We start from the raw sequence: 113,825 nt of genomic DNA on the forward strand, positions 1-113,825 counted from the left end.
TCGGGCATGGGTCAGCCCTCGCTGGGGATCTACGCCTCCGAGCTTTTCTCCGTCTTCGATGTCAAGCGCATCATCCGCGTGGGCACGGCCGGTGGCCTGTCGAAGAATGTGAAGGTCGGTGACGTGGTGATCGCCAACGGCGCCCACTACGAGGGTGTCATGAACACCTTCCTCATTCCCCAGACTCACTTCTCTGCCATCGCCTCCTTCAACCTGGTCAAGGCCGCGGCGGACGCCGCAGGCGATGACCCGGGCGTGATCGTGGCACCGGTCATTTCTCGCGACCGCTTCTACAACGTACCCGCCGAGGTTGACCAGGCGGCGTCCAAGGTGGGCACGGCCGGAGCCGAGATGGAGGCGGGCGCGCTTTACGGCCTGGCCGCGCTCTACGGCAAGGAGGCCCTGGCCGTGCTGACCATTTCGGATCATATGATCGTTCCGGGCCAGGACATGACGCCGGAGGAACGCGAGACGAAGTTCGTCAAGGCGCTCAACCTCGCGGTGGCGGCGGCGCTGTCCTGATGAACGCACTCTCCCCCTCGACCGAGGACTACCTCAAGACTATCTGGTCCATCTCCGAATGGTCCGGAGACGAGGTAGTCCCGATCGAGCTCGCGCGCCGTATGGGGCTCAGCCCTTCCACCGTCACCGAGACGGTGAAGAAGCTCAGCTCCCAAGGGCTGGTCACTCACCGGCGCTATGGCCCGATCTACCTCACCGAGGAGGGTAGGCGCGAGGCGCTACGGGTGGTGCGTAAGCACCGCCTCATCGAGACCTACCTGCACAGCCACCTCGGCTACGCTTGGCAGGATTTGCACGAGGAGGCCGAGGCGCTCGAACACGCCGTCTCCGACCGCTTCATCGACGCGATTGACGACCTCCTCGGCCACCCGCTCCGTGACCCGCACGGGGATCCGATCCCTCGCCCCGACGGTTCGATGCCGTCCATGGACGTCTTCCACCTGCACGAGGTGGAGGACGGGACCCCGGTCATCATCGAGCAGGTGGACGACGACGACGCGGACGTTCTCGTCTACCTCGGCGACCTCGGCGTGCGACCGGGCACGTGTGCCACGGTGACCTCACAGAGCGCGGTGTTGGGGCTCACCACGATCGACCTCGATGGTCAGTCCATAGCGTTGCCCCATCCGGCCTCCCGGCGCGTGCGCGTGACGATCCCAGAACTCTAGCCCCGCCCACGGCGGGTAGGTTTGAGGGTCACGCCACGTGAGGGCTGCCCACGCCGGGTAGACGTCGACGTCGAGGGGTGGAGCCTGGCCTCGGGTGAGGATCCACCCGAGGCGTGGCCAGCCGGTGTATCGGTAGATTTCTTCCATGTCACCAGCCTCCCACGCCCCTCCGACATTTCTGATCGCCCGCCGATGCCCTATGCTTGGAGGGCAACACGCGAAGGGATGAGCAGTGGCAAAACTGTATTTTCGTTACGGCACGATGAACTCGGGCAAGACCGCCGGCCTTCTCATGGCCGCGCACAACTTCGAAGAGTCCCACCAGCAAATCCTTATCCTTAAGCCGGCCCTCGATTCCAAGGCCGGCGCTGCGCTCTACACGCGCATGGGGATCGAGCGACTCGTGGACCACCTGGTGACCGAGGACGACGATCTCTTCACGCTCGCGAAGGATTGGCTCGCCTCGATCGAGGGAAAGACTGTGGGTGGCATCCTCGTGGACGAGGCGCAGTTCCTCACCACCGCCCAGGTCGATCAGCTTCTCAACGCCGCCCTCACCCTCGACATCCCGGTGCTCTGCTACGGCCTGCGCACCGATTTTCTCACCAAGGTCTTTCCCGGATCCGCCCGGCTCCTCGAGACAGCCCACACCCTCGAGGAGCTCAAGACGATGTGCGCGGCAGGCTGCCGGCGCAAGGCGAATTTCAACGCCCGCAAAGTCAATGGCAAGTTCGTGCTGCACGGCGACCAGATCGAGATCGACAACCGTGCCGAGGTGGAGTACATGGCCCTGTGCGGGCAGTGCTTCCTCAAGCTGGTCGGCCCGATCGACGGTCACCGCGAGTAGCGTCGGACGCCATCCGGCTCCGACACCCCGGGGTTAGCGGCGCCCCGGATTGCGAATCGGCACCCGCCGATGTCCTAACCTCACCACACCTGCGCAATACGCCACACGCCAACCGCTTTCATATTGATATCGATTCCCGTTACGCTTGAACTTGATAAGCGTTCTCATATGAAAGTAGGTGATCCTTCTTGTCACGTCTGAGCTGGGCGAAGCGACTTGCCGCCCTCACAACATCCGCGCTAGCCGTATCCTTCATGCTTCCGGCCGCGGCCACGCCGTCAGAGGACAAGGCAATCTTCGATCAGGGCCATACCGACTCCCCGAAGGTGTTTTGGGAAAACAATGCCCTGACGATCAAGGCCTCCGGCCAGCAGGTCACGCCGCTGGAGAAGGGACTGCACTGGCTACACCAGGGCTACGACGCGAAGGGCCAGCAGTACTTCTATTACACGGCCGGCGAGGATCCCAAGTACCGCTTCCTCGGTGAGGCGGGCGACCTGTTCTACTGGGGCTCCCCCATCAACGCCACCGGCGGCGCCACGAACCTGTGGATCGGCTACGGCTCGGACGCGGGCATCCCCGTGGAGAAGTTCCGCGACCGCATGTTCCAGCTCGAGCTCGTGGACTTCTCCGGCCCCGGGAAGATGGAGATGTTCCGCTACGCCCAGGAGGATGACCCGCAGGAGCGTTACCTCTCCAGCCACCAGAATGACTACCGCTTCCTTCAGCTCGGCGCAGGAGCCCACACGCACCTGAACACCACGTTCTCCAAGCCGGGCACCTACCACCTCACCTACCGCACCACCTACCGCGACGCCGAGACCGGCAAGTTCGTCGCCTCCACCCCGCAGGACATGCAGTGGCAGGTGGGCGGCTCGGATCCACGCAAGGCCACGTTGGGCGACGTCGTCGGCGCTTACAACGCCTCACAGGAGTCGGGCACCTCCCAGTCGTTTGCGCCCAAGCTGACGCTCGCGCCGGCTGGTGGTGACGAGCCGATGACCACCCTCACCTTCGATACTGGCGACCCAGCCGCCACCGGCCACGTTGCCTTCTACATCGACGGGTATTACCTGGCTGAGCAGCCGCTCACCGGTGGCTCGGCGGCGTGGACCGAGATGATCGGTTCGCAGCAGGCCAACTTCCAGGCCGTCTACGTTCCCGACGCCGGTTCTCCCGCCCCGCGCTGGATCACCGCCCCGGTTACCTACCAGCTGGGTGCGCAGGCCGCGGCGACGTCGGAGGCCGGCCAGTTCCCCACCCCAACGCAGGCGAACGTCCCGGCGAAGAACCTCACCCCGACGCCGATTACCTCCACCAAGGTGACGATGTCGAGCGTGCTCGATGGTGAGAACTACGTGATCACCGCAACTCCGGAGGATCCGAACCTCGAGTTCGGCGTGGTCGGCGGGTTCGGTGCGGATGTCAACACCGCCGCCGAGGAATGCCCGATCAACTTCACCTCCACCCGTTCCTCGCGGTCGATGAGCGTCTCCAAGAACTTCGTGGACGAGTGGTGCGACACCACCCAGGCCCACTGGGAGCTGACCCCGGCCACCCAGTACGAGGCGGCCAGGACCACGCTCGACGTGGAAGGTAGCCCCGAGTTCACCAACTCCGCGACCTTCGCGCCGGCGTCAGGCTCCACCCCCGCTCCAAAGCCGGACACCCCCGAGAAGCCGAACCCCGACACGACGCCGGCTCCCGACAAGCCCGACACCACCCCCGGCACCGATCCCTCGGATCAGCCGACCGGTGAGGCCGAGGAGAGCAAGGCCGAGGCCATCAACACCGACGAGGTGACGATCAAGGATGGCCACATCGATTACGGTCCGATCCTCATGCCGGACGGCTCGCTGCGCATCATCGTCGGCGACGATTCGCGCACCATCGAACAGCACGGCGTCGTGCGCGATCCCGACTCCGTGACGCTGGAGGCCACGGTCGCCAAGCGCGAGCGCTCCCAGCGCATCTTCGGCGATGAGACCTACGACTTCCTCGGCAAATCCGGCACGCCGCTCTACATCCTGCCGCAGTCGCAGGTCAAGGGCCTGGTCTGGCCGGGCTTCTCCACCGAGCGCCTGCCCACGGATACCTTCCCGGCTGGCACCACCATGACCCTCACGCCGATATCGGCGCCCGAGGGCGCTCATGCCTGGGCCTTCACATCCGGCCTGAGCGGATTGCAGGACTTGCTGCTCGACTCCTCCAAGACGACGACGATCGTCAACACGCTCCCGGCGCACGTGCACGCCAACTGGGTCTTCACCAAGCCGGGCACGTACGAGTTCGGTCTTCAGGTGGCCGCTACCGACAAGGACGGCACGGCCATCACCTCCGATTCGGGCAAGATCCGCATCGTGGTCAAGGATAAGAACGCGGGCGCCGACCAGGGCGCGCCGGCGCCGGACACCAACCAGGGCGAACCGAAGGACGACAAGACGCCGGACGCGACGCCGTCGCCCGAGGGCAAGGCTCCCTCCGAGGCGAAGAAGCCCGCCGGAACCCCGACGGTTCCGAGCACGCCGGGCGCGACCGGGACCGGCCCGGCCGTCCCGCAGCTGATCACGGGCGGCGGCGAGGCGCAGGTCGAGCAGTGCATCCCCACCCCGATCGAGACCGAGGTCTCGGGCCCGGAGGCGAAGGCCGCGGGTGGCTCCTACACCGTGGCGGCGAACACGCACGTCCATCCGAATTGGGTATTCACCAAGCCCGGCACCTACAAGGTGACGATCACCCAGACCGCACAGCTCAAGAGCGGCAAGCGCGCGCAGGCCACGGGCACCCTCACGTTCAACGTGGGCGGTTCTGGAAACGCGAACTCGGGCCATTTTGACGTCGGTTCGGTTCTCGAGGGCGACAAGCTCATGCTCAAGGTGAAGGATGACCGCACCCAGCCGGCGAAGTGGGTCGATCCGGGCTCGCTCGTCTTCGGCCTGGGCGACGCCTCGAAGGCCACCGCCCCCGCGGGACTGGAATTCATCGCTCCGCAGGGCTCGCAGATCTGGATGATCTCCTCGGCCTCCGTCCCCGGCGTGCCGTGGGTGGGCGCCAACACGCAGCACCCCTCCATCGTTTCCGGAACCACCGGCGCGGTGACGTGGTCGCTGTCAAACGTCACCGGTCCAGGTGAGCTCGCGGTCTTCTCCTCGGGCAACCTCGGCCAGGTGGTCGGTGAGCGCTGGTTCGGCGGCGCGAGCGGCGATAGCGGCCTTCCCGCAGGAGTGGAGAAGAAGGGCGATAAGTACATCAAGACCGAGTGGGTGGGCAAGACGCCGTCCGGCGCCGACTGCCAGCTCTCGGCCGAGCAGATCGCCCAGCTCCAGGCGGAAGGCAAGAACGTGGCGGCCGGCCAGACCACCGCGCTCAGCCACGCGGGCGCCACAGTGTCCACCTTGGCGGCCTTTGCCGTCGTTCTCATCGGCATCGGCGGTGCACTGGTTGTTCGCAGGCGCCACGCGTAACCGGGGCGGGCTCGCCCGCTCCCTGGCTCTCCTGGTCAGCCTCGCGCTGGCCGGCTGCGCCACACCCGTAGAGGAAACGGCCGGGGTGGTCGCCACCACCCCGGTCGTGGCCGACTTGGTGCGCAACGTGGCCGGCGACGCCATCGACGTCGTCTCCCTCGTTCCGCCCTCCTCCGATCCCCACACCTACGAGCCGCCGCTGTCGATGCTGCGTCACGTAACTCGGGCGAAGGCCGCGTTTTCTAACGGGCTGCTGCTGGAGAACGCCTCAATTCGCTCAATGGTCGAGGCGAACCTGCCTGACGGGGCACCAAACGTGGCGCTTGGGGAGGAGTCGGTGGCCTTCGGTGGCTACCACATCCCGCTCGTTGAGGATCAGGCGCTCGACACCGTCTGGCTCGGGCTGCGGGTCGCGGGCCGCTACTCCGACCCTGGAACCGTCACCTTCCGCGCCACCGCATTTGAGGGCCCGGGTAACATATCGGCCTTCACCACCGGCGTCTTCGGCCAACCCTCCATCTGGCTCGACAGCTCCAATGGCCTGGATGGCGACGAGCTCGCCCTTCCCGCCGGCTCGCACACCCACATGTCCTGGGGCTTCACCGCGCCCGGCCGCTACCGCCTCACGATCGAGGCCGTTCCCGACGCCGACATGGAGGCTCCCGCAGGCCCGACCGAGGCGACGATCGAGTTCGCCGTCGGCGTCGATCCGGGGCCGAGTGCTCTTACTTCCGGCCACGTGGACCTCTATGCCAGCGGCGACCTGACGTTGCACGGGGAGGACAAGGGCCGCAGTTTCGAACGCCAACCGGCCGACGTCGTCGTCGCGGTTCCACACGCGACCCGCACGCAGGTGCCGGCCGACCCGCAGTGGCGCTTCCTCGGCAAGGCCGGTCAGGACGCGTGGGTGCTCGCGCAGGCCGTGATCGGCAAGCACGTCCACGGCGAGATCGACCCGCACATGTGGCTCGACGTTTCCAACGCGATTGCCTATGTGGAGGTCATCCGCGACCGGCTCAGCGCCGTCGACCCCGCACACGCCGACGTCTTCGCAGCCAACGCCTCGGCATATATCGCCAAGCTCGAGCGACTCGACTCGTGGGCCTCTCAGGTGCTGGCGACGATTCCGGGCGCAAACCGGCGCCTCGTCACCGCCCACGACGCCTACGGGTATCTGGCTAACGCCTACGGCCTGACCATCACGGGTTTCGCCTCCGCGAACCCGTCGCTCGAGCCTTCGGCCGGGGCGCTGGCCCTGCTCACCGCCACGCTACGCGACCTGCACGTGCCGGCCGTCTTCACCGAGGCCTCCACGCGCTCGGGCGCGGGCGAGCTGACGTCGATCGCGGACGGGCTGGGTATCTCCGTGTGCTCCCTGTCCTCCGATTCGCTCACGCCGGAGGCCCCCACCTACATCGACCTCGTCGTAGACAACACCACCACCATGAAGTCGTGCCTGGATCCGACCTCGTATCCGGCATGGAAGTTTGAAGGATGAACATGAAACGACTGACCGCACTCACCGCGCTGATCGCCCTCGCCGCTTCGGCCGTGGCCACGCCCGCGCTTGCCACCACCGACGACGCCACCGGCTCCACCGCCGTCGACCCCGCTCTTACCCAGCGCGTCGACGCCGACGAAGCCGTCGCACCCGCCGGACAGCGCACCGTTATCGATGCCGGGCACGTGGACATGGGCCCGCGCATCATCGACGGCCAGTGGCAGGTCCTCGCCCGCGACGACACCGCCGCCTCCCCCACGTGGCGCCGCACCGACGACGTCGTCTACCGCGTCGCCGACGCCGCCCGCCTCGACGTACCCGAAGGATACGAGTTCGTGGGCGGGTCCCAGGCCTGGGTGATTCCGCAACAGGAGATCGCGGGCGTGCCCTGGCTGGGCTGGAACACGCAGGATCCTGCGGTGATCGACCAGGTCAACGGCACGGTCAGCATCGTATTCGAGGGGCACGAGGGCCCGGGAACCTTCACCGCGTTCGTCCAGGCTGGCAACTTCCAGGGCCCCGAGGTGCTGTGGGATTCGACGAAGGCGCTCTCGCAGCCCATCTCCGTGGAACTCAACACGCACACGCACGTGAACTGGGCTTTCACCGAGCCGGGCGTGCACCGCGTGCGGCTTTCCTATACCGCAACTCTCAACGACGGCAAGACGGTCGGCGCCACGGCATACGTCAACGTCGCCGTCGGCTCAGACACGAGCGTCGACGACGCGTGGGCGGCCATCGCCGCCGCCCAGCCCGCGCAGGATTCAACTCCGACGGGCGAAGCTGGTGCCACCGCGACCACGCAGACCCCCACCTCGGACTCCGCGGCAACCGAGCAGGGCGCACACGGGACGTCCACCGGCGTCGTCGCCATCGCTATCGCGGCCCTCGCTCTCGTAGCCGTCGTCTTCTTCGTGGTCCTTCGCCGGCGGACAAGCGCCGCGCAGTCTCGCGCGCTGGAGGACAAGTGAGCGTCCTAACCCTGCGCGACGTCGACGTGTGCCTGTCGGGCCGGACGATCCTGACGGACGTATCGCTCGCCGTTGAACCCGGCGAGATCATGGGGCTGCTCGGCCCGAACGGCGCGGGCAAGACCACGCTCATGCGCGCCATCATGGGGCTCATCCCCACCGCCCGCGGCACGATCGAGCGTAGCGGCGCTCCCGGCTATGTGCCCCAGCGCCACGACATCGCCTGGAACTACCCGATCTCCGTCCAGGAAACGGTCATGACCTCCATCCTCGCGCGCATGCGCCCGTGGCAGTGGGCGAAGGCCGAGCATTGGCGGGCCGTCTATGACGCGCTGGAGATGGTGGGGATGATCGACCTTCGCGAGCGCACGCTAGATGAGCTCTCCGGCGGGCAGAAGCAACGCGTGCTCATTGCCCGTGCGCTCGCACCCGGGCCGAGGGTGCTCCTACTAGATGAGCCGTTCACCGGCCTCGACCACCCCACCCAGGACTCCCTGACCGACCTGTTCACCTCGCTATCGAGGGCCGGGGTGGCAATCCTCATGTCCACCCACGACCTCACCCAGGCCGTCGGGATGGCCGACCGGATCGCGTTGCTGGCGGGCACGATCCGCGCCGTCGACACCCCGGACAACCTACGTGATCCGCAGATCTGGATGGAGACCTTTGCGGTGCGCCGGAACTCCGCCCTGCTTCGAACCATTGGACTGACATGAGCCTTATCGACTTCCTCGCCGACCTCGCCAACCCACAGCTCGCCTTCCTCCAACGGGCGATGCTGGTGGCCATCTTGTCGGCCATCATCTGCGGCGCCGTCGGCGTTCACACCGTCCTGCGCGGGATGAGTTTTATCGGCGACGCGCTCTCCCACGCCGTCTTCCCTGGAATTGCGCTGGCCTTCGCCGTCGGCGGCTCGGTGCTGCTCGGCGGGGCGGTAGCAGGCGTCGTCGTCACTCTCCTCATCGCTGCCTTCGCTCAGAACAGGAAGGTGGGTGAGGATTCGGTGATCGGGATCTTCTTCGCCGCCGCCTTCGCGCTCGGCCTGGTCATCATGGCCCACATCCCCACCTACACGGGGTCACTGGAGTCGATCCTCTTCGGTTCGCTCACCGGCGTCCAGCCTGGGGATCTCACCGCCATCGCGTTCGGCGCGGCCGCAATCCTCGCCGCCCTGGCGCTCTCCCACAAGAAACTCGTCATCGTCTCTCTCGACCGCGCCTACGCTTCCTCGCTCGGGATCCGCACCGGCGCCGTCGACGTGGTCCTCTATCTGACGATCGCCGCCGCGGTGGTCATGAGCGTGCAGATCGTGGGCAACATTCTGGTGCTCGCCCTGCTGATCACGCCAGCCGCGACCGCCCGCCTCATCACGGACCGGCTCCTGCCCATGATGCTGATCGCGCCCGCCATCGGGGCGACGGGAGCGTTCTTCGGCATCTGGGCGTCGTGGGTGTGGGACCTGCCCACGGGCGCGGCGATCGTCCTCATCCTGACGGGCGTCTTCGCGCTGGTGTGGGCGCTGCGGGCGTGGCCAGCCCGTCGGCTCAGGCGTTGAGCTCGGTGCGCGTGGGGGCGTAGGCCCCGGCATGGGCCACGGTGATCCCGGCGTTCTTAGAGGCGCGCTCCAGGATCGCGCGCACGACGTCGACCTCTGCCTCGACAAGCCGGGCCCGGTCGCGACCGAGCAGGCCGGCGTCGAGCAGGCCCGAGATAAGGCCGGCCATGAAGGAATCGCCGGCGCCGACGGTGTCCACGCACTCCGTGCCCCAGGTGGGGACGCTTACCTTACCGCCGGCCCACTTGCCCATCGCGCCCTCCTTGCCACGGGTGACGACCACGAGCTGCGGGCCGAGTTCCATCCAGCGGGTGAGGACCCCGTCGAGGCCCTCCTCGGTTTCGGCTCCCTCGCCATACATCCAGGCCACATCCTCATCCGAAGCCTTGACCACGGTGGAGCGGGCGATAATGTCCTCGATGAGCGGGACGGTCACCGCCGGCTCGGCCATGATCGCCGGGCGGACGTTCGGGTCGTAGGAGACGCTCGCCTGCGGGTTGGCTTCCAGCACCGCGCGCACGTCGCTCGCCCCCGGCTCCTCGGTGGCTCCGAAGCTACCCACGTGGATGTGGTCGGCGCGCTGATCGGTCGCCCCGGCGGGCAGGCGCCATTCGATGTCGAAGGTGTAGGTGGCGTTGGAGTGCTCGTCCAGGGTGGCGTGTGCCGTGGTGGTGCGGCTCGCGCCGTCGCTAGCTGGCATGATCGCGACGCCTGCGTTGGCCAAGCCCTCCTCGATGAGTGCGCCGTGGGCGTCCCTAGCCCACCAGCTACCCAGCATCGTCTCGTGCTCGAGGCGGGCCAAGCCGCAAGCCACGTTGAAGGGGCTGCCTCCTGCCCGCTCCAGCACGTTGCCCGGATCGCTGACGCGTTCGATCAAATCAACGAGGGCTTCCCCCAGGCACAGCGCAACCATGACTACCTCTTTCACTCAACGGTGTGCACCTTCAAGTCTAGCGATGTGCCGCCCGCCACGGCGGACAAAACCACGTCTCGTGGGCCGGTGGGGAAACTCAGCGAGGACAGGATATACGGGTTGTCGCCGTTGAACGCCTCCACGTGGCTCAGCTACGAGTGGGTATTGCGGGCGCAGGTGCAGGCCGAGCCGGGTGAGAGTCTCCCCCGTCTGCCAAGGAACAGATGATGGGATCCGGCACCGCACCCGGCCGGTTCACGCCCCGAGCGTCTTCAGCCAACCGATATGTCCGTTGCACCAGTTGACCACCAGCCCGACGGCGAACATCGACACCACCGTGCCAACCCCGATCCCCGACAGATAGCCGAAGAAGACGAGCGATGAGATCCCGGCCAGCACCACCAGTGTGGTATCAAAGACGATCTTCACCGTCCCGAAGCGGATCTTGGTCCGCCACCCAACCGCCTTCACAATGCCCTCCCCCGGCACTGTCAGGATGCCCGGAGCTACCTGGATCGAAATGCCCAAGCCCAGGATCGCACACCCGATTGCGAGCAAAACGCAGCGCCAGGCCAGGTGCTCGGGTTCGAGCCGGGTCAGGGCCACCATCCACAGGTCGATGAACGCCGAGAACAGGAAGTTGATCAGGATCTGGAGCCACTGGAAGGCCCTCCACTCCTTCCGATAGATCGCCGCCTGCACCAGGATGAAGGCCATGTTCATGACGAAGGTGAACACGCCAAACGTGGGGGCGAATCGGTAGGAGAAGACGAGCGGCAGGGCGGAGATCGGCGTCGTTCCCAGGGCAGATTTCGTCACGACGGCGATGCCGAGCGCCCCCATCGCCACCCCGATGAGGAACCACATCCAGCGCTGCCACAGGGGCCGTTCGGTAATCACTGACTCATCCTAGCGACCGGTTCCGCGCCCACGAGCCACGCGTCCAAGGGCGCCAGAAAAAGACGCTATCTGTTCTCAGGCGTCGCTTCGGCCTGGGCCAATGACTCCGCGAGGAGATCGCGCGGCTCGGGTAGCTCCCGCGAACGCGAGAGTAGCCAGTAACCCCCGGACAGGGCGAGGATGTAGGGCACGCCGGCGTACCAGGCGATTGGCATAAGCCAGTAGAGCGAGACGAAGATCGCCACGCTCGCGGCGAGGACCACGACGTTCGTCACCGGGCTCCCCCACAGCCGGTTGACGGGCAGGGGCAGACCGGCCCGTGCGCGCTTGCGGCGGAAGACGAGGTGGGTGCTCATCACCATCACCCAGGTCACGAGGATGCCGATGGTGGCCATGCCGTACAGCCACATGAAGACATTGCCAGGACTGAGGATCGCGAGCGCGGCGGCGAGCGCCATCCCGCACATGGCAAGGGCGACGGCGCCGCGCGGGGCGCCCTTGGCGTTGGTCCGGCTGGCGAAGCGGGGAGCCTCATGGTCGACGGCAAGCGCGTGGAACATGCGGCTCGAGGAGTACAGGCAGCCATTGGCCGCGGAAAGCGCGGCGACGATGAGCACGGCGTTCATGACGTGCGATGCGCCGGCCACGCCCGTGATCTCCAGGACCTTGACGAAGGGTGACTGTTCCACGGTTCCGGCAACGGCGGCCGTCTCAGTCCACGGCTGGAGCATGAGGACCACGAGGATCGCTCCCACGTAGAAGATGAGTAGGCGCCAGATCATGGTGTGGGCGGCGCGAGGGATGTCGCGGGCCGGGTTGGCGGACTCGGCCGCCCCTACCGAGACGTTCTCGATGCCGCCGAAGGCGAAGACAGCCATGCAGGCGGCTGCCAGCATTCCGGTCACACCCTTGGGCAGGAAGCCGCCCTCGGTAAGGTAGCGGGCGCCGACGGCGTCGTGACCGCCAAGGCCGGCTACCACGGCAAGGCCAAGCAGAATGAAGACGACGATCGCCACCACTTTGATCATGGAAAACCAATACTCGGACGATCCGTAGAGGTGAACGGAGAACATGTTGAGGGCGCCGATGAACACCGAGCACAGGATTGTGCCCAGCCACAGGGGCAGGCTTGGGAACCAGTAGGTGAGGTACGTCGCCGAAGCCACCACCTCAGCGCCCACCGCCACCATCATCGTGATCGCGAAGTTCCAGCGCGTCACAAACCCGCCGAAGCGGCCGAGGTAGGCTGCTGCCACCGTGCCGTGCCCGCCTGGGACGGGGTGGACGGTGACCATCTCTGCCAGCGCCCACACGATCGCCAGGGCGAGGCTGCCCGCGAGAGCGTAAGAGATGACGGTGGCGGGGCCGGCATACGAGATGACCGAGCCCGATCCGAGGAAGAGGCCGGTGCCGAGCGCCCCAGACAGGGCGATCATGGCAACCTGGCCGGAAGTAAGGCCGCGTTGGAGTTGGGATTCTTCGTTCACGTCTTCCATGGTAACCTCCGGCAACAAAATGCCGTCAATTTCGTGATTGTGCCGTTGCGTTAGGCCATTAAGCCCGCGCAACCAGCGCCGCTGCTCATATCCTTTAATGCGAGGGGTTAACACCTAGTAGAGAGAAATAGTAATGGACGATATCAAGTACAGGGACATGCTCCCGGTGGGGCCGGACAAGACCGAGTATCGGCTGGTGACCACCGAGGGTGTGGAGACGGTGGAAGGCCCAGACGGGATGACGTTTCTCAAGGTGGACGAGTCGGCACTGGAGCTGCTGGCCGAAACCGCCTTCCACGACATCAACTTCTACCTGCGTACCGCGCACCTAAAGCAGGTGGAGAAGATCCTTGAGGATCCGGAAGCTTCCCCCAATGACCGCTTCGTGGCCAAGACCCTCCTGCGCAACGCGCTCATCGCCGCCGAGGGCGTACTGCCGATGTGCCAGGATACGGGCACGGCGATCATCAAGGGTGAGCGTGGCCAGCGCGTGCTGACCCCCGGCGTCGACGAACGAGCACTCAGCCGCGGCGTGCAAAACACCTACGGCAAGTACAACCTTCGCTACTCCCAAAACGCGCCCCTGACCATGTACGAAGAGAAGAACACCGGCACGAATCTGCCCGCGCAGATCGAGCTGTATGCGGACACGGCGCCCGGGCACGAGAACGAATACCATTTCCTGTTCATGTCAAAGGGCGGGGGCTCGGCCAACAAGTCCTACCTCTACCAGGAGACGAAGGCGCTGCTGAACCCGGACTCGATGATGCCCTTCCTCGAGGGCAAGATCCGTTCGCTCGGCACCGCGGCCTGCCCGCCCTACCACCTCGCGATCGTGATCGGGGGAACGTCGGCGGAGTACGCGCTGAAGACGGCGAAGTACGCCTCCGCCAAGTATCTCGACGAGCTGCCCACCCACGGCGGCGAGGAGGGCTACGGCTTCCGCGACCTTGAGCTGGAGGAGCAGGTGCTCGAGCTGACCCGCAAGATCGGGATCGGCGCCCAGTTCGGTGGCAAGTACTTCTGCCACGACGTGCGGGTGGTCCGCCTCCCCCGCCACGGCGCCTCGCTGCCTGTGGCGATCGCGGTGTCCTGCTCCGCGGACCGGCAGGCCAAGGGCAAGATCACGCCCGAGGGCGTGTTCGTCGAGCAGCTCGAGTTCAACCCGGGCCAGTTCTACCCGGCCGAGACGGACGTGGAGATCGGCCACGGCGAGGGCGACGACGTGGTCAAGATCGACCTCAACCAGCCGATGAAGGACGTGCTCGCGGAGTTGACGAAGTACCCTGTCAAGACTCGCCTGTCGCTGACGGGCACGATCATCGTCGCCCGCGACATCGCCCACGCCAAGATCCAGGAGCGGCTCAACCGTGGCGAGGGCATGCCCCAGTACCTCAAGGATCACCCGGTCTACTACGCGGGGCCGGCCAAGACGCCGGAGGGCAAGCCGTCCGGTTCCTTCGGTCCGACGACGGCGGGACGCATGGACCCCTATGTTGCCCCCTTCCAGGCCGAGGGCGGGTCGATGATCATGCTGGCGAAGGGGAACCGCTCGCAGCAGGTGACGGACGCCTGCAAGAAGTACGGCGGCTTCTACCTCGGCTCGATCGGTGGCCCGGCGGCTCAGCTTGCCGAGGACTGCATCAAGCACGTTGAGCTGCTCGAATACCCCGAGCTGGGCATGGAGGCCGTGTGGAAGATCGAGGTCGAGGATTTCCCCGCCTTCATCGTGGTCGACGACAAAGGCAATGACTTCTTCGCTGGCTCCCAGAAGGTGTCGGTGACAATCGGTAAGCGCCCCGGACTGTAGTTCGGCCGCGCAAGCGAGGCAGTGCCCGGGACCCACCGTCCCGGGCACTGCCTCGTACTGTCCCGATAAACTCTACCTAGCCCGTGACCTTGCCTACACTTGCGCTGAATCATGAGATGCTTTTGCGGCTTCCCACATCGGAGTGTTTACTGGTCACTGTACTAACCCGGCCGTTTACCGCTACGCTAACGCCGGGGCAGCGAAGGAGAATCATGATCGAGCTTAAAGGGGTCACCAAGGTGTACCCCCGTAAGGGAGCGGAGTCCGTCGTGGCACTCGAGGACCTTTCGCTCACGATCATGGACGGCGAGATCCACGGCATCGTCGGCGAATCCGGTGCGGGCAAGTCCACGCTCATCCGTTGCCTGACCGCCCTCGAGAAGCCGACCTCCGGATCCATCCTCGTCGATGGCAAGGACCTCACCACCCTCTCCGGCCGCCCTCTTCGCGCCGAACGACGCCGGATTGGCATGGTCTTCCAGGGTGCGAACCTGTTCGAGGCCCGCACGGCCGCTGAAAACGTCGCCTACCCCCTGAAGGTCTCGGGCACTCCGAGGGCCGAGCGCGAGGCGCGAGTGGCCGAACTCCTCGAGCTCGTCGGCCTCTCGGATCGCGGCGCCTCCTACCCCGCCCAGATGTCGGGCGGCCAGCGCCAGCGCGTCGGGATCGCGCGGGCGCTCGCAATCCGCCCCTCCGTGGTGCTGGCGGACGAGCCGACCTCAGCGCTCGACATGGAGACCACCGACCAGATCCTGGACCTTCTCAAGAACGTGCGCGAGCAGCTCGGGGTCACGATCCTCGTCATCACGCACGAGATGGGCGTCGTGCGTAAGATCTGCACCTCTGCCACCCTGCTGGACGCGGGTCGCATCGTCGAGTCAAGCTCGATAGAACGCGCGCTTTCGGATCCCGAATCGCGCCTGGCCAAGAAGCTCATCCCACTGCCCGAGGTGGATCCCGAGTGCGTCGGGACCGACACGCTCATCGACATCTACTTCACCTCCCACCCCGGTATCCCCACAGGGTCCACAGTCATGTCCCGTGTGGCAGAGCTCGGGGCCGACATCTCGGCCGGCCTGTTCGAGTCGGTGGGCCAGATGCAGGTAGGCCGGCTGGCGCTAGCCCTCCCTGAACACAGGGTCGCCCGCGCCCTTGACGCCTTCGCAGCCGACGGCATTCACGCGGAGGTGCGCGCATGAACATCTTCCTCGCAACCAGCGGATCGTGGTTCGCCAACCCGGCAATTGAGCGCGGCCTGTGGCCCGCCGTCCTTGAGACGGTCTACATGGTGGGGCTCTCCTCGCTCCTGACCGTCATCGTCGGCCTGCCCATCGGCCTGATCCTTGCCGAGACCCGCAAGGGCGGAATGATCGCCGCACCCACCACGAACAAGATCATCGGCGCCATCGTCAACCTGGGCCGTGCGATCCCGTTCATCATCTTGGCCATCATCGTCCTGTTCCTCATCCGAGGCATTAATCTTCCCTTCCTCAAGGCCACCGGCTGGCCGGCCTTCACCATCGCGCTCGCGGTATCCGCGATCCCCTACTTCGCCCGCATGGTCGAGTCCAACGTGCTCGCTGTCGAGCCGGGCAAAGTCGAGGCCGCGCAGATGACGGGCGCGCCGGCCGTGCGCATCATGTGGGACGTGCTGGTGCGCGAGGCCCTGCCCTCGATCATCAACTCGGTGACCATCCTCGTCATCACAATCGTGGGATATTCGGCGATGGCCGGCGCCGTCGGAGGCGGAGGCCTCGGCGCGCTCGCGATTAACCAGGGCTACCAGCGCTACCAGTTCGACGTGATTGTCATCGTCGTCGCCCTCATTTTGCTCATGGTGCAGATGATCCAGTGGCTTGGCGACATGCTGAGCCGGATGGTTGACCACCGCTAAGGCGCAGCCATCCGGGACCACCTTCAAGTCTTAGCCTTCATTTTTCGTACACTGTGAACAAGGATTTATCATGCGCAAGATTTTCGCACTTCTCGCCTCAGCGGCCCTCGCACTAACCGCCTGCTCCTCCGACAACGGCTCATCCGAGACCACCAAGTCGGCCTCGCCCACTTCCTCCGATAGCCTGACCACCCTGGTGGTCGGCGCCTCCCCGGTCCCACACGCCCCGATTCTGCAGTTCGTGGCCGACAATCTCGCACAGGACGCGGGCCTGAAGCTGGAGATCAAGGAGTACACGGACTACGTTCAGCCGAACGTCGACCTCGACGCCGGCGCGCTGGATGCCAACTTCTTCCAGCACCTGCCCTACCTCGAAGCCCAGATCGCGGACCGCGGCTACGCCTTCGAGCACGGCGCGGGCATCCACATCGAGCCTTTCGGCATCTACTCGAATAAGGTCACCTCGTTGCAGGACGTGGCCGACGGCGGCGTCGTGCTCGTCACGAACGACCCCTCCAACCAGGCCCGCGGCCTCAAGCTGCTCGAGGCGGAGGGCCTGATCGCCCTGAAGGACGTGGAGAACCCCACGATCTACGACATCAAGGACAACCCGAAGAACCTTGAGATCCGCGAGTCGGAGGCCCCGGCCATCCCGGTCCAGCTCCCCGACGTCGACCTGGCCATTATCAACGGAAACTTCGCCCTCGAGGCGGGTCTGGTTCCGTCGAAGGACGCGCTCGCGCTCGAGTCCGGCGAGAACAACCCCTACGCCAACGTGTTGGCGTGGAAGACCGGCTCCGACAAGGCGGACGCGATCAAGAAGCTCGACGAGCTGCTCCACTCCGACGAGGTGGCCCAGTTCATCAAGGATACCTACCCCAACGGTGAGGTGACCCCGGCCTTCTAAGGCTTAAGTCCCTCAAGGTGGCGGCTCGCTGTGGCCGCCACCTTTCTTTGCCCCTTCTACGCACAAACGTGACCTTTCTGGCACGCCAAGTTGCGGCGTCGTCCGCGATTTTCGGCATAGACTTGCGCGGAATCGAAAGGAGACGCATGCCAGCCGAGGATCACCAAGAACAAGAGACGCTCCACCGCGGGCTGTCGAATCGCAACATCCAGCTCATCGCGCTTGGGGGCGCGATCGGTACGGGGCTGTTCATGGGGTCCGGCTCGACGATCCACTCGGCCGGCCCGTCGATCATCCTCGTCTACGTGATCCTGGGCCTCGTGCTCTTCCTCATCATGCGCGCGATGGGAGAGATCCTCCTCCACAACCTCGAATACAAGTCCTTCCAGGACTTCGCCCACCACCTCATCGGGCCGTGGGCCGGGTTCGTGACGGGTTGGACGTACTGGTTCTTGTGGGTGGTGATCGCGATCGGCGATATGATCGTCATCACCGGCTACTTCGACTTCTGGATTAAGAACATCACCGTCTCCGCATTCGTCACGCTGGCGTTGCTGGCGTTGCTGGTGGTCATCAACCTGCTGACGGTCAAGCTTTTCGGCGAGGTCGAATTCTGGTTCGCGATCATCAAGATCGCCGCGATCCTGGCGCTCATCGCGGTGGGTGTGGTCATGGTGGCGAGCGGGTTTACCGGGCCGACAGGCGAGCCAGCGTCGTTTGCGCACCTGTGGGACCACGGCGGGTTCTTCCCCACCGGCGCCTCCGGATTCCTCGGCGCGTTCTCGATCGCGATCTACTCCTTCATCGGCACCGAACTCATCGGTACCACCGCAGCAGAGACGAAGGATCCCACCCGCACGATCCCCCGCGCGATCAACCAGGTCCCCTTCCGCATCGCCGTGTTCTACGTGGGGGCGCTGGCCGTGATCATGGCAATCACCCCGTGGGACGCCATCAACCCCGCAACCTCGCCCTTCGTCTCCGTCTTCGCGATGGTCGGCCTGGGCGCTGCGGCGTCGGTGATGAACTTCGTGGTGCTGACCTCGGCGGCGTCGTCGTCAAACTCGGGCATCTTCTCCTCCTCGCGCATGATGTACGGGCTGGCCAAATCGCATCAGGCGCCACGGCTCTTCGGCCAGTTGTCAGTCCACCGGGTGCCACGCCGGGCGCTTTTGTTCATCGGCCTGCTCATCTTGATCTACCTGCCGATCCTGTTCGTGGGCGGCAGCGTGCTGAAAGGATTTGAGCTCATCGCCGCGGTGGCCACCACGCTGATCCTTTTCATCTGGGCGCTCATCCTCGTCTCCTACATCCGCTACCGCAAGAATCACCGCGCCGAACACGACGCCTCCGAGTTTAAGCTCCACTTCGCGGCGGTGACCCCGTGGCTGGCGCTGGCCTTCATCGTCTTCATCGGCTGCGTGCTGGTCTACTTCCCGACCACCCGCGTCCCAACTCTGCTGACCCCGGTGTGGTTGGCGATTCTGGGCGTCGTCTGGGTGGTGCGCAAGCGGATTCTGCTCCGCCGCGGGGTCTCGCTGGACATCATCAACGGGTAGCACAGCGGCGTGAGCGTGTCGGGCTATCCAGAATTCGTTCGAGAGCGGATAACGGCCAGCATGCACGCTAGATCGTGCGAATTACATCGTGGACTCATCGAGCGCCGCAGCGACTTAGCCTGCTACATTGTTCCCATGAACAACGGTCAGTGGTGGTGGCTCTAGACGAGCCTTCCATTGCTGACCCCGAGGCTCGTGCGAAAGCTACGAGCCTTTTTTGTAGCCTTCGCCAGCAGAAAGGGCAGACATGAAGATCTTCCGCAGGCAGGTACCCTACGTCGACGACGTGGCGGCGCTCATCCCCTACCTCGATGCGCGCGACTCCGGCTACGACCCATCCACGCTCATGCTCCTCGAGTCCGCGGACATCGAGACGCGCCAGGGGCTGACCTCCATCGCGATCCTACGCGCCTCGGTGCGTGTCACGTGCGAGGGTCAGTCGGTTACGCTCGAGCCGCTCACTAGCTCCGGGCGCGCCATCGCCACGAAGGTGCTGGAGGAACTCGCCGGCCAGGCCCACGTGGAAGGCAACGTCGCTACTTTCGAGGCCTCCACCGACGTCGACGAACGGGCCCGGCTACTGGCCACTTCCACGGTTGAGCCGCTGCGCCGGTTGCTCGCCCTCGACTTTGGCGATGCCGAGCCGTGGGTGGGCGGCACCTTCGCATACGACTACGTGGCCACCTTTGAGGACCTGCCGGGCGTGGCCGATTCAACGAACACGTGCCCCGATTACCAGTTCGTCCTCGGCGAGGTCGTGCTTCTCGTCGACCACACCGCCCGCAGCGCCGAGCTCATCCAGGTTGACGCCGCCGGCTCCGGCTCGAACGTGGACGAGATGGCCGCCGCCCTCGAACACTCCCAGGCGGCGTGCGAAGCCGCACGGGCTGCGCGGGCCGGCCGGGGTGAAGCCGGCGCCAACGCACCCGAAGCCGCCGGCGCAACCAGTCCGGACGGCGTCGTGGCGGCACAGGCCGACATCAGCGACGCGGGCTACCGGCAGATCGTAGCCGAAATGAAGGACGCGATCTACCGCGGGGACATCTACCAGGCGGTGCCGGCGCGGACATTCACGTTACCGTGCCCGGACGCGCCTGCGGCCTACGCCAAGCTCAAGGAATCAAACGCGAGCCCGTACATGTTCTTCCAGCGGGGTCTGGGCCGGGACGGGAAACCCTTCGAACTGTTCGGCGCCTCACCCGAATCCAACCTCAAATTCGACGCGACCACCCGCGAGGTCGAACTCTACCCGATCGCCGGCACGCGCCCGCGCGGACGCGACGCGGACGGCTACATCAGCCACGAGCTCGACATCCGCGCCGAGCTCGACATGCGCACGGACGCCAAAGAACTGGCCGAGCACACAATGCTCGTGGACCTCGCGCGCAACGACCTAGCACGGGTAGCCACGCCGGGCACCCGCAAGGTCGCAGCACTGTTGCAGGTGGACCGATACTCGCACGTCATGCACCTGGTGTCGCGTGTGACTGCCAGGCTCGCCGACGGAATGGACGCCCTGGATGCCTACCGCGCCTGCATGAACATGGGCACGCTGACCGGAGCGCCGAAGATCAAGGCCGCCCAGCTGCTGCGCGCGCAGGAAAAGCGGCGGCGGGGCTCATACGGAGGCGCAATCGGCTACCTGCGCGGAGACGGGTCCATGGACACGTGCATCGTGATCCGCTCGGCGTTCGTGGCAGGCGGCGTGGCGGCTGTCCAGGCGGGTGCGGGGGTGGTGCGCGATTCGAACCCACAGTCGGAAGCGGACGAGACCCTGCACAAAGCTCGCGCCGTCCTAGAGGCTATCGCCCGAGCTCAGGGCAAGAAACTGGAGGTGGAACGATGATCGTCCTACTCGATAACCAAGATTCCTTCGTCTACAATCTCGTGGACGCGTTTGCTGGAACGGGCCGGCAGTGCGTGGTGGTGCGCAACACGACGCCGGTCGGCGCCATCACCGCCCTCGCCCCGGACATGATTTGCCTCTCCCCCGGTCCGGGTCACCCGCGCGAGGCGGGCGTGATGATGGAGCTCATCGACACTGTGGTCGGCGACATCCCGATCCTCGGGGTGTGCCTGGGCTTCCAGGCGCTACTCGAGCACTGGGGCGGGCAGGTGCGCCCATGTGGACCGGAGCACGGGCGGGCGATCCCCATGACGCTCACCGACGCCGGCCTGGCCAGCCCGATCTTCGCCGGACTCGCCACCGATACCCTGCCCGATCAGCCCGGGCGCTCGGTGCCCGTTGCGCGCTACCATTCGTTGGGCTGCACGCACGTGCCGGAACAGATGGAGGCACTGGCCACCACACCGAGCCAGATCGGCGACGTGGTGATGGCCGCACGCAGCGTCGATGGAAAGGCGCTCGGCTTCCAGTTCCACCCCGAGTCGGTGCTGACGATGTCCGGGCCGACGATGCTCGAGCGCGCAATCGAGGCGCTTACGGCCGGCCGAGCTTAGGGTCGGTGCGGGTCCGCCCTGCCGGTGCGGGTCTGCCCGGCCGGTGCGGCCCGGCGGACCCTGCGCCCGCACGGCCCGCCTAGCTGACCAGTGCCAGGACGAGCGCGAAGACGCCCGTCCCGGCAAGCAGCGAAACCAGCACCTTGCGAAAGGCCAAGTGAACGCCGAGCGTCGTGATGACACCAGCGGCCGGCGGCATCCACGATTCTGCGCTGGCAAAGGTCACATCCTGGAGAGTGAAGATCACAAGGATGAGCATGACCCCCGCGGGCATGGACGCGCCCAGGTAGGCCAGGGTCCTCGAATCACGAACCTTCGCCAGAAAAACGAAGGGAGCAGCGCGCAACGAAAAGGTAATTGCGAACACGATGGCAATGACCGCGATGATATAGCCGGTCATGGCATGCCGTCCCGTCGTTTCGGCCTCGCCGCCGGCGTCGTCGGATTGAGGCGCGAGGCTATGAGGAGTGCCCCCGTCAAAGTGGTCAGGGCGACAGGCAAGTACATGGAATCGGGCAGGGCCAGCATGCCCACGCCGATAATCGCCGCCAGCGCAAAATCGAGGCGCGTCCGGTTAGCTAGGTACGCCTCCGTCATGAGCACAATGAAGAGCGAGGTGAGGACAAAGCTCAGGATACGGTTGTCAATCGGAACGCTCAGGCCTATCAGCGCGCCGAGCGTACAACCTGTAATCCACGTGGCGTGAGCAAAGATCTGCGTCCATAACACCCGCTCGCCGGTGAGTACGTCGGGCGGTTTGGATGCCACGACGGCGTAGACTTCGTCGGTCAGGGCATGAATCGAGTAGAGCTTGGCGAGCTTGCTATTGACCAGATGGAGCGGAAAGCTGATCCCGTAGAACACGTGACGGAACTGGATAAGGACGGTGGCAAGCGCGATAGCGGCCAAGGGCTCGCGGGCAACTATCATCGGCACAATGAGGTACTGCATCGAGCCGGCATACATGAGCAACGCAAAAATCGGCGCCCACCACCAATCCAGCCCGGCGCCGGTCAGCGTCATCCCCATGCCCATCCCCAGCGGAATGTAGCCAAGGCCTACAGGCAACGCATCGCGGACACCGAGGGCAATCGTAGAACGGACGGTTGTGGACATATACCGAATCTAGGAGCGGCGCTGGCGGCAGGCAAGTCTGTCCGTTTCCTGATCCGCCGTAGATGTGCAGGCATGCGACGTCATTGCCTTAGTTGTAAAGAATCTTGTATTGCTTACTAAGTTGGTGCACGTGAGACGCGATTTACACTACCATCCTTAACATCACATTGGAGCGCCTCAGGTTTTTAGGTCCACATGACTTGAGTGTTGTCTAAAGGTAGCCTGCCTGTGGGTGGGGAGATTGGATGGCGGGGAAGCTCAGTAAGCACACTCCCGAGCAGATTGTTCGTCAGCTTGATAAGGCTCGGGAGGTAAAGAAATCAGGTTCGAGCACGGCTCAGATCCTCACACAGCTGGAGACTAGCGAGGCAACGCTGAATCGGTGGCAGGCAACGTATGGGGCGATGACCAAAAGCGAGGCAAATAACCCCAGCGACTGCGCGAGGAAAACACACGCCTGAAGCGCCTGTTAGGCCAAGCAGAATTAGAGAACGCGGCGTGAAAAGAACTGTCGGAGAGAAACATCTAAGCCCATCACCGCCATGATACCGTGTGGCATCTGGTTGGGTTGGGCGCATATTCGGTAAGTTGGGTTCTTGATGTGCAAGATGACTAACACATTCGCTTCAGTTTCGCTTGCGAATTCAATCGAAGTCGTCCGTGTCTTCATTCCACTGCAAAGTGTAGATGAAGATTGTAGATGGTCATCGTGGAAGACGGTAATAGGAGATTCACTTAACCTATTTGCCGACTCCGACTTGCGCGAGATTCTTGAGGGACACCAAATCACTGAATGGACAGTAGCTGAAGGAACAGCCCCTGAGCGCTTTGTTCGGGCAATTTACCAGCTGAGCTTGATACACGGAGATGGGCCTTGGAACGTATTGCCCTACCGGGGAATCACGCTTACGCAGTGGGCGACAATCAAACAAGACGAAATTCTGTCACTTTTCTTCTCAGAATGGGTACAGCTCAGTTATCCGGGAATCCTTATCTCCCCTACCTTTCAGGTGTGGATATACGCCCTAGCTAACCGGCATGGTGGAGCCCTGCCCGAACTCTCACCATCGCGCCCTCGGGAACCGCAACCGGGCACGGCATCGAGAACTCACGCGCTGGGAAATTGATCTCCTGCACCGGATGACCGGCGGCGTCCTGGAGCCCCTCCGCAGGCACCCTCATCGCTACCGGCGCCGAACCTGGAAAAAGAATCTCCATCTCCTTGCCCGGTGCCAGCTTGTTCTTCGCGTGCAGACGCAGGCGGCCGGTTACGGCGTCGTAGTCTGTGACAATTCCAGCAAGCAGCCACTCGTTGATATAGCCGCCCTTATGGATTTCCTCGCCCGCTGGGCGCTCGGGATAGTAGAAGCCGGTGCAGTAGGCACGGTGCGTGACCTTGAACGGCTCATCGGCAAGCCACGGCGAAAAAGTAACCGGGACGGGCGGCCGGGCGTCGCCAGGAAGGTGGACCTGGTCATGGAAGGGGACGAGCGCGTTGCCGGCGGAGTCCTCGAATCCGCGCTGGACCATATACTCCCCCACGGCGGTCTTGTAGGCGTTGGTCATGGCGGCCACGTAATACGCGCTCTTCGCTCGACCCTCGATCTTGAGGGAGGTCACACCGGCATCGAGGATGTCGTCGATGTGGGTGAGCGTGTTCATGTCGTTTGAGTTGAACAGGAACGTCCCCTGGTCCGTAATCTCCACGGGAATAAACTGGCCCGGCTTACGCTCCTCGACCACGTGGTACCTGTAGCGGCAGGATTGAGCACAGTCTCCGTGGTTGGCGTCGCGACCGGTGGTGTGCTGGGAGATGAGGCAGCGCCCGGAGAAGGCCATGCACATGGAGCCGTGGACGAACGCCTCAATCTCGAGCTCTGGAGGGGTGTGGGCGCGCAGCTCCCGGATATCAGAAAGACTGAGCTCTCGGGCGAGGACCACGCGGGTAGCACCAAGCTGGGCCAACGCGTTCGCGGCCTGGTAGTTCGTCACGCCCGCCTGCGTGGAGACGTGGATGTCCGTGTTCGGCGCGACTTTACGTGCGGCCATGAGCACCCCGATGTCGGTGACGATGAGGGCGTCTACCCCAATCTCCCCCAACCGTCCCATGTAGTCGTTCATGGAGGCCACCTCGGCGGAGGTGGGCAGGATGTTACAGGTGACGAACACGCGCCCGCCACGCTCGTGGGCGTAGGAGACAGCCTGATCCACATCCTCGAGCGTGAAGTTCTTCGGAGCCGAGCGCATGCCAAACTCCTGGCCGCCGAAGTAGACGGCGTCAGCGCCGAAGTCGAAGGCTGTCTTCAGGGTGGCGAGATTGCCGGCCGGTGCCAAGACCTCGGGGCGAATGCGGCGGCGGACGCCAAATGGTTCAATCACGCCCGCAAGCATAACCGCCAGGGCGGCACCCGGCCAGCTGCCGCCCCGTCAGCCCGCCCTGTCAGCCCGGCAGAGCCGGTTTCTGTCCCGCGCCCGAAGCCGGTTGCGCTACCGCGTAGGCAACTGGTGAGATTTTGCCCGCAAAGCCACGTTTTGCCGACGAAACTCACCAGATTCACCACTTAGCAACGGGGCTCCCCGACGAACCCCGAACCGGTTTCTGTCCCGTGGAGGCAACTGGTGAGATTTTGCGCGCAAAGCCACGTTTTGCCGACGAAACTCACCAGATTCACCACTTAGCCACAGGCGAGCCAAACTGCACGCGCCTAGCAGCCGCCAGCCCAGCAACCAGCCGGCAGCTACCAACCACGCTCGGCAAGCCGATGCGGAGCCGGTAGGTCGGCCACGTTGATCCCGACCATGGCCTCGCCCAGGCCGCGAGAAACATCAGCGATGAGCTGCGGGTTGTCATAGGACGCTGTGGCCTTGACGATGGCGGCGGCCCGCGCCTTGGGATCGCCGGATTTGAAGATGCCCGAACCGACAAACACGCCGTCAGCGCCGAGCTGCATCATCATGGCGGCGTCGGCCGGGGTTGCCACGCCGCCGGCAACGAAGAGTGGTACGGGCAGCTTGCCGTCGCGGGCTACCTGGGTTACGAGGTCGTAGGGGGCTGCGAGCTCCTTGGCCGCCACATAGAGTTCGTCGTTGGTCAAGCCCTTGAGCGCGGCGATCTCCTTGAGGATCTGCCGGATGTGCTTGGTGGCCTCCGAAACATCACCGGTGCCGGCCTCGCCTTTGGAGCGGATCATGGCGGCGCCTTCGTTAATGCGGCGCAAGGCCTCGCCGAGGTTGGTGGCCCCACAGACGAAGGGCACGGCGTAATCGCGCTTGTTGATGTGGTTGGCGTAGTCGGCGGGTGAGAGCACCTCGGACTCGTCTACCCAGTCGATGCCGAGAGCCTCGAGCACCTGGGCCTCGACGAAGTGGCCGATGCGGGCCTTGGCCATCACGGGGATGGAGACGGCTTTCATGATCCCCTCGATGAGGTCGGGGTCCGACATGCGGGCCACTCCGCCTTCGGCGCGGATGTCGGCGGGAACGCGCTCGAGCGCCATGACGGCGACGGCGCCTGCACCCTCCGCGATCTTTGCTTGTTCGGCGGTGACCACGTCCATGATGACACCGCCCTTGAGCCCTTGTGCTAGTTGGAGCTTGTTGGCTTCGATACTGTAACTCATGGTCTCCATTCTTCTCCTCGCGTGGTCTAGAATTAAGACCAGTTTAGAACTACTTTTTTGGACCATCTGGAGAGATGTCGGGAGGATGATGTGCCCTCGATCCCCGCCACCATTGTGGCCGACATCCGCGCCCGCCTTCAGGGTGGATCCCTTGCTCCGGGGGATCGTCTCCCCTCCACGCGTGCCCTCGCCGACGAACTCGGCGTCTCCCGAGGGTCCGTGGTCAGTGCCTACGAGCAGCTCGAAGGTGAGGGCATCCTCCTTGCCTCCCGCTCCGGTAGCCGCATTCATCCTGATCTCGCCCTCACTCACGCCCACCAGCCGGCTCTCCACTTTCACCCTTCGAGGTTCCCGACGACGACGCCCCCGTCCCTGCTTCGCCCCGGAGCTCCCCTGGAGGCGCTGACCGGCTCGGCCTGGCGCGCAGCCTGGCGGGCAGCCGTGGCCGAGCCGCACGCCTACCCCAGCCCCGGTTCGCCCTGCCTGCGCCACCTTCTTGCCGAGCATTTCCGCCTCACCCGCGCCGTGTCGGTCAATCCTGAGCAGATCCTCATCACCGCCGGCACCCGTGATGGTCTGCGTGCAATTCTTACGGCCATCGCCGTGGGCACACCTTCCCCAGTCGGCGCCGAGCACTCGGCCGTCGTCCCCCGCCGGCTTGCCGTCGAGGATCCGGGATTCGGTTCGCTGCGGGCCGTGCCGGCTGCGATCGGCTGGGAGACTGTCCTCGTCGAGACAGACGGAGCTGGCCTCTCCCCTGCCGCCCTTACCGACCTCGCCCCGGACGCCGCGCTAGTCACCCCGAATCACCAGTTCCCCTACGGCTTGCAGATGCCGGCCTCCCGCCGGCGGGAGCTAGTCGAATGGCGGCGCTCCACGCCGGGCGCGCTCCTTATTGAGGATGACTACGACTCGGAGCTGCGCGCCATCCACCCCGCGCTCGTGGCACTCGACCCTGCGGGGACTATTCTTCTCGGATCCTTCGCCAAGACCCTCACGCCGGCCCTCGGTCTGGGATACGTCATCGTGCCGCTGGCTTATCGCGAAGCCGTGGAGGCCCGTCTCATCCCCGTCTCCGGCATCGCCCAAGATGCGCTGAGTAATTTCCTTGCCACGGACTCCCTCCGCCGCCACACGGCCCGCGTGCGCCGGGAATATAAGTATCGCCGTGGCGTCTTTGAGCGAATCTTCCCCGAGGGGCGGACCATGGACGGGGGACTGGGCGCCATCATCGAGCTGCCCGCCGACGCCGAGGCGCGCGTTCTCGAGCGAGCCGCGCGGGCGGGCCTTGCCATCGAGTCGCTGGGTAAGTACTGGTCTGGACGAAGCGGGCGACCCGGCGTCGTCGTCGGGCTGGGTGCTGGAAGCCGGGAGCGGCTGGCGGCGGCCTTGGAGCAGTTGCGGCAGATGGTGCCGCGCCCCGACCAGGCCTCCTAACGCTTAGACCTCGCGGACGAGGAGGTCGCCGCGGGTGGTGAAGCCTTGCTTGGCAAAGTACATGGGGTCGGCGGCGTCGCGCACGGGTAGCGTCACGGAGGTGAGGGTGAGGCGGGCGAAGAGCTCGGCGTTGTTGTAGAGAAAGGCGCCGGGGGTGAGGTCACGGAACCGTTCGGTGACGTAGTCGATGAGGATGTGGCCGGTGTCGCCGTCGGCGGACAGGGCGAACAGGCCGATGACCTCGTCTTCGTGAAGGGTGAGGAAGACGTGGGCACCGGACAGGGCCTCACGGTCAAAGTGTGGAAAGGCTTTGGTAATGGCGGGCAGGTGGCGGTCGAGGAAGCGCGCGGGGAGCGCCGCGGCCGTATCGACCTCGAGGACGCAGTAGCCGCGCTCCTCGTCGCGGTCGCGGGTGAGGCGCCAGAGCCAGTAGGCGTCGATGAGCACGATCACGCCGTTCATTGCGGCATAGGGCCAAATACCGAAGTAGATGTTGTAGATGGTGGCGATGAGAGAGCCCGCCAGGTTGAGCACCCGGAAGCGGCGAATGCTTGGCACCATCAGCGATACGATGACGAGCACGGATCCCGCCCACCCAACAAACTCCCACAGCGGCATGTTTGATTCCATTCCTAATCGGCATCGTGTCACGGTTGTGACACGGTGGCACAAGTATATGACGGCGCTAGCACGCTGCGAGGGCAGTCTGCGTAATAGTGCGGAAGGTCGCACAACCGAATAGACTTGGGCTGCTGGTGGATGAAAGGACTTCCATGCTTCTTGCGTTTTCGATCGCCCCGCAGACCACCGATCAGCCCGACGGCTCCGTCTCCGAGGCGGTGGCCGCGGCGGTGAGGATCGTCAACGAATCGGGGCTACCACACGAGACCACCTCCATGTTCACCACCTTGGAGGGCGAGTGGGACGAGGTGATGACCGTCGTCAAGGCGTGTGTGGAGGAGTTGCAAAAGCGCACCCCGCGTATCTCGTTGGTGATGAAGGCCGACATTCGCCCCGGCTACACGGGTCAGATCACGGCGAAGGTGGAGCGGGTCAATAGATTGCTCGAACAGTAGTCACTAGGGCATCGGGTTGTCGTGAGTATCGCGGGCTCAGCCCTGCCCATCCAGCTGTTTAAGCGTCCTCCCATCTGGCAACCTCCACGTGACGTTGCCGCTCAGGGATGCACCACCCACAAATCCCGCCGCCGCTGACGGCGAGGTGAAGAGCAGGTCTTTGGTCAGCACTCCGTCTGCTGTGAGAGCCGGCGCGTATTTTTCGCGATTCTTGATGACATTGTCGGGAACGCTCTTGGTCGTCGTCGGGCAAATGTGGCTACCGGCCATGACGACGAAACCTTCAGCCGTGCGGGTTCCCCGCGCCTCAACCTTGCCGTAGTGGAAGGTAAAGATCGGGCCGTCGTCCGGGGCTTCGACAACCTCGACCACGCGCCTATTGCCGAGCAGCGAGTCGAAGACCTTGTAGCCTAGCGTGCCGATGATGAGCCGCGCGTTGGAGATGAACTCGTCCATCTCGCATTCTTTTTCCTCGGTGATGTTGCCTTGCGCTGGCTCGTTACCGTTCATCACCCGGTAGCGCCCGGCGTCGAGTGCCATGTTACGGAAACGGTTTTCGAGATAGGCGATCTCGGTCTGTCCGAAGGAATTGTCGCGCGTGGTCAGTGCAACGGCCTCGTTCCACCAGTCCTTGTCGGTGTCGCGCTTGTGTTCCTCCCAGCGGTTGAGGATGCCCATGCCGTTCTTACGCACCGCCGCCTGACCGATGTAGACCACGGGCTCGTCCGTCGCCGGATCGGCGCCAAAAAGTAGGTACACGCCTGTCTGCTTGAGCGCCTCGATGTTGCGCGCCTTGTCCAGCATCGTACGGGGAATCTTGTAGGCGACGCCGGTCCAATTGGCCAGCGAACACTTGATCCGGCCATTCGGATCGCCGTCCATGAGAAACAGATTGATTGACTTTCCGGCCATCCTTGCACCTTCACTAGCGAGATTCTACCTGGCTCCTGCGGCCGCCTTCACCTCGCCGTGCGCCCGCCCAGCCCCGTATTGATTCGCCACCGAGGACTTGCCGCCATCGCATACCTCTGATTGCGTACACCCATTGTATGAAAAAGGCGCGCCAGTTTCTCCAGCTACAACTAGAGGTCGCTTGGTCGGTAAGCCCTATCCCGACTCCCCTACTCGGGCCTGGGCGAAGCACCGCAGCCTTGGCCCAACGCCGCCTCCAAGCGCTCGACAGCCCAAGACCAATTGATACGCTCCTGCTCGAGGCGCAGGCCGCCGCCCGCGTGGACGCACTCCCAGGCGAGGCGTTCCTCGGCGGTCAGAGATGAGGGCGGATCGCTTGGCTGATGAGGGTCAGGCACGGCGAGCTCGCGGAAGGTGGTAAAGGTCTGAGCGTCCATCATCACCGAGCGCACGTGCCCATGGTGATGACGCAGGCGATGCAGAATGAGGAGGCCGTCCTCGTCGAGGTCACCCCAATACACGACGGGAAGGTTGCTCGCCCAGGGGAGTTTCCCGATCCAGTCCACCGCGTAACCGCCCCCGTGAAGGGCGACCACGCCCTCGAAATCCGGCACGGCCAGTAGCGACTGTTTATTCTCGACGACTAGCACCAGTCGTGGCCGAGCCGTCGCCTTTGACTCAGGCGGTGTGGCGGCATCCCACAGCTCGGCCAGCTCGACCTCGTCGGCCAGAAAATACCGTAGCCCCGCGGGTCGCAATGCGGGATCCGCAATGACCACGGCCCTGGGGTGAGGCATCGGGGCGCAGCCGAAGCTGCCCTCACCCGGCAGGCCGGCCAGCTCGCGCGCGCCGGTCAGCAACGCCACGATGAGGCGGCGATGATGATCCACCCATTTCGTGTCCACGCCCGCGATCGGCAACTGCCGCACGTATAGGCCCGACTCCGGATTGAGGACCAGCCATCGGGTGACCTCGAGCGCACGGGAGAAATCGGCGACGTCGGCCTGGCGTAGGTCGCGAGCGCATGACTTCATCGCACGAGCCATGGCAGCGGTCGCCTCCGCCACACCGGCCTCCGCCACACCGGCCTCCGCCACACCGGCCTCCAATCCGCCGAGGTTACGCACGACGTCCGCGGCTGTCAGCGCACAGCGGATCGCAGCGAGCCGCTCGGTAAGCATCGCCCAGTCCTTCGCCCGGCCGCCCAGCTCGGCCGCAGCGGACGCGGTCTTCACCTTTAACGCGGTGGGAACGCGCTGCGCCCCCAGCGCTCGCCAACGTCGTTCCTCCCACATCAGCTCGCAGCCGGCAGGAAGCGCGGCTCCCGCCCACGCCCGGATCCACTCGCCGACAGTGGCGCCCTCCCCCAGGGCCGTCGAGGCGGCGGGCGGGTGGAGCGGGAGGCTGAGATCGATATCAGCGTCCGCGCGCGAGCTACAAAGCGCAAGCCAGGTAAAGACCCGACGGTCGTAGGTGAGGCGAGCCCAGGACCGCGCGTCGGCGGGCGTGCGCATCGTGCGGTTCACGGCTGGAACCCGCCCGCCTCGCTGCCTGCCCGGTTACCCGAACCGCCAGCGCCTACCGAGTCCTCATCCACGTCCTCGACCTTCGTAAACGTGATTGAGGACAGCCGCGAGGACTCTCCCGTCGGGTTGGAGACAGTCACTGCGCCGCCGACGTGCCGGGCAATCGTCTGGAGCATCTTGAGCGGGGTGGCGAGAATGAGCTGAAATTGGAACTGGTCGAAGACGGACAGGCCGGCCTCGGTGAACTCGGCGTCGGTCTTGTCGAAAGCCTCGTCGAGCGCAACGGTGCCGTAACGGGGAATTGACTTGCCGACGTCGGCGAGCTGGTAACGCAGTGCAGCGACCAGGCAGAAGATGACGAGTTTTTGCGACTGGCCGCCCGAGCGTCCACCGCTGCCCTCGTAGACGTCGGTCTGGTTGCCCTCCGCGTCGGTCTCGATCGCACGGAAGCTGACGTGCATCCGAGTGTCGAGGACGCGTCGGCGCCAGCTACGGTCCGCGGTCTCGGCCGAGCCGAGCCGCTCGAGGAGGCTCTTCATCCGTAGGAAGCGCTCCTCAGCCTGGGCAGCCGTCTCGGAGGCTGAGTTGAAGGCGCCTGCGGTGACGGCGGTGAGGTCCTGCGTAAATTGGCGCACTTCGCTCGTCTGGCGTTGGGAGGGTTCGATCCGCAGGTAGCGGTCTCGCCGCCGGTCGAACGGGGTCTGCGCCAGAGACTCGTTGGCCGGTGCAATCGCCTTTCTCACCCGGGACAGGCTTGTGGAGATTTCCTCGCGAATCCTGCCAAGGTTGTTTTGCGATTGCTCAGCCAGCAACGTGCGAAAGCGGTTCTCGAATTCGGGAAGGCGATCGGCCTGGAGCTGGTCGAGCACGCTGAGGAAGTCAGGCGCGGACTCGGGCGCGTCGGGTACAAGGTTCGTCGCCCTGCCCGGCCAGCGGCTCGCATACAGCTGCTGGGCGCGCGCGATTCGCTGTTCCGCCGCGGCGAACTCCGCCCGGGCGCGGTTATTCTCCCGCTCGAGGTCGTTGCTGATCGCGTCGGTGACGGCCGTAATCGAGTGTGCCGCCTCGGTCAGCCTGGCCGCGCGGCCCTCGAGCCGAGCCTTGACCTCCGCCTCGATGCTCGCGCCCTCCAGTTCGCGCTTCAGCTGCGCCTCCTGCTGCTGGAGGTCGGCCACCCGGCTCTGCGCCCGGCCCACACCTTTCGTCGCTTCGTCCTTGGCCTGCTGCGATGCCGCCGCCCGGGCGGAGAGCTCTTCCACACGACGCCGGAGCTCGGCCAGTTCCGAATGCGAGGCTTCGAGGTGGGCGATCCGCTCCCGCGCCCGGGCGAGCGCCTCCTGGCATCCGACGACGTCGATCGTCTCCCAGCGGGTCGACTCGATGAGCGTGAGCTGGGCGATCCGTTCCTGTAGTTGAGCGTGCTCGGCGTCGAGCTGGTTGACCTTGACTTCCGCTTTCTCCTTCTTGGCGTGCAGCGCTGCCGCCCGCGCCCGGAGCTCCTCGAGGAGCTCGACATTCGTGGTGCCGATGCGCCAGTGCGCTTTATCGTGGATGGGGTGTGCGTCGTCCTTGGTGAAGCGCCGCCCGTCCTTGACCGTGCCCTGGATCGACAGCGCCTTTTTGTAGTGCTCCAGCTCGGCGGGGTCGGTGACGCATACGTGTGGGAATCGGCGGGCGACTTCCCTACGCATCCAGCCCTCGAAGCGCCCGTGGGCGATCCTCAGCTTGTTTGCCACCGCATCCGAATCGGTACCGGGCACCGCCGTGTTCTCCTCGTCCGGGCACTCGAACACGAGCCGCATTCGCAAATCGGTGGCGTCGATGTAGGCCAGAGCCACATCGAAATGCTCGCGGGGAATGAGCAGGGTGCGGGCGAAGCCCGAGGCCAGGCGCTCGATCGCACCCGTCCACTCCGGCTCGGTGACATCCATGAGCTCGCCTGCGAACGGTAAAGCCGCAGGCGGCTGGCCCAGCCGATGCGCGATATCGTCGCGCAGCTCAGCGAGCTTTCTGTCGATACGCGTGCGTCGCGCCTGCAGAGCATGGATATCCTGGACGATCTCCTCAAACTCCCGCCTGGCCTGATCGCGCTCGGTAATCGCCTGCCCAAACACGTCGGAGCCCTTCTGACCGCCCAGCTCCGAGCGCATCAGCCGCGCCTGCTCGATGACCTGGTAGAACGCTGTACGATCCTCCACGTCCTCCGGCAAACCCTCGATTTTTGCGAGCCGTCCGGCGAACTCTGCCCGCGCCACTTCGGCACGAGCCACCTGCCCGGCCAACTCCTCACTCTCCCGAGTGGCGCGTTCCAGGTCTGCGCCGCCGCTGCGTGCCAGATCCGCGCGGGCCTGATCGCGCGCGACGTCGTCGGCTTCCCAACGCTGCCGGGCGTCGGCCTCCTCCGCCTCACACCGAACGAGGGCCGCCCGCGCGTCGACCAGCTTGCCCGCGATATCACGCTGTTGGATCTGCGCCCGAAACACCGGCAACGCGGCACGCTCCTCGCCCAGCCGGCGCACCTTTTCGTCCATCTTGATCCGCCGCTCCCACGACTCCCGGATTGGGGTGAGAACTTCCAGCTGCTCGCGCGCGTCGACCACGGCCGCATGGGCGTGATTGAGGTCGTCAAACTCGCCAACCGCGTGGTCCGCGGCCGCGAACGTGCCGGGCACGTCAAGCATGAAGGTACGCAACAGCTGATCGAGGCTCTTCATCGACTTCGCCGACAGCGCCTTGTGTAGGAGCTTTTGCGCCGTCTCCTTGCCGATCGCGGTGCGCTTGCGTAGCTGCTGGCCGAAGGCGGCGTAGGAGTCGAAGTAGTCCGCGCTCGGGAACGCAACCCGCAGTCGCTTCTTGTCGATACCCGAGGTGATGAGCTTCATCCAGTCCGCGAGCTCGACCTGATCGGATACAAGTGCAAAGACCGAGCGCAGGTCCTGAGCTGCCCGTGAGTGTCCCTTGACATGGAAGAGCCGGATCGCCGACACTGTCGTACCCAAACCGTCCTCCCACGTCATGGCGATACCCGAGCACGTCGGGCCAGAGCGTAGATAGGAGGTGCGCACCTCCTGTGTGTCGTCGTCGGTGTAGTTGCGGTGAGCTCCGCGCACGTACGACATCGGCGTGCGCTGCTCGTCCCCGCTTGCCGCGTCGGTAGCCGCCGAGTTAAAGTGCGCTTCCTGGGGTGCCACCATGATCGCCGAGATCGCGTCCAGTAGCGAGGACTTGCCCGAGCCCGACTCTCCCGTCAATAGCAATCCGCGCCGCGGAACCTCAATCGCATGATGACCGGAGAATGTTCCCCAGTTCGTCACCTGCAACCGCGAGAGTCTGAACTGGCCCGGCGCAGGCACCTCGCCCTCGGGATGCTCGCTCGAGTACGCGCTGAACAGGTCCTCGCTCATACCCACTCCTCCCCCACGACGCCGTCCGCGCCATCCGCGCTCCCAACCGACCCTCCACGCACGCCTTCACGGATAGCGCGGTACTCGGCCTCGATGCCGGCCACGAGATCCGCCGTGACGACGAGGCCAAGGATCGACATGATCTCATAGCGTCCCTCGGTATCCGTGCGGTCCAGTAGCGCGTATTTGACGAAGCGATCCACCGCGGCCTTGACCCGCTTGGCCGCGATCGCGTGATCGTGGTTGCCGTCCACGCGGTACTGCTGGATGTGTTCTGTTAGCTCGTCGAGACCGACGTAGGCTCGCTCGCCTGCGGCCGCGGCGCGCAGAAGCTGGTGACGCAGGTAGAGAAGCAGGGCCGTGTCGACGAAACTCAGGGACTGCTTGCGCATCATCTGCGGAACTGACTCCCCTTCCGCGGGTGCGTTACGGGCGAAGGCGACCTCGCGATCCTCGTCAAGAGCGAGGTCGAGCCAGACGTCAGCCAGGCGTGAGCGGATCACCGACTCGTGAGCGAGGAGCGTGGCCCAATGATTCGGCGTGCGCCGGGCAGAGACGTAGGGCCCGCGGATGAGCTGCACAAGAGCAGAGCGTACCTGAGCCGGCAGGGTCCCGGTATCGCCCGGCCACAGGCCGTCAGTGGCGACGACGCCGTCCGCGAGGTCGGCGCTAGCCAGGATGTCGGCGTCGTGCGGCAGATCGGTCTCGCGGGAGACGCCGGTTTGCTCATCATGGGCCGTCACTGAAGTCCTCCTCGAACACGAAGCTCGTCGACATGCGAGCGGTGACCCGCTGTCCCTTCCACGTCCAGCTCACCGACTCACCGTCGGGCAAGGCCTCGCCGTGGCGTTCACCCAGGATGAAGAGTCCAACCACCGAGGCGAGCCCCTGGCTGGCGGGGAATCGCTGGAGAATATCTCCAATCGTACAGGGCCTAGCCTCGCCGAGAGCTTTGTGAACGGCGAGGGCGAGCTCCTCGAAGTCGATCTCGTAGTCTCGAACCTGAGCCTTGAGGAATTCCCAATCCGCCTTGCCAACGGGAACCGCCTCGAGCGGCACCTCCGCCTCGACCTCGGATGGAACGTGCAGCGCGAGCCTACCCACCCCGATGATCTCGGGCGAGGTCAGCTCGATACTCGCCCGCATCTGATCATGCAAGCGCAGCACCGGCGCGGCCTCGATTCCCGCGCGCTGCGCCCGGCGGATCCGTTCGGAAAGCTCACGAAACTCCTCAAACTGCCGCGACTGGGCGAACTCGCGTAATGAGTGCGAAAAGGAGCTCATTGACTGGGCGACCACGAAAGACTCGGCGCGCAGGCGCGGGTAGTACTCCTCGAGGAAGACGATGTCGTCCGGGTCGAGCGCGGAGACGAAACTCCGCGTGACGATGCGGGCCACGGCATCCTCGAAGACCGCGTGGTACTCGTCATCCTTGAGCAAGGTGTGGAACGCGTCGAAGGAACGCCACTCGGGACTCTGACGGATCTCGTCCATGCCGCGGAAAACCGAATCGAGGACATCTCCCTGTGCGAGGTCGGCGTCAATCAGGCGCGTGCGCAGCTGGCGGCCGAGCCGCTCCATAGCGTCACGCACACGCGCAAAGTCGCTGGGGACATCCCGCGCGTCGGCGAGCACCTCCGTGAGGAAGGAGGCAGCTGCGTCGGGTTCCATTGCCGTGAACTCCCCACGCTGGGTGGCTTCGACCTGCCGGTCGATCCTGTCGCGCTCCGCGCGCAGTGCGGCAAGCCGCGCGGCGACCGATTCGTCGGTGTCCGTGGCCAGTTTCTCGAGGGAGGAAATAATCGACGACAGCCGCGACTGGCTAACCCCCGCCCTCGGTGCCACGATCTTCTCCAGGAAGCGGATCGCCTCGTGGCCGGGTGCCGAGAGCTCGAAGACCTCTCCCCTGCCCGTGGGCGCCGGGCGCCGAGTGAGGTAGCCCGCCTTAACCCACTCCATGCAGTAGTGCTGCGCGGTTCCGGGCAGATCGAAGCCTTGCCGGCGTAGCTCGTCGAGGTCGTCCTCCATCAGCCCGTATAGTTCCGCGGCAGGGAGGGAGGCCTCATCGCCGCCGAGATGCTCAAGCAGCAGGGCAAAGATTACCGGCATCGTCTCCTGCCGCATGAGCGCCAGCACCGGGTTCTCCTTCTGTTCGCGCCTCATCTGCAAGGCTCTCACGACGGCGGACAGACGGCCTCACCCCTTCCTCAAAAATACTCTTGGCCCGGCACGGCTCGACGCGTAGCTGTTCGCGCACGGACCGCTTGCCCGCGGGCGGCTTCTACTGGAGCCAGCCTACAGCCGTGTGGCGGTCGCGCCCCACCACTGGTTGATACCCGACTCCACGGCGTGGACGTCGATGGCGGAAAGCTCGTCGTCGGTGAAATCCAGATTATCCACCGCGCCCAACGAGTCTTCCAGTTGCGCCACCGAAGAGGCCCCCACCAGCGCTGTCGTCACGGTCTTCTCCCCCTGGTCGCGAAGGATCCAGGCGATGGCCATCTGCGCGAGCGTCTGCCCACGCCCGGCCGCGATCTCGTTCAGGGCGCGCACGTGGGCGAGCACCTCGTCGGTGAAGTAGTCCTCCGCAACCTTTCCGGCTGCCAGCCGCGAGCCCTCCGGCACACCGTTCAAATACTTGTTCGTCAGCATCCCCTGCGCCAGCGGCGAGAACGCAATCACCCCCATGCCGGCCTCCGCGGCGGCTGCGAGGAGCGACGGCTCGCCGTCCTCCACCCACCGGTTAAGCATCGAGTAGGAGGGCTGATGAATGACGAGCGGGGTTCCAAGCTCTCGCATGATCGCCTGCGCCTGCTGTGTGGCGGCAGCCGAGTACGAGGAAATGCCCGCGTACCGGGCCTTGCCGCTGCGAACGGCGTCGTGCAACGCGAGCATCGTCTCCTCGAGCGGGACGTCGGGGTCGGGGCGGTGGTGATAGAAGATATCCACGTAATCTAGGCCCATCCGGGTGAGAGACTCGTCGAGCGAGCCCAGCAGGTAGGCGCGCGAACCGCCGAAGCCCGTGGGGCCAGGCCACATGTTCCATCCGGCCTTCGTGGAGATCACCATCTCGTGACGGAACGGGCGCAGATCCTTGGCGACGATCCGCCCGAAGTTCTCCTCCGCGGAGCCGGCCGGCGGGCCGTAATTGTTGGCGAGGTCGAAGTGGTTGACGCCTCGGTCGAAGGCGGTGCGAATGATGTCGCGTTGGGTTTGGAAGGGGCGATCGTCGCCAAAGTTGTGCCACAGGCCGAGGGCGATGCGGGAGATCTGCAGGCCCGACCTACCGCACCTCACGATCGGCACGTCGGAGTGGCGGGTTGAGGAGGGAAACCACATGTCATCGGAGGGCTGAAAGTTTCTTGCTACCATGCCTCGATTATCTCATGCCCGTGGCGGGGTGGCAGTGAGCTGGGCGGTTTTCGCCGTCGGCAACGATTGACCCTTACGGGAGGCTCGCCTATGCTACAGACATGATTTTCAATGAAGATTCAACTACCCGCGATGGTCTTGCCGCTGACGCACCCCACGACGACCGCCTCCCCACCTACGTCAACGCCGGCCAGTCCTACGAGCGCGACATGCGCTACGTCACCACCCGAATTACCCGCGACGGACGCTCCGGCTTCAAGGTCGAGCCCGGCCGTTATCGCCTCATCGCAGCGCGCGCATGCCCGTGGGCAAACCGGACGCTGATCGTGCGCCGCCTACTCGGCCTTGAGGACGTGCTGTCCGTGGGAATGCCTGGCCCTACCCACGACGCGCGGTCCTGGACCTTCGACCTCGATCCCGACGGGAAAGACCCCGTGCTTGGCTACGAACGCCTCCAGGAGGCCTATCTCGCACTCGACCCGGACTACGATCTCGGCATTACCGTGCCCGCGATCGTCGACGTGACGAGCGGCAAACTAGTCACCAATGACTTCGACCAGATCACCCGCGACTTCTCATCCGAGTGGGTGGATTACCACCGCCCGGGCGCACCGCGCCTGTGGCCCGAAGACCAGCGCGAAGAAATGGAAGCCGTGATGCGGCGCGTCTTTACCGAGGTCAACAACGGCGTGTATCGTTGCGGTTTCGCCGGCTCCCAGGCGCACTACGAAGCGGCCTACACGCGCCTGTTCGACGCGCTCGACTGGCTCGAAGAACGACTTGCCACGCGCCGCTACCTCATGGGCGACCATATCACCGAGGCCGACGTGCGCCTGTTTACCACGCTTGTCCGCTTCGACGCCGTCTACCACGGCCATTTCAAGGCCAACCGTAACAAGCTCACGGAGATGCCGGTCCTGTGGGCCTACGCCCGTGACCTCTTTCAGACCCCCGGCTTTGGCGACACTATCGACTTCCAGCAGATCAAGGAGCACTACTACATCGTCCATTCCGACATCAACCCCACCCGGATCGTACCCGCCGGGCCCGACCTCACCGGTTGGCTGGAGCCGCACGGGCGCGAGGCGCTGTCCGATTCGCCATGGGGCGAAGGCACCGCTCCGGGGCCCGTTCGCGACGCCGAACGCGTGTCTTCCGGCCACAATCCGCTGTATCCGGCCTGATCGACGTCGGGCTCCCCTGCTTTCGTAAAAGAGGGCTCAGAGCCGACGCGAGTATGCCGATCACGGGCTCGGGCATGGGACCGCCCGTGTGACTCGCGGACAAGAACAGACGGAAAACTGTCAACCGCAGCGTCTGTGCGTCCTCGAAACCGGGAATTGCGCACGCAATCAAAGCAGCTATCTGGCTTAGACACTCGGGAGCAGATTGCACCCAAGCGTGGTGTCAGTGCTAGCTTGCTGCGCAAGGTTCTACACGACTAACGCTATCGAGTCACCCAGCTACCAGCTGCGTAAGGTGACGAAGAATCGCTCTCAGTTCCCTACCGATGAGGCAGTGGTCAAGCTGTTGTGGCTAGCCATTTGCGATATTGAGGATACCCGGGCCCGCCGGTGGGCCAAAGACAAAGGCAAAGCCGCCGCAGAGCGTAAAGGCGCTGGCCGACTGATCGAAGGGCAGGTGACAACGAACTGGAAACAGGCCCTGGCCCAACTAGCCGCGGCCTACCCCGACCGCATGAACCCCTACCTATAAAACAACCCCCTTCATACACAACAAACTTGACAAGCTCCCCATCTGGGGTACACCCAATGGAGCATCGTGTTGGTGGAAGGCAAAGCCCAGGACACTTCAATCACGCTTTCCCTACGTGATCTGCGTGTGGTAAAGTTGTGATCTTTCCTTTCGGGGAGAGTCGTAGAAAGCGTGACTGACATGTGGCACGTCATTATTGATTTCATCGCCCGCCCCAACCTGACCGAGGATGAGATCGATACAGTCCTGGACACCATTTCTGAGTTCTATTACTGGCACGACGCCGACCGTAAGACTCCGACGACTGCGATCTTCTACGTCGACGCACCCACCGCAGACGAAGCGAGCCTGCGTGGACGGGGGCTGTTTGACCAGACCTTCACGAACCACGAGGTCGAGATCGTGGCAACCGAGACGATCCGCCACGAAGATGCAATCGCTCGCTACGAAGCAGAAATTCAGTCCTCATGGTAAGTACCGCGCACATACAGATCCGCCGATAGCTGCAACCTTGCGGCCCGGTCGGGTGCGGTGGCCATGAGGCCACAGGTTTCCTCGACGCTAGCGCTAATGGTTTCGACGACGATCTCGGTGAGCTTGCCACCAAGTATCTCCAGCGTGACCCGTTTCGGTCCGGTACTCGTGCCGTCGTAGAGGATGGAAGTGCCACCAAGCCGGTTCTCCCCCGGTCTCGGTTTCACATACGCGAGCCTGCGCCCGGATGGGGGCTCGACGAAGAAGATTCCGAACTCTACGCTGGATTCCGGGCTCAACGCGGAAGGTGAGTGACCCAACACAGGCAGGCTGCCGGGTGGAGATGACCTCAATGGCGGCGGCGTTGATATCAGCCCAAAGGTCGACGATGTTGAGGTTGGCTGCCCGTCATGCATCCACCAACGACTGGAGTTCTGGCTCGGCGAGCCCCATGCGCAGGGCACCCATGGCTTTCAACGCACCAACCCCGCCCTGGTAGCCACAGGCGAGCACCGCGATTGTTTCTTTCTGTCCCCGCCCGAAGTTGCCTCCATGTTTTTAGGCGGGGACGCCGACCATTCTGCTCGCGGTCTCGCAATACATGCCTACGCCTTCCTCGAAAGCCTTAAGGCTGGGGTTTCACCGGCAAACCAGGCGATCACGCGGGCTTCGATCGCGGAGAAGCCCGCCAGCGAAGCCGTGGCTTACCACCACCGGTCTTTCCCCCACCTGTCCTATAGGCCTAAGCCTAAGCCCACGCCCCACACCAAAAACAAAATGTCCCTCGACACAGGAACAGTGTCGAGGGAGATCACATCGTTACTTAGACGTTCATTTTGATACAAGGCTCTTGTGGGTGCACAACCATGGCGGGTGGGCGCACTCAGACGATGGGTGGATGCAATTTCAACCCAAAGGAGGCTTCGTGTTGGCGCGCGTGTACACCATCACTACGTGTCTCCTCCAGCAACCACACCTTGACTCGACGGCTCAAACGCCACGCCGTCGCATGCACCGGATAGCAACCGCCTCTCATCTAACGATATCGACAATCAAGCACCCCTCATCACCCATGGGCAGGGCTTGCTCGATACTCCCCGCGATGACGGATACCGCCCCTCCATGCGCTCTGCTGTCAGATGGGGATGATTCTGAGCCACTCACAGCGTTGACCACGAGTGCACGATCTGCGATGAGAGCAGATTGCTTCGCATAGTAGACGACTTCATCGTCATACCAGAGTTCGGGTGGGAAAGTCACATACAGGGGCCACAACAAAATATCCGTAGACTCAGCACATTCCGCGAAGACTTCTGGCCTCTCCCACACATCACCACACAGAGCGAGGACAAACCCTTGATTCTTTAGTTCGAATCTCGATGGTGCCGTTCCCTCAGCGTAGGGTCCCGATACGACTTCCGGGTCACGCCAGCCCGGCGACATACGTCGGTAGAGAGCCAATTGGTGCCCGTCGCCATCGAACACGATGACACTCGAATAGAGGACATCACCGTCGCGCTCGATAAAAGGTAGACAAATCGCGATTGAAAACTGAGCGCATAAACTCTGGATCGCCAATATCTCCGGACCATCCCGCTCGATACCGACTGAGAGATCCCGGATCGGATCGTCTGTAATTGCGTCAAAGCCCTGCATGTACGCCTCCGGCAACACGATGAGATCCGCAGAGCCCGAGTATCGTTCACACAGAGAGCTCAAGCGCTCGACATTCAACCGGACGTCTACCTCAGATCGAACAGCTGCCAGCACGATCCTCACAACAATCTCCTAGCGGTATATCTCTCGACGATGCCCTACTGTGAGCGCAAGAATTATCAACCAGCCGTTATCAACGTCGTAGATGATCCGATAGTCACCGACGCAAATGCGGCGTTCGCCCTCACCATCGATAATTCTGGCAGATTCGACCGGGTAAGGATCGGAAGCTAGGGTTTCGATCACCTCCTTCAGGCGACGTTGAACCTGGGGATAGAAAGATCGAAAACTTTTGGCTGCCAAACGCGAATTGGCCTTAACCGCAAGACCGTGCGAGCATCCAATCCTGGCCACTAGAAGCCCCTACTAGCCCTGAACCAACCCGCGCCACCTGGCCTTAACCGCCGAGGGGCGTCGTCACCTTGTCACCTGCATTGTTGATCAGGGCTGGCCGATCCGCCGCGAGGCCGAGAGATTCCAAGTGCCTCCTGCGACGCCATCGAAATGGGCTAACCGGTACCGACACGGGCACAGCCTGCACGACCGCTCCTCCCGTCCTCGCACAACCCCAACCCGCCTCGCCCAGCGTCGCGAGCGGCGGATTATCGCGCTGCGTTTCACCCGCCGTTGGGGGCTGCACCGGATCAGTTACCACCTGGGGATCCCACGTGCAACGGTCGGCCGTGTTCTTCAGCGGTACCGGATGCCGTTACTCCACCACCTCGACCAGGTAACCGGGCTGCCCGTGCGGAGGAGTATGGCGCACCGGTATGAGAAAACGTTCCCGGGAGAGTTGGTGCATGCTGATATCAAAAAGCTCGGTCGTATCCCTGACGGTGGTGGGCATCGTGTCGTCGTGCGTTTCCAAGGGAGGCAGAACACGCGTGCGAGTGGCCATGCGGGCGGGTATGCCTACCTTCATCACGCGATCGATGACTATTCCCGGCTGGTGTACTCCGAGATTCTTGACGATGCGCAGACAGACACTGCTGCCGGGTTTTGGTCCCGCGCTCAGCAGTTTTTTGCTCACGCCGGGATCACTGTCCACGCGGTGATGACTGATAACGGGTCGTGTTACCGGCCAACCGCATTCAGGGATGCACTCGGGCCTATGGTGAAGCATCGCCGGACGAGATCATACCGGCCGCAGACAAACGGGAAAGTGGAACGGTTTAACCGCACCCTAGTCGCCGAATAGACTTACGCTCAGGCGTATCGAAGTGACGAGGAGCGTGTCCGGGCGTATCAAGCACAGTGTCCCCATGTGACCTTCTCGCTAATGGAGCATATTTGTCACTAGGGACGGCATTGACACAGCCACACAACCCCCGTACAGTTTTCCGTACAGGAGGCTTACTATGAGGACAATGAGCTATACCGAGTCACGAGCAAACTACGCCCAGGTGCTTGATGACGTTGTTGACAACCGAGAAGAAATGATCATCACGCGTGCGGGCCATGAGCCCGTCGTGATTGTCTCACTTGCCGAATATGAATCACTCCGGGAGACAGCCTACCTTCTGCGCTCCCCTGCCAATGCCCGCCGACTCCTTGACGCGATCGAAAACTTGGAGCAGGGCCACGGAACCCAGCACGACCTCATTGAGGACTGAAACATGATCCTCGTGTGGGATGAGCGAGCATGGGAGGATTACCTCTGGTGGCAAACCGAGGACCGCAAAACCCTCAAGCGAATCAACTCACTCATCAAAGACATCGTCCGGAACGGCAATGAAGGCATCGGAAAACCCGAAGCTCTGAAACACGGACTAGCTGGCTATTGGTCGAGAAGAATTACTGATGAGCATCGTCTCGTTTACAAGATCGTTGGTAACGAAATTCGCATCGCCGTGTGCCGATATCATTACGGTCGTTAGCGCTGTTCGACCAGCTACCCCTGAAAGCCCTACTCTTCCTGACATCGCCTGAGAGCAATTAGTGTGGAGTCGATCAACTCTTCAATCAACGCTTCAAAAGCCTTGATTGGTGAGCTTGAAGCGTCTAATTCGGGCATGGGCTTCTGCCAGAAGAGTGCGCGCTCGCGGGTTCGTTTCTGATCGCAGCGCATCCGTCGCTCGCTCAGCATTGCCCGACAACGGGCCGGACCCCCAGAAAGTGGACACGGGGGTCGGGCCCAACATCCTTTTAGCGGTCTCGATGAGCTGATCGATCAGGACGATGGTTTCTTCAAGTTCCTTCGTCAACGTGGTTGGTTGGGCTTGCAGGCTCTCGGTGTTCAGCACGGTGGTTTCGAGGATGGGCTCGTGGTGGCCGGTGACGTAATACTGGGGCACTTCGCCTTCGTTCTTCTTCACTATCTTGGTCAGGAAGTCAGTGGTGACAGTTTTCTGCAGGAGGGCGTCGCCTTTGTATTTGGTTGCGCAGGATCGAGTTGATGGTCGAGATTAACCAGTGATTCTTGCCCATCGGGGTGGGGATGCCGTCACCAGTGAGGTCCCAAGCGATTTGGGATGGGGTTAGCCCCGCGCGGAAGTCGGCATCCGTGCGACGCACGACTGGAGCTTGGGTTTCGTCGATCACCAGGCCACCGTTCTCGCCTTCGGAGTCGAAGGTGTGGATGTTTTGCTGACGCACCGTGGTTAGTGAGTCGACGGCTGTAGCGATGTCGCAGACGGAGCCGAATGAGCGAGTAACCGGCTTTTGGGTAACAGGAATCGACGTCTTCCCGCTGTGGAAACTCTTCACACTCGTCGGAGCGTTCTTTGGTCAGACCATTGACCCGCTACAATGGGAACTCGACGGACTGCGGTGGCCGCCTTCGTTGGATTGCTGTGGCCGCGCCTACCTGCACGCGAGCCGGTAGCCATCGCCGTCGTCGGATGCTACTTGCGACTTCCGTTCCTCGCGGTCGTGATTTTAGGCGCGGCTGTCGTGGCAGTGCTCCGGATGGTTTAGTACGTGTTCGGCCATTTCGGTCGCTCTCAAGGAATGAGGTAGCCGCGCCCACTAGGATGTCCGTATGCCATACAGCGATCCTCAACTTATCCGCCTATACGACGCCGACACCCCGACGGTCCAGACCACGACTTCTTCCGCGGGCTCGTACGTGATATCCGGGCACAACGGGTGGTGGGCCTTGGATGTGGCGCCGGAATCTTGACCATTACGCTCGCTGAGCCGGGACGCGACGTCATCGGCATCGACCCGTCGAAAGAGGCGCTCGAGTTCGCGCGATCCCGTCCTGGCGGAGGCGCCGTAACGTGGGTCGAGGGCACGGAGCGTTTGACCGAGGATGGCAGGCTGCTGGAGTCTTGTTCGATCGATGGTCCCGATGGAATGGGACCGTCGTCATGCGCGTCAGAAACGAGTGGCTCGACGACGGCCATGCTGCCGAATTCGACCAAGAACTGCAGTTTCGCAGCCACGAACAAATCCTTGCGGATCTGACGACGGCTGGACTCACACAAGTGAGCACTTACCAGAATTGGTCAGGAGAAGCCTTTACTGGTGGTCGCGACCAGCCATTGATGGTCGTTGTGGCTCGAAAAGCCATTGACACACCGGCTTAACTGACGCACGGTTTCCATATAGGTGGCGGGCCACTAAACCCATCACGATCTCAACTAAACTATCCTCTGCCTGCTCGCAGACGTGCCACTCGAGGGGAGCTTCGCGAGGCAATCCGTCCGACGGCGGACAAAGATTCAGCATTGACGACGTTCTTGACGAGCTATGAGTCTCAACGACTCACCCACAAGGCACCGAGTCGAACTGAGCTCCAAAGCCCGCAAACAGCTGAAGACTATGGATCGGTTTGACGCGCTCATACTTGCCACCTGGATCAAGAACAATCTCGATGGATACACCAATCCGCAAGCTCTCGGAAAACCACTGACCGCCAACCACTCAGGCGAATGGCAATACCGGGTTGGATCCTACCGAATTCTCGCGCTCATTCATCACGACGTCGTCACCATTGAAATCTCTTCCGTTGGCCGGCGCGACAAAACCTACCGGTCGTGAGCCAATCGCCCACTGGAATCGACCGTTAAGATGTCACCGCCCCCTCGAATCCCGCGAAAAAGTAAAACGCAGTGCCCAAAGGGCTCAGATCGCTTTCCTAAGTGGCACGCGATACACACCGCAGCACCAGGCCGAGCGTATCGCCGTCGCGCTCGAGAATCGAACGGAGATCTACCTAATGTTGCACCGATGCCAAAACGATCCGCGTAGGAATCTCCTACCGGTAAACCTCTCGCCGATGCCCAACAGAGAGCACGAGAATGAGCAACCGACCGTCGTCGACGTCGTAAATGATCCGATAGTCACCGACGCGAATGCGGCGTTCGCCCTCACCACCGAGTATCTTTATTGACCCGGACGGATAAGGATCGCAAGCCAGGGCTTCGATTGCTTCTTTGAGGCGACGCTGAACCTGAGGGTGGAAAGATCGAAAACTCTTGGCCGCCGAACGCGAATAGGAGACCGAATATTCGGGCATCCTCTATACCAACCCAAGTTCCGCCATAAGTTCTTCGTGAGACACCGTTTCTTCACTCCGAGCACGTGCAGCAGCACGAATATCCTCAAGGTCCTCAAGTGCCGCAACAGCGCGATCATAGAACTCTGGAGACACGACCACTGCACGACGCTGGGCACCACGAGATGTCAACTCAACCGGTTCACGTTGAGCTGTGGCAATAAAACCACTTTGGTTCTGCCGAAACTCTGAAAGAGTTGCACTAGTCATGACCCAATCATACATCATGTACAAGTTGTATGGAAAGCTCGAACCCGGGCGAAAACCAAAACACCCGTGAAACGCTGAACCCCTCGAATCCCGCGAAATACCAGGTAAAACGCGGAACCCGAGAGGTTCAGATCGCACTCGATTCTTTGTATCAAAAGTCGAGCACAAATGGTTACCTAGACGTTCATTTTGATACAATGCTCTAGGCGGATGCACGCAACGGCTAGGTGGGTGCGCCGACGTTAATGGGCTAGTCCACTTCGCAAAAACTTCGGGAGGTGATCAATTGGCCCCAAATACTACTTAAGGGTTCTAAACCGGGGAAGATCGACCATTGATTGCGACGCCCGTCTATTATTTCCATCGCTCTTATTACACCAGCGTTTCCGGTGGAGAAATCTGCGGAGAGGCGAAGCCCTCATTTTGGGCGACGTTGAAAGTCGAGTACTACTACCGCCACGCCTTCCGTATCCATGAAGAGGTCTACGAAGGCGTCTCCACATGGATCGAGGGATTCTATAACCACAAACGCATCCATTCAGCGATCGGATACCAAAACCCGGTCGAATACGAACTCCACGCCGCAATGAACATAGCAGCGTGAACTACACAACGAAACCGTCAACAACTAGCGGGCAAGCCCAGCGGAACAAAACTCAGCACGCTTCAACGCTGGTTTGGGACGCACCAGGTCACGCAGCCTCAAGGCCTTTTGACCTCACGTTTTCCCTTGCTGACAAGGCGCGTTGGTTGCGCGAAATCCTTGATCGGGAAGGCTTTGGCCGTCCAGTTTTGGTTGGTCAGTCGATGGGTGGTTACGTGGCACAATCTTATCTTCAACAGTTTGCCGGATCGCTCGCCGGGTTCGTGTCGATTGATTCGGCCCCGCTGGGTCGTGCTTACATGACTTCGGCGGAATTGTGGTTGCTAAAACGTATGGAGCCGATTTATCGCCTTTACCCCTGGCGTCTCCTCCTGAGTCACGGGTCAAACGGCGTTGCCACCACGGCGCTGGGACGCGCCTTAATGCGCGAAATGATGCTCGCTTACGACCCCGACCCGGCTGGTTACGCGCGCCTGATGGGGCACGGTTATCGCATCCTCGCCGAAGCGATAGAGGCGGACTTGCCCTACCGAATCGACTGTCCCGCCTTGTTGATCTGTGGAGAAAAAGACCGCGCAGGTTCGACGCGACGGTATAATCGGGCGTGGCACGCGAAAACTGGCATCCCACTGAATTGGATCAAAGGTGCCGGCCACAATGCCAACACCGACCAACCCGGGGTCGTCAATCGCCTGATCAAAGAGTTTATCGAGGCGCTCAACCGCTCCCTTTCGGGCGAGTGACGATAACGAGTTCGCGGCGCCCCGGTATGAACCGTGGCATCATCACCCAGAATGGTCAGCCCGTTTCGAGAGCCTCGCTGGCGCTGAAGCAAAGAAGCTCGGTCGCAAGGTGCCTATCGATGTTGCTGTCTGGAATCCGCGTGTGAGGAAGCATTCGCCTGTCCGGAAGGTGGATAAACAGCAGAAACCGTCCACGAATGCTTGCATGCGTGTTTGTCAGTGGCGTATGACTTTCTATTGTTCTGGTAGAAGAAATCTATTCCAGTACTTTCCAAGTTGGTGTTGCTCGGGATCCTTCGCGGCGAATGTAGCCCTTCGCGGTGAGGGTGTTGAGGGCTCGTTGTACTGTGCGGGTGGTTTTCGAGATTTTGTCAGCCATTTCCTGGCGTGTTTGACGCGGGTTTTGCGTGAGCAGGGCAAGCACTGCCGTCTCGGTGCTGCTCAAAGTGACATCCGTAGTGACATCTGTAGTGACTTTTTTGTCACTACGACGCTCCAGCGTCACCATAAAGCTCGTCTCGTAGTCGTCAAAACTATAAGTAACGTCTGCATCGTTGCATAGCGCTGCGACGCGTTTGAGACCTGAGCCAAATTGTTCGATGCGATGCCCGAGATACAGGGTTTTCGCTATGAGTGGGTTGCGCGGCATGGCTGGAAGTGATTCGTCCACATACTGTTGTGGTGTGTGATTACTTGCGAATGATCCGGGGTTTAGTACAGTCACACGATCGGGATAAACGCAAATCTCGTGAGATGGCTTGTGCATACGGTAGTCTGCGTGAGCGAAACTGTTTGCGATAATCTCGCGTATTGCTGCGGCAGGTATCTCTGGTATTTCTTCCCGCGTGCCCCGGTCAATCCGTGCGCGCCAGTGAATGTTCTTCAGCACGTATTGCTCGGCAACATCAAGGAGCGTATAGATATTGGCCTCGGAGCGTTGGATGTCTAGGAAAGTAATCTTCTCCGGTGTGGCAAAAATGGCCATCTGCAAGGTGACTGGTTTGCCGGTGCCGAACAGGAGATTACCGGCGTTATTGAGGTTAGCGCCGGTGGTGAGGCCAAGATGAGTGAGCAGCTCTGAGTCTGATTCGGGGGTTTCTGGGAGCCTGCCAGTTTCTCTCGCCTCGTTCAGAAATCTGTGAAACGACTCGGCATTAATGTTGGTGACCGGCGTGCCGGAATCAGTTTCCTCCCACGAATCTTTCACGGCTTGTTTGTTGAAGAAATTTCGGAGGGCGGATGGTGTGACGGGTCGGTCTTCATCGGCTGTTCGCAGATAATACTTGTCCCCAGCCGAGTAGGGGGTGTCCGTGCCGTTTGCCTCGACCTTGATTACAGTGCGTTTGTCGAGTTCAAGTTTCGTGACGGTTGGGTAGATCTGTGGCTTAATAGTCTGGCTGATAGCGCGGGAGACCTTGCGCAGTGTTTCTTCGGTGACGTCCTGGCCACCGACAGTGCCATCTGGTTTCACACCGAAATACACCGTTCCTACACCATGTTTGTTGAGCATTGCAGCGATAGAAATGCAGGCTTCTTTCAGCTCGGAGGTGCTCTTCTTGAACTCCAGAGTTTCGGTTTCAATACCCAGATTCATTCTCGCCTCCATTGCCGCTAAGTGACACCAGTCTATTCCGTAGTGACATTTTTGTCACTACGGAATGTCACTACGTATGTCACTTAGGCTCGAAGCCTGGGGAGTGGAGCAACCTTTTCGCGGCAGGGGTAACAATTTCGCGGCAGCACATTTCAGCAGGAGAGCGTGCGCCAAGATTCCCTCAGTCGCCTGCGGGTCTCCGTGCTTCACTCGAATAGCCGTCGTTCTCAAGAGCCTCGGCAAGCGTTCTTAAAAGAAGGATTTGGCTTGTTATCAAGCGAAAAGCCCACTCCGTCCATCGCCGTCACGTCCGCCGCTTTGTATCATCTTCAGCAGCTAGATAACCACGACGAAGACCGAGAGAAGTACCGCAGGCGCGAGTATCTCCGAGGCTGAGGAAGTGGGTTGAACACAAGCTGTTCGACATGAAACCGCAGGTCAAAGGCCGTTTCAAGGTTTCTGGCGTGCCGCATTGCTCCAAAAATGTTCGCTTGCTCCTAAATCGGGGTTACGCGAAATTGTTGGGTGTGAGCTGGGCAAATAGATGGCCAGCAGCATATCGCGGATTAGGTCTCGTGGCTGCTCGCTTTGGCGATGTTTCGCGCCCGCAACGGTAGCACCACCACAACTGCCATCACGGCACCAACAATCACCCATGTGAGCCAGATTGGCCAACCCCATGCCGTAGATCCAATGAACGCCCAGTTTAGTGCCGTCATCAATACTGAAAATGCCACCATCGCCCAGCGTGTCGCCCGGTAATACGCTTGCCAGCCTTCCTCGCTTCGCGGCTCGATCATAGTGTTGGTGGAGCCTGGCCAGCGCGTAATAAGGAGCGCGCCGAGTGCAATTAGAGCAAATAGGGCGATCGCAATCCACATCTCGTTTGGTGAACCGTAGCGGTCTACTTTGCCTGTGACGTCGTGATGCATTGGCACTAGGTTCGCTAAGGTTGCGCGCGTCACCATAAAACCTAGGATCGGCGTGAACACAACAAGTGCCGCTGCTCCAGGCGCAGCTTGCATTGCTGGGGTTACCCTGTGTTTGTTGACACTTGATTAGGCTGGATTGTCTGGCTGGGAAGGGTGTTGGAAGACACGTGAGTGAGAAGAAGACGAGGAAGTCCTATACGCCGGAGTTTGGGTGGGATGCGGCTTCGATTGTGATTGATCAACAGACCACGATTGCGAGCGTGGCTCGTGATCTTGGGGTGGGTGAGGCCTTGCTTGGCCGGCGGGTCAAGCATGAGCGTGAACGACGCCAAGCACAGGCCACTGGGGGGCCAACTACCGCGCAATTACATGCCCAGATCGCTCGGCTACGGGCTGATAATGCCCGGCTGGCGATGGAAAACGAGTTCTTGGAAAAAGCAAGCGCCTTCTTTGCCGCCAAGCAGGCCCCTCGCAGCGCTTTGAGCTAATGGAGGCAAAGAAGGCGACCTATCCCATTGCTTTGGTGGCACGCGTGTTAGGGGTGAGCCGTCAGGGCTATTATCAGTGGCGTGCCCGCAGCCGGGCACGCCACGAGCGTGTGCTTGCTCGGGGCGAGTTTGACCGTGTGGTGGCGTGCGTGTTTGCTGATTATCAGCGCACTCACGGGGCTTAGCGTCTGGTGGCAGCCCTGGCCCGGGTGGGAGTGATCGCGGATAAGAAAACCATTGCCGCATCATTGAAAAGGCAGGGCTTGGAAGCGGTCTCGACCCGCTCGTTCTACCGCCCCACCACCACGGACACTGACGGATGTGACTATGAGGATCACTGTCGGCGCCAATGGGATCAGGGCGCGATTGATCTGGTATGGATCACCGATTTCACGTATTTGCGTTGCCCGGAAGGCTGGATCTATCTGGTAGCGGTACGCGAGGCGCATTCACGGCGGGTGTTGGGGTATGCGATGGGTCGGCAGCAGACCACTGGCCTGTTGATCGAGGCTTTGCAGATGGCTATCGATGCGCGTGGTGGGGCGATGCCCGGCCAGGTCGTGTTACATGCTGACCGTGGTTCACAGTTCACCTCACGCCAGTTAGCCCACTATGCCCGCCAGGCCGGGATCGTGATGCCCATGGGGGATACGGGCGTGTGTTGGGACAACGCGATGGCCGAGTCATTTTGGGCGACGTTGAAAGTCGAGTACTACTACCGCCACGCCTTCCGTATCCGTGAAGAGGTCTACGAAGGCGTCTGCACATGGATCGAGGGATTCTATAACCACAAACGCATCCATTCAGCGATCGGATACCAAAGCCCGGTCGAATACGAACTCCACGCCGCAATGAACATAGCAGCGTGAACTACACAACGAAACCGTCAACAGCTAGTGGGCAAGCCCAGTGCTGCTTTCATTGTTTTGTCCTGAAAAATCGCCATTGACTTTTCACACCCCGACAGACGCTGCGATCAAACAGAGCGCCTGTTAACTGCATCACGCGAGTTTTTGTCAGTGGGGGTGCGAACGTCTTTTAGAACACTTCGTGCTCCGGGCTTCTCTCGCGGTAGCAATGTCCTACTTTCAAGCCCGTTCAAAACACGTGCTGCGCCGTCCGCCATTTTACGCGTGAGAGTTGCCGAGGCGCGGCGAATTGGCTTCGCGCAGAAACTGGTGAAACGCCCGTGTAGCACTATTTCGCGATCGTCCTATCTCACGGATAAACCCCGCGATTTTGTGTCTTTAAACTCTTTTTCGGATTTGACATTCGGGGGGGGGGAGAACATGGTGTTACGTATTTTACCTTCTCACCTAAGGAGATTTTCAATGTGGAAAAAACTTGCAGCTATTGCTGGTGTTGCTGCGCTGTCATTTTCGCTGACGGCTTGCGGCAACAATGACGACGCAAAACCCGCTGCAGATCCCGCTACCTCCGCGGCAGAAGTGACGAGCGCGCCCGCGGAAACGACCGAAGCCCCGGCGCCCGCCACTAACGACAGCTCCGCTAGCTCGGGCACAGCCCAGGGCGATTGGCACGCATTCATTGACGAGTATGAGAAGTTCGTCGACGATTATCTTGCCTACACGGAAACCGTTCTTCAGAAGGGTTCCTATCTGGAGGAGGCGCAGAAGCTCAATGACCTTTCCCGCCAGGGAACCGAATTGGCCGCGAAGGCTGAGGAAGTTAAAACCTGGAATCTTTCCCAAGAGGACACGCTCGAATACACCCGTCGTCTCCAAGACCTGAACGATAAGCTGTTGAAGGCTGCGGAAAACGTTCAGAAGGCAACAGCCAGCGGGGTTAAGTAAACGCGCTGGAGAAAATGTTTCCTTCCTTTGCCGCCGACGTAGCAGGCCACTTGTGCCGCACGCTACGTCGGCGGCGTTGATTTTGTAGTCCAGCTGGAGTAGATCATCGCTGCCTGCTGCCAGGCAAAGGCGAAGGCGAACTAGCAGGAAGACTTCACGTGGGTGTAGTGGTCGCTTGCTTCGATTTTTTAGAAAGCGCCGGTTGATTTCTTTGAATATGCTGCCCTAGCAACGTTATTTATAAGTTCTGGTACAAGGCTGGGTTGCCCGCAAGTGGTTGACATTTTTCTAAGCGGTTCCGGGCCCGCCCCCCCCCCCCGGAAAGTGGGCATGGGGTCGGGCACCTTGGCACAGGAATCCTCCACCCAACACTATGGGCCACCCCAATCGACCAGCTATCGGACGGAAACCAGCGGCGAGCCTAGATCGCGTTAGCCGTGACGCAGAAACCTGGGCTTGCCACTGATAATAGCCCTGACGGCTCACCCCTAACTGTACTTCCCCGTGAGGTTGTGAACGCGTGATGCGGGTGTTTGGCCTCCGATACCGGTATGGGGTCTGTGGTGATCGTACTCGTGGAGCCAGGCTTGGTAGGCCTGGGCCCGTTCTTCTTTACTGGAATAAGCTTGTGCGTAGGCCCATTCTTGGGCCAGGGTGCGGTTAAAACGCTCGACCTTGCCATTGGTTTGAGGTCGATAGGGCTTGGTGCGTTTGTGTGTGATGTTTTCCCCGAGTGCCTGGGCGAACATTTTTGACCGGTAACATGCTCCGTTGTCGGTCATTACCGCGCTGACCTTGATGCCGATGCTTTCGAAGAAGGCCTGCGCCCTGCCCCAAAATGCTGTGGCGCTCTCTTTGCGCTCATCATCAAGGATCTCGCAATAGGCAACCCTGGAGTAGTCATCGACACCATGATGCAAATAGCGATACCCACGGGCACTGGATGGTCCTGAGCGTGCTTTCTTACCGCGGGCAACACTAGCAGCCCGGTCTTGGGGTGAGCCTCTGCCATGGGCGCGCCACCCGCCCCCATGAGGGATACGGCCTTGCTTTTTAATATCGACGTGGACCAGTTTGCCGGCAGATTTGATCTCGTAACGCTTGGGTTTAGGCTTGCGTACTGGTAGCCCGGTGGCTTGGTCGATATGGGACAGCTTTGGCATGCGGTAGCGGGCAAGGACTGAGCTTGTCAAGTTTGTTGTGTATGAAGGGGTTGTTTTATAGGTAGGGGTTCATGCGGTCGGGGTAGGCCGCGGCTAGTTGGGCCAGGGCCTGTTTCCAGTTCGCCTTCACCTGCCCTTCGATCAGTCGGCCCGCGCCTTAGGCTCTGCGGCGGCTTTGCCTTTGTCCTTGGCCCACCGGCGGGCCCGGGTATCCTCAATATCGCAAATAGCTAGCCACAACAGCTTGAGACCCGCCTCATCGGTAGGGAACTGAGAGCGATTCTGCCTCACCTTACGCAGCTGGTAGCTGGGTGACTCGATAGCGTTAGTCGTGTAGATGACCTTGCGCAGGGCTGGCGGGAACTGCAAGAACGCCGGTGTTGCGCCCCCAGGCGTTACGCCAGGTCGCTACCGCCGAGGGGTACTTCTGGCCCAGGTCGGAGGCGGCGAAGGCCTCTAGGGCCTCTTGAGCGACCTGCTCGCTGCTGGCGGTGTAGATCGTCTTCAGCGAGGCCGAGACGGCCTTGCGATCCTGGTAGGCCACGAAGTACTTCGCGGCCCGGATCAGGTGAACGTGTGCAGGTTTGGACTAGCGAGTTGGGCCAGGTGGCCAAGGTAGCCTCAGGCAAGCCCACCAGCACCTCACAACACAATCAGCACGTCTTGAATACCCCGGTTGGCTAGTTGGGAGCACACGGAAGCCCAAAACGAGGACCCTTCGTTGTCCTGGACCCAGATACCCAAGACGTGCTTGATGCCCTCCATGCAGGCCCCTACCCCGAATATGAGCAGCCTTGGAGCCCGCCCGGCCTTGGTCACGGACCTTAACCCGGATTGCACCTGGTAGATCACCGGGTAGAACTCTTGTCAGGGCCGCTCCTGCCAGGTGGTGACCGACTCTCGGGGCGTGTCGGTAATATTTTAGCGATCGTCTCATGGGATAGCTCCGTGCCGATCGTCTTAGCCAGATGATGCTGAATATCGCCTGCGGTCATCGAACCGGCATGAAGGCTGATAATCATTTGATCCAGCCCACCTAGGCGCCGTGAACCTTTGGGCACCAACCTGGGGGTGAAAGAGAGCCTTCACGGTCCCGGGCAATGGTCAGCTCAATATCGCCAACCTCGCTAGCCACGGTCTTGGTATACGACCCGTTACGGGCGTTGATTGGCCGGTCAGATTCGGCCTTAGCCTGCCGATCGCGGGGCTCATATCCCAGGTGTGAGGTCATCTCGGCCTGCAAGCCGCGCTCCAGGGCTTCCTTGATCAGTGCGGGGATCATTCCCCCATCCCCGGTCAGCTCGATCTGGCCAGAATCAATGCGGGCAAATAGATCGTCTAAAGCACCGTTAGCCTTCAGCTGCCCAACAACATCGGCGCCAGCCGGGCGGGTCTTCTCATCACGTGTCATGGTCATAATCGAATCCTTTCATCAGATCCTCATACACAAACCATTTGACACCCTCCAAGGACTCGTTCAACCGTCGAGCGAGCCATATGCAAGTGGTAGGCGATCCTGCGGGCCCCATCGGCGATTAAATCGTAAAGCGATAATGCGTCATTCTCGTTTCCGCGCCAACCGGGTAGGTGATGTGTGTGGCCTGGAGCTGCGGTCAGTGAGAGCCTGGCCGGCGCGATACCGGTCCGCCCAGCGTTTAGCTGTCGCGGCCGAACACTGAAAACACTCTGCGACACGCCGTAGCGGCCATCCTTCCTCAACGACAAGCACAGCCAGACGACGACGCCCTTCCGGGGTCAAGGGTGCGTTAGGATGAGTCATGAAGGCCTCCTGGTCAGTATTGGATATTTCTCTATAACCCATATCCTGCCCGGAGGCCTTCACCTACCTCAACCGTTCACAACCTCCACGGGAAGTACAACTAGGGCGTGCTTGACCAGGGATGTGAACACGAGATTTCAAAGGAGAAATGCATGACCGAAGCCCCTTTCGACCGCGACCGAATCCTCAATAGCGCAGCGCGCTACCTGATTGATGCCCTGAGCGAGCAAGAGATCGCCGCTGTCCCGGTTCTTACTGAGTATGGAAAGGCTCTCCAGCTAAATGGCGAAGGCATGTTGAGCCTCGAGAATCTCGTTGACCAAATGGTTGAGCTCCCTGTCGAACAGTGGGAGGAGCACCTGCAACGTTGGGCACAATTTGCAGCTGACGCGGCTCACCCTGACGACATCTCCCAGCTAGATGTGGATTCCATCGCCTCAATGATTCGCAGTCGTGTAATCGCTGAAGACGCATCCGAGAAGAAAACCTACGCGCGACCTGTTGCAGAAGGTCTCGTTGAAATCCTATGTCTCGACTACCCCAACCGCGTCTTGACGCTGGATGATGATTCTGTTGGGCAGCTTGGGCTGCCGATTGATGAGTTGTACGTGCTTGGCCGGGCTAACACTCAGGCCGAACCTATCGATGAGCGATTCGAGGAAGACGGCATCCAATTCGTCTCGGGTGACTCCATGTTCATTGCATCCAAGATCACCAATATTCCTGCGCTCCTTGACCAGCTCGGAATCGACGCCCCCGATGGTCTTTTGTTCAGTATCCCTAACCGGTCACTATTGATTTACAAGGTGCCCACCGATTTCGCTGACCTCGTTGGTATCGCAAACATGGCCAACGTGTTTACCCCTGAAGCAGGATTTGATAATCCGGGCGGACTCATTAGCGCTGCGGTCTATTACTGGTCGCCAAATGGATCCATTGAATCTATGACAGGTGATTTCGATGAAACTATGCAGGCAGCAGCAGCTGCAGGCGCGCCCGTTGACGAAATGACACCCCAGACCACAACTGTTATTCGGCCAAGCAAAGAGTTCACCGACAGATTCATGAAGCATTGACACCTGCTACGCATACGATGACCAGGCGCACACGTCAACGCCGTAATGATGAAAACCGGTGTCCGGTTCGAAACCGACATACCTGCGCGCCGTGATAGCCAACCCGGCTTCGAGTAGCGCGGCGGTGAGTCGGTCACGTTCGGCGAGGTAGTTGCCTTTGGTGAATAGGTTGAGGCGGACTTCCTCGACTTCGACGCCGGGGGTATTGTCGGCGAACACGTCAAACAGGTCAGCCAAAGGCGTGGCAACCAAGTACGTGTCCGGCACGGGTGTGGCCGTATAGAGACCGACCGCGATCGGCGAGCCAAGTCGATCAGCGACGGCGGTAATGCGTTCCAGGAGTGCGGTCATGGTGCTACCTGATTCATTCGCGCAGTCAGTGTTTGTTTCATTGCCTCTGTTGCGGGTCGGCGGGTTTGGGAGCGTGTGGGTGCAAGGAACGGCCTGGCGGGCTGGTTGGAGCGGCCCTGTTCGAGAACGTTGGCGATCAGGGCGTTCGACCGTCCGTCCCGGCGGTTTTCAGCGAACCCGATCTTCAGGTTGTGCTCACCTTTCGAGTTCACCCGCACAGCCGTCGTGCCGAGCGCGCCGAGGAGTTGCCCGGTGGAACGCGATGGGGTTGCTCCTTGGCCGATCGCGGCGGTGAGATTGGCCCGCAGGCGGGGCTCAACCACGCCAGCACCAACGTTGAGTACCTCGTCGGCGGCTGCGTCGAGCAGCGCGGACGCGGCCTGCAAAGCGTCGATGAAGTTGTTGGGGAGTTGAATGTGAACCCGTGCCATCACGTTTCCTTGTGTCGAGGGAAGTTTTAGACTTGAATCAAGAGTTACGGAAATTGAGCTGCGGTTATTGAAGGGATGGCATCTATGTCGATTGAGCAGGTTGCCTTCGCGATTCCCGCGCGCATCGAGGCTGGACTGGCTACTGGCGAGCTGGTTCGGTACGGAGGCGTCGTACGAGATGGTGCGGGCCACATCGTGATGCATTTGAAGGAAGTCCCTACTCCGCAGTTCGACAAGGCACTCGCTTCAGCCCGTGCGTTCGCCAAGGCGAACAAGACAACGTTGATTGTCGGGACTGTGGCTACCGCCGCCATCGGAGGAACAGCGATTGCTGTTTCAACCATGAAGCGCATGAAGATCAACAAGGCCGATAGACAGTTTCAGGCTGCGATGTCGGCGTATTTCAAAGCGATCGTTGCTCAAGACATGAACGCTCAGGTCATCGACAAGCTTGACCGCTCCCTTGGAGAGCTACGAGCGCTAACTGGAAAGCCGACAACCGACCTGATCGACGGCGACGTCCTCGATTCGCTGATCGACTACAGCCGCAACTTCATCGTCCACAATGCACCGGCCCGGCTCGAGCAAATTGAACCCGCTCAGTTGGTGAGCTTGGAGAGCTACCTTGCCGAGCAGAAGAAGATCTTCGACCAAGAGAGCTAGGCATTTCCTTCTGGCGCGTTTTGGTGAGCGACGATTTCGACATAGCGGCCGATCACTTCGACCGTGTCAATCACGAAACGGCCATCGTGAGTGGCGATCTCCATCGACTCGCTCACCTCGAGGCCGGGCATGGCGCGGATGCGGAATAGGACGGTGGCGTTGGTGTAGGCTGCGCGGTTTACCCACGCGCTCGTGGTGTGCCGGGTCTCCCGATACGCGATACGCCCGCACCGTCGCCACAATCCGATCTGACGTCGACGTGAACCCGGCCTTATCCCGCACCGTCACCGGCGCGATCACGTCGATGTGCTCGCGCATGGAACCAATCCCAGCCATCGCTCTTCACACATTCCATTCGCGGTCGAGTCGGAGCAGATTGTTGACCGCGTTCCACACGGCTTTCGCCGCCTCCGGCATATCTGCCCAGAATCCGGCGGTCGATCCGTCACGGGATTCATAGAAATGCGTCGCCAGCAACACGATCGCCTGACGTGTCGTCCCCGACATCGGGTGATCCTCGTAGTAGCCGTCGGGTAGGTGTTGGTAGGCAACCGCGTAGGAGGTGGCAGCCCCCACCAGCGAGCCGATCAAGGCGTCGTCTTCATCGTGGGTGAGGATCAGATTCGCCGTCACGAGCTCCACCAGTTCGGCGGGCAGTGTTGGTGTGGCCATCGGGGCTGCCACCTCCTCTCTCAGTGGGTCAACGGGTCAGTGTTTAGGCGGTTGCTTTCTGGGTCAGCACCTTCACCGCTTCGGGTAGGACGAGCTTGCCGTCGAGGCGTTGGGAGGCTAGGAACCCGACTTGACCGCTGGTGGCGAATAGTTCGTTCAGGCGCTTAAACGAGCGTCCCTGCCGGTCGGCGATCCAGTAATAACCAAGGTCACCGAACGCGACTGTCTTCGCCGATGCTTTGATCTCGGGCACGAACGCCGAGGCGTGAACCGGTTTGCCGAGGATCATGTCCGGCGCTCCGGCGGTCAGGGCGGGTTGCCACAAGTATTGGCCTTGGGCGTCCTTGAGCTTGCGCACGGTTTTCACCGTCGCGTCGTTCATCAGCCACACCGCGTTCTTGCGATACGGAGCCCGCAGACGGTAGTGCAGGTCGATGAGATCATCCGCCGTGATGTCGGTCGGCTTGGCGGTGGTGATGCCTGCTTGGCCGCCGCCAGCAGTGAAGATGCCGGTTGGTTGCCCTGTGCCACTACCGACGAGGAAGGCTTCTTCTTCGGCTGCGCCGATCCGGCGAGCAAACTCCGAGGCCAAATATGCCTCGACGTCGAAGGCCGCGTCATTGAGCAGTTCCTCGCTGATTTTGAGGAAGGTGCCGAGCTTAAACGCGCTCAAAGTGATCTGGGAGAAGACTACGTCGGATTCGGTGTAGGGCTTTCCTTCGTCGAGCCAGCCTGCGGTGCCGTGGGTGGAGACGACCGGGATCTTTCGATCCCCCGAGGTGGTTTGAATAACCTTCGCCAAACCGCGCATGACGTTCTGGTCAGCCAGGGATTGGACGAGGGTGCGTTCGAACCCGTCCGGCACCAAATAGCCGCCCTCGGTGTCGACACCCTCGCTCAGGGCGTTGCGGACCTCGAGGGGTGAGGCGTTCAGGCGCATCGCATTCCAAAACGCGCGCTTGTACGAGGCGGAGGCGCGGCCGGTCTTGGTGGGTTCGGTCTCGCCGGTTTGGCCGGGCATCGACGTGAGCGGAGCATGCGTCGCCCTGGCGAGGTCAGCGTCTAGGCGTTGGGCACGCTCAGCGCGGGCGATCTCAGCAGTTAGCCGCTCAATATCAGCTTCCATCCGCGCATAGGTCTGGTCATCCTCAGCGGACAGGCAGCCGGTGGTGGTGTCGCGGCGTTCATCGAGAAAGACCTTCGCCTTCTCCCAGGTCTCGGCACGCTTGGTGCGCAGGTCAGAAATAGTCATCGTGGACATGAAAGTGTTCTCCTTTAGGGTTAGTGGGCTTGATTAGTCAGGGCGGCATACAGGTCGACCACCCGCCGACCCACAGGAGCAGTGGACGGCTGCGTCCCAGGTGGTGGGGTGGGTGGACGGTGATCGGCGAGATGGGCGACGAGACGCTGCTCGGCAGGTTTACGGGCATACACAACTCCACCAGCAGAAGCGCGTAGCAGGGTGATATTGCCGATCTTCTTCGGTCTGCCGGGTTGGAAAGGCGCGTCCGGCTCATCCTCATCCGGTTCGTCGACGTCTGACTCTTCGGTGGGGTCGTCGTCCTCATCAGGATCGTCTTCGTCGGGCTTGGCGTTGCGGGTGAGGTACTCGTCAGCGAACCCCATCGCGATGGCAGCCCGCGCGTCCATCCAGGTCTCAGCATCCATCAACTTCGCCAACTTCGCCCGGCTCATCCCGGTCCTCAACTCATAGGCGTTAATGATGCTGTCCTTGACGGCGGCGAGCATGTCGACCGCACGCCCCAGCTCCTCGGCATCCCCGATCGCGAGCGTGGCGGGGTTGTGGATCATCAACATGCTCACTGGGCTCATGGCCACGACAGATCCGGCCATCGCGATCACGGAGGCTGCTGAGGCCGCGATCCCGTCAATGCAAACGCGGACGTGACCTGAGTAGTCGATGAGCATGTTGTAGATCTGCGCGGCAGCCACCACATCACCACCCGGGGAATTGATCCACACCGTCACATCCCCACTGCCTGCGTTCAGTTCGGACGCGAACAGGGCTGGGGTGATGTCGTCCTCGAACCAGGACTCTTCGGCAACCACCCCGTTAATACGCAAAACCCGGCTGGTATCACTACCCGCCGGGTCTTCACTTGTGGGAGCAGCAGGCTCCCAGTTCCAGAACCGTTTCACCGGCTCCTCCTCTCAAAATGTTGGTCAGGTACAAGACCGCCAGTCGGAGGATCGCCCTCCGGCGGCGGCAGACCCGGTGGCGCTTCATCACTGGTCGTTGTGGTGGCGTATGCGCCTGCCATGGCAAGCGGCAGCATGTTCCCGTTCACGAGATACAGATCCCCACCCGGGTCTTCTGGGATGCGGTCGAGGTTCTCGAGGGTGCGAATGTCGTTGGCGGACATCCACCCGTTTTGCCGGGCGACCGCATACCCGTTCATCCTCGACACGTAATCGCCGCGCAGCAGCCCTTCGACGTTAAACTTCACAAACACGCCCGGTTTCTCACGTGCGCTGAGCAAGGTTTTGGTGATGGCTTGCTCCCAGCGGATCACCCACGGGTCGAGGGTGTATTTCACGAACTCGAGGCTCTGCTGCTCAATATTCGAAAACGAGCTCTTGTCGAGGTCGCCGATCATGTATGGCGGGATCCGGAAGATCCGGGCGATCTCGTTGATCTGAAACTTCCGGGTCTCCAAGAACTGGGCTTGCTCAAGTGAAACGGAGATGGGCGTGTATTTCATGCCCTCCTCAAGCACCGCCACCTTGTTGCTGTTGCGGGCACCACCAAAGGTGGCTTGCCAGGATTCGCGTACCTTGCTCGAGTCTTTGATCGTGCCCGGATGCTCCAACACCCCACCAGGAGCGGCACCGTTGGCAAAGAAACTCGCGCCGTAGTCTTCGGTGACCATCGCCATACCGATCGCGTTCTTCGCCATCACAATCGGCGAATACCCAACCAGCCCATCAAACCCGAGCCCTGGAATATGCAGCACATCGGCTGGTGTGAGGCGGACGCGTTCCCACTGACCATAAGGCTCATCGCTACTAGTTTTGTACTCGTAGTAGAGCCTTCCAGTGTCGTCTCTGCCGACACTCATGCGGTTCGGCATCAACGGATACAGCCCGATGACCTCGTCGCGGCCGTTGCGCAACACCTGGGCGTAGGCGTTACCCCACAACAACAGATGGGTCATCAACGTTTCCCGGAACACAAAACTTGTCATTTCCGGGTTCGGCTCATCATGAAGAAGCCGATAGAGACCGTGATCGGTGGCCTTGATTTTCGATCCGTCCGGCCCGGTGCGGTAGACGTGCAGCGGCAGGCCTGCGATCGCCTCGGCGAGGATACGCACGCACGAGTAGACAGCCGTCATCTGCATCGCCGAGCGTTCGGTCACGGTTCGCCCGGCTGTGGTGGGGCCGAACAAGACCGAATACTGGCCAGACAGCTGATGGTTCGTGGCTTGGCGGGCGTTAGTGCCGCGCAGCCAATCAAACAACCCCATGAGGAGGCCTTTCGGTGAGAGAATAATGCGATGAGCATAAATTTTGAAGATTTCACACGTGCTTGGAACGACGATAAGACCCTTGTGTACCCAGCAAATCCGAAAGCCGATGGTGAGCGTTGGTTCTTGCGGACTCGTCCCTCATCAGTTGGGAGATCAGCTGCCATCATAGGTATCAACCCGTCAACGGCAGTCAAGTTAGGACTACGGCGTGAAGGCTACGACGGGGATCAAACCACTGACAAGCTTCTAAAACGTTTCCATAAAGCGGATCTCGAACGCAGCACTCTTCAGCAGAATGAGCCAATCTTCGATGACCTTGTCATCGTGAATCTGATTCCTCACGTAGCTTCTAATTCGAATCTGTTTTCTGGCTGGAATCCGTGCAACGACAACCTGCAAATCATGGAGTCGATCACCACTACGAAGCAACTTTGGAACATCGTAGTTGACTCAGTTTCTGATGTGATCCTGATTTGGGGCAATCCAAATGACAAGGATTATCCGTGGAAACCTTACGTCCTGAAATCGCTAGAACCATATCTGAAATCTTTGACAACCAACAAAAAAATTTGGGCTGTTGCGTCCACTGAAGATCCGCACTATCCATATCATCCGAGATACCCGAAATGGACAAATTTACCTTTAACGCAGGTCTAAATTACCTAGAGCACCAAGAGCCCGCGCGCGTCATACACCGACGCACCCGCACTGGCGGTGCCGCCTCGGATGGCGCGGTCGAGCGCTATGATGGTGGCGACCACGCCGTCGATCTTTTCGGTGGATTTCTGTTTGTCGGGTTTGATGTTTCCCGCCGGGTCGGTGCGCACGTGAATGTTATCCACCATCCACGCCAGCACCGAGTGCCCGCCATGCGCAAGCCTACCCTCGAGCGCGAGCTTCATCAGCTCTTTGCTGGGTGGGCTCATGTCTTTGAAGCCTTGCCCGAACGGGACGACGGTGAAGCCCATACCTTCGAGGTTTTGGCTCATCTGGACGGCACCCCACCGGTCAAACGCAATCTCACGAATATCAAACCGGGTGTCGAGCTGTTCGATGTGGTGCTCAATATGCGCGTAGTGGACGACGTTGCCCTCCGTAGTTTCCAGGAAGCCTTGGGTGTGCCACAGGTCGTAGGGCACGTGATCCCGCGCGACCCGAAGCGCCAGGTTGTCCTCAGGGATCCAGAACCACGGCGCGATCCGGTATGTCTCGTCTGACCCGTAGGGTGGGAAGACGAGCACGAACGCTGTGATATCCGTCTTCGATGCGAGATCGAGGCCGCCGTAACACGGACGCCCCTCCAACTCCGCCAAGTCGACCGAGTCGTTGTTCTGGTTCCACACGTGCATCGGCATCCACCGCACCGACTGTTTCACCCACTGATTGAGGCGCAGCTGCCGAAATGTGTTCTCCTCAGCCGGGTTCTGGCGAGCCGAGTTACACGCCGCCCGTACCTTGTCGATCGGCACTGTAACCCCGAGGCTGGGGTTCGCCTTGTGCCACACCGCCTCATCCGTCCAGTCATCATCCAGATCCGCCCCGTAGATCACCGGGTAGAACGTCGGGTCGTATTTCTTGCCCGCCAGAATGTCGCGCGCTTTTTGGTGCTGCTCGTAGCAAATGCTGTGGGTGTCGGTTCCTGCGGTGGTGATCAGGAAATACAGTGGCTGGGTACGCGCATCACCCGAGCCCTTGGTCATGACGTCAAACAGGGCCCGGTTGGGTTGGGTGTGGAGCTCGTCGAACACCACGCCGGAGATGTTGAACCCGTGCTTCGAATACGCCTCAGCTGAGAGGACTTGGTAGAAAGAGTTGGTGGGCTTGTAGATAATCCGCTTCTGCGAACTCAAGATCTTCACGCGTTTTGAGAGGGCTGGTGATTGGCGCACCATGTCGGCGGCGACTTCGAACACAATGCTGGCTTGCTGCCGGTCAGCCGCACACCCGTAGACCTCGGCGGCTTGCTCCCCATCCCCGCACGTCAGCAGCAGCGCGATCGCGGCGGTCAGTTCGGACTTGCCCTGCTTCTTGGAGATCTCCACATAGACGGTGGTGAACTGGCGGTAGCCATCGGGTTTGATGGTGCCGAACAGGTCGCGCACGATCTGTTCTTGCCAACCCAGCAGCGTGAACGGTGTGCCTGCCCAGCGGCCTTTGGTGTGGCGCAGCGCCTGAATGAACGCGACAGCGAAATCCGCCTTGCGCTGGTTGTAGGTGGAGCCGTCTGCCATGAACCGGGTTGGCGTGTAACTTGCGGCCATGGTGGGTGGGCTCCTTCCTTGGGTATAAGAAAAGCCCCGGATTGTGGGGCTGGACATTGGTGAGAGCGCGGCCCCGGCCGGTGTGGTCGGGGCGGGCTCGGTCTAGTCGGTGATTGTGGTGATGCCGTTGTTTCCGGCTTTCAGGCCTGCGTCGAAGGCTTGGGTCAGGATCTGGCGCAGGCCCCAGACGCTGACCTCGTGGAAGTCGAGCTCGTCGGAGAGGCGCTGGTCGAGGGTGGGGATGTAGTCGAAACGCTCGTTGGTGATCGCGGTTAGTAACTGGTTGAGGTCCTCGCGGCTCATCGTCGTTGTCATGGCTGTTTCCCCCTTGTCGCTGTGGTTGTTTGCGTATGTACATACAGCCATAGACCCGCCACCATATCCAGTCGTCATCGGCTCATTCTCGGGGCAAAACTAGAGATCTACATCTCTTGGCTGGCGGCTCGCCCATTAGTGCACCGGCGCTGCCTGCTTGCCGCCTTCCACAACCAGGGCGATGCCCTTGGGGCTCCGGTTGTGGTGGCCCAGGTTCGGGGTTCAGCGGCTGACCTGGTCGTCGTAGGTGGTGGCCATGCCGATTGCCCAGGCGGTGGCGTGGCCTTCGTCGGTGAAGGCTTCGTCGGAGTCGGTCATGTGGATCGCGTGGTCGGTGTCGGTGCGCTTGTAGAGAGTGGCGAAATGATCGTAGGCGGCGCGCTGGTCGTTCCAGATCCGGTTGGTGGCGATCACCCAGTCGCCGAAGAGCATCGCGTGCCCCAAAATCTTATGCTCTTTGGTGATCTGCTTGAGGGTCTTGGTCTGGCTGTTCATGGCTGCTCTTCCTTTCGGCTTTCCGGCTCGTTTCGGTATATGTACAGCCATAGGTTTCGGGTTATATCCAGTCGTATTTGCCCTAGTCAGCCACTATTTTCTGCTGACTTTTACGCTTGTTGTGGGGTGCGCCAGGCGCAGTTCCCATCCAGGTTCGCCAACAGGATCCGGCGTAGTTTCTTATGCACGGGACCGATGAAACCCAAGGCGAGCAGGAAGCAGCGCATCGTGTACTTGTCGTTACCTGGCTTCGGCGGCTTGCTACTCGTCCGGGACGCAGTCTCTGCCCGTTCACACAGGGCTACAATCAACTGGATCACCACTTCGCGTACGTCCTGGCTGGGCGTGGTCGTGAACCATGGGAAGGCCACAATGTCGCCCTCGAATTCGACCGGCACTGCGGGGATGTCCAACGCTCGGGCGATCAATGCGCCTTTGGAGGCCAGCAGGGCTTCGAGGTTGGCGCGTGTGCGCTCAGTCCAGCCGGTGGTAGGCATCGTCACTGTCAACCCGACCTCGTGCGCGTCTGCCGCCGTGAAGCCCGCACGTCGGGCAGCCTCCACCATTGCCTCAGTATCGATCTCGTCTGGCAGGTGGAGGGTCCAGTTCCGGTCGAGGATGGCCTCGCCGATCTGGTAGGCAAACGTGGGCGTGCCCGCATAGGTCACGTTCACGCCCAGATGCTCGGCGATCGCGTGGGCGAGTTTCTTCCTGCCTGCCTTCTGGGGGTCGAACTCGATGGCGGTCATGCCGCCACCTTCGCATCGAACCACGAGGCCACGAACTGGAGGAAACTGTTCGGGTCGTGCTCGATCACGCGGACGACCAGCCGGGAGCCGCGTTCCCTCGCCTCACGCAGGGCCTCGTAGGTGTTGTGGACGTTGATTCCTGCTTCGATAAGTTCGGTGATTTCCAGGTGGAGTTCGCTCATGACCAGTTCCTTTCGCTCGATTCCCCAAGGGCTTGGGGTGGTTTGGTCATGTACATACAGCCATAGGTTTCGCCACTTATCCAGTGGTATTTTCCCTTCTCAGCCGCCAATATTTAGGCTGTTTTTCTCGGGGCTAGTCGCTGGTGCGGTCGACGTCTTTGACCACGTCCAGATACGCCAATTGCTTGCCGTCGCGCTTGCAGGTGATCCCAGCGGAATCGCCCGTTGCTTCGGCGTAGCGACGCAGAATCACCGAGGCGTACTTTTCGTCCAGCTCCATGCAGTAGGCGATACGGTCGGTTTCTTCGGCTGCCATGAGCGTGGAGCCCGAGCCTGCAAAGGTGTCGAGCACGATCGCATTGGCCTGGGTGGAGTTACGGATCGGGTAGGCCAACAAATCCAGCGGCTTGCTGGTTGGATGGTCGGCGTTACGGCGCGGCTTATCAAACCGCCAGATGGTGGTTTGTTTCCGGTCAGCGAACCACCTGTGTTTGCCGCCCTGCTTCCACCCAAACAGCACAGGCTCGTGCTGCCACTGATACGGCGACCTGCCGAGCACCAGCGAATCCTTCACCCAAATACAACAACCCGACAGCTTGAAGCCCGCTTCGGTGAACGCTTTGCGGAAGTTCAGGCCTTCGGTGTCGGCGTGAAACACATACGCCGACCCACCCTTCTCCAAGACTGCGTTCATGTTGGTGAACGCGGCCAGCAGGAAATCAAAGAACGCGTCGTTCTTCATCGCGTCGTTCTTGATTTTCAGGCCGCCTGCTGATTCGAAGGCGACATTGTAGGGCGGGTCAGTCAGCACCAGGTTGGCACTCTTGCCATCCATCAACGTGGCGACGTCGCCTTCGTTGGTGGCGTCCCCGCACACCAGCCGATGCCGCCCAACGGTCCAGATATCGCCACGTTCCACGAAAGACGCGGCTTCGAGAGCGGCGGTCAGGTCAAAATCGTCGTCTTCGATGTCGCAGTCGTCGAGGGAGCCGATCATGGCTTGGATTTCGGCGTCGTCGAAGCCGGTGAGCTCCACATCAAAATCACTGGCATCCAGGTCGGCTATGAGCAGTGCGAGTTTGTCCTCGTCCCACTCGCCGCTGATCTTGTTGAGCGCGACGTTGAGGGCTTTTTCGCGGGTCTCATCGAGCTCGACAACCACGCAGTCCACGTTCTTGTGGCCGAGGTCGGCGAGCACTTTCAGGCGCTGGTGGCCGCCGACAACGCGGCCGGTGGTGGTGTTGTAGATGACCGGCTCGACATAGCCGAACTCCGTGAGCGAGCGCTTGAGCTTGTCGTATTCGGGGTCGCCCGGCTGAAGATCCTTGCGCGGGTTGTAATCCGCTGGCTTGAGATCACCAATGGGTAGCTGCTTGATCAGCACGAGCCCTCACCTCCTCAAGAAGCTGGTTGACGAACAAATCCGTGTGTTCCCAGGGGTGGCCTGTGCGGCCCATGTGGCCGTAGGTGGCCAGCCCCGCGAAGACCGGGGCTCGCAGTCCGAGCGCGTCGATCATTGCCGCCGGGCGTAGCGGAAACACCACCCTGGCTGTGTCAGTGAGGAGCCAGTCGGGGTGCTGGCCAGACCCGAACGTATCGACGTAGAACACAACCGGATCGGCCTTCCCAATCGCATACGAAATGCTCACGTGGCATTCCTCAGCCAGTCCCGCGTCCACGATTGTCTTGGCGATCAGCCGCGCCATGTATGCGCCCGTCCGATCAACCTTCGAGGGATCCTTGCCCGAGAACGCGCCCCCACCATGACCCGCCAGGCCGCCATAGGTGTCAACCATGAGCTTCCTGCCCGTCAGCCCCGTGTCAGCAGCCGGGCCGCCCGTGACGAACCGGCCAGACGGATTCACCAAGATGTGGGTAGGCTCGGCACCTGGCAAGTGCTCCTCGATCGCTGGAGCAACAACCAGCTCGTTGATCTCGTACTCAAGTTCGTTGAGGTTCTTGTTTTCGTCGTGCTGAACCGAAACCACCACGGTGCTGACACCAACCGGGTTACCGATCTCGTCATAGATCACGCTGACCTGTGCCTTGCCATCCGAATGAATACCCGTGATCGTGCTCTGGGTTCGGGCGGTATCGAGTCTGCGGCAAATGTCATGCGCCAAAACGAGCGGTAGGGGCAATCGTTCGGGTGTTTCGTTGGTGGCGTAGCCGTAGACGGTGCCCTGATCACCAGCACCCTGAACAGCGTCCGACGCACTGTTGCCGGTGCGGGCTTCCAGCGAAGTGGTTACGCCCGCTGCAATGTCCGGTGACTGGCGACGCACCCACACATAGACCACGAACCGGTTCGGGTCATAACCCGCCCTTCGCAGTGCAGACCGCGCGGAGGCGCGAAGCCGGGGTTTAGCGGTGGTGGTGATCTCGCCGGTCACGATAATCCGGCGGCCTGTAGCCATCACCTCCACTGCCAGCCGCGCTTTCGGGTCGACGGCGAGGATGTCGTCCAGGATGGTGTCGGCAATCAGATCGCAGAGCTTGTCAGGATGACCAATACACACAGACTCAGCCGTTCGAACTACAGACACAGGGGCTCCCTTCCAAGAAGCACTGGAACATGAAGAAGGCCCCCTCGTCAGGGCAGGCCAAGAAAACTCAAGAAAAATGGGGCTTTAGGAGCGGGCTTTCAACAGCTGCTCCATAACCTCGTCACCCGGCGTTGTGCCGGAATAATTGGTGGTGCAGGTGGCGCGCACGATGTCGAAAATCTCGTACCAATACACATTCGCCTGCTTCCCAAAGGACTGCGACATCGCCACGAACGGGCTGGCGATCGCTGCCCCCGTGGTCGGGTGCTTACCCAGCAGACCGAACTTCGAGATCGCCTGCTCACACTGCACATAGCGCGCGAACGCCTGCGCGTACTGCTCAATCAGCCGCTTCGAGACGAACTCGGTGCATCCACGTTCATCCAGCCAGTTCCACGTCTCCCGGTACACCAGGTCCGCGCCGAGCGGTTTGCCGTCGCGCTGCTCGGCCGACAGGTATTCGCCGGGTTCTGGCATCGGCTCGCCCGCGAGCAGCGCACCATCGCCGATGTCGGTGCCGTCCAGGTCGAACACATCGAAATCTGGTGGCGTGGTGAGCCGTGTGGCGGGACGACCTACAGCGAGCTTGTCGTTCAGCGCCTCAGGTTTCGCCCCAGCGCGGACCCTGCGTCCGCCCCGGTTGGTTCCGTCACGAGCCATGCGTCCTCCAGTACGATAGGAAGTGGTGGATAAAGGTAGGTAGCCATGGGAAACGTAGTTGTAGTCTGGGAGGAAGACCTTCCCTATACTCCCTCACAGATCTGGCAAGTCGTCACGGATTTAACGAGCTGGCAATGGCGCAGCGATCTATCAGACTGCAGGATCACTGATGAACAAAGCTTTATTGAGACTCCGAAAAAGGGAAAACCTATAAGGTTTCGTATAACCCGTCTGGAACAACCTCACATCTGGGAATTCCGCATGGATTCACCAACTCTGATTGGCACATGGCAAGGCGCCTTCGAGCCGAACGAAAATGGTGGCTGCCGAGTCAAATTCACCGAAGATGTCACCCTTCGAAACAAACTAATTCCAAACTGGATAGCAAAGCGATTCCTCACTGCCTATCAAACCCAGTACTTCCGTGACCTACGAGCTGAACTTCAATCACGCTACAACTAGCCCATGTTTAACATCAGTTATCGTCACGAACGGAAGTCCCGCATATCCCCAGTCCGAGGCTTATTCCACCACTTTCGCCCCTCCTTTGCGGTGAGCGTTCCCTGCGAAGTCTGCGCGCTTGGGGGTTAATACCCTGTTTGATTCGGTCTTTTTGCGTACGGTTGGCCCCGCCCGCTGAGGAACCAAAACGCGGTAGAGATCCGGATCCCCCTACCCCTCACACAACGCCGCGAGCTTGCCCCGAGAACGGCGAACACCGTGCAGGTGGGCATCGTTGAGGGCCGCAGAACATGCCGCGCCACACAGGCTTACGCGCGTTTTCAGTAGGTGTAGACCCTTGGGGCTTGCCGCCAGCGATCATCCTCACGCGCGGTCTTGGACGAGTGGCACGGCTTACACAGCGCTTGCAAGTTGGTTTCCTCATGGGTGCCACCGCGCTCGAGCGGGATGATGTGGTCAACTTCCTGGGCAGGCGTGACGCGTCCGTTCTCCTGGCAGTGTTCACACAACGGGTGGGCTTGAATGTAGGCGTTGCGGATTTTGCGCCAGCGGTGGTCGTAGCGCTTGTTGATCTTCGGGTCACGCTGGTAGGTGCGGTACCGCTGATCTTCGCTCTTGGCGTGGGTCTCGCAGAAGCGAGTATCGGTTAGCTCGGGACAACCAGGGTGCGAGCAGGGACGTTTCGGTTTCCTCGGCACCACACCAACCTCCCACAAATACGGCAAGACCCCCAGACAAGCTTCCGAGGATTCGTCTGGGGGCCGGGACCTACTTTTCAACCACTTACAGCATGCATCAGGAAAACCCTGAAAGTCATCCCCTTTTTGCCACACTCATGCGCGCGAATTGGTTAGTCCCTGCCATACAAGAGCCGAGCGAAGCGAGCCAAGGCGCGTTGTTTCTTAGCGAACGCCGTCTTGCGTTCGACATAGAAATGCTCAGCGACTTTCACGGCCGCGTCTTCTGCGGACAGGTCATCGAGGAAGAAAGTCTCCAGCACGAGCCGGTCATCATCGCTAAGTCCTTCCCATGCCGGGTTGAACCAGTCCATGTATGCCTGCGCTTTGAGGTTGCGGGCTTTGAGAACGTCAAGGTTGTCCAGGATCGAGCACACGCGCGATTCACCAGCGTGCGGGCTGGTCGTCCGTGGCAGACCGGCGAAACTGGACGTTTTGATCGCGCAAAATCCAGTTGAGCTTCTTAGCTGATAAGCCGTAGTCCTTGGCGTTCTCGGTCGTGGTCAGCAGCGAGTCCGACTGCAACACGATGTCGTAATAGGAGATTTTCGGTGCTGACCCCAGCAAAGCCTGCTCAGCGACTAGCCGCTTGGCACGTTCGGCACGAAGCTGCACGATGGCTTGCTCTAGAAACTCGTCGTTGGCTAGTAGTTCGTCGATCGCGTACATGTCGTGGCGACGAATCGAGGGCAGCACCTCATCGAACATCCAGGCCTCGAGCTGATGTGCCTCCGGGAGTTTTTAGGACATGATAAGCCGGTAAAAGTCATCTTCGGTGATGAACCTGACCTGCTGGATACCGCCGGGGTGTCAAGGGAGTAGTGTTTCACGATCCCCTTACAGTGACGCGCCAGAGCATCTTTCGTATTGACGTATCCGAGAGCGGTGGCGACGTCGCGGCCACAGAAATAGACCGTGCCCTCTTGTTCGATGGTTCGGATAGTTCCGAAGGCATCGTTAGTGAATGCTCGGAGTGTGTTGGCAGCCATGATCGGCTCCTTCCTAGGAAGCCGACGAATAGACAACACGGAAAGTTGTGGCTTCCTACCAGGAGGGCTTCGAACACACTCGGTTTATAACCATTTACCCAATATTCAGGTAAAGTCTCGTTAGCAGCCGATCCCCACTAGCGACGTGTGTGCGCTACTCGGTGCTGTTCTGTCCCGATACAATTGGTAGTCGACAACCCTATTGCTTGTTCATACGAGCAAAATACTTGTCACCCTGACTTTAAGGAGGTGCGACTTGTCTTCACTGAATATTTATTGTGATGAAAGCACACACTTGCCCAACGATGGGCAACCGTTTATGGTTCTCGGAGCCGTTGTTTGTCCGGTTAGCCGTTCTCGGGAAGTAAACGTGAGGCTCCGGGAGATTAAGGGCAAATACGGGTTACGTCCTGAATTCGAGTTCAAATGGACCAAAGTATCTCCCTCTAAGATCGACTTTTATCTAGATGTCATCGACTATTTCTTTGATGATGACGATCTGAATTTCCGAGCTGTTATTGCCCCAAAGCAAGGACTTGACCACAGACGCTTCAACCAGACGCACGATGACTGGTATTACAAAATGATGTTTTACCTTATTCGAAACGTGCTACCTGCGCAGGATAAGGCATTCATCTACCTAGATAAGAAGGATACGAATGGTCAAAAGAAAATCGACCGTTTAGGTAACGTGATTGCTAACGCAGAATATGACTTCGACCGAAGTAACATCCGGCGATTGCAGATTGTCGAATCACACCATGTCGGGCTCTTACAACTCGCAGATTTACTCATCGGTGCGATTAATTATGCCAATCGTAACGACTCGATGAGCAAAGCAAAGCTTCGCTTAATCGCAAGAATTCGAGAACGTTCTGGCGTTAGCTTGACCCAAACAACACTTCTATCAGAAACAAAAATGAACATTTTTCGGTGGCGGGCACAGGGATGACCTTAAACGACCGCTTTCCACTCGGGCCTTTTCTCGATCAGGAAATTTCAACGATCGACGATTACATCGAGGAACTGTATCAGCTTTTCTTATCCGACCTCGTTCAGCAGCCCCTACCGTGGAAAAATGAAGGCCTGCATGTAAGCCTGTTGCGAGCGTGGAAAATGAAGCGGTGTGGTGACGATCGTGAAGCGCGATGGTGAGCATCGTGAAGCGCGTGGGTGACGATTGTGAAGCGGTTGTCACCCACGCGCTTAGTTATTGCTGAGGACTAGGACACTGTTGGTGCCAGCCTCATGTTCGGTCCGTCGACGTTGACGATTTCTGCCCCGCCGACAAGGCGGTTGAGTAGGGATTCAGCCACGACTCGATCAGGCATTGATTCGTACCAGTCTTCTGGGGCGAATTGGGAAGTGACCATGGTCGATCCTCTGCCTTCTCGTGCTGCTAGAAGATTGAACAGCTCGTTGGCGGTTTCACCACTAATTGGAGTGGTGAGAAAGTCATCGAGGACGAGCAGGTCACAGCCAACTATCTGGTTGATGAATTTCAACCGTGCGGGATCGCTGCGGTCGAGTACGGCCAGTTGGTCGGCTAGGTCTGCGGTTCGGAAGAACTTGGCTGAATAGTCCCGCTTACATGCTTCGTGTAAGAGAGCGCAGGCTAGATAGGTCTTTCCGACTGATGATTTGCCCAGGATAACGACGTTGCTGGCGTGTTCTATCCATTGACAATGCGCTAGCCGGCTAGTTAACTCACGGGTGAGGTTGCGCTTTGGTGTGTGACGGATATCAGCAGCACAAGCATCGGGCAGGGGTGTCATTGATGCCTTGAGCAGTTTTGCAAATCGTCGCTCTGCTCGAGCTGCAACCTCTTTTTCTACAGCGAAGATGATCTTGTCTGAAAACGTCCACTCATCAAAGGCACTGTCATTGGCCATACTGATAACGGTCTGGCCAAAGGCAGTCATGCGTAGCTTGGTGAAGGTTTCCATCCACGTGTCGTCTAGATGCTGACGTGGTGCGGTAGAAAAAGTCATTAGTTGTCTCCTTCTTTCATCAAAGCACTCAGTGAGAATTGCTCACGCCCGCCGAGCATGCCGCGTGATTGGGAACGCGATGACGGTGCTGGCTGTGATGGAGTTGCTGGTGCAGATTCCCGCGTGGGCGGGGCGGTTGGCCGTGTGGATTGTTCATGGCGGATGACTGCCATCATGTTCTTGACCGCGGTGTAGCTAATAGCTCGTTGGCGGTGGCCTTCATCTCCTAGAAGGCGCTGGCATGCTTGCTCGAGAATTAGTTTATTCTCTGTAGCTTTACCTAGCTTGATGATGTTGCGGGCTGGTTGAAAGCCTTGGGCTGTAATCTTTTTCGATGCCAACAACGCTTCAACAGCTTGCCGGGTATACGGCCCAATCCGGGATGCTTGGGTCACAAAGTACGACGGTGTCCATAGGTTCCTAGCCTGGGCCATCCCCGGCGGAGCGTGTTCAACATCGGTGACATAGGCACCGCGTTGGACACTGACCTGGTGACGAGCCTGAGCTTGGCCATCGGCAAAGACATCAAGGATCTGCCCACGGATACGCACATCAACACTTCGTCCCACCAGCTGGTAAGGCACCGAGTATTTCACGGTATTGATCGTGATATGCCAGTCAGGAGTGACTTTCGACTTCTTCCACACGGTATCTACCCACCCTGTTGCAGGAAGATTACCTAGTTCGTCAGATTCGAGTTCTTCGAAGATATCCTGGCGGCTACGTTGCTGATTGCGAAACGGGCGGCGATGATTAATCGCCTCAACCTGTCCGGCAACCGCGTCATTAAGGTCGTCAAGGCTGGCAAAGACCACATCGGCAAGTTTGCGAATCACCCAGTTGGTTACAATCTTGACTCCAGATTCCACATTGCCTTTTTCACGTGGGCGAACAGGATTAGTTGGAAGAGCAGCAGTGTTGTAGTGCTCGAGAAATTCCTCATACTTCGCGTTGACTCGTCGTGCGCGTTCACCTTTGGCAATCTGATTCGATGCCGTAGACGCATTATCAGGAACAACCACCTCAGTAACGCCACCGAAATACTCGAAGGCCAAGCGGTGCCCTTCCAGCCACGAGGGTTGTTTTTCATCAATGAAGCCATGGGCAAAGACCATTCCTGAATACGGCAGTGAAGCAACAAAGATATGGATCTTGCTGCGTTTAGCCGTAATCGGATCAACAACTGCCATGGTCGACCCCGCCCAATCCACCTGCATGGTATGGCCCGGCTGGTGCACAATCAGTGCGGTCACGCCTTGGGTGGCAACATGGGCAGCCACCAGCTGGCGGAAGCGCTCATAGCTATAGAACTTCAGACCACGTGGTGCTGGTTGGTCAAGATAGGTCGACCACAGCACTCGCAGTGGAGTCTTGTTCCTGCCGGTACGAGCTTTGATCACAACATCGAAATCGATACCAACGAAGTCATCAGCGACTACGAGTCGACCATCACCAATGAGATCAGTAATCGCCGAATCGTCTAACGACTCTAAAAGTTCACTGGTGATGCCATGGGAATCAATGGCTTTGCGCGCTTTGGCAATCGTGGCCTGAGCAGCACCACAGCGTTGTTGTATCTGCCGATACGAGAGCCCCTGAAGCAGGAGCTTGATAATCAACCGGTAATCAGTCACGGCTGACGTCCTTTCTAACAAGCACGCAACCGGATTGTCACGTGCTAGTAGAAATAGTTATCAGCCCACCGAAAGTGCTTCACGATCGTCACCACACCGCTTCACGATCGTCACCACCCTGCTTCAAAAAGCACGTTCCTAACATGTAAGCCTTCGTAGACATCCGGAGGTCGAAGGCCGCCACGCAGTTTTTTGGCACATTATCTCTGGAGGTTCAGGAACCGAAATTTCACGCCAGCTAGAAATGCAACGATGCATCCGCCTAAAATGGGTACGCATTCTTGTTGAGATCTTCAACACCGAATTTCCAGATGAGATTGATATTCGCTGGTGGTTAGACAACAAACGCACATCACGACCGCGCTACGTCCTCACGCGCCCAGAATTCGACTATATCGTGGTCATTGAACAGCGACTTGACTACGCGCTGCTAGTCACCGCATACTTCGCTGAACACGAACACCGCCGACAAAAGCTCAAGAAAGAGCACGACGAGTATTGGCAAAAGCAAGAGCCGCCCACTCGGTGAACGGCTCCAGATACTCCTTCAACACCTGGTTGATGAGCTGCTTTTAGCTTAGCATCATATTCGAGCTAGCGGACAAAAGTTATTGGTTTTGGGTTAGTAGTCGTTGCGGTAGGGCGTGTGGGTGTGGAGCTCGTTCCAATCGAGGCCGTTGCCCCAGCGGCGGGTGTTACGGTTGGCTCGGCGTTTAGCTGCGGCTTGCTGGTAGGCGCGTGTGATGTCGGTATTGGTGGGCATGATCCGCAGGATGTGGGCTGGGCTGGCAGGGGTCTCGGTGTGCTGGTAGCACCACCACAACACGGTCTTGACTTGGTGATCAAGACTCATCCCTCGATGGTTTCGTAGCAGGGCTCTGAGCTGGGTGTTGATCCCACCCTCGATCCGATTCGATGTCGGGGGAATGGGATCGTCTTCTATGTGGAGGGCGGGGTCGAGATAGGTAAAGAGCGTGCCCTTCTTCACCAGCGTGTTCAACGAGTTCTTCGCCTGAATCAGCCGAGCATGCGTGGGAACGAGGCGCCCGTCTGGTAGGCGGGTGCGGTCGGCGAGGAACTGTTTGTAGGTGGTGTTCCAGGTAGAGGGTGTCAAATGGTTTGTGTATGAGGATCTGATGAAAGGATTCGATTATGACCATGACACGTGATGAGAAGACCCGCCCGGCTGGCGCCGATGTTGTTGGGCAGCTGAAGGCTAACGGTGCTTTAGACGATCTATTTGCCCGCATTGATTCTGGCCAGATCGAGCTGACCGGGGATGGGGGAATGATCCCCGCACTGATCAAGGAAGCCCTGGAGCGCGGCTTGCAGGCCGAGATGACCTCACACCTGGGATATGAGCCCCGCGATCGGCAGGCTAAGGCCGAATCTGACCGGCCAATCAACGCCCGTAACGGGTCGTATACCAAGACCGTGGCTAGCGAGGTTGGCGATATTGAGCTGACCATTGCCCGGGACCGTGAAGGCTCTCTTTCACCCCCAGGTTGGTGCCCAAAGGTTCACGGCGCCTAGGTGGGCTGGATCAAATGATTATCAGCCTTCATGCCGGTTCGATGACCGCAGGCGATATTCAGCATCATCTGGCTAAGACGATCGGCACGGAGCTATCCCATGAGACGATCGCTAAAATATTACCGACACGCCCCGAGAGTCGGTCACCACCTGGCAGGAGCGGACCTGACAAGAGTTCTACCCGGTGATCTACCAGGTGCAATCCGGGTTAAGGTCCGTGACCAAGGCCGGGCGGGCTCCAAGGCTGCTCATATTCGGGGTAGGGGCCTGCATGGAGGGCATCAAGCACGTCTTGGGTATCTGGGTCCAGGACAACGAAGGGTCCTCGTTTTGGGCTTCCGTGTGCTCCCAACTAGCCAACCGGGGTATTCAAGACGTGCTGATTGTGTTGTGAGGTGCTGGTGGGCTTGCCTGAGGCTACCTTGGCCACCTGGCCCAACTCGCTAGTCCAAACCTGCACACGTTCACCTGATCCGGGCCGCGAAGTACTTCGTGGCCTACCAGGACCGCAAGGCCGTCTCGGCCTCGCTGAAGACGATCTACACCGCCAGCAGCGAGCAGGTCGCTCAAGAGGCCCTAGAGGCCTTCGCCGCCTTGGACCTGGGCCAGAAGTACCCCTTCGGCGGTAGCGACCTGGCGTAACGCCTAGGGGGGCGCAACACCGGCGTTCTTGCAGTTCCCGCCAGCCTTGCGCAAGGTTCTACACGACTAACGCTATCGAGTCACCCAGCTACCAGCTGCGTAAGGTGAGGCAGAATCGCTCTCAGTTCCCTACCGATGAGGCGGGTCTCAAGCTGTTGTGGCTAGCTATTTGCGATATTGAAGATACCCGGGCCCGCCGGTGGGCCAAGGACAAAGGCAAAGCCGCCGCAGAGCCTAAGGCGCGGGCCGACTGATCGAAGGGCAGGTGAAGGCGAACTGGAAACAGGCCCTGGCCCAACTAGCCGCGGCCTACCCCGACCGCATGAACCCCTACCTATAAAACAACCCCTTCATACACAACAAACTTGACAAGCTCGCCTGGGTGATACTGATTTTGTTGCAATCATCAGCTTTCGTTCTACTCTACCCAAGGAATACCTCAGCCGGCCCGAGTGTGCAGACAAGCTACCAAGAAGTGCTGCGACTATCCGGCTTGCTCCAGATAATCTCCTATCCTGCTCGACTATCAACGATCAAGCGGTAAGAGCTTTCGAAGATAAGCTGAACCGAACAATCAGAGGGAGATAGACCACCTGAAAAGCTCCACAACATTACTTATTATCTGGGACAATCGAAACATGGGCGAAAACAGCGACGGCACGGGCACCTTTCCCTTCAACATTCAACAGGATGATTCGGATGCCGAATTTGACTATAACGATGATGGAAGCATTCGAAGCATTCAGATTTCAACTCAGAATCTTCTGAAGAGAAAAAATAAAGTGCGGCGGGGCAACATAACAAACAAAGAAATCCGTGATGAACTCACTCGGACCAAATGGGAGATATTCCCCGCGATTGAGAACGCCAACTATTACGGAGATGTACGGCTCTCACCCATTTCAAGCGGATCTGAGGCTTCCCACTCGGGGATAACGAATGGCAATAACGCGGCATCGCACATTTCGTCCGCTGTTCAAGGCAGTGTTCTGTCTCTTCTGAAGGCAGACGAGCCCAATGACCTTGACTACCTCACCTATGGAATGACCCCTAAAGAAGCATTAAGTCAAATGCAAAGCACGGGGCGGAGCAAAATGCCTTTGTTCTTCAACGAAGAAGATATGAGCTCGATGATTGGTTCTGTAACTGTGTCTGATCTTGCTTTTGGGATTGCTGAGGGCAAAAGAAAACTGGTTGAGATGGCACAGACTCAGGTGCCGGTTTTCCCAACGGAAAGCAAGCTTTCTGATTGTATCCCTTCTATTCTGCAAAACGGATTCATCTATGGCTCCGACAGCAACAGACAAATCGTTCAAATTTACACGCTTGCTGATCTAGCAAAGCACCTTCACTCAACATCCGAAATGTTCTTGCGAGTGCAAGAGATAGAAAACTTGATACGAAGAATTCTAAGTCAGGCTACCGAAGACCAGCTGAAAAAGGCAGTAGCAAGCACCCCGGCTCTAACCGAGATTAAGAAATCAAATAATAGCGCCCCGTTATTCACGCAAGAGGATATTAGCTACGGCCTTTCCAACGAATCTGAACGTTACGTGGAAACATTAACGTTCGCTGGCTATATGAAATGCTTCAGCTCTGAAGTTGTGTGGGATAGCTGCTTCGGCAACATTAACGGACTGGACAGAGATAAATGTCTTAGCGCATTGAACGATGCTCGGTTAGCTCGCAATAAAGTGATGCACATCAGTAACGACGAAATTGTGGAAACCTTAACACCGTCCTTCGAGTGTTTGGCTGTTTGGCTCCGCAAAGCTGCTCCCGAAGAACAGCAAGAACAATAAATTCGGATGCGCTATCTGCCGCTACACGCCCATAATCAAGGAGTTAGAAGCGTTTGGCGAAAACAGAGCCTTTAACGGGTGGCGCACTATTTGACGGAATCGCAAAGTTCGCAAAACCCAACGCACTGGCGAGGAATGCGAAACAACCGTTTCCTCTTGTCTCGGATCTCTTGACACCAGAAAAGAGCACAAAAACTCTTCCACAAGCGCAAACACCACTTTTCAGTCCAACAAACAGGGTGCCCACTGTGTATCAAAATGAGCGTCCAAATGGTGGAGCTAAGGGGATTCGAACCCCTGACCTCTTCCATGCCATGGAAGCGCGCTACCAACTGCGCCATAGCCCCTTGAGACTTGTTTTATATTACTCAGAACTACCCACCAGCGCCAATTCAGCGAGGCTCTGAACGGGTGAAACCGCTCACTACCTGTACGGCAGCCCGCAAACAGGTTCTCCCGCACTCGCGCCCAGGTTGTAGGAACGCATCCGCCACACGGGATTGGCCGACGGCCGAGGCTCAATGATCGACCAGTGGCAGTTGTCCATCCCTTGCAGTCCCACCCACTCGGAGGGATTCTGCCCAAGCATGCTCATCACCCCGTTCGCGATGGAGCCACCGTGCGCGACGAACACGATCGTCACGACGTCGTCCTGGCTCGCCACGCCTCCTTCTCCCGCCGCGCGAACACTTGATCCGCAGCCCGTGGCGTCGCCACCAGCTGCGGCGCCCGCGGCAAGCTCTCGCCTAACCTCGCTCAGCGCACGCTCGACCGCACGGTGTACGCGGTGCCCGCACGCCTCCCGGCTCTCGACTCCCACGCCCTTCGGCTCGCGCCCTTCGCGCCACGCCTTCCACTGTTCAGGGTCGCGGGCGCGAATCTCGGCAGATGTCAGGCCCTCCCACGGCCCGTAGGCCCGTTCGCGCAAGCCGGCGTCGCGTCGGATCTCCACCCCGGTCGCATCCGCAAGGTATTGAGCCGTCTGCAACGCTCGCCCCAGGTCTGAGGAATAGATCCACCCCGGCTTCATCCGGGCCAACTCCTTGGCTGCCACGGCCGCTTGCGCATGCCCAACATCGTTAAGCGGGAAGTCCTGCGAGCCCTGGATCCGCATCGAGGCGTTTTGGACCGTCTGGCCATGCCTCCAAAAGACAAGGCGTAGCCTCACGCCTCATCAGCCTCCACCGTATCGGCCGGCGCGAAGTAGTCCGCCAAAGACGAGCGAGGCCCCTCCCCCACCGTCACGTCCTCGGGCAGTTCAATGAGTGGGCAGTCGCCCCAGAGACGCTCGAGCGCGTAAAACTCGCGGTCCTCATCCTGCTGGACGTGCACCATAAGATTTCCGAAGTCGAGCAGAACCCAGTGGGCCTCCCCCTCCAGGCCTTCGCGGCGCAATCGCTTGACGCCGATCTTGTACATCGCCTCTTCGATATCGTCGACCAGCGCGCGCACCTGCCGCTCCGACGAGCCGGAGACGACTAGGAACGCATCCGTGATCACCAGCCGTTGGGACACGTCAATCGCCGTGATCGACGTCGCCTTCCCCGCAGAGGCGGCACGCGCCGCCACGATGGTCTGATCAATCGTTTCCGGTGTAGCTGTCACGGTGTCCTTTCAGTTACAGCAGCAGGGGTGCAAGATCGTTAACGACGCCGGTCAGCGGCTCGGATAGAAACGTCACGTTAATCCAAGAGCCGCCGAGGTAGCCGACGAGCGCGGCGATGAGTATAAGGATGATGAAGTTGAGCCAGGTTCGGCGCGGGGCTTCAACCTCGGTGTCCGGGGTGGATTCCGCCGTCTCTTCCTGGTTTGCCGGCTCGGCTTGCGCCTTCGTGGCGACGGGAGTCGCCACCTTCGGTTCGTCCTGCTTGGCCTCCTCCGCGCCGGCCTCCGTCTCGCGCTTGGTCATTGCCAGGAAGCGGTCGCGAAGGGAGTCTTCGTAGTCTTCGTCGTCGTCCGCGCCATCGGCAGGGGCCGGCTCGACAACAGGGGCCGGCTCGTCGGCGGGCTTCGCGTCCGTGCCACCACGCCCAGCCTCCGCCGGGGTCACGCCCCCAGGCGCGGGCGCCTCAGCCGCATCCGCGGGCTTGTGCGCGCCGACCTCCGGCTCGTCGGCCTCAAAGCGGTCAAAAACAGACTTGCGTTCGTGGTGAACCGGTTCGGCCGGCTCTGTCGGCTCGGCGGGGACCTGGACTGCTTCCATCGCCTGAGTGGGTTCCCCGACGTCTGTGCTCTCATCCCGGGTCTGCTCCTGCGCCGCGCGCTCGGCTAGCTCACGTAGCTCCTTGCGCGACGGGCGGCGAAGGCGCAGCTCCGTGGTGTCATAAACCGGCGGGGTGGCGGCGGGCGCGTCGAGCAGGCCCTGCTCGCGCATCTGGCGCCGACTCAGCCGTGGAGTATCCTCACTCATTCTTCCTCCTTGCCCTCCGGCTCGGTGGCGTGGATAGTCACCGGATCGAGGGAAGTAGTCGTGGCCTCGTTGGTTATATACAAATGATACTTGTTTATGTACTGCACTACGCCATCCGGCACCAAATACCACACCGGGACGCCCTGGCTGGCGCGGTAGCGGATGGACGTGGAGGAGATCGCCATAGCCGGAATATCGACGAGCGACACGGATCCCTCCGGCAGCCCGGACACGTCCAGCTCGTGCCCCGGGCGGTTGACGCCGACGAAGTGCGCCATCGCCCACAGCTCCGCGTTGTCTTTCCAGTCGAGGATCTGCGGCAGGACGTCCGCACCGGTGATGAAGTAGAGGTCGGCGTCGGGGTGGAGCTTGTGCAGGTCACGCAGCGTGTCTACGGTGTAGGTGACCCCGCCGCGCTCGATGTCTACGCGCGAGACTGAGAAGCGCGGGTTCGACGCCGTCGCGATCACGGTCATCAGGTAGCGGTGCTCGGCGAGCGTGACCTTGCGATCCTTCTTGAAGGGTTGTTCGCCGGTGGGTACAAAGATGACCTCGTCGAGGTCATAGAAGTGTTGCACCTCGGAAGCTGCAACCAAGTGGCCGTGATGGATCGGGTCGAACGTGCCGCCCATGATCCCTATCCTCCGCCGACGCCCCGGCTCTCCCGCCGGAGTTGGAATCTCGGGCAGGTCCTCGACGGCCCGCAGCCTCTCGTGCGAATCGGCCATGTCTGTCTCCTTCTTTCGTTAGGTCAATTGAACCAGCAAAGCTCCCGGGCGTCGAGGTGACCACGAGTTTCTCTCATCTTCACGACGCCGCCCACCCCAACACGACGCCGCCGGAGTATGCCGCGTCCACGACGCCGCCCGCCCCGGCCCGTAGGATCCAGCCGCACTCACTCAGAGCGGAAAACAAGGCTAGACAACCGTGGCGTAACGTATCCTTGGAATAAATCTGGAACGAAAGCGTTTGAGCCGCTGACAGTGAGAACGGTGTGCCTGTGTGCGCACCTAACGAAAGGAAATCGATGGCAACCGTCACCGTGACTGCTGAGAACTTTAACGATACCGTGCGGGAGGGCATCGCCCTCCTCGACTTCTGGGCGGAATGGTGTGGTCCGTGCAGGCAGTTTGCGCCTACCTTCGAGGCCGCCTCCGAACAGCACCCCGACGTCACGTTCGGCAAGATCGACACCGAGGCAGAGGGAGAGCTGGCGCAAAAGTTCCAGATCATGTCCATCCCGACCCTCATGATCTACCGTGATGGCATCCGCATTTACGAAAGCGCAGGCGCCCTGCCGCCGGCCGCGCTCGAGGACCTCATCACCCAAGCCAAGGCGCTGGACATGGACGAGGTGCGCCGCCAGGCCGCCCAGCATGAGGCCCAGAACTAGGCGCCGCGGCTGAGAGGCCCCAGGGCCACCGCACTAAGGTCGCTAGGAATCAGGGGAGGCGAAGCAACCGCTTCGCCTCCCCTGTGATATGCCTGTGTGAGACTTCCCGGTGGGGGGCACCAACTATTCGACTCCCATCCCCGAGTACCGGGGCCGGGTCTGCTCTCTCTCGGCTAGTCCTGTTCGAGCTTGGCACGCGCCTCAATGAGCGGTAGCACGCCCTTAAGAACAGAGGCAAGGTCAGTGGGAAGTGACGCCGGGACGAGGATGACGCCATCGGCCGCGCCCAGCCCCACGTAGGACTCGATCGCATCGGCCACGTTGTAGACCGTGCCGAGCACGGAGGCAATGCCGGGGAACAGGTCCGAATCGTTCATGTCCTCGATGAGTAGCGCCCGCTCCTCCGCCGCCGCGACGGATCGGGAGATGACCACACCGAGCTCCAGGAAGACCAGGATATTCTTGCCAAGCTCCTCACCCGCCGCCTTGATGGCGAACCGGGCGTTTCGCGCGGCATACGAGTCGCGCACGCGCAGGCGCACGATGTCGGCGATGCCCGCCACGATGGCGGCACGCTCGGCGGAGACTGCCGGGTCGGTGATGATCACGGTGATCCTCAGACCCGCCCGTCGGGCTCTGTCAGCTGCCTGCTGAATACCGGCGAAGTCAGAATCGGTGTGAAGCGGGATCGTGATACCCGCCCACCCCTCGCCCTGTCTGGCAAGGATCTCAGTGGCTTCCCGGATCTGGGCTGGAGTGGCCTCCACCCCCGCGAAAATCCCCGCAGTCGACACCTCGGCGAGTTTGGCGGCCGTCCGGACGGCGTCGTGCGTGCAGTCGCGGGCGTCGACGTCGGTGCTGGTGAGGAAGCGCGAGTCGAGCGTGACGAAATCGATCCCGCCGGCGTGTGCTGCGCGGACTGAGGCGGCGAGCCGAGGGAAGTTCAGATAGTCGACGCACGTCTCGAAGCCGACCGGCACGCTCGCCCCGAGGAGGGACAGATCGATGCCGATCCATGTGGTCGCAAGGGTGTCGCAGACGGGAGCGTCGACGTCGACGGGTCTGGGCGTTTGGGTAAGCTGGCTGGGTACAGAGATTTCGACTGTCATTCTTATGTTCCTTAAATGGACCGCTTTTTGCGGTCAGCTACAAATATTTCTGGGGTATGTATCAGTGCATTCGCCAGGCGAACGTGAACATAAGATGGCGCGCAATAGCTACGTGGGAATGGATGGTAATAATGTCTCGAGCGATCATCGTCATTCCTTTCATGTACGCGGCGCACATATCGAGCCGAAGCCACTTTGACAACCGTGAATGAATATTCACCACCTTGTGTTGAATGAGTATTCATTTGGTTACTCATGAAACTACCCCTCAGGTTACGCGCGGTCAATTAAATGACGGCCAAAAACCGCGAAGAACACCCTTTGAGCCGCATTATCTCACTATTTGGACGGCCGAAAACCGCGAGATATCAAAGAAAACTCGCGCCCACCACGCGAAATTATGACGTTAGGCACGTCTTGGCCGTCTCACCCGGGTCGCAAGGGACCGCTCTCGGGACCTTTCTCCCAAATACGTCGCGGAAAAATGTCCACGAAGCCGACGAGAATACGCAACTTTTCTCATTGGCGCACTCCCACAGGGCGCATATTAATTCACCCAGGCTCACAGGCGCCGCCGATCGAAGGCCGTGGAAACCGGGGCGTTCCTCGCGAAAATCGACGGCGGCCACACGGCGCGATCGTTTAGCGCTCGCCGGGATCCGTCCACAGGCCGCTTTCACGATCCATCCACAGCTCCTGGCGAGCCTCTTCCTTGGCGTCCATCCGCTCGTGGAAGGCGGCTTTGCGCTCACGACGCGTGGCACGGGTGTTCTGGTCAAGCCGGGCATCGGTGCCACGCGGAGAAAGCAACTCGGCACCCGTCGAAACCGTAGGCTCCCAGTCAAAGATGACCCCGCCGTCCTCCGGACCGATCACCACCGTGTCGCCCTCCTTCGCACCCATCCGCATGAGCTCCTTCTCCACGCCGAGCAGATTGAGCCGGTCAGCCAGGTAACCCACGGCCTCGTCGTTGGAAAAGTCGGTCTGGTTAACCCAGCGCTCGGGTTTACGCCCACGAATCTGATAGAAGGGCCGCCCGCCCTTGGTATGCGCCGTGATGGTGAAGCCGGCGTCGTCCTGAGCCACCGGGCGAATGATCGGACGCGCCTGCGGCACGATGTCGGTCGCTCGGATCTCCTCCACGATCTCAGCCAGCGCGAAGCCAAGCTCACGCAGGCCACGTCGGGTGAGCGCCGAGACCTCAAAGACACGCAGGCCCCGAGCCTTCAGGCCATCGCGCACCAGCTCGGCCATGTCGGCAGCGTCTGGCATGTCGAGTTTGTTAAGCACCACCACGCGCGGGCGCTCCATGAGCGGCACGCGGTCCTCCATCGGAGGAATCTGATCGGCGTAGGCGGCGAGCTCGGCCTCGATCACGTCGAGGTCACGAAGCGGGTCGCGCTCGGACTCAAGAGCCGCACAGTCGATGACGTGGGCAATGACAGCGCACCGTTCAATGTGCCGAAGGAACTCATGCCCAAGCCCCCTGCCCTCGGAAGCGCCGGGGATAAGGCCCGGCACGTCTGCCATGGTGAAGCGAACATCGCCCGCCTGAACCACGCCGAGGTTCGGAACCAGGGTAGTGAAAGGGTAATCGGCGATCTTCGGCCGAGCCGCGGACATGGCCGCGATGAGCGAGGACTTGCCGGCCGACGGGAAGCCGACCAGGGCGACGTCGGCCACAGACTTCAGCTCCAGTACGAGGATCCGCTCCTCCCCGTCCTCCCCCAGCAGAGCAAAGCCGGGCGCCTTGCGTTTCGGGGATGCCAGGGCCGCATTGCCAAGTCCGCCATACCCCCCAAGTGCGGCCACGAACTCCTCACCTTCCCCCACGAGATCGGCCAGAATGTTGCCGTCGACGTCCTTGACCACCGTTCCCGACGGGACCTCCACCACCAGGTCTTCGCCACGACGACCGTGGCGCATGTCGCCCTCGCCCGGTTTGCCGTTCTCGGCCTTGAGGTGAGGCGAATGGTGGAGCGAGAGCAACGTCGATTCCTGGGAGGAGACGCGCAGGATCACGTCGCCGCCGTGGCCGCCGTTCGCGCCGTCGGGCCCGCCAAGCGGCTTGAACTTTTCCCGACGCACCGACGTCGCGCCGTTGCCGCCCTTGCCTGCCGAAACATGCAGGGTCACTCGGTCCACGAAGCTTGCCATGATTCCCGCCTCCGAAAAACTGCCAGTAGAGCTGCAAAAAGGGGTGGAAGGCTAGGCCCTCCACCCCAATTATTAAAAAGGCTTACGCCTGCGCCAACACGCTAACCGTCTTGCGGTTGCGCTTGACGCCGAACTCCACCACGCCCGACTCGAGGGCGAACAGGGTGTCGTCCTTGCCGCGGCCAACATTGGCACCCGGGTGGTACTTGGTGCCACGCTGACGAACGAGGATCTCGCCAGCATTGACGGACTGACCACCGAAACGCTTGATACCGAGTCGCTGCGCATTGGAGTCGCGACCATTGTGCGAGGAACTGGCGCCCTTCTTATGTGCCATCTGTAGTCCTTCTTTCCTGAAAAAAGCTCGTACTTGATGCCGAATTAGGCGATCTCAAGAACCTTGAGACGGGTAAGCGGCTGGCGATGCCCCTGACGCTTGCGGTAGCCCGTCTTGTTCTTGTACTTGACGATCGAAATCTTCGGACCCTTCTCGTCACGAACGATCTCGGCGGTAACCTTGGCGGAAATGCCATCGGCAGCAGTAGTGATCTTGTCACCGTCGACGAGCATGATCGGCTCAAGCTCGACCTTGTCGCCAGCTTCGCCGTCAATCCTGTTCGTAACCACGATGGACCCGACGGACACCTTTTCCTGGCGGCCGCCTGTCTTAACAATCGCGTAAACCACGTTCAGCTCATCTCTGTCGATTGGTGCACGTCTCCGTGCTCTTGAAAAATTGAGTGCGCTCAATGCGCCGAGTTACAAGTTTACTGAGAAGACTCGCTACGAACAAGTCCGTTGGGCGCGACGATCACCACACTCTCGCGGCGTGTCGCGCCCAACGCCTCACTTCTCAGACTCGTCCTTCGCCGGGAAGGTCATGATTGCCGAAGCGTTCGAGCTAGGGGTGATCGTCCCCGACGACGAGACACGACGACGGCGACGCGGCTTTGTCGGCTCCGCCTGCTCGCCCGTTTTCTCTGGGCGTTCCTGCTTGGCCGACGACGCCCCGCGCTTCCGCGTAGCCTTGTCGGTCTTACCGGTCGCCTTCTCAGCGGCGGACCCGGACTTGTCAGCCGATTCCTCCTCCGGATTCTCGGCCGGCGTCTCGGCCTCCTCGGCCTTGTCCGTGGCCGTCGAACGCGCTCCACCTGTCCGGCGCCGGCCGGAGCCACGCGAGCGCGAGCCCTTCGGCTTCTCCTCCGTCTGCCCCGACGGTTCGGCGTCGTCGTCGGACTCGTGCTTGGAAGAGGCAGCGGCGGCGATGTTGGCGAGGGCCGCGCGGACCTCCTCGTGCTTGGGATCTTCCTCAGCCACCGCCGGACTTGCCTGCTGGCGACGCGGATTGACGCGCGGATTCTGCGCCTCCGTCTCACCGCGCTCGACGGGATGCTCGTGGGTGATGTACCCGCGCCCGTCGCAGCACTCGCAGGTGGTGGAGAAGGCCTCGACAAGGCCCTGGCCCACCCGCTTGCGGGTCATCTGCACCAGCCCGAGCGAGGTCACCTCGGCCACCTGGTGGCGGGTGCGATCGCGGCCCAGGCACTCCACCAGGCGGCGAAGCACGAGGTCGCGATTCTCCTCCAGGACCATGTCGATGAAGTCGATGACAATGATGCCGCCGATGTCGCGCAACCGCAGCTGGCGCACGATTTCCTCAGCGGCCTCGAGGTTGTTGCGGGTGACTGTCTCCTCCAGCGAACCGCCGGCGCCGGTGAACTTGCCGGTGTTGACGTCGATCACTGTCATGGCTTCGGTGCGGTCAATGATGAGCGAGCCGCCCGAGGGTAGGAAGACCTTCTGGTCGAAGGCCTTGGCAAGCTGCTCGTCCACGCGAGAGGCCGCGAAGATGTCCTTCTCGCTCGTCCAGTGTTCGAGGCGGTCCATCAGCTCCGGCGAAAGCTCCTCGACGTAGTCGTGGATGGTCTGCCACGCCTCGTCACCCGAGACTTTCAACTCCTTAAAGTCCTCGTTGAAGATGTCGCGCACGACGCGTACGGCCAGCTCCGGCTCGCTCTTGAGCATGGAGGGGGCGTTCTTCGTGGACTTCGATTTGGCCTGGATGTCGGCCCAGGCTTTGACCAGCCGGTCAACGTCGCTTCGGATCTGGTCCTCGGTGGCACCTTCGGCGGCCGTTCGGACGATGACGCCGTGCTCGGAGGGCACCACGCGCTTGAGGATTTCCTTCAGGCGCGCGCGCTCCTTCTCCGGAAGCTTTCGAGAGATGCCCGTCATCGAGCCGTCCGGCACGAGCACAAGGTGGCGCCCGGCAAGTGTAACCTGACCGGTGAGGCGGGCCCCCTTGTGGCCGATCGGGTCCTTGGTGACCTGGACGAGGACCGTGTCGCCGCTCTTGAGCGCGTCCTCGATTTTGCGCGGCTTGCCGTTCATGCCCACCGCGTCCCAGTTGACCTCGCCGGCGTACAGCACAGCGTTGCGGCCCTTCCCGATGTCGACGAACGCGGCCTCCATGGAGGGAAGCACGTTCTGCACGCGGCCGAGGTAGACGTTGCCAACCATCGAGGTCTGCGTGTGGCGGGCCACGTAGTGTTCGACCAGTACCCCGTCCTCGAGGACGGCGATCTGGTTGAGGCCATCCTGTTCGCGCACGAGCATCGTGCGATCCACGGCCTCGCGACGCGCGAGATATTCGGACTCGGAGATCGTTGTACGACGACGCCCGGCGCGCCGACCTTCCTTCCTGCGGCGCTTCTTCGCCTCCAGGCGGGTGGAGCCCTTGGGTGCGGTCACCCCGTCGTCGGCCTCCTCGGAGCTACGCCGGCGACGACGCCGCCGCACGGTGGTCGACGAGTCCGACTCGTCGTCGTGGGCCTTGTCGGTCTGATCCTGCGAAGACGCGGATTCCTCCGGCTCTGCGGCCGCGGAATCCTTCGAATTCTTGGCGGCTTTGGACTCCTTGGACGCCTTCTGGCCGCCCTTGGATTCGCCCGTCTTGGCCTCGGATTTCGCCTGACGCCGAGACCGCTTCGGGGGCGCTTCCTCGCCGGTGTCTTCCGAGGCACTATCATCGGAGCGCGCGGCAGAGCTGGACTGCGCCTGCTCCTCGGTGGACTTTCGTCCCCCGCGCCGGCCGCGTCGGCTCTTGGACTTGGTGGTCTCATCCTCGGTGGAGTCGGGAGTCGGAGCGTCGGCGTCGTCGTTGCGGCGCTGACGGCGAGTGCGCACGGCCCGCGTCATGTCGGGCTCCTGGAAGAGAAGAGTGGTCATGGGCGCAACGTGTGCGCGCCCTTCGGCATCGTCTGCCATAAATATCCCCTAGCGGAGGCTGTGTGTATCCACGCCTCACTGGTGTCAGGTCGCGGCGAGAGCCGCGGAAGCTTTACTCACGAACCTGCCCGGCTGCACGCACCTGCGGCGCACGGGGCAAGCTCTTCGGGTGGATACACACCCGATCCGCACCTATTGTTGCACATTTGTCCCTCGCGCGCTTGAGGTGTGACCCGGCGAGCTTCTCGGGCCACGCAGCCGGGACTAAAGTCCTATCCGAGCGCCGATCGGCCGCAGGCAGTACAAATTGTTACATGTAGCACTTTGGAACCATTCCGAGTTTGCGACGCATTTGGTCCCAGGTGTGCGTTAAACTTTTATCACACAGGTGGGCACGTAGTGATGCTTGCCCACGGCATCTAACACACAGGGCTAGCACAGCCCCACACAAGAAAGGCGACTTCTGTGGATGTCTTAGACCTTTCACGGTGGCAGTTCGCGATCACGACCGTGTACCACTTCATCCTGGTACCGCTCACGATCGGGCTCTCGCCACTCGTGGCAATCATGCAGACCAGATGGCTGCGAAGCGGGGACACCAAGTACCTGCGCATGTCGGAATTCTTCGGCAAGCTCCTCATTATCAACTTCGCCCTCGGCGTTGCAACAGGCATCGTCCAGGAGTTCCAGTTCGGAATGACCTGGTCGGAGTACTCGCGCTACGTGGGTGACATCTTCGGCGCGCCGCTCGCGTTCGAGGCACTGCTGGCCTTCTTCATGGAGTCCGTCTTCCTCGGCGTGTGGATCTTCGGCCGCGGCCGCATCTCCCCCAAGGCCCACACGGTCTCCATCTGGATGGTGGCCCTTGGCACGAACATCTCCGCGTTCTTCATCCTCGCGGCGAACTCCTTCATGCAGAACCCGACCGGCGCCGTCTTCAACCCGACCACGGGCCGCGCGGAGCTCGACGGCATGTCGGGCTTCCTCGAGGTGGTCTTCTCCCCGACCACGCTCTACACGCTTCTTCACACGATCTCGGCCTCCCTCATGGTGGCCGGCGCGATGATCTCAGGCGTGTCGATCTGGTGGATCGTGCGAGCACTGCGCACCAACAACGAGGTCGAGGCGCGAGAGTTCTGGAAGCCGGCCGCCCAGTTCGGTCTCAAGACCCTCGCGCTCGCCGGCATCCTCGCGATCGGATCGGGCCACTTCATGGGCCAGCACATCTACGAGGTCCAGCCCACCAAGATGATCTCGGCGATGGGCATCTACGAGACGGGCGAACAGCACGATCTCGCGCTCCTCATGCTCGGCACCGAGGCGAACGAGGACTCGATCGTCTCCCTGCCGTTCATTCCGGGCCTGGAGTCTTTCATGGTGACCAACCACTTCTCCGGGCCGGAGTCCACGCTAGTCGGCTCGGGAGACATCCAGCAGACCTTCACCGAAGCCTTCGGCGACATCTACGGCACGGACGTGAACTACATCCCGAACGAGTTCGTCTCCTTCTACTCCTTCCGCGTCATGATGGTCCTCGGCTTCGTCTCCCTGGGCCTGGCGTTGCTCGGCCTTTACCTCCTGCGTAAGGACAAGCTGATCACCAGCCCGGGTCTGGCGAAGCTGTTCGTGTGGACGATCCCGCTGCCCTTCCTCGCGTCGACATTCGGCTGGCTCCTGGCCGAGATCGGCCGTCAACCGTGGGTTGTCTACCCCAACTTCCCGCGCGAGGGTAACCTCTCGCCGTCGCAGATGGTACAGCTATTGACACAGGACGGCGTGTCTCAGACCGTCCTGTCCGGCGAGGTTCTGGCCTCGCTCATCATCTTCACGCTGCTCTACGCCGTGCTTGGCGTGGTGTGGTACAAGCTCATCATCCGCTACGTTCGCGAGGGCATCAACCCGGCGGACAAGCTTCTCCTCGAGCAGGCCCACATCAAGGGCGTCACCGAGGACACGAAGCTCAGCTTCGCTTACTAAGGAGGAACCGTGGAACTTTCAGCACTGCAGATTATCTGGTTCGCACTCCTCGCGGTTCTCTGGATCGGCTACCTCACGCTCGAAGGCTTCGGCTTCGGCACGGGCATGCTCCTGAAGATCCTGCCCCGCAACGAGAAGGAGCGCCGCCTCGCGCTCAACACGATCGGCCCCCACTGGGACGGCAACGAGGTCTTCCTCCTCACCGCCGGCGGCGCCACCTTCGCCGCCTTCCCCGAGTGGTACGCCACGATGTTCTCGGGCATGTACCTGGCCCTCGTCGCCATCCTCATCTGCCTGATCATCCGCATCTCGGCCATCGAGTGGCGCGGCAAGATCAACACCGATAGCTGGCGCAACCTGTGGGACAACCTCCACTTTGGGGTTGCCTGGGTGGTCACCCTGATCTGGGGCGTGGCGTTCGCCAACCTCATTCAGGGCACCAAGATCCAGGTGGGCCACTACTCTGAGCTCGGCGGGCAGTTCATCCCAGCCGACCCCGCGAATATCGACGCTGCGCTCGCCGCTGGCGACCGGCACTTCCTCACGGGCGGTTTCGTCTCCCTGTTCACCCCCTACACGATCGTGGGCGGCGTGGTCTTCCTTCTGCTCTTCCTCACGCACGGCGCGCTGTGGCTGGCGATCAAGACCAAGGGCGACTTTTCCGAGCGTGCCATCGCACTGGCCAAGAAGCTCTCGCTTGCCTCCACGGGCCTGACGGCCATCTGGGCGGTGTGGGGCCAGTTCGCCTACCGCGGCCAGGCCTGGGGCTTCATCCCGCTGGCGCTCGCCGCGGTTGCCCTTATCGCCTCCACGCTCGTGATCCAGAAGGGCAAGGACGTCCAGTCCTTCATCTTCTCCTTCGCGGGCCTGGCCTTCGCAGTGGTGTGGGTCTTCTCGACCTTCGGCGCCAACGCGCTGAAGTCCTCGGTTGACCCGGCCTACGACCTGACGCTGATCCAGGCGTCGGCGACCTCGCCGACGCAGTCGGTGATGCTCATCGCGGCGATCGTCTTCGTCCCGATCGTGCTGGCCTACACCGCCTGGTCCTACAAGGCCTTCGCCGGCCGCCTCACGGTGGAGAACATCTCCGACGAACCGGCGGGGCTTGACCCGAAGAAGGTGCGGGCTTTCGCCAACGCCTAACGATTCGGTGCCGGTGAGGGGGCGTGCGATGATCGCACGCCCCCTCACTTTATATCCCAGCCACCCGCCCCGCTTTCGCGCGCGTTTCATGCCGCGCCCCGCCCGCTTCGGCATTCCCGCTTTCGCATTCCTCCAGATCAGAATCTAGACTTAATCTGAAATATGGAGGTGCCGTGAAACCACTCGACCCACGCCTGCTCACCCACGCCGGCCATACGAAGAAATATGTCGCGTTCCTCGTGGCCCTCGGCGTCCTCGACGCAGCCCTCATCGCGGCTCAAATCGTCCTCATCGCCTACGCCGTCTCCCCTATCTTCTACGGGCAGGCCGCCCCCGCCGATGTTCTGCCACGGGTGGCCTGGCTCGGCATCGTCATCGCGGCACGCTTCGCGCTGGCCTACGTGCGCGATGCGTACGGCCACCGCTCGGCCGTCAAGGTCATTGCGGACCTGCGCGGCAAGGTGCTACGAAAGGCGGCCGCGCTCGGCGATCGCTGGCTGAGCCGGAACACGACGGACACGGTCACCCTCGTCACCCGCGGGCTGGACGACCTGGAGGCCTACTTCGTCCAGTTCCTCCCCCAGCTCTTCCTCTCGGTCACGGCAATGCCGGCACTCATCGTGCTCCTGTTCTATTTCGATTGGATCTCCGCCCTCTTCGTCATCTTCTGCAACCCGCTGGTGCCCATCTTCATGATCCTCATCGGCAAGATGACCTCCCGCTACTCCAACGAACGCCTGGCCGCGATGCAGGACCTCTCCGCCCAACTGCTTGACCTCCTCGCCGGCCTGGCCACCATCAAGGGCCTGGGCCGCGAACACGGCCCAGAAAAGCGCGTGCAGTCCCTGGGCAACCGCTTCGCCGAGAAAACGATGCAGACACTCTACGTGGCCTTCCTCTCCGGCGCCGCCCTCGAGTTCCTCACCACGCTCACCACCGCGCTGGTGGCCGTCAACATCGGTCTGCGCATGGTCAACGGCTCAGTGCCGCTCCAAATCGGTCTCATCGCCATCATGCTCACCCCGGAGATCCTCAAACCGCTGCGCGAGGTCGGCACCCAGTTCCACGCCTCCGTCAACGGGGTCACGGCCGCCGAAGGCGCCTTCGCGATCCTCGACCTGCCCCTTGCCGAGCACCCGGGCACCGCGCCCGTCCCCGACCTCAACACCGCCGAGATCCGCTTCGAGGACGTCTCCGTCTTCGCGCCCGGACGCTCCACCGTCGCACCCGCGAACCTAAGCTGCACCATCGCACCCGGCCACATCACCGTGCTCCGAGGGCCCTCTGGCTCGGGCAAGACGACGACGGTGAACGTCCTCCTCGGCCTGCTCGATCCCGACTCCGGCAGCGTCACCGTGGGCGGTACCCCACTTGCTCAGATCGACCGCGAGGCCTGGTGGGAGCACATCTCCTGGGTTCCCCAACGCCCCGTCATCGTCCCCGGCACGGTTGCCGAGAACGTCGGCGGGATCGCACCGGAGGCGGCGGCGCTCACCGGCTTCGACGACGTTCTCGCGTCACTTCCCGACGGCTGGCAGACCGTACTCGGGCACGGCGGCACCGGCCTGTCGGTCGGCCAGCGTCAGCGCCTCGCTCTCACCCGCGCCCTGACCTCCTCCCGAAAGATTGTCATCCTAGACGAGCCCTCCGCCCACCTCGACGCCATCAGCGAGGAGTACGTCGCCAACGTCGTCACCTCGCTCAAGGCCGCCGGGCACACCGTCATCGTCATCGCCCACCGCCACGCCATCACTGAGCTGGCCGATCACGTCATCGACGTCGCCGCCTCCACCCGAGACATCAGCGCCGAGCAGCTCGAGTCACTCGCCCTGCGTGAATCGACCGAATACGCCGCCTACATCCAGGCCCAGCGCGCCGACTACGCCCTGCCTCGCCAGTGGCGAGACGAGGCGGTCTCCGACCACGTTACGGATGTAGAGGCAGCCGGCGGGGAGGCAGCCGGCGTGGAGGAGGCAGCAGCGGGCGGCGAAACCGCTACCGCCCCACGCTCACAAGCCACCGAAGGAGGCCAGCGATGATCGCGAAGGACGAACGCCGGGCGCTACGCCGCGCAATCGGCATGCTCGACTACAACAAGAAGACTTTCGCCTGGTCCGTCGCGGCGGGCTCGGGCGCCATCGGCTCGGGCGTTTCCCTCGGAGCCACCTCGGCCTGGCTCATCGCCCGCGCCGCGGAGCTTCCCCCGGTGCTCGACCTGTCGGTAGCGTCGACGGCGGTGCGCATGTTCGGCGTCGGCAAGGCGATCTTCCGCTATCTTGAACGCATCGCCTCCCACTGGGTGGCCCTCTACGGCATGGCAAACCTTCGCTCGCGCGTCTACTCGACGATGGCGAGCTCAACCACCGACGTCGTGACCTCAGTCAAGCGTGGCGACCTGCTGGCCCGCACGGGAGCGGACGTGGACGAGATCGGCAACGTCGTCGTCAAGTCGATGCTACCGGCTGCCGTCGCGATCGTCGTCTCCGTGCTCTCCCTTGCCATCGTCGGCTTCCTCTCCCCGCTCATTGCGCTCACGCTCGCAGCCTGCCTATTGATCTCCGGCGTCCTCGCGCCCGCCATCGCCGCCCGCGGCGTCCGCGCGGACCAGGAGGCCCAAATCCTCCACCGGGCCGAGCTCAACGCTCAGGCCCTCACCATGCTCGAATCGGCCTCCGACCTGCGAGTCTCAGGCCGCATGGGCAGCATGGAGGACCAGCTTGCGCGAACCGAGGAGCGCATCGCCTCCCGCCGGGACAGCTCGGCGCGCCCGGCGGCGCTATCGCACGCGCTCGACACGCTCGCGATGGGCATGGCTGTCGTCGCCGCGCTCCTCATCGGCACCCGCCAAATGGCGGCCGGGGACCTGACCGGCATCGAGCTTGTGGTCTGCACGCTTGTGCCGCTTTCCGCCTTCGAGGCCACCACACGCCTCGGAGACGCCGCTACCCAGCTGGTGCGATCGGCGTCGGCGGCGAAGAGGATCGTCGACCTATTGGAGGCGGCCGAGTCCCACACCAAACCAGAACCCGACGAGCGCCCCGACGACGGTTCGGGGCTCGTCGCCCGCGGCCTGCGCATCGGCTGGCCCGGCGGCCCCACCATCGGAGGGCCCATCGACCTCGACCTCAGCCCGGGCAAGACGATCGCGATCGTCGGCCCCTCCGGCATCGGCAAATCCACGCTCCTGTACACGCTCGCCGGCATGCTCGCCCCGCGCGAGGGCGAGGTCCGCCTCGGAGGACGCGATGCCTGGCGCATCGACCGCAAGACGATCTCCGCACAGCTCTCCCTCACCGCCGAGGATGCCCACATCTTCGAAACCTCGGTGCTCGAAAACCTGCGCGTCGCCCGCGCGAGCGTCACCCCCGCGCAAGCCGAGGATCTGCTCGCCCAGGCGGGCCTGGCTAACTGGCTTGCCCAGCTCCCAGACGGCGTGGACACCGTGCTCGGCTCGAACGCCACCTCGATCTCCGGCGGCGAGCGCCGCCGCCTCCTACTCGCCCGCGCACTGGCCGGCTCAGCCACATACATGCTCCTCGACGAGCCCGGCGAACACCTCGACCCGGTCACCGCCGACGAGCTCATTCGTGACCTGCTCTCCGTGGGCAACGACGACCGCGGCGTCATCCTCGTCACCCACCGCCTCACCCCGCTCGACGCCGTGGACGAGGTGATCATGCTCGGGCACGTCGCCGGCGGGGTCGGCGTGCTCGCGCGCGGCACGCACGCCGAGCTCGCTGCGCAGATGCCCACCTACTCCTGGTCACTTGCCCAAGAATAGGCCGGTAGAGTAGCTGGTAGAAGCGTATGAACCGGAAAGGACGCCGATGAAGGCACTGGAGCAAATCTCCGAGTTTTCGCGCCACATCCTCACGATCGCGAGGTCGCTGGACCGCACCGAGGTATCGCAAGCCCTCGTCCAAACAGCGTGCGAGCTCACGGGCGCCGAGTTCGGGGCCGTCAGCGTGCTCGACTCCCACGGCGATACGCTCCAGTTCATCCAGCAGGGCCAGCCGCGCGGACCGGAGGTGGTCATCGACCACCCGCCAATCGACCACGGGGTCTTCAACGAGATTCCGCTCGACTCCTACCTCATTATCAACGACATCTCCGCCTACGCCGACGGAACCGTCCTGCCGCCCAATCACCCGGCGATGAAGAACTTCCTCGGCGTGGCGATCACAGTCAACGAACAAGTGTGGGGGCGCCTCTTCCTCTCCGACAAGCCCACACCCTTCACAGCCGACGACGGCGAGCTCGTCCACCTGCTGGTCAAGGCCACCGAGATTTCCGTGGTCAACTCGTTGCTGTACGCCGAATCGCAGAACCGCGCCCGGTGGCTGACCGCCTCCCAGCACATCGTCTCCTCGCTCCTCGAAGGCACCGACGAGGATGAGGCGCTCGAAGTCATCGCCCACGAGATGCGGGTCGCCGCCCGCGCCGACGTGGCCATGATCATCCTGCCCTCCATCCAGGATTCGTGGATCTCCGAGATTGTCGACGCCGACGACCCGGCCCGCGTCCACGAGCTCGTCGGCCTGTCCTTCCCCAAGGAAGGCCGGGCCCGCACGGTGATCCGGGAGCAGTCCGGCGTCGTCGTCGATTCCATGCAACGCCTGCGCACCATCCGCGTGCCCGAGCTGCGCCAGTTCGGCTCCGCGCTTTACAGCCCGCTCATCTCCCAGGGCGTGGGCCTAGGCGTCATCCTGTTGCTGCGCTACCCCTCCACCGCCGAATTCAACTTGCACGACCTGACGATGGCCGAGTCCGTGGCCAAGCAGGCCACCATCGCGATCCGGCTCGCCGAGGCACGCCAGGCCCAGGCCCTCGCCGCCGAACTCGACGAACGCGCCCGCATCTCACGCGACTTGCACGACCTCGCCATCCAGCAGCTCTTCGCCTCCGGCATGCACATCACCGCAATCCGCGAGGAGATGAGTTCGCGCGGACTCGGCGAGGACGTCACCGGGGCGCTCGACGCCGCGATCAGCGCCATCGACGACTCGGTCAAACAGATCCGCCATATCGTCCACTCGCTACGCGACGACGGCTCCTCGGCCGCGATCGTCTCTCGCCTCCAGCACGAGACCTCGGTGGCGCGCCAAGCGCTCGGATTCGCTCCCTCGCTCCTGCTGACCTGGAACGGTTCGGATGTGGCCGAGTCCGACTACCACCTCATCGACGACGCCGTCGGATCCGACATCGCCGACGACGTGGTGGCGGTGGTACGCGAGGGGCTGGCCAACGCCGCACGGCACGCGAAGGCGTCCTCCGTGTCGGTTAAGGTGGACGCCACCCCCGACGAGATCGTGGTCCGCGTGCTGGACGACGGCGCCGGCATCGCCCAGGCCCTCGCCCGCCGCTCCGGCCTATCCAACCTCGCGGCTCGCGCCCGGCGCCATCACGGCACGTTCGCGATCGAGCCGCGCGGGGACGGACACAGCGGCACGCTACTGACCTGGTGCGCCAACCTGCGCTAGCCACTAGCCGCCAGCGCGAGCCCGACCCGCGTTTAGCGCCTAGCCGTTTTGGTTGCGCCAGCCCGCCGCACGCTGGCCCGCAACCCACGCCGCGACCTGGGTGCGGCGTTGCATCCCCATCTTCGACAGCAGCGAGGTGATGTGGTTCTTCACGGTCTTCTCAGCCACACCGAGCTTGTCTCCAATCTCCCGGTTCGACAGGCCATCCCCGATCAGGTCGAGCACCTTGCGCTCGGAGGGGGTCAGATGGGCGGTCGGGTCGGCATGATCGGCACGACGCCGGGTAACCGTCCGCTCGTCCAACAGCACGCGGCCAGCCGCCACCGCCTTGATAACCTCGGTGATCTCCGCCCCACGCACCGACTTGAGCAGGTATGCCTTCGCGCCGGCGTCAAGGGCCTCGGCGAGGGCGTCGTCGTCGTCGAATGAGGTCAACACGATCGCCTTCGTCTCGGGCACAACCTCGCGGAACTCGCGAATGATGTCGATGCCGGTGCCGTCTGGCAGGCGCAGATCCACGAGCGCCACTTGGGGCGCCATGAGCGTGGCCCGGCGCACGGCCTCCGCCACCGACCCGGCCTCGGCCACGACGGCCAGCCCGTCGGCGCGGTCAACAACCTCGGCGATGCCGCGGCGAACAACCTCGTGGTCGTCAATAATCATCACGGAAATATCTGTAGTGCTCACACCGTCATCTTATCCAGATATCTCACTAATTTCCGCTACTACGCCTCCGCGCCAGGGGGCGTACGTGCCGCGCACACTGGCACACTGGGCAAAAGTGCGAGGAGCGGCCCATGAACGGCTCACGCTTGAGCGCGGTCCCGCACACCCGGCACGACTCGCCGGCCCGCCCGTAAACGTTGAGCACCCGGTCGAAGTAGCCCGAGGCACCATCCACGTTGACGTAGAGGGAGTCGAAGGAGGTCCCGCCGACCTCGACCGCCCGGGCCATGACGTCGGCCGCCGCGAGGTAGACCGCGCGGATCTTACCCAACGACATGCGGCTGGCCAGCCGACGCGGATGGACGCGGGCGGCAAAGAGCGCCTCGTCGGCGTAGATGTTGCCCACCCCCGACCCCACCGACTGGTCAAGGAGGATCCGCTTAATCTCGGAGTCTTTGGCATGGACGCGGCGAACGACGCCATCAAGGTCAAAGGCCGGGTCGAGCAGGTCACGAGCAATATGGGCAACCGAACGCGGGACACGCGGCAGCACGCTCCCCTGGCCGCCTGGCTCGCCGTCGTCGGTGGGGACAAACGTATCGGGCATGAGGTGGCCGAAGGTGCGTTGGTCGACGAAGTCGAGCCGGACGCCGTCGTCGAAGAAAAAAGAAGCGCGCCGGTGCGGGTTGTCCGCCCCGCCCACCCGAAACTGGCCGGACATGCCCAAATGGGCGACGAGTGCCAGGCCACCGGCGTCGAACCACAGGTACTTCCCCCGCCTGGCCACCGCCTCGATACGGCGACCGACGAGCGGATCGAGACCCGCCGGCGCGCGGCGCACCGCCCGCGCACTGAGCACCTCCACACCCACCACCGTGGCGCCCACGGCGATCGGCTCGAGGCCACGGCGGATCGTCTCTACTTCGGGCAGCTCGGGCATGGCGAGGCGCTAGCCTAGGGCGTCGTAGGCGTCCCTGCAGGCCTCCAGCTTCGCCTGCTTCTGGGAGGTGGCCGTGCCCTGGCCGTAGGCGACCCCGTCCACCTGCACCGTGGCCGTGTAGACGCGGGCGTGATCTGGCCCCTCGCCCGTGATCACGTAGCTCAGATCGCCAACAATGCCCCGATCACGGGCCTTCTCCTCGAAGGCGGTACGCCAGTCGAGCGCGGGCCCCATCTTCTCCGCCGCCGCGACTTGCGCGGTGAGGTGGCGAAGAACGACGTCGTTGGTCAGCTTCACGCCGTGCGTGAGGAAGGTGGCACCGATCAGGGCCTCCATGGTGTCGGCCAGGATCGAGTCCTTATCCCGCCCGCCCGACATCTCCTCGCCGTGGCCGAGGCGGATGAACGCACCCAGGCCGAGCCGGCGTGCGATCTGGGCGAGCGAGCGCTCAGAAACCGCGGCCGCCTTGATTTTCGACATGAAGCCCTCGTCCATCTCCGGATACTTCTCGAAGATGTAGCTGGTCACCACAGCGCCCAGGATCGAATCGCCCAGGAATTCAAGGCGCTCCGAATGCTCCCCGCCGTTTTCATAGGCCCAGGATCGGTGCGTGAGCGCCGGCTCAAGGTAGCGGGCGTCGATCGTGGCGCCCCAGGCCTCCACCTCGCGTTGCGTTATCGGCTTATGCACGGCGCTCCTCGGCATTGTCGGATGCGGCCTCGGCCTCCTGAGAAAGTTGGGCCGCGAGCGCGTCGAGGGCGGAGAAGCGCGGGTCGAGGAACTCGTGCTTGTGATCTGGTGGCAGGTCCTCCCAGCGTTCGCCGCACTCGGGGCACAGCCCCTCGCAGTCCGGGCGGCACAGCGGGACGAGCGGAATCGAGAGCACAAGCGCGTCTCGGACGATCGGCTCCATGTCGATCGCGTCGTCGACGACGACGGGCATGTCCTCCGCCTCCTCGTCCCCCTCATCGAGCAGAGCCTTTCGGCTCTCCGGGTAGAGGACGAGTTCGGCCACCGGCTCGTTCAGGTCGAGCGTGATGTCCTTCAGGCAGCGGGCACACTGGCCGCGGGCGGCAGCGCTGACCATCCCCTGGACGAGCACGCCCTCGGAGACTGACTGCAACACAAGGCCGAGGTCAATCGGGTCCCCCTCCGGCACGCCCATGAGCGGTATGCCGCACTCGGCCGGCGCCGGCAGCTGCGTATTCAGCTCCCGCTGGGCGCCCTCCACGCGCGGCAAGTCGACGATGGAGACGATGTAAGGGCTGGTCATGATTCGTCCTCCAAGCGGTGGGCCAGGTGTGCGCGGCCGGCCGCGATCTGCTCAAGCAGACCGCCGAGTTCCTCCGAGAGCTGGTCGAGGGTAGTGGCGGCGTAGTCGTCCGCCCCGCGCACCATGTGGTCGGCCTTTGTCTGCGCCTCGTCGAGGATACGCGTGGCCTGCGACTTCGCGGCGATCGTGATCTGATCCTGCGCCACCATGCGCGAAGCCTGCTCGCGCGCCTCCGCCACGATCGTCGCCGCGTCCTGTTCGGCACGCTCCCGGATCGACTCCGCGTCTTGGCGGGCCGACTCGGAGACGGCCGAAGCCTCCTGGAGCACCTCGTCCGCCGCGACGATCTGATCGGGCACGATCTCACGTGCCGTCTCAAGCAGGTCAAGTAGCTCAGAGCGGTTGACCATCACCGAGGCCGACATCGGCAAGGACTTGGCGTGAGAGACGATCTCCACCAGCTCGTCCAGGATCTCGAGCAGCGATTCGCCTTGTTCATTCATGAATTGACCTTCCTCAGTGCGCGCGCGACGTTCGGCGTCACCAGATCGTCGATTGTACCCCCGTATGAGGCTATTTCTTTCACGAAGGAGGATGCTATGTGACTCAGTGCGGGATCGCCCATGATGAACACCGTCTCGATGCGGGACAGGTGCCGGTTCAGGAGCGCCATCGCCTGCTCGGCGTCGTAGTCCGCTGCCCCGCGCAGCCCCTTGACGATCGCCGCCGCGCCGGCCTCCCGCGCAAAGTCGGCGATGAGTCCGGGGGCCACCTCCACCCGCACTCCGTCGACGCCGGCAAGCGCCTCGCGCGCCAACTCCACCCGCTCCTCGAGGCTGAATAGGTATGCCTTCTTCGCGTTGTGACTGACGGCCACCACGACATCGTCAAACATCCCCCGCGCCCTCTTGATGACGTCAATGTGGCCAAGAGTGAGCGGATCGAAGGATCCCGGGCAAACCGCTAGTGTCATGCCTCCAGTCTACCCTCACCGTCCACAACCGCGCTCCAGACGCGGGTATCGCCCCATGTGCGGTCGTCGTCGAGCACGAGCCGTGCGGGCCACGCCGGCTCCGGCGAGCGCTTGTTCCGCTCGACCACCACCATCGCGTCGGGTGCCAGGTGCGCCACGAGCAACTCGAGAACGAGGCCGAGGTCGCCCTCCGAAACATCGTAGGGAGGGTCAAGGAATACCAGATCGAAGCGCTCGCTGGGCTCGGTGGCGAGGTAGGTTTCCGCCTTCATGGGCACGACGTCGATCTCCAGCCCGGTGGCCTTGGCGTTCGCGCGTGCCACGGAAGCCGCCTGGCGGCTGGACTCAACAGCGACAACACTGCGCGCGCCGCGGGATTTGGCCTCGAGCCCGAGCGCCGCCGAGCCTGCGTAGAGGTCGAGCACGGCGCAATCCTCGATGTAGCCGTAGTGCTCGAGGCGCGAGAACATCGCCTCCCGCACGCGTTCGGAGGTGGGGCGGGTTCCGGACTTGGGCACCTGCAGGTTTCGCCCGCCGGCGGTGCCGGCAACGATTCTGGTCATGTCTTCTCCAGGTAGTCGGTGGATTCGGAGCTTGCCGCCTCGATCGCGGCGCGCAGAGCCGGGTGGGAGGCAAGCGTGGGGTCGCCCGCCACGAGCTTCCTGGCCGCCGCCCTCGCCACCCCGATGAGGTTTTCGTCCGTGCGCACGCGCACGAACTTCAACGACGACGACCGCCCGCTCTGCGCCGCGCCCAGCACGTTGCCCTCGCTGCGCAGCTCCAGGTCCCTCTCCGCCAGGACGAAGCCGTCGGTGGTGGAGGCGAAGGCTTTCAGGCGCTCGAAGGCGAGCGTGCCGTCGAGGGCGTGGTGAACTGCCAGGCAGATTGACTCGCGTTGGCCACGCCCGACACGCCCGCGCAGCTGGTGAAGCTGGGACAGGCCGAAGCGTTCAGCGTCGAGGATCACCATCATCGTGGCCTGCGGAACGTCTACGCCCACCTCGATCACGGTGGTGGACACGAGCAAAGGCGCCGCGCCGGAGGCGAAATCGCCCATGGCGCGGGCCTTGTCCTCGGCATCCATGCGGCCGTGGACGGCGCCGATGCGGATTCCCGCGAGGGCCGGTTTCGCGCGCAGCTGGTCGAGGACGGATTCAACGGAGGCGGGCTCAAATTCGTCGATGGTGAGCTGCTGATCGAGGTCGGCCTGATCCGGGCCGTTCGGCGCCTCCTCCTCGGCCGTGGCGGAGATTCGCGGGCAGACGACGTAGACCCGGCCGCCGGCGTCGATCTCCTCCCGGGCCCGCTCCCAGACCCGCTCCACCCAGCGTTCGTTCATGGCCGGGACCAGGTTCGTGGCGATCGCTCGGCGCCCCGCGGGCAGCTCGCGCAGGGTCGAGACCTGCAGCTCCCCGAAGGAAGTCATCGCGATCGTTCGCGGTATCGGCGTGGCCGTCATGACGAGGAGGTGGGCACCGGCGGCGAGGCGGTCGCGCTGATCCACCCCGAAGCGGTGCTGCTCATCGATCACCACGAGGCCGAGGAACGGGATCTGGACCATGTCCTCAAACAGGGCGTGGGTTCCAACCACGATCCCAGCCGCGCCCGAGGCGATCGCGGCGAGCGTTGCGCGTTTCTTCGCCGCGGGCAACGAGCCCGTCAGCAGCTCAATCGACGTAGCCAGCGCGGCCGCTCCGAGCTGGCCGGCCATCCCCAGCTCCCCCAGCATCGACTGGAACGAGGCGTAGTGTTGGGCCGCGAGCACCTCCGTGGGTGCCACGAGGACGGCCTGACGCCCGGCGTCGACCGCCTGGAGCATGGCACGCAAGGCGACGACGGTCTTGCCCGATCCGACGTCGCCCTGCAGAAGGCGGCGCATCGGGCTGGCGGTGGCGAGTTCTGCGGCCAGCTCCTGACCCACCGCGCGCTGGCCGGCGGTCAGATCGAAGGGAAGGCGGGCGTCGAATGCCGCGAGGATGCCACCCTCGCGGGGCGCCATCGCGGGCGCCGGGTGCGCGGCGGCGTCGGCCGCCCGCTGGGCGAGCAACGCCTGGAGCACGAAGGCCTCCTCGTGCTTGAAACGCGCGATGGCGCTGTGCCACTCTTCCTCGCTGGTCGGCTGGTGAGCCGCACGCAGCGCCGCGAAGCGGCCGGGCAGCGAGTGATCGGCAAGGTAGTCTTCAGGGAGGGGATCGGGCACGTCGCTCGGGGTCAGCGAGGCAAGCGTGACATCCACGGCCTTGGCGATCTTCCACGAGGGCAACTTTGCGGCAGCGTGGTAGATCGGGATCGGCTGAGCAATCTTTGCCGGATCGACCTCCGCCTCGTCCTCCACCACCTCATACTCCGGGTGGGAAAGCTGGAGCTGGCCGCGGTAGGAGGTGATCGTGCCGGAAAAGGTGGCGAGCGTGCCGGGGCGCAGCTTGGCGGCGTGAAAGTTCAGCGGACGGGAGGACTTGGCAAAGAAGGTGAGGTTAAGAGTGTGGCGCCCGTCGGAAATCACCACGGATAAGATGTAGCCGCGCCGGGAGTGCATGGGCCGAACCTGGGAATCGACGATCCGGGCCACCACCGTCACCGCTTCTCCCTCTTGCACCGCCTCAATCGGCAGGAGCTCGCCGCGCCGGGCCAGGCGGAAGGGAATGTGATCTAGGAGGTCGCCCACCGTGTGCAGGCCCATTTTAGAAAACGCTGCGCCGGTGCGCGCACCTAAGACCCGCTCGAGCGGGCGCGTGAGAGCCGTCCACGACTCCGCCGTGGTGGCAGCCATTCGATCCGACATCTTTCCTCCAGCTACTAGGTTACCGTGCAGCTGCGAACGAATGCCGGCTCGGCCGCCCCGGCCGAGCCGCGGTAGACGTGCGCAATCCCACTGACCTGGTACGTTGGAATTTGCATGCGCTGTCGGCTATCATCTTTAAGTTGCTTCAAGGAGCGCGAGAGCGCGCTCTCAACCCAAACGAAGGAGATAACCGTGGCCTCTGTATGTGAAGTCTGCGGCAAGGGCCCTGGTTTCGGTAAGTCTGTGTCGCACTCCCACGTGCGCACCAACCGTCGTTGGAACCCGAACATCCAGCGCATTCGGGCTCTCGTCAATGGGACGCCGAAGCGTCTGAACGTGTGCACCAGCTGCCTCAAGGCCGGCAAGGTGACGCGCAACATCTAGTTCTTAGATGCAAATGAGGCGGGAGATCCCGCCTCATTTTTTATGCCCGCGCTTGCGAGTCATATGCCGGCGCATGAGCCCCACATGAGTGCTCCGGCCTCATATCTGTTGCGTTAATCAACCAGATGTCACATTATTCTGTCAGTTCTTGGCGAGAATCTACGGGATTACCGTTGCATCTATCGGGTTGTCCTCTACGCCCAAGCAGCACACCGTGGCCCCGCTCCTTATTTTGCGGCGGAGAGGAACTCCTCGATCGAGTCCTCCGACAGCACGCCCACGCGATAGTTCGCCACGTTGCCCTCGGCGTCGATCAGGAAGTGAGCCGGGATGCCAAGAACCCCGTATGCGCGCGAAAGGTCGTTTGACTCGTCGGCCACTGCGGCGAAGTCATATCCCGCACGCGAAAGATAGCCGCTCACGGTGTTGTCTTGCTCGCCCACGAACGCGACCACGACTTCGACGTCGTCGCGCGCATCCGCCACGGCCTGCACATCGGGCATCTCCGCGCGGCAACCCTGACACCAGGTCGCCGCAAATAGCAGCCACACCGGCTTGCCACGCAACGCCTCGAGGGAAACCTCGTTGCCTGCGACGTCGACTGCGGTAAAAGCCGGGGCGGGCTCGCCAACCGTTGGCGCGGGTTGTGCACTGTCAACATCGACCTGGCTGACCTTGCCACTACCCACAGGGGTGTCATCCCTGCCGAGCAAGCTCTCGCCCAAGCTCGAACCGGAGACGATCCATGCGCCCACCAAAACAAGGAGCGTCGTCACAATTAACACCATCATCGTGCCGTATTTCGACTCGCGAATACGGGTGCGCCAATCAGTCGTACTCACATCTCTCCCTTGTAGCAGATCTAAGCGTAGGAGTGCAGGCTATCAAACCACAGGTTACCGAAGAATGTGAACAGGACGGCACAGAAGCCCAGAACGAGGAGCCATGCGGACTTCCGTCCGCGCCAGCCGCGAACCACACGGGCATGGACGTAGGCGCCGTAGATGAACCACGTCACCAGCGCCGAGGTTTCCTTCGGATCCCAGCCCCAGTAACGACCCCATGCGATGTTGCCCCATATGGCACCCAGTACGATCATGATGGTCAACAGCGGGAAGGCGAAGACCACCGATTTGTAGCCGAGCTCCTCGAGGATCTCCGGCTTCGGCCAACCGCGCCAGGTGACCTTCGGTCCGAGCAGATACATGATCGCGGCGCCGAATCCGATGACTGCCGCGCCGTAGGACAGCGCAGCGGTGAACACGTGCAGGGTCAGTAGCGGGCTATTCTGGAGCGCCGGCATGAGGGGCTCCTTGGCGAAGTCCAACGAGGTCACGTAAATGAGCATGCCAAGAATGACCGGTAACGTGAACAACGCTAGCGTGCGGATGCGGTAGCGGTGCTCGAAGTAGATCTGGAAGGCAAGCATTCCCCATACGAAGGCTGTGGCGAACTCGTATTGGTTGGCCAGCGGAGGTTCACCGGTGGCGATGTAGCGCACAATGACCGAGGCTGTGAGGGTGAGGAAGGCTAGCTTTTCGAGTAGGTTGCCCATGCGCGGCAGCCCCCTGGCCTGCGTGCGTTGGACCGGGGTCTCGGTGCTGGTGACGTTCGATTCCACGACCACGCTCGAAGCGGATGTCGGCGCACCCACAGTCGCAGACTGCTTGGCCGAACTCATATTGCGCGCAACGAAAGTAGCCATGACGTAGATTCCGAAGGCAAGCGCAACAATTAGCGTGCTTGCGAAAAGGAGAATTTGGGAAAACTCAAGCATTAGAGTTCCTTTCCTTGTGTAATGCGTTCGGTGATCTCGGTACCGAATCCATGGAAGTAGCGCGAGAACCCGAGGTCACGCTTGTCGTGCGAGGCCAGTCGGAGGACGGAGCCATCGTCGGTGGCGGCCACCCACGCCCACATGCGCTGGTGACGTAGTGCCATGGTCATGATTGATCCAATAATAAGCAACGCGCTACCAAGCCAGACCACCCACGCGCCCGGGTCACTTCGGACGATGAGGCCGGCGTACTGAGCCTCGCGTTCGAATGTGATGTCAAGGCCGGCGACCGTGGCGGGCTGGCCTTGGTCCACCACCTTCATGTCCATCGTCTCCTGCGAGCCAGACTCGTAGACCTCGATGCGCGCCTGGCCAGGCGCGAGATCCGGGTTTGTGCGTCCGGACGCCGAGGTGATGACGAAAACCTCGAGGGCCGGGTCCTCCAACTCAACGACGCCGTAGCTGTAGGCTCCGTCACTGGTCGTGTAGCGCAATGGCACGCCCCCGGAGTGGAGTTCGCCCGCATTCCCCGAAATCGAAACCACAGCGGACATACCGAAGGAGGCTTGATGGAACATGACGCCGTCATAGGACAGCGGCGAGTTCACGCGCACGTTCTGATCGGCCACGGTCTGCCCGTCCTTGTAGAGGATGACGTGGGAGACGTAGTCGAGCGGACGGCCGTCTTCGTTGTAGGCATCCTGGAAAGAGACGACCTTGGCGCTCAGGCCCGTGTTGTAGCCGACTTCCTGGGTCTCCCCCACAGTGACGAGGAAGAAGTCGTTACGAAAGCCCATGCTCTGGGTGACGAGGAAGCCGATGATGATAAGTATGAACGCTAGGTGGGAAAGCGCGGTTCCAAAGGGCGCCCAGTGGAAGCGATCGAGATAGAAGAACTCGCGCTGGCCGTCGTCGGCGATCACGCGCATGTGGCGCCTCTTAGCCGTAGCCAGTAGCGCATCCGTGGTTGTCTGCGCGTCTACGCTGAGCTGCGCGCTGTAGCGCAAGCGTGCCGTGTTGAAGAAGTTCTCACGCGCTCGCTTAGGCGGCTTGTATGCCGTGCGGTACAGAAGCGGAATGCGGTGAGTGGTGCAACCGATGATACTCAGGCACAGCAGGATCATCATGATCCTGAACAGCCATGAGGAGAACATGTTAAAGAAACCGATCGCCGCCAGAATTCTCGTCCACCCGCCGTATACCGGTGTCAGGTTCGCAAGGAAATCCTCCCACGCCGCCTCATCGGCCACGACATATGAGTTGGCCTGCGGGAAGACTACACCGATCAGGCTGAGGATCGTCACGATCAGGATGAGAAGCAGACCGATCTTCTTGTTGTAGAAGAGGGCATAAATAGTACGCCACACCTCGGCGCCAGAGATGCGGGCGCCGTCGAGAGCATCCACCTGCTCAGGTTCGTGGGTGGCCGTGTTTTGATCAGACACTTCTTCTCCTCCTACAGCCAGGCCGGGACCAGCGTGGCCAGGCGTGCGAACAGGTTGGTGATCATGAGGAAGCCCATAACAATGAGCAGAGTGCCGGCGAGAAGCTCCACCAGCCTATGGTTACGACGGAAGAATCCGAAGCGTTTGTGAAGGTCAACCGCGCCGATGGCCACGGCCACGATCGGAAGCCCCAAGCCAAGGCAAAAAACTGCCATCATGAGGGCACCTTGCCATGCCGTCTCGCTTTGGACAGCAAGGGCAAGGATGCCGCCAAGGATCGGGCCAATGCACGGGGTCCAGCCCGCACCAAAAACCACGCCCATGAGAGCTGAGCGGGCCGTGCCGTTGCGAATCGCCGCCGGCCCCTTGAGGTCCCCACGGATCAGCTGGTCGAGTACGGGAATTGAGATAAGGCGAGCCATGTGCAGGCCCATAACAATGAGGATCGCGCCGCCGCCGATCCGAAGGACGTTCGAGTACTGTCCGAGGACGTTCCCTACCGCCGCGATGGACAGCCAGATCGTCATAAAAATGACCGAGAACCCCACCATGAACGCTACGGCGTGCCATCCGGCGCGGCTGCGTGAGACCTCGCCCGGATCTCCCCCAACGATCTGGCCGACGAAGACCGGCACGACCGGGAGGAAACACGGTGAGGCGAAGGCGATGATCCCAGCCGCGAAGGCAAGGAGGACACTAATCTCCATTAGTCTCGGCGCTCTCGCGGTACTTCATGATGTCGGCGGCCATGTCGGAGTCGGGCGCCAGTTCGAGGACCTTGTCCCACACGCGCGTCAGCTCAGCCTCGTCGACGGGCTCCTCCATGAGATAAACAAATCCAAGGTTGAACCACGGCTCGGCCTTCGTCGGGTCGAGTTCAGTGGCCTTCATCCAGCTCTCCTTCGCGCCTTCGAAGTTGTTGAGCGAGTACTTGCACACGCCAGCCATGAGGTGGCTTTCCATATCATCGGGGGCGACTTCGATCGCTTTGTTGAGGGCATCGAGCGCGTTCTGGTACTGACGGGCGTCCACGTAGGTCTTGCCCAGCTCCTTGAGGGTATCCACATCCTGCGGATTATCCTCGATCTTCTGGTTAAGCTCGGCGACCTTTTCTTCATCAAGGGTCGCCATCTGGCCCATGTCCATCTGGGAAATATCCGGGTGATTCGCGGGAAGGGTCGGGTTGTCACTCGCCGACGGGCCCAGCCCGGCCTGCCGAACAATGATCACGACGGCGATCGCCAGCAGAACCGTCAACACGAACGTGAGCTTGTTGATTGTCTTCTTCTCTCCCGTAGCCGGCGGGGTCCCTGGCCGGGAGGTAGGCGCCGCCTTGGCCCGAACCGGCTTGGGCGGGGAATCACTTCCGTCGTCCTCCTCGTACGTGTCGATATCGACCACGTCGGCATCGACGACGTCGGGATCGCCCGTCTCTTCGTGGGGGAGATCGTCCTTGGGACCTGATGGCGGCATGCTCACTCTTCTCAATGGTGTGGTGCGGCGCCCCGGGACGCCGCACCACTATCGGGGCCTTCGGCTACTGGTTCTTTACTTGGGGCCGGGCCGGTCGACCGGCTTGATGTCATAGCTATCCGGGGTGCGCTGGATGTCAACGTCGACACCCCTGAGTGCTAGCTGGCCGGCGCGGGCGTAGTCGGTAGCGGCGTTGAGCACCGCCAGTGAATACCCTGGCGCATGGAACCCTCGAGAGTTCTCGGAGACGGAGTAGTCAACCATGAACTGCGCCTTGCGCTGGAAGTCATAGGCCTTTTCCAAGGTGGCCTGATCAACGGATCCCTTCATCTGCTCCAGGTCATCAAGCAGGCCCTGCACGGCAGTGAAGGCAACATCCTTAGCATCGCCCCATCGGTTCTGGATTGTCTCAACACGGCCACGCATCTCGTCTTCGGAAGAGTGGTGGCAGGTCAGGCACGCCGCGTTGATGGAGGCGTTGTCTAGCATCGGCGAGCGCACCTGGTGATCGCTGATCTTCGCGGCGCCGTCACGCTTGTAGGGCATATGGCAGTCCGCGCAGGTCACGCCGTTGTCGGCGTGGATGCCCTGCGACCAGGTTTCGAAGTCCGGGTGCTGAGCCTTAATGACTTTGGCTCCCGTCGTGGCATGTTCGAAGTCGGAGAAGCCGGCCTCGTCGTAGTACGCGATGGCGTCATCGACGGTCAGACCCTTCGTCCAGGGGAAGGTGAGGGTCTTCCCCTCGCCCTTGAAGTAGTACTCCACATGGCATTGTCCACACACGAAGCTCCGCATTTCCTGGTTGGTGGCATCTCGGTTGACGTCGTAATCCTCGATGCCCTCCAACGCCTTGACTGCGCGGATGCCTTCAATGAACGCGGGGCGGGTGACACGCAGCTTCATGGTCGCCGGATCGTGACAGTCGATACAGCCAATCGGGCCACCCGCGTGTTGCACGACCTCCGAGTAGGGAAGCTTGTTCATCTGTGCCCAGCCATCTGCCGGATCGTCAGGATTAAGGGCGTTGACGACCTCCGGGACCGAGGAATGGCAGTTAAGGCAGGCGCCGGGCTGGTTGAAGTCAGTCATGCGCTTGACGTACTTCTGGTCGTCGAGCATGTAGGCGTGTCCGCGCGGCTCGTTGTACTCGACCGAGAAGGCATAGCCCTTCCAGATGGACACAAGACGCGGTTCGATGGCGAGCTTGGAACGCGTCTTAAATTCGCGTGTGTCTTCGGGGACGGACGGATCGGTGTTGGCTACCTTATTGTTCGGATCCATCTCCGACGTCGCCATATAGCCCTCGTATTGCTTGGGCCAGTTTTCTCCCCACACTGCGGGATCAAACGTGGTGTCGGTAATCTCCGCCACGGGCGACCACGGGTGGGCAGCCTCTTGCTTCTTGTCCATAATGTCCATGAACAGCCACGTGATGAACGCGGCGGCAAGGGCTACCACGACGAGGACGACGACGGCGGGCCACGTCTTCTTCGTCGCGGTCGATGCGCCAGCACCATCGGGGGGAACTACTTCGAATTCCTCGTTACTCACTATTCTCACCTCGCGTGTCCAACGCCGTCGTGACACTTGACGCACGACATTTCTTCATTTCTTTCGAGGAAGCCGTGGTTAACCTGGTCCACAAGATCCGCATGGCAATAGCGGCAGGCGTGTTCCACGACTTCTTGATTGTGTGGGCGAATCTTGATGTTCTCAGGGTAGTTACCCACGGTGAACTTCAAGGAGTGCATGAAGCCGTTTTCGGCCTTGTTGATGTACTTGGCAACGAGATTCTCATGCGGAGCATGACAGTCGTTGCACGTGGCAACGTTGGCGTGACTTCCTCGCACATACGCGTTGTACTGTTCGTTCATCGCGTGGCACGAATTGCATGTCTGGGGGTCGTTGCCAAAATAGTTGGTGAAGCCGGCAGCCTGGAGCGTCATCGCCCCCACGCCAATGACCGCACCGACGAGGGCGGCGAGGACGATGCCCTTCCAGCCCGAAAATGTGGAGACGAAAGCTCGCCAGGTGCGCCTCAGCCACCCGGGTTGCTGTTTTTGCCGTGTGCCCATGCCTCGCCTCCATTTCCTTAACACCATCGTATGATGTTTGATGTCAGGAGAACTAGAATTATTCACAACAACTACGGGACACTTTGTCTTGTAAAACGAGTTGTGGAGCTTTTTGGGACACTAGTCCCACGATTGTTCGCTAACACGATTGAATCTGGAAGTACCAATGAGAACCCCGGTCCTCGACCTCGCAAACTTGCCCTGGTCCCCCACCGCAATCAAGCACGCCATCTTTGACATCGACGGCACGCTCACGGACGAGCACTCCGTGACCTCCGAAGCCACCATCGCAGCGTTGCGCGCGTTGGACGACGCGGGCGTGCCCATCACGCTGGCGACGGGGCGGCTACTCAACGGCGGGGCGAACCTCGTGCGCCGGGCGGGCATCTACGCCTGGGTCATTGCCGCCGGCGGCGGTGTGGTGTGGAACGGGAAGGATATCGTCGCGGCGCATTACATGGACACGGACCTGGTCGACCAGATCACGGACTTTGCCCACGACCACGATCTGGTCCCGTTCTACTTTGACGAGTCGGAGATGTACACCGACCGAGCCGCGATGGCGGCGACCGGCATGCTACAGGTCAACGAGAACGCCTCCGAGGGCAAACCCATCCTCGACCTTGACCAGTTCGACCCCACCCGCACCACCAAGATCTCGTTCGCGGCCGCCAACGCGGAGGAGATCGACGCGGTGCTGGAGCCGATCCGGGCGCGCTTCCCGGGCGCCGTGCGCTCTCACGCGAATTTCCTCGACATCCCGGCCACCGGCACCACCAAGTGGGAGGGCATCGAACGTGCGCTCGGCGTGCGCGGACTGCGCGCCGAGGATGCCCTCGGCGTGGGGGATTCCGAGAACGACGTCGCCTGGCTCGGCCACGTCGGCTACCCGGTGGCCGCACCTATCTCGGACCCTGCGGTGCTCGAGACGTGCAAGTGGCGTCTGCCCCAGGTCGACGACGCCGTCGCCAAGCTGATCCGCGCCGAGCTCGCCCGCAAGGCGGGCTCTCAGGGCGCGCCCGACGCTAAGGACTAAGCGCCCCGGTGCTATTGCTCCAAGAAGTGATCCCAGCCGCCTAGGCCGGCCACCTCTCGGTTGCCCACGCTCACGCGGCCGCCGTTGGCGGCGCCCCTGACCTCGCCCACGTCGATAAAACCCTCCGGGAGCGCCACCCCCGGGCGGATGGTGGCAATGAACCCGTGGTCCTCCCCGCCGGTGAGGAGCCATTCGCGCCGGTCGGCGTGTAGCCGACCGGCGGCCCGCCCCAGCGGCCCCAGCTTCTTTTCGAGGGAGCGCGGCTCGAAGTCGATCCACACCCCCGAGGCCTTGGCCATGCGCCGCGCGTCGCGGACGAGGCCATCGGAGACGTCCATCATCGCAGTGATGCCGCCGCTTTGCGCCGCGGCTAGCGCCTGGCGGAGCGGCGGCTTAGGCCGCTTGAAGTCGTCGACCAAACCGGCCATCGCCTCGTCGATCGTCGCCCGTGCCTTGAGTAGCGCCAGACCGGCGGCGCCGTGGCCGAGGTTGCCGGCGTGAATGACGCGGTCTCCTACCTGCGCACCGGAGCGCAGCAGGGCCGCTCGCCCCTCCATGTCGCCGAGCACGCTCACGCCGATCACGATCGCCTCGGACCCGACGAGGTCTCCCCCGTCGACGCCAACCCCAAGAGGCGCACACGCCTGCGCCAGCCCACGAGCGAAGTCTTCTACCCACGCCACCTCGAGAGCCCCGGGGAGCCCGAGGCTGATCACGAGCGTGCGGGGGCGCGCGCCCATGGCGACGGCGTCGGCAA

General features: G+C 61.8%; 111 protein-coding genes, 1 tRNA gene and 9 pseudogenes (2 of these 121 running past the window's edge). 48 read left to right on the forward strand and 73 right to left on the reverse strand.

Annotation, left to right across the window (positions count from 1 at the left end):
* The 8 genes from J2S45_RS06375 to J2S45_RS06410 form a co-directional block, all read left to right on the forward strand.
* On the forward strand, positions 1–522 hold the 3' portion of the coding sequence (locus J2S45_RS06375) for a purine-nucleoside phosphorylase (protein WP_307634870.1). It extends 186 nt beyond the left edge of the window; 522 of the gene's 708 nt are visible here — the last part of the coding sequence; its start codon lies off the left edge, out of view; its stop codon occupies positions 520–522.
* Positions 522–1,190, forward strand: a complete 669-nt coding sequence (locus J2S45_RS06380) for a metal-dependent transcriptional regulator (RefSeq protein ID WP_307634871.1) — start codon at positions 522–524, stop codon at positions 1,188–1,190. The genes J2S45_RS06375 and J2S45_RS06380 overlap by 1 nt, the downstream gene beginning before the upstream one ends.
* Before the next feature lie 232 nt (positions 1,191–1,422).
* Positions 1,423–2,037 carry a thymidine kinase gene (locus J2S45_RS06385; protein WP_307634872.1) on the forward strand — a complete coding sequence of 205 codons (615 nt, stop codon included), beginning with the start codon at positions 1,423–1,425 and terminating at the stop codon, positions 2,035–2,037.
* Positions 2,038–2,225: 188 nt separating this feature from the next.
* Entirely contained in the window at positions 2,226–5,501 is a 3,276-nt protein-coding gene (locus J2S45_RS06390; protein WP_307634873.1) for a choice-of-anchor M domain-containing protein, read from the forward strand.
* On the forward strand, positions 5,470–6,999 hold the full coding sequence (locus J2S45_RS06395) for an anchored repeat ABC transporter, substrate-binding protein (RefSeq protein ID WP_296930820.1): 1,530 nt from the start codon (positions 5,470–5,472) through the stop codon (positions 6,997–6,999). The genes J2S45_RS06390 and J2S45_RS06395 overlap by 32 nt, the downstream gene beginning before the upstream one ends.
* A gap of 2 nt (positions 7,000–7,001) precedes the next feature.
* Entirely contained in the window at positions 7,002–7,973 is a 972-nt protein-coding gene (locus J2S45_RS06400) for a choice-of-anchor M domain-containing protein (RefSeq protein ID WP_307634874.1), read from the forward strand.
* The gene (locus J2S45_RS06405) at positions 7,970–8,689 is read left to right on the forward strand and encodes an anchored repeat-type ABC transporter ATP-binding subunit (protein WP_307634875.1); all 720 of its coding nucleotides are present in this window, start codon (positions 7,970–7,972) and stop codon (positions 8,687–8,689) included. Before J2S45_RS06400 ends, J2S45_RS06405 begins: the two co-directional genes overlap by 4 nt.
* Positions 8,686–9,528 (forward strand): anchored repeat-type ABC transporter permease subunit, encoded by an 843-nt coding sequence (locus J2S45_RS06410; protein WP_307634876.1) that lies wholly within the window; start codon positions 8,686–8,688, stop codon positions 9,526–9,528. The genes J2S45_RS06405 and J2S45_RS06410 overlap by 4 nt, the downstream gene beginning before the upstream one ends.
* Here the strand turns inward: J2S45_RS06410 and J2S45_RS06415 are convergent.
* The 3 genes from J2S45_RS06415 to J2S45_RS06425 all read right to left on the reverse strand — a co-directional run bounded on the left by J2S45_RS06415 (position 9,518) and on the right by J2S45_RS06425 (position 12,828).
* Positions 9,518–10,456, reverse strand: a complete 939-nt coding sequence (locus J2S45_RS06415; protein ID WP_307634877.1) for a carbohydrate kinase family protein — start codon at positions 10,454–10,456, stop codon at positions 9,518–9,520. The two genes, J2S45_RS06410 and J2S45_RS06415, sit on opposite strands and share 11 nt — an antisense overlap.
* Before the next feature lie 240 nt (positions 10,457–10,696).
* Positions 10,697–11,341, reverse strand: coding sequence for a YczE/YyaS/YitT family protein (locus J2S45_RS06420; RefSeq protein WP_307634878.1), 645 nt, complete (start codon positions 11,339–11,341; stop codon positions 10,697–10,699).
* Positions 11,342–11,406: 65 nt separating this feature from the next.
* On the reverse strand, positions 11,407–12,828 hold the full coding sequence (locus J2S45_RS06425) for an amino acid permease (protein WP_270975321.1): 1,422 nt from the start codon (positions 12,826–12,828) through the stop codon (positions 11,407–11,409).
* Between the two features lie 142 nt (positions 12,829–12,970).
* On the opposite strand from J2S45_RS06425, the gene J2S45_RS06430 reads away from it, so the two are divergent.
* The 7 genes from J2S45_RS06430 (at position 12,971) to J2S45_RS06460 (ending at position 21,467) form a co-directional block, all read left to right on the forward strand.
* On the forward strand, positions 12,971–14,647 hold the full coding sequence (locus J2S45_RS06430; RefSeq protein ID WP_270975318.1) for a fumarate hydratase: 1,677 nt from the start codon (positions 12,971–12,973) through the stop codon (positions 14,645–14,647).
* A 212-nt stretch (positions 14,648–14,859) separates the two neighbouring features.
* On the forward strand, positions 14,860–15,846 hold the full coding sequence (locus tag J2S45_RS06435; RefSeq protein ID WP_307634880.1) for a methionine ABC transporter ATP-binding protein: 987 nt from the start codon (positions 14,860–14,862) through the stop codon (positions 15,844–15,846).
* Positions 15,843–16,541 carry a methionine ABC transporter permease gene (locus J2S45_RS06440; protein ID WP_296930799.1) on the forward strand — a complete coding sequence of 233 codons (699 nt, stop codon included), beginning with the start codon at positions 15,843–15,845 and terminating at the stop codon, positions 16,539–16,541. Before J2S45_RS06435 ends, J2S45_RS06440 begins: the two co-directional genes overlap by 4 nt.
* Before the next feature lie 70 nt (positions 16,542–16,611).
* Entirely contained in the window at positions 16,612–17,448 is an 837-nt protein-coding gene (locus J2S45_RS06445) for a MetQ/NlpA family ABC transporter substrate-binding protein (RefSeq protein WP_307634881.1), read from the forward strand.
* A gap of 146 nt (positions 17,449–17,594) precedes the next feature.
* A complete protein-coding gene (locus tag J2S45_RS06450) occupies positions 17,595–19,007 on the forward strand; it encodes an amino acid permease (protein ID WP_270975313.1) in 1,413 nt (470 codons plus the stop codon).
* A gap of 247 nt (positions 19,008–19,254) precedes the next feature.
* Complete coding sequence (locus J2S45_RS06455) at positions 19,255–20,853, forward strand: anthranilate synthase component 1 (RefSeq protein WP_307634882.1); 1,599 nt, start codon at positions 19,255–19,257, stop codon at positions 20,851–20,853.
* Complete coding sequence (locus J2S45_RS06460) at positions 20,850–21,467, forward strand: glutamine amidotransferase-related protein (protein WP_307634883.1); 618 nt, start codon at positions 20,850–20,852, stop codon at positions 21,465–21,467. The genes J2S45_RS06455 and J2S45_RS06460 overlap by 4 nt, the downstream gene beginning before the upstream one ends.
* 79 nt (positions 21,468–21,546) lie before the next feature.
* Here J2S45_RS06460 and J2S45_RS06465 read toward each other — a convergent pair whose 3' ends face one another.
* From J2S45_RS06465 to pdxS, 4 genes are all read right to left on the reverse strand, one after another.
* On the reverse strand, positions 21,547–21,867 hold the full coding sequence (locus tag J2S45_RS06465) for a branched-chain amino acid transporter permease (protein ID WP_307634884.1): 321 nt from the start codon (positions 21,865–21,867) through the stop codon (positions 21,547–21,549).
* Entirely contained in the window at positions 21,864–22,583 is a 720-nt protein-coding gene (locus J2S45_RS06470) for an AzlC family ABC transporter permease (protein ID WP_307634885.1), read from the reverse strand. The genes J2S45_RS06465 and J2S45_RS06470 overlap by 4 nt, the downstream gene beginning before the upstream one ends.
* Before the next feature lie 1,029 nt (positions 22,584–23,612).
* On the reverse strand, positions 23,613–24,962 hold the full coding sequence (locus J2S45_RS06475; protein WP_307634886.1) for a peptidase U32 family protein: 1,350 nt from the start codon (positions 24,960–24,962) through the stop codon (positions 23,613–23,615).
* 359 nt (positions 24,963–25,321) lie between these two features.
* Complete coding sequence (pdxS, locus tag J2S45_RS06480) at positions 25,322–26,203, reverse strand: pyridoxal 5'-phosphate synthase lyase subunit PdxS (RefSeq protein ID WP_307634887.1); 882 nt, start codon at positions 26,201–26,203, stop codon at positions 25,322–25,324.
* A 57-nt stretch (positions 26,204–26,260) separates the two neighbouring features.
* Here pdxS and pdxR point away from each other — a divergent pair, with 57 nt between their 5' ends.
* Complete coding sequence (gene pdxR / locus J2S45_RS06485; RefSeq protein ID WP_307634888.1) at positions 26,261–27,640, forward strand: MocR-like pyridoxine biosynthesis transcription factor PdxR; 1,380 nt, start codon at positions 26,261–26,263, stop codon at positions 27,638–27,640.
* Between the two features lie 3 nt (positions 27,641–27,643).
* On the opposite strand, the gene J2S45_RS06490 is transcribed toward pdxR, so the two are convergent.
* Positions 27,644–28,270, reverse strand: a complete 627-nt coding sequence (locus J2S45_RS06490) for a hypothetical protein (protein WP_296931168.1) — start codon at positions 28,268–28,270, stop codon at positions 27,644–27,646.
* A gap of 143 nt (positions 28,271–28,413) precedes the next feature.
* Here J2S45_RS06490 and J2S45_RS06495 point away from each other — a divergent pair, with 143 nt between their 5' ends.
* On the forward strand, positions 28,414–28,716 hold the full coding sequence (locus tag J2S45_RS06495) for a thiamine-binding protein (RefSeq protein ID WP_296931170.1): 303 nt from the start codon (positions 28,414–28,416) through the stop codon (positions 28,714–28,716).
* Between the two features lie 36 nt (positions 28,717–28,752).
* On the opposite strand, the gene J2S45_RS06500 is transcribed toward J2S45_RS06495, so the two are convergent.
* From J2S45_RS06500 to J2S45_RS06525, 6 genes are all read right to left on the reverse strand, one after another.
* A complete protein-coding gene (locus J2S45_RS06500) occupies positions 28,753–29,628 on the reverse strand; it encodes a GIY-YIG nuclease family protein (protein ID WP_307634889.1) in 876 nt (291 codons plus the stop codon).
* Positions 29,629–29,837: 209 nt separating this feature from the next.
* Positions 29,838–31,154, reverse strand: a complete 1,317-nt coding sequence (locus J2S45_RS06505) for a Wadjet anti-phage system protein JetD domain-containing protein (RefSeq protein WP_307634890.1) — start codon at positions 31,152–31,154, stop codon at positions 29,838–29,840.
* Complete coding sequence (locus J2S45_RS06510; protein ID WP_307634891.1) at positions 31,151–34,558, reverse strand: ATP-binding protein; 3,408 nt, start codon at positions 34,556–34,558, stop codon at positions 31,151–31,153. Before J2S45_RS06510 ends, J2S45_RS06505 begins: the two co-directional genes overlap by 4 nt.
* Positions 34,555–35,301, reverse strand: coding sequence for a DUF4194 domain-containing protein (locus J2S45_RS06515; RefSeq protein ID WP_307634892.1), 747 nt, complete (start codon positions 35,299–35,301; stop codon positions 34,555–34,557). Before J2S45_RS06515 ends, J2S45_RS06510 begins: the two co-directional genes overlap by 4 nt.
* Positions 35,288–36,721 carry a DUF3375 domain-containing protein gene (locus J2S45_RS06520; protein WP_307634893.1) on the reverse strand — a complete coding sequence of 478 codons (1,434 nt, stop codon included), beginning with the start codon at positions 36,719–36,721 and terminating at the stop codon, positions 35,288–35,290. Before J2S45_RS06520 ends, J2S45_RS06515 begins: the two co-directional genes overlap by 14 nt.
* A gap of 132 nt (positions 36,722–36,853) precedes the next feature.
* Positions 36,854–37,930 carry an aldo/keto reductase gene (locus J2S45_RS06525; RefSeq protein ID WP_300048173.1) on the reverse strand — a complete coding sequence of 359 codons (1,077 nt, stop codon included), beginning with the start codon at positions 37,928–37,930 and terminating at the stop codon, positions 36,854–36,856.
* Between the two features lie 101 nt (positions 37,931–38,031).
* On the opposite strand from J2S45_RS06525, the gene J2S45_RS06530 reads away from it, so the two are divergent.
* The 3 genes and pseudogenes from J2S45_RS06530 (at position 38,032) to J2S45_RS06540 (ending at position 40,120) form a co-directional block, all read left to right on the forward strand.
* Positions 38,032–39,114 carry a glutathione S-transferase family protein gene (locus J2S45_RS06530; protein ID WP_307634894.1) on the forward strand — a complete coding sequence of 361 codons (1,083 nt, stop codon included), beginning with the start codon at positions 38,032–38,034 and terminating at the stop codon, positions 39,112–39,114.
* Positions 39,115–39,364: 250 nt separating this feature from the next.
* Positions 39,365–39,646, forward strand: a pseudogene (locus J2S45_RS06535) (IS256 family transposase); the annotation flags it as partial.
* A 171-nt stretch (positions 39,647–39,817) separates the two neighbouring features.
* The gene (locus J2S45_RS06540) at positions 39,818–40,120 is read left to right on the forward strand and encodes a hypothetical protein (RefSeq protein ID WP_307634895.1); all 303 of its coding nucleotides are present in this window, start codon (positions 39,818–39,820) and stop codon (positions 40,118–40,120) included.
* Here the strand turns inward: J2S45_RS06540 and J2S45_RS06545 are convergent.
* The 3 genes from J2S45_RS06545 to J2S45_RS06555 all read right to left on the reverse strand — a co-directional run bounded on the left by J2S45_RS06545 (position 40,105) and on the right by J2S45_RS06555 (position 42,190).
* On the reverse strand, positions 40,105–40,347 hold the full coding sequence (locus tag J2S45_RS06545; RefSeq protein WP_307634896.1) for a hypothetical protein: 243 nt from the start codon (positions 40,345–40,347) through the stop codon (positions 40,105–40,107). The genes J2S45_RS06540 and J2S45_RS06545 overlap by 16 nt on opposite strands.
* Positions 40,348–41,152: 805 nt before the next feature.
* Entirely contained in the window at positions 41,153–41,899 is a 747-nt protein-coding gene (locus J2S45_RS06550; protein ID WP_307634897.1) for a carbon-nitrogen hydrolase family protein, read from the reverse strand.
* A 9-nt stretch (positions 41,900–41,908) separates the two neighbouring features.
* Positions 41,909–42,190 carry a type II toxin-antitoxin system RelE family toxin gene (locus J2S45_RS06555; RefSeq protein ID WP_307634898.1) on the reverse strand — a complete coding sequence of 94 codons (282 nt, stop codon included), beginning with the start codon at positions 42,188–42,190 and terminating at the stop codon, positions 41,909–41,911.
* Between the two features lie 37 nt (positions 42,191–42,227).
* Here J2S45_RS06555 and J2S45_RS06560 point away from each other — a divergent pair.
* The 3 genes and pseudogenes from J2S45_RS06560 to J2S45_RS06570 form a co-directional block, all read left to right on the forward strand.
* Positions 42,228–43,031: pseudogene (locus J2S45_RS06560) on the forward strand (IS481 family transposase); the annotation flags it as partial.
* 163 nt (positions 43,032–43,194) lie between these two features.
* Positions 43,195–43,449, forward strand: a complete 255-nt coding sequence (locus J2S45_RS06565; RefSeq protein WP_296931185.1) for a type II toxin-antitoxin system Phd/YefM family antitoxin — start codon at positions 43,195–43,197, stop codon at positions 43,447–43,449.
* Positions 43,450–43,452: 3 nt separating this feature from the next.
* Entirely contained in the window at positions 43,453–43,713 is a 261-nt protein-coding gene (locus J2S45_RS06570) for a Txe/YoeB family addiction module toxin (RefSeq protein ID WP_307634899.1), read from the forward strand.
* A 93-nt stretch (positions 43,714–43,806) separates the two neighbouring features.
* Here J2S45_RS06570 and J2S45_RS06575 read toward each other — a convergent pair whose 3' ends face one another.
* Positions 43,807–44,151 carry a hypothetical protein gene (locus tag J2S45_RS06575; RefSeq protein ID WP_307634900.1) on the reverse strand — a complete coding sequence of 115 codons (345 nt, stop codon included), beginning with the start codon at positions 44,149–44,151 and terminating at the stop codon, positions 43,807–43,809.
* A 16-nt stretch (positions 44,152–44,167) separates the two neighbouring features.
* Positions 44,168–44,542, reverse strand: a complete 375-nt coding sequence (locus J2S45_RS06580; RefSeq protein WP_307634901.1) for a recombinase family protein — start codon at positions 44,540–44,542, stop codon at positions 44,168–44,170.
* Positions 44,543–44,926: 384 nt separating this feature from the next.
* Here J2S45_RS06580 and J2S45_RS11130 point away from each other — a divergent pair, with 384 nt between their 5' ends.
* From J2S45_RS11130 to J2S45_RS06590, 3 genes are all read left to right on the forward strand, one after another.
* Positions 44,927–45,244: a class I SAM-dependent methyltransferase gene (locus J2S45_RS11130; RefSeq protein ID WP_407702505.1), complete on the forward strand. Its 318-nt coding sequence runs from the start codon at positions 44,927–44,929 to the stop codon at positions 45,242–45,244.
* Positions 45,148–45,366 carry a hypothetical protein gene (locus J2S45_RS06585; RefSeq protein WP_307634902.1) on the forward strand — a complete coding sequence of 73 codons (219 nt, stop codon included), beginning with the start codon at positions 45,148–45,150 and terminating at the stop codon, positions 45,364–45,366. Before J2S45_RS11130 ends, J2S45_RS06585 begins: the two co-directional genes overlap by 97 nt.
* 163 nt (positions 45,367–45,529) lie before the next feature.
* A complete protein-coding gene (locus J2S45_RS06590) occupies positions 45,530–45,820 on the forward strand; it encodes a type II toxin-antitoxin system RelE family toxin (protein ID WP_307634903.1) in 291 nt (96 codons plus the stop codon).
* 217 nt (positions 45,821–46,037) lie between these two features.
* On the opposite strand, the gene J2S45_RS06595 is transcribed toward J2S45_RS06590, so the two are convergent.
* The gene (locus tag J2S45_RS06595; protein ID WP_307634904.1) at positions 46,038–46,298 is read right to left on the reverse strand and encodes a type II toxin-antitoxin system RelE family toxin; all 261 of its coding nucleotides are present in this window, start codon (positions 46,296–46,298) and stop codon (positions 46,038–46,040) included.
* A gap of 3 nt (positions 46,299–46,301) precedes the next feature.
* Complete coding sequence (locus J2S45_RS06600; RefSeq protein ID WP_270975286.1) at positions 46,302–46,547, reverse strand: type II toxin-antitoxin system prevent-host-death family antitoxin; 246 nt, start codon at positions 46,545–46,547, stop codon at positions 46,302–46,304.
* 334 nt (positions 46,548–46,881) lie between these two features.
* Here J2S45_RS06600 and J2S45_RS06605 point away from each other — a divergent pair, with 334 nt between their 5' ends.
* A complete protein-coding gene (locus tag J2S45_RS06605; RefSeq protein ID WP_307634905.1) occupies positions 46,882–47,151 on the forward strand; it encodes an IS3 family transposase in 270 nt (89 codons plus the stop codon).
* The gene (locus tag J2S45_RS06610) at positions 47,148–47,894 is read left to right on the forward strand and encodes an alpha/beta fold hydrolase (protein WP_407702477.1); all 747 of its coding nucleotides are present in this window, start codon (positions 47,148–47,150) and stop codon (positions 47,892–47,894) included. Before J2S45_RS06605 ends, J2S45_RS06610 begins: the two co-directional genes overlap by 4 nt.
* Positions 47,895–48,150: 256 nt before the next feature.
* On the opposite strand, the gene J2S45_RS06615 is transcribed toward J2S45_RS06610, so the two are convergent.
* Both J2S45_RS06615 and J2S45_RS06620 read right to left on the reverse strand, forming a co-directional pair.
* Positions 48,151–49,488 (reverse strand): RNA-binding domain-containing protein, encoded by a 1,338-nt coding sequence (locus tag J2S45_RS06615; protein ID WP_300047718.1) that lies wholly within the window; start codon positions 49,486–49,488, stop codon positions 48,151–48,153.
* 566 nt (positions 49,489–50,054) lie between these two features.
* Positions 50,055–50,420: an SdpI family protein gene (locus J2S45_RS06620; protein WP_307634906.1), complete on the reverse strand. Its 366-nt coding sequence runs from the start codon at positions 50,418–50,420 to the stop codon at positions 50,055–50,057.
* Between the two features lie 167 nt (positions 50,421–50,587).
* Here J2S45_RS06620 and J2S45_RS06625 point away from each other — a divergent pair, with 167 nt between their 5' ends.
* The 3 genes from J2S45_RS06625 to J2S45_RS06635 all read left to right on the forward strand — a co-directional run bounded on the left by J2S45_RS06625 (position 50,588) and on the right by J2S45_RS06635 (position 52,722).
* Positions 50,588–50,908, forward strand: a complete 321-nt coding sequence (locus tag J2S45_RS06625) for a transposase (RefSeq protein ID WP_307634907.1) — start codon at positions 50,588–50,590, stop codon at positions 50,906–50,908.
* 191 nt (positions 50,909–51,099) lie between these two features.
* Entirely contained in the window at positions 51,100–51,777 is a 678-nt protein-coding gene (locus J2S45_RS06630; RefSeq protein ID WP_307634908.1) for an IS3 family transposase, read from the forward strand.
* A 462-nt stretch (positions 51,778–52,239) separates the two neighbouring features.
* Positions 52,240–52,722 (forward strand): DUF6591 domain-containing protein, encoded by a 483-nt coding sequence (locus tag J2S45_RS06635; protein ID WP_307634909.1) that lies wholly within the window; start codon positions 52,240–52,242, stop codon positions 52,720–52,722.
* A gap of 488 nt (positions 52,723–53,210) precedes the next feature.
* Here J2S45_RS06635 and J2S45_RS06640 read toward each other — a convergent pair.
* The 3 pseudogenes from J2S45_RS06640 to J2S45_RS06665 all read right to left on the reverse strand — a co-directional run.
* Positions 53,211–53,903: pseudogene (locus tag J2S45_RS06640) on the reverse strand (IS481 family transposase); the annotation flags it as partial.
* A 37-nt stretch (positions 53,904–53,940) separates the two neighbouring features.
* Positions 53,941–55,296 (reverse strand): annotated as a pseudogene (locus J2S45_RS11135) (IS256 family transposase).
* Between the two features lie 56 nt (positions 55,297–55,352).
* Positions 55,353–55,665 (reverse strand): annotated as a pseudogene (locus tag J2S45_RS06665) (helix-turn-helix domain-containing protein); the annotation flags it as partial.
* A gap of 152 nt (positions 55,666–55,817) precedes the next feature.
* Between J2S45_RS06665 and J2S45_RS06670 the strand changes: the two are divergent.
* Positions 55,818–56,741 (forward strand): hypothetical protein, encoded by a 924-nt coding sequence (locus J2S45_RS06670; RefSeq protein ID WP_307634913.1) that lies wholly within the window; start codon positions 55,818–55,820, stop codon positions 56,739–56,741.
* A 6-nt stretch (positions 56,742–56,747) separates the two neighbouring features.
* Here J2S45_RS06670 and J2S45_RS06675 read toward each other — a convergent pair whose 3' ends face one another.
* Both J2S45_RS06675 and J2S45_RS06680 read right to left on the reverse strand, forming a co-directional pair.
* Positions 56,748–57,092, reverse strand: a complete 345-nt coding sequence (locus tag J2S45_RS06675; RefSeq protein ID WP_307634914.1) for a hypothetical protein — start codon at positions 57,090–57,092, stop codon at positions 56,748–56,750.
* On the reverse strand, positions 57,089–57,523 hold the full coding sequence (locus J2S45_RS06680; RefSeq protein ID WP_307634915.1) for an HK97 gp10 family phage protein: 435 nt from the start codon (positions 57,521–57,523) through the stop codon (positions 57,089–57,091). Before J2S45_RS06680 ends, J2S45_RS06675 begins: the two co-directional genes overlap by 4 nt.
* A gap of 84 nt (positions 57,524–57,607) precedes the next feature.
* Between J2S45_RS06680 and J2S45_RS06685 the strand changes: the two genes are divergently transcribed.
* Entirely contained in the window at positions 57,608–58,186 is a 579-nt protein-coding gene (locus J2S45_RS06685) for a hypothetical protein (protein ID WP_307634916.1), read from the forward strand.
* On the opposite strand, the pseudogene J2S45_RS06690 reads toward J2S45_RS06685, so the two are convergent.
* From J2S45_RS06690 to J2S45_RS06710, 5 genes and pseudogenes are all read right to left on the reverse strand, one after another.
* Positions 58,183–58,522, reverse strand: a pseudogene (locus J2S45_RS06690) (phage head completion protein). The gene J2S45_RS06685 and the pseudogene J2S45_RS06690 sit on opposite strands and share 4 nt — an antisense overlap.
* A 6-nt stretch (positions 58,523–58,528) precedes the next feature.
* Positions 58,529–58,858 (reverse strand): head-tail connector protein, encoded by a 330-nt coding sequence (locus tag J2S45_RS06695; protein ID WP_307634917.1) that lies wholly within the window; start codon positions 58,856–58,858, stop codon positions 58,529–58,531.
* A gap of 43 nt (positions 58,859–58,901) precedes the next feature.
* Positions 58,902–60,119 (reverse strand): phage major capsid protein, encoded by a 1,218-nt coding sequence (locus tag J2S45_RS06700; RefSeq protein WP_307634918.1) that lies wholly within the window; start codon positions 60,117–60,119, stop codon positions 58,902–58,904.
* Positions 60,120–60,139: 20 nt separating this feature from the next.
* Positions 60,140–61,018, reverse strand: coding sequence for a head maturation protease, ClpP-related (locus tag J2S45_RS06705; RefSeq protein WP_307634919.1), 879 nt, complete (start codon positions 61,016–61,018; stop codon positions 60,140–60,142).
* Complete coding sequence (locus tag J2S45_RS06710) at positions 61,015–62,346, reverse strand: phage portal protein (RefSeq protein ID WP_307634920.1); 1,332 nt, start codon at positions 62,344–62,346, stop codon at positions 61,015–61,017. The genes J2S45_RS06705 and J2S45_RS06710 overlap by 4 nt, the downstream gene beginning before the upstream one ends.
* Positions 62,347–62,376: 30 nt before the next feature.
* Between J2S45_RS06710 and J2S45_RS06715 the strand changes: the two genes are divergently transcribed.
* Positions 62,377–63,006 (forward strand): DUF1643 domain-containing protein, encoded by a 630-nt coding sequence (locus J2S45_RS06715; protein ID WP_307634921.1) that lies wholly within the window; start codon positions 62,377–62,379, stop codon positions 63,004–63,006.
* A 5-nt stretch (positions 63,007–63,011) separates the two neighbouring features.
* On the opposite strand, the gene J2S45_RS06720 is transcribed toward J2S45_RS06715, so the two are convergent.
* The 8 genes from J2S45_RS06720 to J2S45_RS06755 all read right to left on the reverse strand — a co-directional run bounded on the left by J2S45_RS06720 (position 63,012) and on the right by J2S45_RS06755 (position 69,557).
* Positions 63,012–64,610: a terminase large subunit gene (locus J2S45_RS06720; RefSeq protein WP_307635436.1), complete on the reverse strand. Its 1,599-nt coding sequence runs from the start codon at positions 64,608–64,610 to the stop codon at positions 63,012–63,014.
* A gap of 102 nt (positions 64,611–64,712) precedes the next feature.
* Positions 64,713–64,925 carry a DUF6900 domain-containing protein gene (locus J2S45_RS06725; RefSeq protein WP_307634922.1) on the reverse strand — a complete coding sequence of 71 codons (213 nt, stop codon included), beginning with the start codon at positions 64,923–64,925 and terminating at the stop codon, positions 64,713–64,715.
* A 222-nt stretch (positions 64,926–65,147) separates the two neighbouring features.
* A complete protein-coding gene (locus tag J2S45_RS06730) occupies positions 65,148–65,420 on the reverse strand; it encodes an Nmad4 family putative nucleotide modification protein (RefSeq protein ID WP_307634923.1) in 273 nt (90 codons plus the stop codon).
* Between the two features lie 110 nt (positions 65,421–65,530).
* Positions 65,531–66,169: a hypothetical protein gene (locus J2S45_RS06735; protein WP_307634924.1), complete on the reverse strand. Its 639-nt coding sequence runs from the start codon at positions 66,167–66,169 to the stop codon at positions 65,531–65,533.
* Positions 66,166–66,351 (reverse strand): cell division protein, encoded by a 186-nt coding sequence (locus J2S45_RS06740; protein ID WP_307634925.1) that lies wholly within the window; start codon positions 66,349–66,351, stop codon positions 66,166–66,168. Before J2S45_RS06740 ends, J2S45_RS06735 begins: the two co-directional genes overlap by 4 nt.
* Before the next feature lie 133 nt (positions 66,352–66,484).
* Positions 66,485–67,735: a site-specific DNA-methyltransferase gene (locus J2S45_RS06745; protein ID WP_307634926.1), complete on the reverse strand. Its 1,251-nt coding sequence runs from the start codon at positions 67,733–67,735 to the stop codon at positions 66,485–66,487.
* Positions 67,707–68,897: a methionine adenosyltransferase gene (gene metK, locus J2S45_RS06750; protein ID WP_307634927.1), complete on the reverse strand. Its 1,191-nt coding sequence runs from the start codon at positions 68,895–68,897 to the stop codon at positions 67,707–67,709. Before metK ends, J2S45_RS06745 begins: the two co-directional genes overlap by 29 nt.
* Before the next feature lie 84 nt (positions 68,898–68,981).
* Positions 68,982–69,557, reverse strand: coding sequence for a P27 family phage terminase small subunit (locus J2S45_RS06755; protein WP_307634928.1), 576 nt, complete (start codon positions 69,555–69,557; stop codon positions 68,982–68,984).
* 45 nt (positions 69,558–69,602) lie between these two features.
* Here J2S45_RS06755 and J2S45_RS06760 point away from each other — a divergent pair, with 45 nt between their 5' ends.
* Positions 69,603–70,019: an SRPBCC family protein gene (locus tag J2S45_RS06760; protein WP_307634929.1), complete on the forward strand. Its 417-nt coding sequence runs from the start codon at positions 69,603–69,605 to the stop codon at positions 70,017–70,019.
* 320 nt (positions 70,020–70,339) lie between these two features.
* On the opposite strand, the gene J2S45_RS06765 is transcribed toward J2S45_RS06760, so the two are convergent.
* The 3 genes and pseudogenes from J2S45_RS06765 to J2S45_RS06775 all read right to left on the reverse strand — a co-directional run.
* Positions 70,340–70,717, reverse strand: a complete 378-nt coding sequence (locus J2S45_RS06765; RefSeq protein ID WP_307634930.1) for an HNH endonuclease — start codon at positions 70,715–70,717, stop codon at positions 70,340–70,342.
* A 152-nt stretch (positions 70,718–70,869) separates the two neighbouring features.
* Positions 70,870–71,133 (reverse strand): hypothetical protein, encoded by a 264-nt coding sequence (locus tag J2S45_RS06770; RefSeq protein ID WP_307634931.1) that lies wholly within the window; start codon positions 71,131–71,133, stop codon positions 70,870–70,872.
* A 37-nt stretch (positions 71,134–71,170) separates the two neighbouring features.
* A pseudogene (locus J2S45_RS06775) lies at positions 71,171–71,745 on the reverse strand (BRO family protein); the annotation flags it as partial.
* Positions 71,746–72,001: 256 nt separating this feature from the next.
* Here J2S45_RS06775 and J2S45_RS06780 point away from each other — a divergent pair.
* The gene (locus J2S45_RS06780; RefSeq protein WP_307634932.1) at positions 72,002–72,697 is read left to right on the forward strand and encodes a DUF3800 domain-containing protein; all 696 of its coding nucleotides are present in this window, start codon (positions 72,002–72,004) and stop codon (positions 72,695–72,697) included.
* Positions 72,694–72,900, forward strand: coding sequence for a hypothetical protein (locus tag J2S45_RS06785; protein WP_307634933.1), 207 nt, complete (start codon positions 72,694–72,696; stop codon positions 72,898–72,900). Before J2S45_RS06780 ends, J2S45_RS06785 begins: the two co-directional genes overlap by 4 nt.
* A 68-nt stretch (positions 72,901–72,968) precedes the next feature.
* Here J2S45_RS06785 and J2S45_RS06790 read toward each other — a convergent pair whose 3' ends face one another.
* Positions 72,969–73,736: an ATP-binding protein gene (locus J2S45_RS06790; protein WP_307634288.1), complete on the reverse strand. Its 768-nt coding sequence runs from the start codon at positions 73,734–73,736 to the stop codon at positions 72,969–72,971.
* Positions 73,736–75,370, reverse strand: a complete 1,635-nt coding sequence (gene istA, locus J2S45_RS06795) for an IS21 family transposase (RefSeq protein ID WP_307634289.1) — start codon at positions 75,368–75,370, stop codon at positions 73,736–73,738. Before istA ends, J2S45_RS06790 begins: the two co-directional genes overlap by 1 nt.
* A gap of 244 nt (positions 75,371–75,614) precedes the next feature.
* Here istA and J2S45_RS06800 point away from each other — a divergent pair, with 244 nt between their 5' ends.
* Positions 75,615–75,899, forward strand: a complete 285-nt coding sequence (locus J2S45_RS06800) for a hypothetical protein (protein ID WP_307634934.1) — start codon at positions 75,615–75,617, stop codon at positions 75,897–75,899.
* A 233-nt stretch (positions 75,900–76,132) separates the two neighbouring features.
* On the opposite strand, the pseudogene J2S45_RS06805 reads toward J2S45_RS06800, so the two are convergent.
* Positions 76,133–76,475 (reverse strand): annotated as a pseudogene (locus J2S45_RS06805) (IS256-like element ISAod1 family transposase); the annotation flags it as partial.
* A 47-nt stretch (positions 76,476–76,522) separates the two neighbouring features.
* On the opposite strand from J2S45_RS06805, the pseudogene J2S45_RS06810 reads away from it, so the two are divergent.
* Together J2S45_RS06810 and J2S45_RS06815 are read left to right on the forward strand one after the other, a co-directional pair.
* A pseudogene (locus J2S45_RS06810) lies at positions 76,523–77,885 on the forward strand (IS256 family transposase).
* A gap of 298 nt (positions 77,886–78,183) precedes the next feature.
* Complete coding sequence (locus tag J2S45_RS06815) at positions 78,184–79,347, forward strand: CBS domain-containing protein (RefSeq protein ID WP_307634935.1); 1,164 nt, start codon at positions 78,184–78,186, stop codon at positions 79,345–79,347.
* 271 nt (positions 79,348–79,618) lie between these two features.
* On the opposite strand, the gene J2S45_RS06820 is transcribed toward J2S45_RS06815, so the two are convergent.
* The 5 genes from J2S45_RS06820 to nadD all read right to left on the reverse strand — a co-directional run bounded on the left by J2S45_RS06820 (position 79,619) and on the right by nadD (position 82,485).
* A tRNA-Ala gene (locus tag J2S45_RS06820) sits at positions 79,619–79,694 on the reverse strand.
* Positions 79,695–79,771: 77 nt separating this feature from the next.
* Complete coding sequence (locus J2S45_RS06825; RefSeq protein WP_307634936.1) at positions 79,772–80,515, reverse strand: histidine phosphatase family protein; 744 nt, start codon at positions 80,513–80,515, stop codon at positions 79,772–79,774.
* Positions 80,512–80,952 carry a ribosome silencing factor gene (rsfS, locus tag J2S45_RS06830; protein ID WP_270975278.1) on the reverse strand — a complete coding sequence of 147 codons (441 nt, stop codon included), beginning with the start codon at positions 80,950–80,952 and terminating at the stop codon, positions 80,512–80,514. The genes J2S45_RS06825 and rsfS overlap by 4 nt, the downstream gene beginning before the upstream one ends.
* A 13-nt stretch (positions 80,953–80,965) precedes the next feature.
* A complete protein-coding gene (locus J2S45_RS06835; protein ID WP_307634937.1) occupies positions 80,966–81,757 on the reverse strand; it encodes a hypothetical protein in 792 nt (263 codons plus the stop codon).
* Positions 81,754–82,485: a nicotinate-nucleotide adenylyltransferase gene (gene nadD / locus J2S45_RS06840; RefSeq protein WP_270975276.1), complete on the reverse strand. Its 732-nt coding sequence runs from the start codon at positions 82,483–82,485 to the stop codon at positions 81,754–81,756. Before nadD ends, J2S45_RS06835 begins: the two co-directional genes overlap by 4 nt.
* Before the next feature lie 299 nt (positions 82,486–82,784).
* Here nadD and trxA point away from each other — a divergent pair, with 299 nt between their 5' ends.
* Positions 82,785–83,150, forward strand: a complete 366-nt coding sequence (trxA, locus tag J2S45_RS06845) for a thioredoxin (protein WP_296932855.1) — start codon at positions 82,785–82,787, stop codon at positions 83,148–83,150.
* A gap of 173 nt (positions 83,151–83,323) precedes the next feature.
* Here the strand turns inward: trxA and J2S45_RS06850 are convergent, their stop codons facing one another.
* From J2S45_RS06850 to J2S45_RS06870, 5 genes are all read right to left on the reverse strand, one after another.
* Positions 83,324–84,259 (reverse strand): hypothetical protein, encoded by a 936-nt coding sequence (locus J2S45_RS06850; protein WP_296932853.1) that lies wholly within the window; start codon positions 84,257–84,259, stop codon positions 83,324–83,326.
* 642 nt (positions 84,260–84,901) lie between these two features.
* Complete coding sequence (gene obgE, locus J2S45_RS06855; RefSeq protein WP_307634938.1) at positions 84,902–86,416, reverse strand: GTPase ObgE; 1,515 nt, start codon at positions 86,414–86,416, stop codon at positions 84,902–84,904.
* 82 nt (positions 86,417–86,498) lie between these two features.
* On the reverse strand, positions 86,499–86,753 hold the full coding sequence (gene rpmA, locus J2S45_RS06860) for a 50S ribosomal protein L27 (protein ID WP_270975272.1): 255 nt from the start codon (positions 86,751–86,753) through the stop codon (positions 86,499–86,501).
* Positions 86,754–86,797: 44 nt separating this feature from the next.
* Positions 86,798–87,103, reverse strand: a complete 306-nt coding sequence (gene rplU, locus J2S45_RS06865; protein ID WP_062613747.1) for a 50S ribosomal protein L21 — start codon at positions 87,101–87,103, stop codon at positions 86,798–86,800.
* 159 nt (positions 87,104–87,262) lie between these two features.
* Entirely contained in the window at positions 87,263–89,683 is a 2,421-nt protein-coding gene (locus J2S45_RS06870; protein ID WP_307634939.1) for an Rne/Rng family ribonuclease, read from the reverse strand.
* A 426-nt stretch (positions 89,684–90,109) separates the two neighbouring features.
* Between J2S45_RS06870 and J2S45_RS06875 the strand changes: the two genes are divergently transcribed.
* The 5 genes from J2S45_RS06875 to J2S45_RS06895 all read left to right on the forward strand — a co-directional run bounded on the left by J2S45_RS06875 (position 90,110) and on the right by J2S45_RS06895 (position 98,244).
* Positions 90,110–91,621 (forward strand): cytochrome ubiquinol oxidase subunit I, encoded by a 1,512-nt coding sequence (locus J2S45_RS06875; protein ID WP_296932845.1) that lies wholly within the window; start codon positions 90,110–90,112, stop codon positions 91,619–91,621.
* A 9-nt stretch (positions 91,622–91,630) separates the two neighbouring features.
* Complete coding sequence (gene cydB, locus J2S45_RS06880; RefSeq protein WP_296932843.1) at positions 91,631–92,764, forward strand: cytochrome d ubiquinol oxidase subunit II; 1,134 nt, start codon at positions 91,631–91,633, stop codon at positions 92,762–92,764.
* Positions 92,765–92,937: 173 nt separating this feature from the next.
* Entirely contained in the window at positions 92,938–94,803 is a 1,866-nt protein-coding gene (gene cydD, locus J2S45_RS06885; RefSeq protein ID WP_307634940.1) for a thiol reductant ABC exporter subunit CydD, read from the forward strand.
* A complete protein-coding gene (gene cydC, locus J2S45_RS06890) occupies positions 94,800–96,545 on the forward strand; it encodes a thiol reductant ABC exporter subunit CydC (RefSeq protein WP_307634941.1) in 1,746 nt (581 codons plus the stop codon). The genes cydD and cydC overlap by 4 nt, the downstream gene beginning before the upstream one ends.
* Before the next feature lie 46 nt (positions 96,546–96,591).
* Complete coding sequence (locus tag J2S45_RS06895; RefSeq protein WP_307634942.1) at positions 96,592–98,244, forward strand: sensor histidine kinase; 1,653 nt, start codon at positions 96,592–96,594, stop codon at positions 98,242–98,244.
* Positions 98,245–98,283: 39 nt separating this feature from the next.
* On the opposite strand, the gene J2S45_RS06900 is transcribed toward J2S45_RS06895, so the two are convergent.
* From J2S45_RS06900 to J2S45_RS06935, 8 genes are read right to left on the reverse strand one after another with little or no spacing between them, the layout of a single operon-like run.
* Positions 98,284–98,907, reverse strand: a complete 624-nt coding sequence (locus tag J2S45_RS06900; RefSeq protein WP_296932860.1) for a response regulator — start codon at positions 98,905–98,907, stop codon at positions 98,284–98,286.
* Positions 98,908–98,956: 49 nt separating this feature from the next.
* Positions 98,957–99,850 (reverse strand): bifunctional DNA-formamidopyrimidine glycosylase/DNA-(apurinic or apyrimidinic site) lyase, encoded by an 894-nt coding sequence (gene mutM, locus J2S45_RS06905; protein ID WP_307634943.1) that lies wholly within the window; start codon positions 99,848–99,850, stop codon positions 98,957–98,959.
* Positions 99,851–99,859: 9 nt separating this feature from the next.
* On the reverse strand, positions 99,860–100,540 hold the full coding sequence (gene rnc, locus J2S45_RS06910) for a ribonuclease III (RefSeq protein WP_307634944.1): 681 nt from the start codon (positions 100,538–100,540) through the stop codon (positions 99,860–99,862).
* Positions 100,533–101,123: a YceD family protein gene (locus J2S45_RS06915; protein ID WP_307634945.1), complete on the reverse strand. Its 591-nt coding sequence runs from the start codon at positions 101,121–101,123 to the stop codon at positions 100,533–100,535. Before J2S45_RS06915 ends, rnc begins: the two co-directional genes overlap by 8 nt.
* Entirely contained in the window at positions 101,120–101,626 is a 507-nt protein-coding gene (locus J2S45_RS06920) for an SPFH domain-containing protein (RefSeq protein WP_270975261.1), read from the reverse strand. Before J2S45_RS06920 ends, J2S45_RS06915 begins: the two co-directional genes overlap by 4 nt.
* Complete coding sequence (coaD, locus tag J2S45_RS06925) at positions 101,623–102,096, reverse strand: pantetheine-phosphate adenylyltransferase (protein WP_270975260.1); 474 nt, start codon at positions 102,094–102,096, stop codon at positions 101,623–101,625. The genes J2S45_RS06920 and coaD overlap by 4 nt, the downstream gene beginning before the upstream one ends.
* On the reverse strand, positions 102,093–102,659 hold the full coding sequence (gene rsmD / locus J2S45_RS06930; RefSeq protein WP_307634946.1) for a 16S rRNA (guanine(966)-N(2))-methyltransferase RsmD: 567 nt from the start codon (positions 102,657–102,659) through the stop codon (positions 102,093–102,095). Before rsmD ends, coaD begins: the two co-directional genes overlap by 4 nt.
* Positions 102,656–104,878: an ATP-dependent DNA helicase RecG gene (locus J2S45_RS06935; protein WP_307634947.1), complete on the reverse strand. Its 2,223-nt coding sequence runs from the start codon at positions 104,876–104,878 to the stop codon at positions 102,656–102,658. The genes rsmD and J2S45_RS06935 overlap by 4 nt, the downstream gene beginning before the upstream one ends.
* A gap of 192 nt (positions 104,879–105,070) precedes the next feature.
* Here J2S45_RS06935 and rpmB point away from each other — a divergent pair, with 192 nt between their 5' ends.
* The gene (gene rpmB, locus J2S45_RS06940; protein WP_062613734.1) at positions 105,071–105,262 is read left to right on the forward strand and encodes a 50S ribosomal protein L28; all 192 of its coding nucleotides are present in this window, start codon (positions 105,071–105,073) and stop codon (positions 105,260–105,262) included.
* Positions 105,263–105,489: 227 nt separating this feature from the next.
* Here rpmB and J2S45_RS06945 read toward each other — a convergent pair whose 3' ends face one another.
* The 7 genes from J2S45_RS06945 to nrfH all read right to left on the reverse strand — a co-directional run bounded on the left by J2S45_RS06945 (position 105,490) and on the right by nrfH (position 112,032).
* Complete coding sequence (locus J2S45_RS06945; protein WP_307634948.1) at positions 105,490–106,104, reverse strand: TlpA family protein disulfide reductase; 615 nt, start codon at positions 106,102–106,104, stop codon at positions 105,490–105,492.
* Between the two features lie 20 nt (positions 106,105–106,124).
* Complete coding sequence (ccsB, locus tag J2S45_RS06950) at positions 106,125–107,039, reverse strand: c-type cytochrome biogenesis protein CcsB (RefSeq protein WP_307634949.1); 915 nt, start codon at positions 107,037–107,039, stop codon at positions 106,125–106,127.
* Positions 107,039–108,484: a cytochrome c biogenesis protein ResB gene (locus J2S45_RS06955; protein WP_307634950.1), complete on the reverse strand. Its 1,446-nt coding sequence runs from the start codon at positions 108,482–108,484 to the stop codon at positions 107,039–107,041. Before J2S45_RS06955 ends, ccsB begins: the two co-directional genes overlap by 1 nt.
* A gap of 11 nt (positions 108,485–108,495) precedes the next feature.
* Positions 108,496–109,191 carry a cytochrome c biogenesis CcdA family protein gene (locus J2S45_RS06960; RefSeq protein WP_307634951.1) on the reverse strand — a complete coding sequence of 232 codons (696 nt, stop codon included), beginning with the start codon at positions 109,189–109,191 and terminating at the stop codon, positions 108,496–108,498.
* Positions 109,181–109,957 carry a tetratricopeptide repeat protein gene (locus J2S45_RS06965; RefSeq protein WP_307635437.1) on the reverse strand — a complete coding sequence of 259 codons (777 nt, stop codon included), beginning with the start codon at positions 109,955–109,957 and terminating at the stop codon, positions 109,181–109,183. Before J2S45_RS06965 ends, J2S45_RS06960 begins: the two co-directional genes overlap by 11 nt.
* A 75-nt stretch (positions 109,958–110,032) precedes the next feature.
* A complete protein-coding gene (locus tag J2S45_RS06970) occupies positions 110,033–111,508 on the reverse strand; it encodes an ammonia-forming cytochrome c nitrite reductase subunit c552 (protein WP_307634952.1) in 1,476 nt (491 codons plus the stop codon).
* Between the two features lie 5 nt (positions 111,509–111,513).
* A complete protein-coding gene (gene nrfH / locus J2S45_RS06975) occupies positions 111,514–112,032 on the reverse strand; it encodes a cytochrome c nitrite reductase small subunit (protein WP_070446517.1) in 519 nt (172 codons plus the stop codon).
* Positions 112,033–112,198: 166 nt separating this feature from the next.
* On the opposite strand from nrfH, the gene J2S45_RS06980 reads away from it, so the two are divergent.
* Entirely contained in the window at positions 112,199–113,068 is an 870-nt protein-coding gene (locus tag J2S45_RS06980) for an HAD-IIB family hydrolase (protein WP_307634953.1), read from the forward strand.
* 11 nt (positions 113,069–113,079) lie between these two features.
* On the opposite strand, the gene thiL is transcribed toward J2S45_RS06980, so the two are convergent.
* On the reverse strand, positions 113,080–113,825 hold the 3' portion of the coding sequence (thiL, locus tag J2S45_RS06985; RefSeq protein ID WP_307634954.1) for a thiamine-phosphate kinase. Its footprint extends 220 nt past the window's final position; only the last 746 of its 966 coding nucleotides appear in the window; its start codon lies beyond the right edge, outside the window; the stop codon is at positions 113,080–113,082.

Source organism: Trueperella abortisuis, assembly GCF_030811095.1.
In the GTDB taxonomy this organism is placed as follows: domain Bacteria; phylum Actinomycetota; class Actinomycetes; order Actinomycetales; family Actinomycetaceae; genus Trueperella; species Trueperella abortisuis.

Excerpts from the sequence above, each read along its gene's own strand:
- J2S45_RS06380 (WP_307634871.1), top strand. The coding sequence starts at position 522 with ATGAACGCACTCTCCCCCTCGACCGAGGACTACCTCAAGACTATCTGG.
- J2S45_RS06400 (WP_307634874.1), top strand. The coding sequence starts at position 7,002 with ATGAAACGACTGACCGCACTCACCGCGCTGATCGCCCTCGCCGCTTCG.
- J2S45_RS06410 (WP_307634876.1), top strand. The coding sequence starts at position 8,686 with ATGAGCCTTATCGACTTCCTCGCCGACCTCGCCAACCCACAGCTCGCC.
- J2S45_RS06430 (WP_270975318.1), top strand. The coding sequence starts at position 12,971 with ATGGACGATATCAAGTACAGGGACATGCTCCCGGTGGGGCCGGACAAG.
- J2S45_RS06435 (WP_307634880.1), top strand. The coding sequence starts at position 14,860 with ATGATCGAGCTTAAAGGGGTCACCAAGGTGTACCCCCGTAAGGGAGCG.
- J2S45_RS06440 (WP_296930799.1), top strand. The coding sequence starts at position 15,843 with ATGAACATCTTCCTCGCAACCAGCGGATCGTGGTTCGCCAACCCGGCA.
- J2S45_RS06445 (WP_307634881.1), top strand. The coding sequence starts at position 16,612 with ATGCGCAAGATTTTCGCACTTCTCGCCTCAGCGGCCCTCGCACTAACC.
- J2S45_RS06450 (WP_270975313.1), top strand. The coding sequence starts at position 17,595 with ATGCCAGCCGAGGATCACCAAGAACAAGAGACGCTCCACCGCGGGCTG.
- J2S45_RS06455 (WP_307634882.1), top strand. The coding sequence starts at position 19,255 with ATGAAGATCTTCCGCAGGCAGGTACCCTACGTCGACGACGTGGCGGCG.
- J2S45_RS06460 (WP_307634883.1), top strand. The coding sequence starts at position 20,850 with ATGATCGTCCTACTCGATAACCAAGATTCCTTCGTCTACAATCTCGTG.
- J2S45_RS06465 (WP_307634884.1), bottom strand. The coding sequence starts at position 21,867 with ATGACCGGCTATATCATCGCGGTCATTGCCATCGTGTTCGCAATTACC.
- J2S45_RS06470 (WP_307634885.1), bottom strand. The coding sequence starts at position 22,583 with ATGTCCACAACCGTCCGTTCTACGATTGCCCTCGGTGTCCGCGATGCG.
- pdxS (WP_307634887.1), bottom strand. The coding sequence starts at position 26,203 with ATGAGTTACAGTATCGAAGCCAACAAGCTCCAACTAGCACAAGGGCTC.
- J2S45_RS06490 (WP_296931168.1), bottom strand. The coding sequence starts at position 28,270 with ATGGAATCAAACATGCCGCTGTGGGAGTTTGTTGGGTGGGCGGGATCC.
- J2S45_RS06495 (WP_296931170.1), top strand. The coding sequence starts at position 28,414 with ATGCTTCTTGCGTTTTCGATCGCCCCGCAGACCACCGATCAGCCCGAC.
- J2S45_RS06500 (WP_307634889.1), bottom strand. The coding sequence starts at position 29,628 with ATGGCCGGAAAGTCAATCAATCTGTTTCTCATGGACGGCGATCCGAAT.
- J2S45_RS06510 (WP_307634891.1), bottom strand. The coding sequence starts at position 34,558 with ATGAGCGAGGACCTGTTCAGCGCGTACTCGAGCGAGCATCCCGAGGGC.
- J2S45_RS06520 (WP_307634893.1), bottom strand. The coding sequence starts at position 36,721 with ATGAGGCGCGAACAGAAGGAGAACCCGGTGCTGGCGCTCATGCGGCAG.
- J2S45_RS06525 (WP_300048173.1), bottom strand. The coding sequence starts at position 37,930 with ATGGTAGCAAGAAACTTTCAGCCCTCCGATGACATGTGGTTTCCCTCC.
- J2S45_RS06530 (WP_307634894.1), top strand. The coding sequence starts at position 38,032 with ATGATTTTCAATGAAGATTCAACTACCCGCGATGGTCTTGCCGCTGAC.
- J2S45_RS06565 (WP_296931185.1), top strand. The coding sequence starts at position 43,195 with ATGAGGACAATGAGCTATACCGAGTCACGAGCAAACTACGCCCAGGTG.
- J2S45_RS06570 (WP_307634899.1), top strand. The coding sequence starts at position 43,453 with ATGATCCTCGTGTGGGATGAGCGAGCATGGGAGGATTACCTCTGGTGG.
- J2S45_RS06585 (WP_307634902.1), top strand. The coding sequence starts at position 45,148 with ATGCGCGTCAGAAACGAGTGGCTCGACGACGGCCATGCTGCCGAATTC.
- J2S45_RS06590 (WP_307634903.1), top strand. The coding sequence starts at position 45,530 with ATGAGTCTCAACGACTCACCCACAAGGCACCGAGTCGAACTGAGCTCC.
- J2S45_RS06595 (WP_307634904.1), bottom strand. The coding sequence starts at position 46,298 with ATGCCCGAATATTCGGTCTCCTATTCGCGTTCGGCGGCCAAGAGTTTT.
- J2S45_RS06600 (WP_270975286.1), bottom strand. The coding sequence starts at position 46,547 with ATGACTAGTGCAACTCTTTCAGAGTTTCGGCAGAACCAAAGTGGTTTT.
- J2S45_RS06615 (WP_300047718.1), bottom strand. The coding sequence starts at position 49,488 with ATGAATCTGGGTATTGAAACCGAAACTCTGGAGTTCAAGAAGAGCACC.
- J2S45_RS06620 (WP_307634906.1), bottom strand. The coding sequence starts at position 50,420 with ATGCATCACGACGTCACAGGCAAAGTAGACCGCTACGGTTCACCAAAC.
- J2S45_RS06635 (WP_307634909.1), top strand. The coding sequence starts at position 52,240 with ATGTGGAAAAAACTTGCAGCTATTGCTGGTGTTGCTGCGCTGTCATTT.
- J2S45_RS06670 (WP_307634913.1), top strand. The coding sequence starts at position 55,818 with ATGACCGAAGCCCCTTTCGACCGCGACCGAATCCTCAATAGCGCAGCG.
- J2S45_RS06675 (WP_307634914.1), bottom strand. The coding sequence starts at position 57,092 with ATGACCGCACTCCTGGAACGCATTACCGCCGTCGCTGATCGACTTGGC.
- J2S45_RS06680 (WP_307634915.1), bottom strand. The coding sequence starts at position 57,523 with ATGGCACGGGTTCACATTCAACTCCCCAACAACTTCATCGACGCTTTG.
- J2S45_RS06685 (WP_307634916.1), top strand. The coding sequence starts at position 57,608 with ATGTCGATTGAGCAGGTTGCCTTCGCGATTCCCGCGCGCATCGAGGCT.
- J2S45_RS06695 (WP_307634917.1), bottom strand. The coding sequence starts at position 58,858 with ATGGCCACACCAACACTGCCCGCCGAACTGGTGGAGCTCGTGACGGCG.
- J2S45_RS06700 (WP_307634918.1), bottom strand. The coding sequence starts at position 60,119 with ATGTCCACGATGACTATTTCTGACCTGCGCACCAAGCGTGCCGAGACC.
- J2S45_RS06710 (WP_307634920.1), bottom strand. The coding sequence starts at position 62,346 with ATGGGGTTGTTTGATTGGCTGCGCGGCACTAACGCCCGCCAAGCCACG.
- J2S45_RS06715 (WP_307634921.1), top strand. The coding sequence starts at position 62,377 with ATGAGCATAAATTTTGAAGATTTCACACGTGCTTGGAACGACGATAAG.
- J2S45_RS06720 (WP_307635436.1), bottom strand. The coding sequence starts at position 64,610 with ATGGCCGCAAGTTACACGCCAACCCGGTTCATGGCAGACGGCTCCACC.
- J2S45_RS06725 (WP_307634922.1), bottom strand. The coding sequence starts at position 64,925 with ATGACAACGACGATGAGCCGCGAGGACCTCAACCAGTTACTAACCGCG.
- J2S45_RS06730 (WP_307634923.1), bottom strand. The coding sequence starts at position 65,420 with ATGAACAGCCAGACCAAGACCCTCAAGCAGATCACCAAAGAGCATAAG.
- J2S45_RS06735 (WP_307634924.1), bottom strand. The coding sequence starts at position 66,169 with ATGACCGCCATCGAGTTCGACCCCCAGAAGGCAGGCAGGAAGAAACTC.
- J2S45_RS06740 (WP_307634925.1), bottom strand. The coding sequence starts at position 66,351 with ATGAGCGAACTCCACCTGGAAATCACCGAACTTATCGAAGCAGGAATC.
- J2S45_RS06755 (WP_307634928.1), bottom strand. The coding sequence starts at position 69,557 with ATGGCTCGTGACGGAACCAACCGGGGCGGACGCAGGGTCCGCGCTGGG.
- J2S45_RS06760 (WP_307634929.1), top strand. The coding sequence starts at position 69,603 with ATGGGAAACGTAGTTGTAGTCTGGGAGGAAGACCTTCCCTATACTCCC.
- J2S45_RS06785 (WP_307634933.1), top strand. The coding sequence starts at position 72,694 with ATGACCTTAAACGACCGCTTTCCACTCGGGCCTTTTCTCGATCAGGAA.
- J2S45_RS06790 (WP_307634288.1), bottom strand. The coding sequence starts at position 73,736 with ATGACTTTTTCTACCGCACCACGTCAGCATCTAGACGACACGTGGATG.
- J2S45_RS06800 (WP_307634934.1), top strand. The coding sequence starts at position 75,615 with ATGCAACGATGCATCCGCCTAAAATGGGTACGCATTCTTGTTGAGATC.
- J2S45_RS06815 (WP_307634935.1), top strand. The coding sequence starts at position 78,184 with ATGGGCGAAAACAGCGACGGCACGGGCACCTTTCCCTTCAACATTCAA.
- J2S45_RS06835 (WP_307634937.1), bottom strand. The coding sequence starts at position 81,757 with ATGAGTGAGGATACTCCACGGCTGAGTCGGCGCCAGATGCGCGAGCAG.
- nadD (WP_270975276.1), bottom strand. The coding sequence starts at position 82,485 with ATGGCCGATTCGCACGAGAGGCTGCGGGCCGTCGAGGACCTGCCCGAG.
- trxA (WP_296932855.1), top strand. The coding sequence starts at position 82,785 with ATGGCAACCGTCACCGTGACTGCTGAGAACTTTAACGATACCGTGCGG.
- J2S45_RS06850 (WP_296932853.1), bottom strand. The coding sequence starts at position 84,259 with ATGACAGTCGAAATCTCTGTACCCAGCCAGCTTACCCAAACGCCCAGA.
- obgE (WP_307634938.1), bottom strand. The coding sequence starts at position 86,416 with ATGGCAAGCTTCGTGGACCGAGTGACCCTGCATGTTTCGGCAGGCAAG.
- rpmA (WP_270975272.1), bottom strand. The coding sequence starts at position 86,753 with ATGGCACATAAGAAGGGCGCCAGTTCCTCGCACAATGGTCGCGACTCC.
- J2S45_RS06870 (WP_307634939.1), bottom strand. The coding sequence starts at position 89,683 with ATGGCAGACGATGCCGAAGGGCGCGCACACGTTGCGCCCATGACCACT.
- cydC (WP_307634941.1), top strand. The coding sequence starts at position 94,800 with ATGATCGCGAAGGACGAACGCCGGGCGCTACGCCGCGCAATCGGCATG.
- J2S45_RS06895 (WP_307634942.1), top strand. The coding sequence starts at position 96,592 with ATGAAGGCACTGGAGCAAATCTCCGAGTTTTCGCGCCACATCCTCACG.
- J2S45_RS06900 (WP_296932860.1), bottom strand. The coding sequence starts at position 98,907 with ATGATTATTGACGACCACGAGGTTGTTCGCCGCGGCATCGCCGAGGTT.
- mutM (WP_307634943.1), bottom strand. The coding sequence starts at position 99,850 with ATGCCCGAGCTGCCCGAAGTAGAGACGATCCGCCGTGGCCTCGAGCCG.
- J2S45_RS06915 (WP_307634945.1), bottom strand. The coding sequence starts at position 101,123 with ATGACCAGCCCTTACATCGTCTCCATCGTCGACTTGCCGCGCGTGGAG.
- J2S45_RS06920 (WP_270975261.1), bottom strand. The coding sequence starts at position 101,626 with ATGAATGAACAAGGCGAATCGCTGCTCGAGATCCTGGACGAGCTGGTG.
- coaD (WP_270975260.1), bottom strand. The coding sequence starts at position 102,096 with ATGACACTAGCGGTTTGCCCGGGATCCTTCGATCCGCTCACTCTTGGC.
- rsmD (WP_307634946.1), bottom strand. The coding sequence starts at position 102,659 with ATGACCAGAATCGTTGCCGGCACCGCCGGCGGGCGAAACCTGCAGGTG.
- J2S45_RS06935 (WP_307634947.1), bottom strand. The coding sequence starts at position 104,878 with ATGTCGGATCGAATGGCTGCCACCACGGCGGAGTCGTGGACGGCTCTC.
- ccsB (WP_307634949.1), bottom strand. The coding sequence starts at position 107,039 with ATGCTTGAGTTTTCCCAAATTCTCCTTTTCGCAAGCACGCTAATTGTT.
- J2S45_RS06960 (WP_307634951.1), bottom strand. The coding sequence starts at position 109,191 with ATGGAGATTAGTGTCCTCCTTGCCTTCGCGGCTGGGATCATCGCCTTC.
- J2S45_RS06965 (WP_307635437.1), bottom strand. The coding sequence starts at position 109,957 with ATGCCGCCATCAGGTCCCAAGGACGATCTCCCCCACGAAGAGACGGGC.
- nrfH (WP_070446517.1), bottom strand. The coding sequence starts at position 112,032 with ATGGGCACACGGCAAAAACAGCAACCCGGGTGGCTGAGGCGCACCTGG.
- J2S45_RS06980 (WP_307634953.1), top strand. The coding sequence starts at position 112,199 with ATGAGAACCCCGGTCCTCGACCTCGCAAACTTGCCCTGGTCCCCCACC.